This is a genomic window from Herpetosiphon geysericola (genome assembly GCF_001306135.1).
In the GTDB taxonomy this organism is placed as follows: Bacteria; Chloroflexota; Chloroflexia; order Chloroflexales; family Herpetosiphonaceae; genus Herpetosiphon; species Herpetosiphon geysericola.
The window spans coordinates 1-102,740 of the sequence record NZ_LGKP01000010.1; the positions used below are offsets into that span (position 1 = coordinate 1).

At 51.6% G+C, this 102,740-nt stretch carries 90 protein-coding genes; 39 read left to right on the forward strand and 51 right to left on the reverse strand.

Features of this window, described 5'->3' with window-relative positions; translation table 11 throughout:
* Positions 1-616: 616 nt before the first annotated feature.
* The 18 genes from SE18_RS04825 (at position 617) to SE18_RS04910 (ending at position 25,190) form a co-directional block, all read left to right on the forward strand.
* The gene (locus tag SE18_RS04825; RefSeq protein WP_054533294.1) at positions 617-2,653 is read left to right on the forward strand and encodes a hypothetical protein; all 2,037 of its coding nucleotides are present in this window, start codon (positions 617-619) and stop codon (positions 2,651-2,653) included.
* The gene (locus SE18_RS04830; protein WP_054533295.1) at positions 2,647-3,486 is read left to right on the forward strand and encodes a class I SAM-dependent methyltransferase; all 840 of its coding nucleotides are present in this window, start codon (positions 2,647-2,649) and stop codon (positions 3,484-3,486) included. The genes SE18_RS04825 and SE18_RS04830 overlap by 7 nt, the downstream gene beginning before the upstream one ends.
* The gene (locus tag SE18_RS04835) at positions 3,486-4,598 is read left to right on the forward strand and encodes a glycosyltransferase family 4 protein (RefSeq protein WP_054533296.1); all 1,113 of its coding nucleotides are present in this window, start codon (positions 3,486-3,488) and stop codon (positions 4,596-4,598) included. Before SE18_RS04830 ends, SE18_RS04835 begins: the two co-directional genes overlap by 1 nt.
* A 393-nt stretch (positions 4,599-4,991) precedes the next feature.
* A complete protein-coding gene (locus SE18_RS04840; RefSeq protein WP_054533297.1) occupies positions 4,992-6,428 on the forward strand; it encodes a DUF2079 domain-containing protein in 1,437 nt (478 codons plus the stop codon).
* A gap of 206 nt (positions 6,429-6,634) precedes the next feature.
* Positions 6,635-7,858, forward strand: a complete 1,224-nt coding sequence (locus tag SE18_RS04845; protein ID WP_054533298.1) for a glycosyltransferase family 4 protein — start codon at positions 6,635-6,637, stop codon at positions 7,856-7,858.
* Positions 7,848-8,516: a class I SAM-dependent methyltransferase gene (locus SE18_RS04850; RefSeq protein ID WP_054533299.1), complete on the forward strand. Its 669-nt coding sequence runs from the start codon at positions 7,848-7,850 to the stop codon at positions 8,514-8,516. The genes SE18_RS04845 and SE18_RS04850 overlap by 11 nt, the downstream gene beginning before the upstream one ends.
* On the forward strand, positions 8,517-10,226 hold the full coding sequence (locus SE18_RS04855) for a lipopolysaccharide biosynthesis protein (RefSeq protein WP_054533300.1): 1,710 nt from the start codon (positions 8,517-8,519) through the stop codon (positions 10,224-10,226).
* A 44-nt stretch (positions 10,227-10,270) separates the two neighbouring features.
* Positions 10,271-12,430 (forward strand): hypothetical protein, encoded by a 2,160-nt coding sequence (locus SE18_RS04860; protein ID WP_152976553.1) that lies wholly within the window; start codon positions 10,271-10,273, stop codon positions 12,428-12,430.
* 2 nt (positions 12,431-12,432) lie between these two features.
* Entirely contained in the window at positions 12,433-14,094 is a 1,662-nt protein-coding gene (locus tag SE18_RS04865; RefSeq protein ID WP_054533302.1) for a glycosyltransferase family protein, read from the forward strand.
* A gap of 15 nt (positions 14,095-14,109) precedes the next feature.
* Positions 14,110-15,048, forward strand: coding sequence for an SDR family oxidoreductase (locus SE18_RS04870; protein WP_054533303.1), 939 nt, complete (start codon positions 14,110-14,112; stop codon positions 15,046-15,048).
* A 5-nt stretch (positions 15,049-15,053) separates the two neighbouring features.
* Positions 15,054-16,295: a glycosyltransferase gene (locus tag SE18_RS04875; RefSeq protein WP_054533304.1), complete on the forward strand. Its 1,242-nt coding sequence runs from the start codon at positions 15,054-15,056 to the stop codon at positions 16,293-16,295.
* A gap of 141 nt (positions 16,296-16,436) precedes the next feature.
* Positions 16,437-17,192 (forward strand): LamG domain-containing protein, encoded by a 756-nt coding sequence (locus tag SE18_RS04880; RefSeq protein ID WP_054533305.1) that lies wholly within the window; start codon positions 16,437-16,439, stop codon positions 17,190-17,192.
* Positions 17,193-17,201: 9 nt separating this feature from the next.
* On the forward strand, positions 17,202-19,517 hold the full coding sequence (locus SE18_RS04885) for a hypothetical protein (protein ID WP_054533306.1): 2,316 nt from the start codon (positions 17,202-17,204) through the stop codon (positions 19,515-19,517).
* Between the two features lie 235 nt (positions 19,518-19,752).
* Positions 19,753-20,955, forward strand: a complete 1,203-nt coding sequence (locus tag SE18_RS04890; RefSeq protein ID WP_054533307.1) for a glycosyltransferase family 4 protein — start codon at positions 19,753-19,755, stop codon at positions 20,953-20,955.
* A 32-nt stretch (positions 20,956-20,987) separates the two neighbouring features.
* The gene (locus tag SE18_RS04895; protein WP_054533308.1) at positions 20,988-21,767 is read left to right on the forward strand and encodes a class I SAM-dependent methyltransferase; all 780 of its coding nucleotides are present in this window, start codon (positions 20,988-20,990) and stop codon (positions 21,765-21,767) included.
* Between the two features lie 16 nt (positions 21,768-21,783).
* Positions 21,784-23,199 (forward strand): hypothetical protein, encoded by a 1,416-nt coding sequence (locus tag SE18_RS04900; protein WP_054533309.1) that lies wholly within the window; start codon positions 21,784-21,786, stop codon positions 23,197-23,199.
* 91 nt (positions 23,200-23,290) lie between these two features.
* Positions 23,291-24,316: a COX15/CtaA family protein gene (locus tag SE18_RS04905; RefSeq protein ID WP_054533310.1), complete on the forward strand. Its 1,026-nt coding sequence runs from the start codon at positions 23,291-23,293 to the stop codon at positions 24,314-24,316.
* Between the two features lie 199 nt (positions 24,317-24,515).
* Positions 24,516-25,190 carry an endonuclease III domain-containing protein gene (locus tag SE18_RS04910; RefSeq protein ID WP_054533311.1) on the forward strand — a complete coding sequence of 225 codons (675 nt, stop codon included), beginning with the start codon at positions 24,516-24,518 and terminating at the stop codon, positions 25,188-25,190.
* On the opposite strand, the gene SE18_RS04915 is transcribed toward SE18_RS04910, so the two are convergent.
* From SE18_RS04915 to SE18_RS04935, 4 genes are all read right to left on the reverse strand, one after another.
* Positions 25,147-26,229, reverse strand: coding sequence for a Fic family protein (locus SE18_RS04915; RefSeq protein ID WP_054533312.1), 1,083 nt, complete (start codon positions 26,227-26,229; stop codon positions 25,147-25,149). The genes SE18_RS04910 and SE18_RS04915 overlap by 44 nt on opposite strands.
* Positions 26,230-26,501: 272 nt before the next feature.
* Entirely contained in the window at positions 26,502-27,203 is a 702-nt protein-coding gene (locus SE18_RS04920; protein WP_054533313.1) for a cysteine hydrolase family protein, read from the reverse strand.
* A 92-nt stretch (positions 27,204-27,295) separates the two neighbouring features.
* Positions 27,296-29,164: an NAD+ synthase gene (locus SE18_RS26660; protein ID WP_083469729.1), complete on the reverse strand. Its 1,869-nt coding sequence runs from the start codon at positions 29,162-29,164 to the stop codon at positions 27,296-27,298.
* A gap of 90 nt (positions 29,165-29,254) precedes the next feature.
* The gene (locus SE18_RS04935) at positions 29,255-29,977 is read right to left on the reverse strand and encodes an NUDIX hydrolase (protein WP_054533314.1); all 723 of its coding nucleotides are present in this window, start codon (positions 29,975-29,977) and stop codon (positions 29,255-29,257) included.
* Between the two features lie 677 nt (positions 29,978-30,654).
* Between SE18_RS04935 and hpf the strand changes: the two genes are divergently transcribed.
* From hpf to SE18_RS04960, 5 genes are all read left to right on the forward strand, one after another.
* Positions 30,655-31,215, forward strand: a complete 561-nt coding sequence (gene hpf / locus SE18_RS04940) for a ribosome hibernation-promoting factor, HPF/YfiA family (protein ID WP_054533315.1) — start codon at positions 30,655-30,657, stop codon at positions 31,213-31,215.
* 96 nt (positions 31,216-31,311) lie between these two features.
* Positions 31,312-31,815: a phosphohistidine phosphatase SixA gene (gene sixA / locus SE18_RS04945; protein WP_054533316.1), complete on the forward strand. Its 504-nt coding sequence runs from the start codon at positions 31,312-31,314 to the stop codon at positions 31,813-31,815.
* Positions 31,816-31,939: 124 nt separating this feature from the next.
* Complete coding sequence (locus SE18_RS04950; RefSeq protein WP_054533317.1) at positions 31,940-33,892, forward strand: ELWxxDGT repeat protein; 1,953 nt, start codon at positions 31,940-31,942, stop codon at positions 33,890-33,892.
* A gap of 170 nt (positions 33,893-34,062) precedes the next feature.
* Positions 34,063-35,973, forward strand: coding sequence for a hypothetical protein (locus tag SE18_RS04955; protein ID WP_236706807.1), 1,911 nt, complete (start codon positions 34,063-34,065; stop codon positions 35,971-35,973).
* A gap of 184 nt (positions 35,974-36,157) precedes the next feature.
* Positions 36,158-38,086, forward strand: a complete 1,929-nt coding sequence (locus tag SE18_RS04960) for an ELWxxDGT repeat protein (RefSeq protein ID WP_054533319.1) — start codon at positions 36,158-36,160, stop codon at positions 38,084-38,086.
* A gap of 40 nt (positions 38,087-38,126) precedes the next feature.
* On the opposite strand, the gene SE18_RS04965 is transcribed toward SE18_RS04960, so the two are convergent.
* The 8 genes from SE18_RS04965 to rlmN all read right to left on the reverse strand — a co-directional run bounded on the left by SE18_RS04965 (position 38,127) and on the right by rlmN (position 47,766).
* Positions 38,127-39,023, reverse strand: coding sequence for an ATP-grasp domain-containing protein (locus SE18_RS04965; RefSeq protein ID WP_054533320.1), 897 nt, complete (start codon positions 39,021-39,023; stop codon positions 38,127-38,129).
* 10 nt (positions 39,024-39,033) lie between these two features.
* A complete protein-coding gene (locus SE18_RS04970; protein ID WP_054533321.1) occupies positions 39,034-39,441 on the reverse strand; it encodes a GNAT family N-acetyltransferase in 408 nt (135 codons plus the stop codon).
* A 350-nt stretch (positions 39,442-39,791) separates the two neighbouring features.
* The gene (locus SE18_RS04975; RefSeq protein WP_054533322.1) at positions 39,792-41,780 is read right to left on the reverse strand and encodes a cellulase family glycosylhydrolase; all 1,989 of its coding nucleotides are present in this window, start codon (positions 41,778-41,780) and stop codon (positions 39,792-39,794) included.
* Between the two features lie 472 nt (positions 41,781-42,252).
* On the reverse strand, positions 42,253-42,618 hold the full coding sequence (locus tag SE18_RS04980; protein ID WP_054533323.1) for a hypothetical protein: 366 nt from the start codon (positions 42,616-42,618) through the stop codon (positions 42,253-42,255).
* The gene (locus SE18_RS04985; protein ID WP_054533324.1) at positions 42,615-43,442 is read right to left on the reverse strand and encodes a TIGR02587 family membrane protein; all 828 of its coding nucleotides are present in this window, start codon (positions 43,440-43,442) and stop codon (positions 42,615-42,617) included. The genes SE18_RS04980 and SE18_RS04985 overlap by 4 nt, the downstream gene beginning before the upstream one ends.
* A 9-nt stretch (positions 43,443-43,451) precedes the next feature.
* Complete coding sequence (locus SE18_RS04990) at positions 43,452-45,068, reverse strand: FAD-dependent thymidylate synthase (RefSeq protein WP_054533325.1); 1,617 nt, start codon at positions 45,066-45,068, stop codon at positions 43,452-43,454.
* A 368-nt stretch (positions 45,069-45,436) separates the two neighbouring features.
* A complete protein-coding gene (locus SE18_RS04995; protein WP_054533326.1) occupies positions 45,437-46,501 on the reverse strand; it encodes an SAM-dependent methyltransferase in 1,065 nt (354 codons plus the stop codon).
* 173 nt (positions 46,502-46,674) lie between these two features.
* Positions 46,675-47,766, reverse strand: coding sequence for a 23S rRNA (adenine(2503)-C(2))-methyltransferase RlmN (gene rlmN / locus SE18_RS05000; RefSeq protein WP_054533327.1), 1,092 nt, complete (start codon positions 47,764-47,766; stop codon positions 46,675-46,677).
* A gap of 923 nt (positions 47,767-48,689) precedes the next feature.
* On the opposite strand from rlmN, the gene SE18_RS05005 reads away from it, so the two are divergent.
* On the forward strand, positions 48,690-50,087 hold the full coding sequence (locus SE18_RS05005) for an NCS2 family permease (RefSeq protein ID WP_054533328.1): 1,398 nt from the start codon (positions 48,690-48,692) through the stop codon (positions 50,085-50,087).
* Between the two features lie 159 nt (positions 50,088-50,246).
* Positions 50,247-50,795: a hypothetical protein gene (locus tag SE18_RS05010; protein WP_054533329.1), complete on the forward strand. Its 549-nt coding sequence runs from the start codon at positions 50,247-50,249 to the stop codon at positions 50,793-50,795.
* 54 nt (positions 50,796-50,849) lie between these two features.
* Here SE18_RS05010 and SE18_RS05015 read toward each other — a convergent pair whose 3' ends face one another.
* From SE18_RS05015 to SE18_RS05055, 10 genes are all read right to left on the reverse strand, one after another.
* Entirely contained in the window at positions 50,850-52,508 is a 1,659-nt protein-coding gene (locus SE18_RS05015; protein ID WP_054533330.1) for a response regulator, read from the reverse strand.
* A gap of 25 nt (positions 52,509-52,533) precedes the next feature.
* Complete coding sequence (locus SE18_RS05020) at positions 52,534-54,471, reverse strand: histidine kinase N-terminal 7TM domain-containing protein (protein ID WP_054533331.1); 1,938 nt, start codon at positions 54,469-54,471, stop codon at positions 52,534-52,536.
* 94 nt (positions 54,472-54,565) lie between these two features.
* Positions 54,566-54,853 carry a hypothetical protein gene (locus SE18_RS05025; protein ID WP_054533332.1) on the reverse strand — a complete coding sequence of 96 codons (288 nt, stop codon included), beginning with the start codon at positions 54,851-54,853 and terminating at the stop codon, positions 54,566-54,568.
* Positions 54,854-54,924: 71 nt separating this feature from the next.
* Entirely contained in the window at positions 54,925-55,446 is a 522-nt protein-coding gene (locus SE18_RS05030; RefSeq protein ID WP_054533333.1) for an NUDIX hydrolase, read from the reverse strand.
* A gap of 5 nt (positions 55,447-55,451) precedes the next feature.
* Positions 55,452-57,116 (reverse strand): protein kinase domain-containing protein, encoded by a 1,665-nt coding sequence (locus SE18_RS05035; RefSeq protein WP_054533334.1) that lies wholly within the window; start codon positions 57,114-57,116, stop codon positions 55,452-55,454.
* Positions 57,117-57,124: 8 nt separating this feature from the next.
* Entirely contained in the window at positions 57,125-57,586 is a 462-nt protein-coding gene (locus SE18_RS05040; protein WP_054533335.1) for an NUDIX hydrolase, read from the reverse strand.
* Between the two features lie 120 nt (positions 57,587-57,706).
* A complete protein-coding gene (locus tag SE18_RS05045) occupies positions 57,707-58,912 on the reverse strand; it encodes a glycosyltransferase family 2 protein (protein WP_054533336.1) in 1,206 nt (401 codons plus the stop codon).
* Positions 58,913-58,922: 10 nt separating this feature from the next.
* Entirely contained in the window at positions 58,923-59,864 is a 942-nt protein-coding gene (mvk, locus tag SE18_RS05050) for a mevalonate kinase (protein ID WP_054533337.1), read from the reverse strand.
* Positions 59,865-59,938: 74 nt separating this feature from the next.
* Complete coding sequence (locus SE18_RS27395; RefSeq protein ID WP_160319473.1) at positions 59,939-60,097, reverse strand: hypothetical protein; 159 nt, start codon at positions 60,095-60,097, stop codon at positions 59,939-59,941.
* Positions 60,098-60,446: 349 nt separating this feature from the next.
* Positions 60,447-64,247 carry an efflux RND transporter permease subunit gene (locus tag SE18_RS05055; protein WP_054533338.1) on the reverse strand — a complete coding sequence of 1,267 codons (3,801 nt, stop codon included), beginning with the start codon at positions 64,245-64,247 and terminating at the stop codon, positions 60,447-60,449.
* Positions 64,248-64,433: 186 nt separating this feature from the next.
* Between SE18_RS05055 and SE18_RS05060 the strand changes: the two genes are divergently transcribed.
* The 3 genes from SE18_RS05060 to SE18_RS05070 all read left to right on the forward strand — a co-directional run bounded on the left by SE18_RS05060 (position 64,434) and on the right by SE18_RS05070 (position 67,550).
* A complete protein-coding gene (locus SE18_RS05060; protein ID WP_054533339.1) occupies positions 64,434-64,907 on the forward strand; it encodes a MarR family winged helix-turn-helix transcriptional regulator in 474 nt (157 codons plus the stop codon).
* Between the two features lie 27 nt (positions 64,908-64,934).
* Complete coding sequence (gene hisN, locus SE18_RS05065; protein ID WP_054533340.1) at positions 64,935-65,711, forward strand: histidinol-phosphatase; 777 nt, start codon at positions 64,935-64,937, stop codon at positions 65,709-65,711.
* Between the two features lie 66 nt (positions 65,712-65,777).
* Positions 65,778-67,550, forward strand: coding sequence for a serine/threonine protein kinase (locus tag SE18_RS05070; protein WP_054533341.1), 1,773 nt, complete (start codon positions 65,778-65,780; stop codon positions 67,548-67,550).
* Positions 67,551-67,638: 88 nt separating this feature from the next.
* Here the strand turns inward: SE18_RS05070 and SE18_RS28305 are convergent, their stop codons facing one another.
* On the reverse strand, positions 67,639-68,505 hold the full coding sequence (locus SE18_RS28305; RefSeq protein WP_083469733.1) for a tyrosine-type recombinase/integrase: 867 nt from the start codon (positions 68,503-68,505) through the stop codon (positions 67,639-67,641).
* Positions 68,506-68,704: 199 nt separating this feature from the next.
* Here SE18_RS28305 and SE18_RS05080 point away from each other — a divergent pair, with 199 nt between their 5' ends.
* The 11 genes from SE18_RS05080 to SE18_RS05130 all read left to right on the forward strand — a co-directional run bounded on the left by SE18_RS05080 (position 68,705) and on the right by SE18_RS05130 (position 76,789).
* A complete protein-coding gene (locus tag SE18_RS05080; RefSeq protein WP_054533343.1) occupies positions 68,705-68,986 on the forward strand; it encodes a hypothetical protein in 282 nt (93 codons plus the stop codon).
* A gap of 172 nt (positions 68,987-69,158) precedes the next feature.
* Entirely contained in the window at positions 69,159-70,595 is a 1,437-nt protein-coding gene (locus SE18_RS05085) for a helix-turn-helix domain-containing protein (RefSeq protein WP_054533344.1), read from the forward strand.
* Positions 70,585-70,944: a hypothetical protein gene (locus SE18_RS05090; protein ID WP_054533345.1), complete on the forward strand. Its 360-nt coding sequence runs from the start codon at positions 70,585-70,587 to the stop codon at positions 70,942-70,944. Before SE18_RS05085 ends, SE18_RS05090 begins: the two co-directional genes overlap by 11 nt.
* The gene (locus tag SE18_RS05095; protein ID WP_054533346.1) at positions 70,922-71,563 is read left to right on the forward strand and encodes a hypothetical protein; all 642 of its coding nucleotides are present in this window, start codon (positions 70,922-70,924) and stop codon (positions 71,561-71,563) included. Before SE18_RS05090 ends, SE18_RS05095 begins: the two co-directional genes overlap by 23 nt.
* The gene (locus SE18_RS05100; RefSeq protein WP_054533347.1) at positions 71,560-72,357 is read left to right on the forward strand and encodes a DNA-methyltransferase; all 798 of its coding nucleotides are present in this window, start codon (positions 71,560-71,562) and stop codon (positions 72,355-72,357) included. Before SE18_RS05095 ends, SE18_RS05100 begins: the two co-directional genes overlap by 4 nt.
* A 31-nt stretch (positions 72,358-72,388) precedes the next feature.
* Positions 72,389-72,997 carry a hypothetical protein gene (locus tag SE18_RS05105; protein ID WP_054533348.1) on the forward strand — a complete coding sequence of 203 codons (609 nt, stop codon included), beginning with the start codon at positions 72,389-72,391 and terminating at the stop codon, positions 72,995-72,997.
* Positions 72,998-73,068: 71 nt separating this feature from the next.
* On the forward strand, positions 73,069-74,064 hold the full coding sequence (locus tag SE18_RS05110) for a ParM/StbA family protein (protein ID WP_054533349.1): 996 nt from the start codon (positions 73,069-73,071) through the stop codon (positions 74,062-74,064).
* 19 nt (positions 74,065-74,083) lie between these two features.
* A complete protein-coding gene (locus SE18_RS05115; protein WP_054533350.1) occupies positions 74,084-74,431 on the forward strand; it encodes a hypothetical protein in 348 nt (115 codons plus the stop codon).
* 9 nt (positions 74,432-74,440) lie between these two features.
* Complete coding sequence (locus tag SE18_RS05120) at positions 74,441-74,956, forward strand: hypothetical protein (RefSeq protein WP_054533351.1); 516 nt, start codon at positions 74,441-74,443, stop codon at positions 74,954-74,956.
* Position 74,957: 1 nt separating this feature from the next.
* Complete coding sequence (locus tag SE18_RS05125) at positions 74,958-76,184, forward strand: type IV secretory system conjugative DNA transfer family protein (protein ID WP_054533352.1); 1,227 nt, start codon at positions 74,958-74,960, stop codon at positions 76,182-76,184.
* An 11-nt stretch (positions 76,185-76,195) separates the two neighbouring features.
* On the forward strand, positions 76,196-76,789 hold the full coding sequence (locus SE18_RS05130; protein ID WP_054533353.1) for a TRADD-N-associated membrane domain-containing protein: 594 nt from the start codon (positions 76,196-76,198) through the stop codon (positions 76,787-76,789).
* 50 nt (positions 76,790-76,839) lie between these two features.
* Here the strand turns inward: SE18_RS05130 and SE18_RS05135 are convergent, their stop codons facing one another.
* From SE18_RS05135 to SE18_RS05275, 28 genes are all read right to left on the reverse strand, one after another.
* A complete protein-coding gene (locus SE18_RS05135; protein ID WP_152976554.1) occupies positions 76,840-78,363 on the reverse strand; it encodes a hypothetical protein in 1,524 nt (507 codons plus the stop codon).
* Between the two features lie 228 nt (positions 78,364-78,591).
* Positions 78,592-80,445, reverse strand: coding sequence for a hypothetical protein (locus SE18_RS05140; protein WP_054533355.1), 1,854 nt, complete (start codon positions 80,443-80,445; stop codon positions 78,592-78,594).
* 1 nt (position 80,446) lies between these two features.
* Complete coding sequence (locus SE18_RS05145; RefSeq protein ID WP_152976555.1) at positions 80,447-83,338, reverse strand: hypothetical protein; 2,892 nt, start codon at positions 83,336-83,338, stop codon at positions 80,447-80,449.
* 196 nt (positions 83,339-83,534) lie between these two features.
* Positions 83,535-84,020 (reverse strand): hypothetical protein, encoded by a 486-nt coding sequence (locus SE18_RS05150; RefSeq protein WP_054533357.1) that lies wholly within the window; start codon positions 84,018-84,020, stop codon positions 83,535-83,537.
* Between the two features lie 22 nt (positions 84,021-84,042).
* Positions 84,043-85,014, reverse strand: a complete 972-nt coding sequence (locus SE18_RS05155; protein WP_054533358.1) for a phage tail tube protein — start codon at positions 85,012-85,014, stop codon at positions 84,043-84,045.
* Positions 85,015-85,047: 33 nt separating this feature from the next.
* A complete protein-coding gene (locus SE18_RS05160; protein ID WP_054533359.1) occupies positions 85,048-85,314 on the reverse strand; it encodes a hypothetical protein in 267 nt (88 codons plus the stop codon).
* Between the two features lie 21 nt (positions 85,315-85,335).
* Positions 85,336-85,779: a hypothetical protein gene (locus SE18_RS05165; protein WP_054533360.1), complete on the reverse strand. Its 444-nt coding sequence runs from the start codon at positions 85,777-85,779 to the stop codon at positions 85,336-85,338.
* Positions 85,780-86,334, reverse strand: coding sequence for a head-tail connector protein (locus tag SE18_RS05170; protein WP_054533361.1), 555 nt, complete (start codon positions 86,332-86,334; stop codon positions 85,780-85,782).
* A gap of 5 nt (positions 86,335-86,339) precedes the next feature.
* Positions 86,340-86,696 carry a hypothetical protein gene (locus SE18_RS05175; RefSeq protein WP_054533362.1) on the reverse strand — a complete coding sequence of 119 codons (357 nt, stop codon included), beginning with the start codon at positions 86,694-86,696 and terminating at the stop codon, positions 86,340-86,342.
* A 55-nt stretch (positions 86,697-86,751) separates the two neighbouring features.
* Entirely contained in the window at positions 86,752-88,866 is a 2,115-nt protein-coding gene (locus SE18_RS05180; protein WP_054533363.1) for a hypothetical protein, read from the reverse strand.
* Entirely contained in the window at positions 88,863-89,315 is a 453-nt protein-coding gene (locus tag SE18_RS05185; protein ID WP_054533364.1) for a hypothetical protein, read from the reverse strand. The genes SE18_RS05180 and SE18_RS05185 overlap by 4 nt, the downstream gene beginning before the upstream one ends.
* Positions 89,312-92,035 carry a phage portal protein gene (locus SE18_RS05190; RefSeq protein ID WP_054533365.1) on the reverse strand — a complete coding sequence of 908 codons (2,724 nt, stop codon included), beginning with the start codon at positions 92,033-92,035 and terminating at the stop codon, positions 89,312-89,314. Before SE18_RS05190 ends, SE18_RS05185 begins: the two co-directional genes overlap by 4 nt.
* A complete protein-coding gene (locus SE18_RS05195) occupies positions 92,019-93,110 on the reverse strand; it encodes a hypothetical protein (RefSeq protein ID WP_054533366.1) in 1,092 nt (363 codons plus the stop codon). Before SE18_RS05195 ends, SE18_RS05190 begins: the two co-directional genes overlap by 17 nt.
* Before the next feature lie 313 nt (positions 93,111-93,423).
* Positions 93,424-93,987, reverse strand: coding sequence for a hypothetical protein (locus tag SE18_RS05200; RefSeq protein ID WP_054533367.1), 564 nt, complete (start codon positions 93,985-93,987; stop codon positions 93,424-93,426).
* Positions 93,977-94,627, reverse strand: coding sequence for a phospholipase D-like domain-containing protein (locus tag SE18_RS05205; protein WP_054533368.1), 651 nt, complete (start codon positions 94,625-94,627; stop codon positions 93,977-93,979). The genes SE18_RS05200 and SE18_RS05205 overlap by 11 nt, the downstream gene beginning before the upstream one ends.
* 85 nt (positions 94,628-94,712) lie before the next feature.
* Positions 94,713-95,105 (reverse strand): hypothetical protein, encoded by a 393-nt coding sequence (locus tag SE18_RS05210; RefSeq protein ID WP_054533369.1) that lies wholly within the window; start codon positions 95,103-95,105, stop codon positions 94,713-94,715.
* Positions 95,106-95,125: 20 nt separating this feature from the next.
* Positions 95,126-95,578 carry a hypothetical protein gene (locus tag SE18_RS05215; protein WP_152976556.1) on the reverse strand — a complete coding sequence of 151 codons (453 nt, stop codon included), beginning with the start codon at positions 95,576-95,578 and terminating at the stop codon, positions 95,126-95,128.
* Between the two features lie 118 nt (positions 95,579-95,696).
* The gene (locus SE18_RS05220) at positions 95,697-96,038 is read right to left on the reverse strand and encodes a hypothetical protein (RefSeq protein WP_054533371.1); all 342 of its coding nucleotides are present in this window, start codon (positions 96,036-96,038) and stop codon (positions 95,697-95,699) included.
* Between the two features lie 220 nt (positions 96,039-96,258).
* A complete protein-coding gene (locus SE18_RS05225) occupies positions 96,259-97,065 on the reverse strand; it encodes a hypothetical protein (protein WP_054533372.1) in 807 nt (268 codons plus the stop codon).
* Complete coding sequence (locus SE18_RS05230) at positions 97,062-97,412, reverse strand: ASCH domain-containing protein (RefSeq protein WP_201783473.1); 351 nt, start codon at positions 97,410-97,412, stop codon at positions 97,062-97,064. Before SE18_RS05230 ends, SE18_RS05225 begins: the two co-directional genes overlap by 4 nt.
* A gap of 248 nt (positions 97,413-97,660) precedes the next feature.
* On the reverse strand, positions 97,661-99,193 hold the full coding sequence (locus SE18_RS05240) for a DNA cytosine methyltransferase (RefSeq protein WP_054533374.1): 1,533 nt from the start codon (positions 99,191-99,193) through the stop codon (positions 97,661-97,663).
* 2 nt (positions 99,194-99,195) lie between these two features.
* Complete coding sequence (locus tag SE18_RS05245; protein ID WP_054533375.1) at positions 99,196-99,666, reverse strand: hypothetical protein; 471 nt, start codon at positions 99,664-99,666, stop codon at positions 99,196-99,198.
* Between the two features lie 13 nt (positions 99,667-99,679).
* A complete protein-coding gene (locus tag SE18_RS05250) occupies positions 99,680-100,066 on the reverse strand; it encodes a hypothetical protein (RefSeq protein ID WP_054533376.1) in 387 nt (128 codons plus the stop codon).
* Positions 100,063-100,398 carry a hypothetical protein gene (locus SE18_RS05255; RefSeq protein WP_054533377.1) on the reverse strand — a complete coding sequence of 112 codons (336 nt, stop codon included), beginning with the start codon at positions 100,396-100,398 and terminating at the stop codon, positions 100,063-100,065. The genes SE18_RS05250 and SE18_RS05255 overlap by 4 nt, the downstream gene beginning before the upstream one ends.
* A gap of 38 nt (positions 100,399-100,436) precedes the next feature.
* Positions 100,437-100,880 (reverse strand): hypothetical protein, encoded by a 444-nt coding sequence (locus tag SE18_RS05260; protein WP_054533378.1) that lies wholly within the window; start codon positions 100,878-100,880, stop codon positions 100,437-100,439.
* Positions 100,881-100,911: 31 nt separating this feature from the next.
* Positions 100,912-101,394 carry a hypothetical protein gene (locus SE18_RS05265; RefSeq protein ID WP_054533379.1) on the reverse strand — a complete coding sequence of 161 codons (483 nt, stop codon included), beginning with the start codon at positions 101,392-101,394 and terminating at the stop codon, positions 100,912-100,914.
* Between the two features lie 86 nt (positions 101,395-101,480).
* Positions 101,481-101,867, reverse strand: coding sequence for a hypothetical protein (locus SE18_RS05270; protein WP_054533380.1), 387 nt, complete (start codon positions 101,865-101,867; stop codon positions 101,481-101,483).
* Positions 101,868-101,891: 24 nt separating this feature from the next.
* Positions 101,892-102,533 (reverse strand): ERF family protein, encoded by a 642-nt coding sequence (locus tag SE18_RS05275; protein WP_054533381.1) that lies wholly within the window; start codon positions 102,531-102,533, stop codon positions 101,892-101,894.
* Positions 102,534-102,740: the final 207 nt, after the last annotated feature.

A 102,740-nucleotide genomic window follows, 5' to 3' on the forward strand; every position in this document is an offset into this window, starting at 1 on the left:
GAGCCAGGATCAAACTCGCCGACAAGTGACCGAAGTCACTGCGTGTGCTACTGATTTAGAGAGTGGTAGCACGGTCACTCTGTTGGTTGGTAGAATCCGACCAACGCATTGACGGTGACAAAAAAAAAGAAAATATTGATGCATGGAATGTGCTGCGGACGCAGCACCCATCAGTTGGAAAGGTGCAGTTTGGCGATAAAAAATCCGCAGGTTTATTTTACGAACCAAACGGAAGTTTGTTGCCAGTTGTTTGATGTTTATCTCACATCGTTGCTATCAATTGATAGCCCGTGAAGTCTACCACATTCAATCGTTCTTGTCAAACCCTTGCTTGTGGTCGATTTCATTCGGTTTATCGTGTCGTGACTTGTTATAAGTCATTCGTTGACAGCCCGTGAAGTCTACCACATTCAATCGTTCTTGTCAAACCCTTGCTTGTGGTCGATTTCATTCGGTTTATCGTGTCGTGACTTGTTATAAGTCATTCGTTGACAGCCCATGAAGTCTACCGCAAAGTGGGTTGCTTGTCAAATTGGTTGCAAAGGTAAGGTGATCGCCTATAATTGCTCAGGCAAAATCGAATACTACTTCTCTTTTAGTAATAGAGTAACGACATATGCAATTGGCTGGTTTAAGGTTTTTTCAAAATCGATCATCATTATTTGAGTATCCATGGCGCACTTGGCTGGCTGCTATCAGCGGGCTTGTGCTCTGGGCTTTGTTGATATTAACAATTAGCTATCAGTGGCAGGCTCGCACAACAATTACGCTTGGCGATTATTATGATCCACCGTTTCTGCAGGGCAATTTCTCGCCTGGCGAAGTTAGTCAAGGCAATAATCGTTCGTTTCGCTGGACAACCGGCGATGCAACGATTGGCGTCCCATTAGCTGGCCGTGGCAGTTGGACAACCAAAATCGATTTGTTGACTCAACATCCTGATTCAAGCCCAGTTAATGCAGTGCTTGATTTTGGCTCAAATGCAACTATTGCCTTACCAGATACCAATGAGACGCGAATTGTTCATGCCTTGATTCCAGCAAACGCAACGAGCAGCGGTAATGTGGCGCTTGGCTTGCGCTCAAATTTATATCAGGAACAAACTGCAAGCGCTCGCACACTTGGGGTTGCAGTATTTAATGTTGAGCTTGCTTCAACGCAAAGTCGGCCATGGTTGCCACCATTATTAGCAGTGGTATTGCTGAGCCTTATTTTGCTTGGCATCGCCGCAAGCATTTTGCTGACGGGCATCAATTGGCCTTGGGCGGTTGGCTTAAGCGCAGCAATTGGGGTTGGCTTGGCTTTACCAGTGATGTTGGCACGTGTGCCACACACGTTTTGGCTGCCAAATTTGGCAGTTCTGGCAGGTTTGAGCGTTGGCTTAATTGCAGCCCTACGCAAAATCGTGCCTTGGTTGATGCGCAAAGGTGGCATCGAATTAGAGCCACATACATTAACGATCTTGCTTGGCTTGTTTTTATTTGGCTTTTGGATCAAGGCAGCTGGCCAAGTTTATCCTTATATGATAGCCATCGATATTCACTGGCATATGGAGCGGGTACGCTGGATTTTGGATGGACGCTTGGCTGAAATGTACAAGCCTGGTGCATTCAATGAGTCGGTAATGCCGGAAAAGGAATTTGGCAAAGAGCGGCCAATTATTCCGTATTCGCCGTTTTTTCATATTTTTGCCACCTCGTTTGCCTTGCTGCCCTTCCAGATGGAAACAACCGCCAAGATATTTAGCTCAATTATTGATTCGAGCTATATCTTTTTGATCTATTTCTTTGCGCGTTCGTTTGATTTTCCCCGGCGGGTTGGGTTGTTGGCAGCAGCATTCTATAACGTTGTGCCATTGACCTATTTACTGCACTCGTGGGGCAATGTGCCAACCACCTTTGGCATGTGGTGGACATTTATGAGCATTGCCTTCATCATTGGCGCTTGGGGCAAGCTTGATCAGCGCAAGGTTTGGTGGAGCTTCGCCGCACTTTTGACCGTCGCATTTTTGATGTACACGGTAATGGCGGTATTCTTGGGCTTGTTGCTGTGTATTTGGATGAGCTACATCGCCATTACCAAACGCAGCGAACGTCGTCAAGCGCGCTCGGTGATTACGGCCATGCTGGTCGGGGTGCTTGGCTCAACGATCGTTTATTATGGCTTGTATATTCCAGGTATCATCGAAAAGACGATTCCCTATTTCACCACAACCTTTACTGAAGGCCAAGAGGCGGTCGGCGCGATTCAATATCAGCCAACAGCCTACGATAACTTCCTCGCCTATCGCACCCGTTTATGGAATCATGGCTTGATGATTCCATTCTTGTTGCTGCCATTTGCCTTGTGGGTCATTGCCCGCTTGCGCACGCGTCAGCCAGAAACGCGCTTGTGGATGGGTTCGATTTGGATGTGCGCGATGGTCACGGTTTCATTGCTATTTACGGTGATCGACCGCAACGTGCCGATGGTTGATAAACACATTATTTTCTTGATTCCTGTTTGGGCGATTTTGATGGCAATGTTGATGGATTTGGCGCTCAAACGTTGGCGTTGGAGCAGCATTATCTTTGGCTTGGCCTATCTTGGGTTGTTTGCTATGTCGATTGAATTATGGACACGGCGGATTGCATCGGTGAAACAAATATGGTAGTTGATACGAATGAAACTCGTTTGATTGAGCAAATTGACCATTGGGTCAAGCCAATGAACTGGCGGCCAGATTATGCCTCGTGGCGCGAAAAACGCATCTGGCAAGAGCGCTACCAAGCTGAACGCTTAGCGTTGATCGAGCGGTTTGGCGGCGAGCTTGCTAACACCCGCATTTTGGAAATTAGCTGTGGCATGGGCGGCACGTTGGTAGCGTTGGCTCAAGCTGGTGCGCAACCAGTCGCAACTGAGTTCAACCGTGATTATTGCCAGATTAGCAAACTCCGCGCAGCGCGTTACGATCTCAATTTGCCAATTTTGAATGCAGTTGGCGAGGCCGTGCCGTTTGCTGATAATAGCTTTGATTTGGCAATTTGCTGGGATATTGTTGAGCATGTGCAAGATCCAGCAGCCATGTTGGCTGAGTTGCGGCGGGTGATTCGGCCTGGTGGTCGGGTTCTGCTCACCATCATCAATCGCTGGGCATGGCGCGACCCACACTATCATATTCGTGGCATCAATTGGCTGCCACGAACCTTGGCCGATCGTTTGGTAGCAAATCGACTCAAAACCAAACAAGCGATGGGCTTGCAAGATCGCCAGTGCCTAAGCGAAATGCACTATTACACGATGAACCAATTTCGCGATTTAGCTCAACACCATGGCTTCAAGGTTGCAGATATGGAAGCGCTGGATATTCAGCATGGCAGCAAACGCCGCGCCAAAGGTTTCAAAGGCAAGCTGCGCGATCTGGCGTATCGGCTTAAATTAGGCCTACCTGCCTATTATCTGTATCGTGATTGGGTCAAGGGAACCTACGAATTGGTGCTGTGGTAATGCATATTATTCACTACAATCTTACTACCACCAGCAAAGTTGGCGGAGTTGAGAGTTTTGTCTGGGAATTGGCGCAGCAGCAAGTTCGGCTCGGTCATCGGGTGACGATTGTTGGTGGCAATGGCTCGATTAAACGGCCAATGCATGGCTTGCGGGTAATGACCTTTCCGTTTATTGCTCGCGAACGTTTGGCGTGGGGGCCGTTGCGGCGGGCCTATGCGTGGCGCAAATTGGCCGAACGCTTGTCGCTGTTGCCACGGGCTTGGCCAATTTTGAAAACTGCCGATTTGGTGCATATTCACAAGCCCTATGATTTGGTCGTTGCCCCGTTGCTCAAGCGTCATGGCATTCCCACGGTTTATCATGGCCATGGCGAAGATTTTTTTCGCGGCGATGTGCAGCTGATGAACTCAGCAGCCGCGCTGCTTTCGTGCTCAAGTTACAATGCCCAAACCTTGCAGCAACATTATGGGCGAACAGCAACAGTGGTTTACAACGGCGTGGATCTTGAGCATTTTCGGCCATTAGAGCCAGAGCTTCGTTTACGCCACGCAATTGCTGGCGACGCAAAATGGTTGCTAGTCCAACCTGGGCGGATGATGCCGTGGAAGGGTCAGCGCGATGCAATTACAGCCTTGAGTTTGCTCGATGAGCAGTATCATTTGGCCTTTTTGGGTGATGGCGAAACGCGCCAAGAACTGGCTGATTATGCGCAGTCATTGGGCATTGCTGATCGTATACACTTGCTTGGCACCATTGCCCACAGCGAATTGCCGCGCTATTTGGCTTGCGCCGATCTGGTGCTTGGCACAAGCTACACATCGGAGACATTTGGCATGGCCTTGGCCGAAGCCCAAGCCTGTGGTAAGGCGGTTGTGGCTTCGTCGTGGCGCGGCTATGATGATGTGGTGCAAGCTGGCAGCACTGGCGAGCGGTTTAAAGCCCAAGATCCTGCTGATTTGGCGCGGGTCATAGCCCAGCTTTGTGCCGATGATGGCTATCGTGAGCAACTAGCGCAGGCTGGCCGCCAACGAGTGCAACAGCTGTTTCCATGGTCGGCAATCGCCGAGCGGGTTGAAGCGGTGTATCAGAACATAGAGCATAGAACATAGAACATATAGCTACAGGCTTTTGGATATCGGAATGTTTTGTGGTAAGTGAAAAAGATTCTCGCTAGCCCAAAGCCTAGAGCCAATTTCCCTTCGCGTCCTTCGCGCTCTTCGCGGTTTCAATCCTTCATAACGAAGAGGCGCAGAGCGACCGAGGGGTCAGGGATCAGGGGTTAGGATCAAAGGCTAGATTTAACGCAGAGGGTTTATTGCTTTGGGCTTCGGGCGAGTAGGACATAATCCAAATAATCTGTGCCAATCTGTGGCTAAAGTAATACTCATTCGGGCAATTTATGGAACAGATAGCTTTCGCAGTTGTGGATTTTGGGTCTAGTTAGAGCCTAAACTCCGATCCCCAATCCCCGACAACCGATCCCTAACGAATACGGAATAACAATGCAACGATTTTTTGCAACGATCGATAAATATGCCAAAACGCTGCTCGCGACAATGATTGTGGGCTATGTAGCGGTTTTCGCGACCTTATCGTGCCTGAAACTGGCATGGTTTCGCCAAGGCTTCGATATGGCGGGCAACGAGCAGACGATTTGGAATACCTTGCATGGCCGACCATTCCAAATTTCGGTGTTTGCCATGATGCGCTACGATTTTGATGATGGCCCAGTTTTATTACAATTACCGTTAGCATTACTGTATGGCATTTATCAATCGCCATATACCTTATTAGTTTTACAATCGATTGCCTTAGGAATTGCTGCTTGGCCATTGTATTTGATTATTCGTGATCTTTTGCCAAAACCATGGCATGCCTTAGTTGTTGCAGCGATCTATTTATTACATCCCACCACGCAGCATATCAATATGTATGAGTTTCAATTGCGCTCATTCATGATTCCATTCGCCTTGGCAGCATTGCTCTATTTGCGCCGCGAACGCTTAGGTTGGTATTGTTTATTCCTGTTTTTGATGATGTGTACCAAAACAGAGGCAGGTTTCACATTAATTGCCTTTGGTTTATATGCAGCGTGGCAACGCAAGCCTTGGAAATTCATTGCATTTCCGTTGGTGCTTGGGCCTGCGTGGGTTGCGGTTGCTTTGGGCGTAATCGTGCCAGCCTTCAGCGAGGGCGATTTTATTGCTGATATTTATAGTTATGGCAGGCTTGGCAAAACTGTTGGCGATGTGATCACGACCATGCTGACCAACCCAGCCCTTGCCTTCAGCGTCATGACCGAGCCACCAAAACTCAAATATTTGTGGCAATTGTTTGGGCTTGGCGGATTTTTGGCCTTGCTTAGCCCTACTTTATTGTTGGCCTTGCCAGTCTTGGCGCTCAACTTAATCTCGCCAAATGCTGTGCAATTTAGCCTCAATTATCAATATGGCTCGCTGGTGTATCCATTTTTGATTGTGGCATCAGTTGAGGGCTTGCTCAATCTCACCCGCTGGACGATTCGCAACCAACAATGGCGTGAGCGAGTCATCCATGGCGCAGTTTTGGGGCTTCTCGTAATTGGCATCATCGGCAATTTGACGCTTAACAATGTGGTAAAAACAGCTTTGGGCAATCGCGAAAATCCTACGCGGGCGGCTGATGCGCGGGCAATTTTGGCCCAAGTTCCTGATGATGCAGCCGTAGCTGCCAGCACATTCCTTGCACCACACCTTGCCCAACGCCAAGAAATCTACTTCTTCCCAGGCAATAAATCGTATCCCGCTGAATATATCGAGCGCGCAGAGTATTTGGTCGTTGATCGGCGGCCACCAGGCAATAGCTCGGTTACGCGTGCTGCTCTCGATAAGTATTTGAATGATCCTGCGTGGGTTATTGTGGCCGAGGCTGGCGATTTTGCCTTGCTAAAACAGCAGTAACCGAAACCACGAAGAACACGAAGCGCACGAAGGAGATAACTATAGGTTTTTAGATTTTGTTTGAAATATGAAGAACACGAAGCGCACGAAGGAGATAACTATAGGTTTTTAGATTTTGTTTGAAATATAATGAAATGTTCCGATAGCCTATAGCCCATAGCCTTTGGTGCTCTGCGCCTCTGCATTAAAAGTTAAGGATTGGATAAATGAAGATTTTGATCGTTGGCTTGGGTGGAGTAACCGCAACCTTTCGCAACTGGCCAGAGCGGATTGTGGCCTTGGGTTTGGCCCAACGTGGACATAATGTCCGCGCAATTGGCACCCATGATCCCAAACGGCCTGCTTTGGCTGCGCGCCACGAAATGATCGAGGGCGTGACAGTCCAGCGCGTGCGTTCGGGCTATGCGCCAAACCGCGAGTTGCAACAGGCCTTGGAGCAAGGCCCCAAGCCAGATCTGATTCATTTTATGCATCCGCGCAATGTGCTAGCCGCCCAAACCAGTGATTGGGCCAAACGCCACAAGATTCCCACGGTTTATACCTGGTTGGGGCCGTATCACGATGCCTATTTGGTCGATGATCGCGAGCGGCCATTTGAAACGACGATCCACTATCAACGGCCAATTTGGATGAAGCAGCAATTTTGGCAACGCATCAAATCAGCCCGCTCATGGCGAACCATGCGCGATCATCTGCGCAATTGGCGGTTGCACCGCCCGTTGTGGGATGCCGATCACCTGATTCCTTGCTCGCAATTTGAGGCCGATGAGCTGAAACGCATGGGCTTGCAACAAGATTCAAGCGTGATTCCGCTTTGGATCGATGATTCGGCGATTAGCACCACACCCGATAGCATGCCCGATTTGAATGTAAGCCGGCCTTGGATTTTATTTGTTGGCCAATTGACTCCGCGCAAAGGCTATGATTTGGCGCTGCGAGCGATGCCAGCAATGTTGCAGCAATACCCAAATGCCAATTTGCTGATGGTTTCTGGGATCAATCACGCTGAACGGGCTGAAGTTGAGCGCATAGCCCAAGATCTGAATATTCAGCAACAGATTCATTTTTTGGGTCGGGTTGATGACGCAACCTTGGTCAATCTCTTTCGGCATTGCGATGTATATCTCACGCCGACGCGCTACGAAGGCTTTGGCTTGACCTTGCTCGAAGCCATGGCGGCTGGTGCGCCTTTGGTTGCTAGCGATATTCCAGTTGTTAATGAAATTGTTCGCCATGGCCAAAACGGCTTATTGGCAGGCTACAACAACCCTGAAGCCTTGGCAGCAGCGGCAAATTTGATTCTTGGTCAGCCGCGTTTGGCCGCCACGCTACGCGAAAATGGCCAGCAAACATGCGAGGTATGGTATAATCCGGCCCGATGGACGACCGCTTTAGAGCAGGTCTATACGCGAGTAATCAATGAGCACTAAGATCGACGAAACTAGCTATTTTGCGCCGCAGGTCAGCAAATCCGACCGCAAAATTGCCGTGCAATATCGCCGCATGTTTGCCTTTGGCGGCTTGGTCAAGCGCTTACCAGCAGGGCCAGTGCTTGATGTTGGCTGTGGCGCTGGCCCAGGGTTGCGCTATATTCGCAGCCGTGGAGCCACCGCAATCGGCGCCGACCCCAGCATTTATGCCTTGCGCGAAGCGGCGAAACTGATTCAAGTCGATCTGGTGCAGATGGATGCTGCGCCGCGATTTCCGTTTGCCGACCAAACCTTTGGCATGGTGCTCGCCAACGAAGTGATTGAGCATGTGCCGGATGGGGTAGAATTTTTGCTCGAATGCGCCCGAGTCCTCAAACCTGGCGGCATGGTCTTTTTGACGACGCCCAATCTTTGGGACATTCGGCGGGTTTTAGCACCCTTGGTTGGCAAAGTGTGGTCGGGCGATACCGACCCAACCCATATTAATTTGTATACCCCTTGGCGCTTGCGGCAAGATCTCAAGACCGCAGGCTTTCAGCAACCACGGATCAAAACTGGCTTTAAACCAATTCGCTGGTTGCCACCACACCGCAACCCGCTTGCTATTCCCTACCCGCCATTGATCGGAAATGGGATGGTAGCCACTGGAGTACGTTAAGTGCAATCGAACAAACCGCAGCGGAGCCTCACCAGTGAGGTTTGGAGCGCAACGCTTTGGAATACGCTGCTGTTTCCAGCCCGCTTTTTAGTTGGCATCATCACAAGCGTCATTTACTACGGGCGGCTTGCACCTGAGCAGGTCGCTTTGATTTTTCTCTTGACAAGTTTGGCTGCCTCAATCGGCACCTACGCCGATCTTGGCATTGAGCGCAGCTTGCCGCGCTTCATCCCCGAAGTGGAAAAACGCCAAGGCCGCCAAGGCGTTTTACGCTTTCTGTGGCGCATGATTGGGCTTAAGCTGGCGATTATGGCGGTGCTGGTGCTCGGGCTGAATCTGCTGGCCCAACCCATGGGCAATTATCTCATCGAGCAGCAACGGCAAGAGATTGGCGAAATCGAAACCCAAATTAGCACGCTGCAACAGCAACCAACCACGCCCGATCAAGCGAGCAAACTCAGCAAACTGCAAAATCAACGCACTGGCACGCTTAGCGTGATTGATCAAATTGAGAGCCAAAGCCATTGGTATATGCTGGTGGTCAGCGCCTTGTTGATTTTGGGCGCACTATTTGATGTATTTATGCAGTTTTTGACTGCCTACTTCAAACAACGGGCTTGGAATCTCATTACCCTCGTGACGACCTTGCTCCAGCCAATTTTGGTAACGATCTTCATTTTGCTGGGCTGGGGCATTACTGGGGTGTTGATTGGTTTAGTGCTCACGCCCTTGGTGAGCGTCTTGATGGCAGCGTGGCAAGCAATCCGCGCCAGCCGCGAACTTTCCAATACTGGCGATGGCGAGGCTGCTGACCCAGCCTTGCCCAAGCGTTTTGCCAAATTCGCCGCAGTCTCCTATTTAATGCAAATCACCACGTGGGTTTATGATATTCAGTTTGTAACTTTGTTTACAGTGACGCAGCTTAGCCCGCGCGATGTAGCAATTTTGGCCTTTGCCTACAAATTTGCCAAAGATTACCTTGGCTATATTTGGATGCCGCTCAACGGCGTGATGACTCCGCTGCTATCGCGGATCAAATTGCGCCGCGATCCGCAATCGTTGCAAGATGCCCATGGCGGCTTAGCCCGCATGATTTGGCTGTTGATTGTGCCAGCAGGCGTGGGTTTAGCGCTCTTAACGCCGCGCATGGTGGCGGTGCTATATCCGCTCTACACCGATGCCAGCAGCTTGATTATTGTGTTTATCGCCTTTACGTTTGGAGAATCGTTGTTGAGCGTGCCGCACAATGTGTTGATGGTGTATGAGCAATATCGAGCGGTGATTATTTCGCGCTTGTTTGCCTTTATCAGCGTGCCGTTGGTATTTTTGCTCTTGCCGCGTTATGGCATGTTGGGCGTGGCGATTGCGGTTGGGGCGGTGCGAGTTGCCACCCGCGTGATCACGCTCTATTATGGGTGGCGCAATTTGGGCTTGCAATTGCCATGGCGTTTTTGGCTGCGGGTTTGTGCTGCCAGCGCCAGTTTTGCAGTTGCCCTCTTTGGCTTGATGCAACTTTGGCCAATGCCTGAAGCTGCTGCTGGTTGGCAATCCAAAATGATCAATCTCTTGCCGCTGATGCTGTTTGCTGCAATTGGCGCAGGCTTATATTTGCTAACCTTGCGCTTGCTCGGCGGGCTTGATCCAGCTGAGCGTGAGCGTTTATTGAGCATGAAACTTCCATTCAAGGGCGTGCTTCGGCGCGTATTATAGCTATGCAGCAATTTAAACGATATTTACCACTGGTGCTGATCGCCGTGAGCGCCATTATTTTTTTGCTTCCAGCCGCCCGACCAAGCATCAACGTGGCGATGGGCAGCGAAGGCGAGTTTTTGGTTGAAGGCCAAACCCAAAGCTTTCGCAATTTCTATGGCTTTAAAGAAGTTGAACGCACCGAGCAAGGCACCTTTCGCTGGACAGGAGGCCGAGGCAGCATTGCCTTTCCATATTGGGAAAACGTCGAGGCTCCGCTACAAATTCGCATGTTGATTTGCGGTTGCCGCACCGACGGCCAAACCATGCCCTTGACCGTGACGGTCAATCAGCAACGGCTGCTCAACCTTACGCTGAGCAATCAATGGCAATGGTATCAGGTGCAATTGCCAGCCAATCTGACCCACCCCGACCACGATATTCTGCTGGATTTGACTTCAGAAGAATGGCAAAGCCCTGATCAACGCACATTGGGCATCGTCGTTCAAAGCCTACAAATCGAGGCCTTGGCGGCAAAACCAACCCAATCGTTGTGGGCATGGCTTGGCTTGGCGTTTGGGCTAGGGCTGATGGTGCTGTGGGAAATACCGTTTGGCTTTGCTTGTGTGGTGTTTGGCCAATGGCTGCTAGGATTTTATGGCTATCAGCCCCAATTCTTGCCCAAAGGCTTTTTGCTGACGAGCTTGGTTTTTGCCAACGTGCTTGGTTGGCAGAGTTTGCGCAAGTTGCCACAGCTTTGGCGGTGGGTGGCGTTGCCAATCAGCAGCTTTTGGCTCGTTAGCAGCCCACAAATCCTTGGCTCGTGGATTTTGGACGATGCGTTTATTTCCTTTCGTTATGCAGCCAATTTGGCCAACGGCCATGGCTTGGTTTTTAATTTTGATGAGCGGGTCGAGGGCTTTACCAACTTTCTCTGGACGTTGCTTAGCAGCCTGACGATTAAACTTGGAGCCGACCCAATTTTGGTGACTCATGCAACCAATTTGCTTTTGGGTATGGTGATTGTGTTGTTGAGCTTACACCTGGCGCATCGCTTGCATCAAAGTGCTTGGATGGCCTTGGCTGCGCCTTTGATGTTGCTGAATTTGCCCTTGCTCTTGTATACCAGCTTGGGCAGTGGCATGGAAACCGCGCTGTTTTGCGCTGGTATTCTGGCTACGGTTTTGTTGGCAATAAATCAGGCTTGGGTTTATGCAGCAATCACCACGACGCTGACGATTATGACCCGCCCTGATGGCATCCTGTTAGCGGGCATTATTGGCTTATTGGCAATTTGGCAAAGCTGGCGGGCCAAGCAATGGCAGCCGTTATTGCGCTATGCTGGCATGTTGAGCCTCACCTTTATTCCCTATTGGCTGGCGCGCTGGTGGTATTATGGCTATCCATTGCCCAATACCTTTTATGCCAAAGTTGGCGGCACAGCCAAACAAGCAGAACGCGGGATCACCTATTTTATCGATTTCAATAGCAGCTACTACTTGGGTTGGCTTGGTTTAGGGCTTGGCTTGGTTGCAAGTGGGCTGCGTTGGTATCGCAGCAAACAATTGCCGCTTTTGGCCATTCTAACTTGGGCGCTGGTTGGGTTGTACACCAGCTATACAATTAGCGTGGGCGGCGATTGGATGCCTGGCTATCGCTTTATGGTCGCAACCGTGCCTTGGTTTGCGCTGTTGGCCAGCTGGGGCATCAGCGAGCTGTGGCAGTATCGGCGCTGGCTTGGAGCGGGGGCAATTGTGGCAACCACTGGCTTGTTGCTGTTGTTGCTGCAACCATTGCGCCAAGATCGCCCCTTGATGATTGGCTCTGCTGCTTGGTACGAAACCGATGTAGTCAATCGCTATCGTGAAGTTGGCTTATGGATTAAAGATAGTACGCCAGCAGACATAACCCTAACTGTCACCGCAGCTGGCGCGATTCCCTATTATGCAGAACGGACAACAATCGATGCTCACGGCTTGACCGACCTGCATATTGCGCATATTCCGATTGATCCCAGTAAGGCTGGCAAACCTGGCCATGAAAAGCAAGACCCCGATTATGTGCTGCGTGAACGTAAGCCAAGCCTGATTCCATGGGTTGCAGCGCCGATGTTCACCAGCCATCCATTGTTTGAGCCAAACTATCGCCTGATCGAAGCAAGTGGCTCCGAAGGTCGGGGTATTCGCATGTTTGTTCGCCGCGATAGTGGCCTATTTGAGCAATAACTATGAATATTTCTGTTAAAGCAATCCGTGGTTTGATCATCACAGTTAGCGTTTTTGGCCTGCTCTTGCGGCTCATTTTCGCCTTGTTGCCCTTGCAAACCCATTTGCTGGTGCTCGAAGATGATGCGTGGATGGTTACGGCCATTGCCCGCAACTGGGCTATGGGCCAAGGCATTACTGCTGATGGCATCACCCCAACCAATGGCTTTCATCCGTTGTATCCCCTGACATTGGGCGCACTTCCCTATGTTGTAGCGCCGAATAATTTGGCCTTTGGCTTTACGGCCAATTTAGTCATTTGCGCCCTCTTGGCCAGCGCCGTGATGTGGCCATTGTGGCATTTGCTCAAACATTGGATGAACTGGCAAGCTGGGTTGTTTGGCTTGGTGTTGTATGCCTTAAACCCAACCCTCGTGCGGCTTACGGTCAACGGCATGGAAACCTCAATGGCTTTGTTGATGTGGGTCACGACCTTGTTGGTTGCGGTCAAAATCAAGCCCGAGAAACTGAGCCATAATTTAGGCTTGGCTGGATTGACCGCCGCCATGATTCTGACCCGCTTGGATGGCGCGTTGTTGTTTGCTTCGATTGCAGCAGCTCGCCTGATTTGGGCCTTGCGGGCCAAGCGTTTGCGCAGCGAATTGCCAATGCTCACGACCTATGTTGGGGTGACATTCGGCTTGCTCGTGCCCTATTTCTGGCGCAATTTGACGGTCTTTGGCTCGTTCTCGCCAAGTAGTGGCAAAGCCTTGACCTACTTGCACAGCTACGCCAACTCCTATGCAATCTCGAATGGCATCGATGGCTGGTATGTAAATAGCGCCATTTCGATGGAAGTGTTGGGCCGTTCGGTTGTCGGTGCGGCAATGTGGTTGGCGATTTTTGGCATTTTTGTGGGCTTGTGGGTTGGCCGCCAACTTTGGTTTGGCCTGCCGCTTTTGCTCTATCTGCCAATTCCCTTGGTGTACTATGGCTATATGATGCAGCAAGACAATCCACGCCACTTTGTGCCCTGGTCGCTGGCAGTGATTATTTTGCTGGCCTGGGCTTTGGCGGCAATGCTGCAACGCTTGCCATCAATTAGCTATTTGGCGGTGCCAGCAATTATCGCTGGAGTGCTGATTGTGCAAACGCTCGATAGCTCGCAGTTTTGGCGCGAAAAAGAAACCGCGCCCAGCCAATCGCAGCCAACCATGTATCAAGCAGCCTTGTGGATGCGCGATAATTTGCCTAGCGATGCCTTGATTGGAGCCAAAAACTCGGGCATTTATCAATATTATTCAGGCCATCATGTGCTCAATATCGATGGCAAGTTGAATAACGACATTCTCGCAGTCTACGATCAACGGCGCATGCTCGATTATTTACGCGAAAAAGGCGTGACCTATTTGATCGATCAAGAATCGACAATGGCCGATCATATTCAGTTTTATAGCTATCAATTTGGCGAACGGCCTGAGCACCGCGTGCCAACAACCCTCACCCAATTTAAAATCTATGGTCAATTGCTGCTCAGCAGTTTGGGCGTGGCCGATAAACCAGCGCTCGATCGGCGCGATGGCTTTGTGCCAAATCAGCCATTTAGTAGCATTACGACCGTGATTCAGCGCTTCCAACGCCCAAACGATAGCAATAATCCAATTGCCATCTTTGAACTTAATTAACAAGGATTTGCATCTATGGCACGTTATTTGGTAACTGGTGGAGCAGGCTTTATTGGCTCGCATTTGGTCGATGCCCTGTTGCAACGCGGCGATAGCGTGCGGGTTTTCGATAATTTTTCAACTGGCTACGAGCATAATCTAGCCCATTGCATCAATGAAATTGAATTGGTGCGGGGCGATTTGCGTGATGCAGCGGCGGTTAGCCAAGCGGTGGCTGGCTGCGACGTGATTTTTCATGAAGGTGCCTTGCCCTCAGTACCACGCTCGGTCAGTGACCCGCTGACGACCGATGCGGTTAATACTGGCGGCTCGTTGCATATTTTGCAGGCAGCACGCGAGCATGGGGCGCGGCGGGTGGTGTTTGCAGCCTCATCGTCGGTCTATGGCGATACGCCAACCTTGCCCAAAGTTGAAAGCATGGCCATGAGTCCCAAATCGCCTTATGCGGTGAGCAAAATGGCTGCCGAAAGCTATTTGAAGGTTTTTCACCATGTCTATGGCTTAGAAACGGTTGGCTTGCGCTATTTCAACGTCTTTGGGCCGCGCCAAGACCCAACTTCGCAATATTCGGGTGTACTTGCCCGATTCATGACGCTGGCCTTGCAAGGCGAACCCTACACGATGAACGGCACGGGCAATCAATCGCGCGATTTTACCTATGTTGCGAATGTGGTGCAGGCCAATTTGCTTGCAGCGAGTGTGCCTGCTGCTGCTGGCAAGGTGTTTAACATTGCCTGTGGTGTGCGCGTCAGCCTCAACGAGATTGTGGCGCTACTCAATAAATTAGTTGGCAAAGAACTGCCTGTGATCTATGGCCCAGCCCGCACTGGTGATGTTGAACATTCGTTGGCCGATATTAGCGCCGCCCGTGAAGTATTAGGCTTTGAGCCAAGCATCGATATTGAAACCGGCATTGCTCGCACGCTGGATTGGTATCGCACTCAGGGAGCCTAAATTCAATGCGCATGCTCTACTTCACCACTGCCTACAACGCAGAATTGCTCGATCGAGTGCATGAAGAATTTTTGTTACGCTGGCAAGAACTTGGGCATGAAGCTTGTATTTTGGTGCCCGACCCAAACCGCAAGCGTCAAAGCCGTTGGCTGGTTGAAGAAGGGGCGATTAAGGTCTATCGGCCAGCGGTGAGCATGCTGCGCAGCGATCGGGTGCTGAATAATATCGGGCGCCGCTTAACCGAATATAGCTACTTTTTCAGCTTGCTACGCGATTATCTGCATTTTTTGCGTCAACACCCAGAAATCGAACTAATCCACGTTGAATCGGTCTATCCGTTGGGGGCGATTGCGGCCCTAGCTTCGTTGGTTGATCGCCGACCATTTGTGCCAACAATTCGTGGTGGCGACTTAATTGCTGATGATTCGATTAGCTATGGTTTTGCGCGCTACAAACGGGTGCAAGCCTTGTTGAAACTGACCTTTGCGCGCGCGGCGGCAATTCGTTCAGTTTCGCCGAGCGCCAGCGCTATGGCCAAACAATTTGGCTGCCCTGAGCAAAAAATCATCACGATTGGGCGCAACATTCGTGACGAATACTTCGAGCGCGATCAGGCAGCCTTTCGAGCCGAAAGTCGCGCTTGGTTACGTCAACACTACCCAGCAATCGCAGGTCGCAAAGTAATTGTCGCAGCAGGCCGTTTGTTACCAGTCAAAGGCTTTGACGATTTGATTCGGGCCATGGTTGGTTTACCACAAGCTGTAGCATTGATTTGCGGGCCAAATCGGGTTGATGAAAAACTTGGCGATTATGGCGAATATTTAACGCAATTGGCCCAAAATTATGGCGTTGCTGATCGTATAATTTTAACTGGCGGCATTCCGCGTGAGCAAATGCCCCAATATTTTGCCGGCGCCGATGTGATGGCCGTGCCTTCAATTATTGAAGGTGGCAACCGCACAGTTTTGGAGGCAGCCACGCTGGGAGTGCCGTTTGTGGCAACGCGCAGTGCTGGCACCCCAGAGTTTTTTAGCGCCGCAGCGGGAATCAACATCGAGCCGCATCGGCCCGACCAACTGTGGGCTGGCTTAACGACAATCTTGACCGAACGCAGCGAACAAGCTCAAGCTCGGAGCATGCGTTGTCAACAAGAGGCCCAACAATTCTATTCGCCCCACGTAGCCCAACGTTTAGCAACCCTGTATGCAGCAATTTTAGCGAAATTGCCAATATCAGGGAACTTTTAGCTAATCTTCATCTTTTAACCTACTGAGGACGTTGAATCTACGTTGACAGAATCAACAGCATCGTGCTACGCTCATGAACTGCAATACACCAATCAATGGTGTATTCATTCCAAACTCTCACCAGAACTTAGGAGGAGTTCAATGCGACGAAATATTATGGGTTCCTTGTGTGGGCTAGTGTTGCTCACAACCACGTTGAGTGCTTGTGGCGCATATACCAGTGCTCAACAAGGGTCATTAGGCGAGCTACCAACCGCTCCGCCAGCGCCAACCTATGCGCCATTGCCAGCAGAGGTCGTTCCAGCAGCGCCCGCCATTGAAAATCCAAATAAGGCTCCTGAACTGTTTAGCAGCAGCTTTGACACTGACCTAAGCCAGTGGCAAGTGGTCGACGTTTGGATGAACGCAACTGAAAAATCCAAATGGGAAGTTAAAGAAGGCCGGGTTGAGCAAGTAACTGGGCCAGAAGGCTGGCCAGCAGTTGCACCAACCGCCTTGGTGACTGGTGATAAAACTTGGAGCGACTATAGCATTACCGCCCAAGGCTACTCATGGGGCAACAGCGTCATGGGCTTGGTTGGACGGGTGAATGAAAATGGCTTTTATGTTGTTGCAGTGCGCCCAGCGGGGGCCGAAGGTGGCAAAACCATCACCTTGCAACGCTACGACAGCAAAACCGAAATCTTTACCCAACTTGCAGCGATTAACGATAAAGGTTGGAGCTTGAAGCAATGGACAACCCTTGGATTGAGCTTTAAGGGCAAAACCATTACAGCTACCCTTGACGGAGTTCCTGTACTCGAAGCCCAAGATGATCAGTTCAGCAGCGGGCAAACCGGGGTTTATGGATTTGCCGAAGGAATGCTTACGTTTGATAATGTCATTGTTCAACAATAAGGATTCACAATGAAATCAATGACCTCGAAAAAATCCATAGGTTTACTTGGCATCTTAGTCGTAAGCCTATTTGCTTCGATGCTAACTGCCAAAACCCCGCCAGTTCAGGCTGCGCCAAACGCAGTTGGTTGGGGCACGGCCCAAGTTGTTGCTGCTGGTGCGCTCAAAAATTTGCACAGCGATGTTGCAATCGATAGCAATGGCAAAACCCACATTACGTGGATTCGGCTTGCTGCCAGCACATCCGATGAATCGGAAGTGTTGTATACCAATAATGTGGGAGGCACATGGTTAACGCCTTATGTTGTCAGCGGTAGCGCTGGCCACGGCGCTGATCCATTTGTCTCATTGGCAGTTGAAGGCAATCGCGCCCACTTCATCTTTATCTCATTTAGCGGGCTTGCGGTTCACCGCTATGTTACTTTCTCTGGCAGCAGTGTTGTGCCAAGCGTGGCAACCAACCTCAGCTCAACCAAGAGCTCAACCCCAGAGATTATTGCTGATAAAACTGGCCGTATTCATGCCTTCTGGGGCGATCGCCGCGCAGGCGCTACGGCGCAAATTGTACACCGAATTTGGGCCAATGGCTCATGGGAAGCAAACACCGGTCGGGTTGTGCGCAACGATGGAACCAACCAAAAATATCCGCGTGCGACCGCAACAGCCGATGGCAATATTCACATGACCTTCCTTGGCGAAAACAAGTTCCCATACCAAATTTTCAATGGCACCACCTGGGTTTCTGGTGGCAACCTTGATACTGGTAAAACCAAAATTGCTGCCTTGACCTCAAAGGGCAATACGGTTATTGCAGTCTATACCTTGGCTCCAACCACGCACATTGTGTATTACAAACAAGGTACCAACGGCAATTGGAGCAATCGGGTGCAATTAAGTAGCGGCTCAAGCTACGATGAGTTTCCAGCTGTTACCTACAACGAGCAAACTGACCGCGTCTATGCAACTTGGTTGAGTGGGCCAGGCGATACCGCTCAAGCCTTGGTCGCCCAAGAAATCAATCCTGGCATTACCTTCAATGCAATTCAAAAGATTGATTCAGCCTTGGTTGGCCGTGCATGGCCGCAAATTGATACCCGGGGTGCACGGGTAACGGTTGTGTGGCACCATCGTACCGTCTCCAGCCAACCATTTAATGTCTATCGCATCGAAGGCAACACTGGCGGCTCCGACCAAATAACGCCTACGCCATCGATTACGCCAACCCCAACCCAACCACCAGTTGGCTTTAGCTTGGTACGCAGTAGTGCTAGCCCAAGCACCAACCCTAACGTGACCTTGGCGATTTCCAACATGATTGGTAATCCCGATCAAATGCGGGTCAGCACCACAGCCTTTACTGCTCAATCAGCAGGTCCAAATTGGGAAGGGCTTAATACCAGCAAAGTTGTCAACACTGGAGCTGGCTCAAACTCGTGTTTGACAACTGTCTATGTACAGTTGCGCAATAGCAGCAATGGCCAAGTTTCGAATGTCCAGTCAGTAAGCGCCGTTATCGACACTGGGATTCAAAGCGTACCGCAAATCTATACCATGGAAACGGCTCCCAGTGCTCGCCCAGCCAATTTGACTGAAGCCCAAGTGCAGCCATTCGCACCAGATCGGGTTTCGGAAAAATATACCCGCAATATGACCTTCGCCTATACAATTGCCCAAGAAACTGGCGGTTGTTCAGGCATTGCGCGGCATAAAGCAGGCCCATTTGCAGTCAACGGTTCAAGCTATCCCTATAGCGGCTTCTCTGCCTTCGATAGCTTTGTGACTGGCAACGATAGCAATGGCACAGGCTTCGAAGAGCAAACGGTTAATGCAACCGTGATTCTGACCGATACGCTTGGCATGCAAAGTGTCATCAGCAAGCAATTTACCTATGATGATGATGCTCCTGTCTTGAGCGCTGGCGGTAGCATCAGCTTGCCAAATGGTGCAACCACCAACGTCTCAGTTATTCCGTTGACGTTCACCGCAACCGTAACTGACGATGGCTATATGAATAGCGCACCAGCAGATAAGCGCTATTGGGGCGTATGGGTCGTCGCAAGCACCAGCACCACCTTGCCAAGCCCGCAAGACTTCTTGCAATATGGCGATGTGATTGGCTTGGAAGATGGCGCAACCAGCGTCGACTATGCGCGCTTGGTCAATGCCTTAACTGGCACATCAGCAGGCACCCGTTATGTTCACATCCGCTTCCTCGATGGAGCAGGCAACTACACCAGCAGCGGTTTGACTTCAGAGGCAATTACCTTGCAAGCAAACTACACTGGTTTGCCAAACTATCTCCCATGGGTTAGCAAAGCTCCGTAAATCACACCAGCAGGGGCAGCCAATGGCTGTCCCTGTTTTGTTTAAGAACCACCACCCAACCACCTCAAAGCTTACACAGATCGCCAAACCTCAGCTTGATTGCGCAAAGTGCGCCACATTTGATCAATAGTGGTACTATTAGCCTGCTTCACGCAAGCTTGATGCTGGCGGAGCACGTTGATCATGACGTTTTTCTGCTATTGAGCTATCACATGTATAGCTTTGTAAATGACATATGCGAATTGCTTATATTGCTTATCCAACCAGTTTGATGCTGGCCTCAGCCAATGCGATTCAAACTTGGACAACGTTACGCGAATTGCGCCAGCAAGCGCCCAATACGTTGATTATTATCCCGCGCTGGTTGCGTGAACCAAGCCGCTTCAAAGAGGTCGGAGCAATCCACTTGCAACGTCCAGCAATCGGCAAGCTTTCACGCTTTAAAAAATCGACCTTGTGGTATTACGCTGAGCGCAGTGTGTTTGCCGCCATGACTGCCGCCGTGGTTGCAGCCCAACGCTGGCGCGGCGAGCCAATCGATGTGGTCTATGTGCGCGAGGTGATTGCCGCTGGCTGGTGGGCCACAATTTGGGGGCCGTTGCTCAAGATTCCAGTTATCTACGAGGCCCATGATCTCGAAAGCTGGAACCCTTCGCGAGCCAAAGAAACATGGGTCCAGCCAGTGCTCAATTTGCTCGATCGCTTGACGCTTGGGCGTAGCGCCGCTGTAGCTTCATTGACCGATGATTTTCGCCAATTGTTGGCGCGTTTGGGCTGGCGCAAATCAAGCGATGTGGCCGTCATTCCCGATGCCTTCGATGATTCGCTGTATCAGCCAGCAGATCGCCAACAAGCTCGGGCACAACTTGGGCTGGATGCAACAGCACCCTTGATTGTCTATGCAGGCATGACTTTCTCCTACCGTGGGCTTGATCGCTTGATTGCGGCCTTTGCTAAGGTACGCCAAACCTTGCCCAATGCTCAATTGTTGTTCATTGGTGGGCGGCCAGCAGAAATTGCCCAATTCAGTCAGCAGGCCAACGAATTGGGACTGGGCGCAAGTGTACGGTTTCTCGGCGCACTGCCACAAAAGGCAACTCCAGCCTATTTACACGCCGCCGATGTTTTGGTTATTCCCGATACGGTGACTGATGTAACCGCCTCGCCACTCAAATTATTTGAATATTTGGCGGTCGAGCGGGCAGTTGTTTTGCCTAATATTCCAGCCTTGCGCGAAATTTTGCCTGAACAGATCGGCTATTATTTTGAGCGCGGCAATACCCAAGCCCTAGAGCAAGCCTTGACCGCAGCCTTGACCGATGAGCAGCGCCCGGAGCGCGAGCAAGCAGGCCGCCAATGTGTGCAAGACCACACCTACAAGGCACGAGCAGGCAGAATCAAAGCCTTATGTCAGCAGATTAGCCAAACAATGAACTAGCATTATTGCTATTTACACATGATAAGGATTGTATGCATCCCTTAGATCAACTTGTTGAAGAGTATGGGCAGACGATGCCCGCCGAGGCCAAGCCAGCCTATTTTCGCTTGCATCGCTACCGTTTTCGGGCCTTGCTGCGCGCCTTGCCAGCAGCCCCAGCCCGCATCCTCGAAATTGGCACAACCCCTGGGACGTTTACCGGCATTTTGCGCCAAGCAGGCTACCAAGTTGCAGGCATCGATCTGTTTCCCCAAGATCGGGCGGAGCTTTGGCAAAAACTGAATGTTGAAGTTAAGTTTTGCAACCTTGACGAGCAGCCAATTCCCTATGCCGATGGCGAATTTGATGCGGTTGTGTTTTCCGAGGTGATTGAGCACCTTGCTGGCTCGCCGCTCAAGCCACTGGCCGAAATGCTGCGCGTGCTCAAGCCTGGTGGCCGCGTGATCATCTCCACGCCCAATCAGTTTTATTTCAAAAGCCGCATGAAAACCGTTGGCGATGTGCTGTTAGCTCGCCCATTTGAATCATTCAAGGAATTTACGCGCTCGATGCAGCTCGATGGGCCGCAGCGCTACTACAATCATAGCCGCCTCTACACGATGGCCGAATTACGTTGGATGCTTGAAAAGGCTGGTTTCAACGTGGTCAAGGAATTTTTTGGCGATGCTTGGGAGCGGGTCGGCATCGAAAAAGGCCGGATCTTGCGTCACCCATTGCGGGTTGCGACCAAAGCTGGTTTGTGGCTGCTGACCAGCCTACGGCCTGAATGGCGTTCGATGCTGCTGATCGTTGGCACAAAGCCCACCAATTGAGGACCAAGGCCCACCTATGAAGCGTCTTTTATCCCAAGCTGGGCCAGTGGTCATTGTGGCACTCTGGCTGGCCTTGCTGCCAATTAGTTTATTTCGGCTGTATGCTACCGACGAAGTGCAATACTTTGCCTATTTGCGCTCAGTCTATTTCGATGGCGATTTGGATTTTGCCAACGAATATGGCTATTTTGCCGATCTCGGTATACAAAAAGGTGATCCTGCGGTCTATAACGCACTGCTCAAAGATCGTTCAAGTGATCCGCCGCTCAACCCAACCACGGGCTTATATCGCAACGTTGCGCCTGTTGGCTCGGCCATATTATGGTCGCCGTGGTATGTCGTAAGCGATGGGTTGGTTGGCCTCGGCGTGTTCGGCGACGTGCCGCGCGATGGATTTAGCCAGCCCTATATTATTGCGGTCTGTTTGGCCTCTGCCTGCTATACGCTCTTTGGCTTATTGCTTTCCTATCGTTTGGCGCGGCGTTGGGTCGGCATGTGGGCAGCCACAATTGCCACATTAAGCATCTGGCTGGCCTCGCCACTGATCTGGTACACCTATATTCAGGTGCCGTGGTCGCATGGCGCTGGCTTTGCGATGGTAGCCTTGTTTATCACCATGTGGCTTGGCCCTGCCAATCAGTCCTTGCAAAACCAACAATCGCAGCGTTCATGGCTACGTTGGCTGAGCTTGGCGATTGTTGGCGGCTTGATGACGCTCACTCGCGAGCAGCTTGGGCTATTTTTGCTCTTGCCTGCGGTCGAAGGCCTGATTGCCTATGCCAGCCTAATTCGCCAAGGCCAATGGCCACAAGTACGCCAACTGTTGGCCAAGCACGTCTTTTTTGTGGTGATATTTGCCCTAACATTAATGCCCCAGCTGATCAGCTACAACATTTTGTATGGACAGCCCAAGCCATCGGGCACGGTTTCGGGCAAATTAAACATCATCAGCTATAAATTTTTCCATACCCTTTTCGACCCACGGCGCGGGGCGTTTATCTGGCATCCGCTGCTGTTGGTTGGCTTGGCGGGCTTAATTTGGCTCTGGCGCAAGGATCGGCTGATCGCTGGCTTGCTTGGATTAGGTTTGTTTGCTCAAATCTATTTAAATGGCGCGTTTGGCTCGACATGGCACTTGCAAGGCTCATTTGGCTTTCGCCGCTTGATCGAATGCACACCAATTTTTATTCTTGGTTTGGCCTTATTGATTGAACGCATTCGCTGGCCCAAGGCAGCAATTGCCACGCTCGCGCTAATATTTATTTTCTGGAATGGTGGCTTAATCTTCCAAGCAGCAACTGATCGCGAGATTCGCGGGCCAGGTTTGCGTTGGAGCACAATGCTGGCCGATCAGCTTAAAGTGCCGCAATTGGTTTGGCAAAAAGCCGACCAACTACTATTCAATCGCTGCGAAGTCGTTAAAAACTGCTAACATCAGGTCGTGATGGGATTCAGTCACGCCACGCTTAGCATATGATACTATCCCAATACCAGATATTTATTCGCAAGTGGGAGCCATACCGATGGAACAATATCGTGTTCCGACCGACCAAGTGCAATTTTCTTGGCGGCGTTTAGATCGCTTTCAAAAATGGGCGATGATTACCACAATTGCTACCTATTTCTTGATTTTTGTGGGTGGAATTGTGCGGGCCTCAGGTGCAGGCTTGGGCTGCCCCGATTGGCCAAAATGCTTTGGCTATTGGATTCCGCCTGCTAGCGCAGACATGATTGCCCAGCATGGCTTCGATGCGAGCCAATTCAACCCAACCTTGATGTGGATCGAATATATCAACCGTTTGATTGGGATGTTGATTGGCTTCTTCTTGTTGATCACCACCTACCTGATGTTGCGCCACTACCGCAAATCCAAACGGGTGTTTTGGTCGATTCTTGGCGCATTGGCCTTGACCTTGTTCCAAGGCTGGCTTGGCGGCAAAGTCGTGCACCTCGAACTCGAAGGCTGGATCGTGACTTTGCACATGGTTTTGGCTTTGGTGATTGTGGGCTTGTTGTTGTATGCAACGGTTTGTGCCTTCTTCCCCAATGGGCGGCCAATCGCCAATGTGCCAGCCGATCGCCGCACCGTAGCACGCTGGGGCCAAGTCTTGGTTGGCTTTGGCTTGGTGCAATTGACCTTAGGGGCATTGGTACGCGGCCATATCGACGATGTTAGCTCAAAGATGAACATTCCGCGCAGCGATTGGGTCTCGCAGGTGGGCATCACCGACCCATTGCATCGCACTGGAGCACTGATTTTTACCATTGCAATTTTGGCTGCGACCTATGCAATTGTGCATAATCGCAACTTGCACCCATGGATTCATCGTACCGCTTGGATTGCCAGCGGTTTGGTGTTGACCCAAGTTGCAGCGGGCATCGGCTTGGCCTATGGGGCTTTGCCACCACCGTTGCAAGCAATTCACCTGATTGTTGGCTCGCTGCTGATTGGCTGCTTGATGACCTTGGTCTTACTGGCTTATCGCTTGCCCGTAAACGCAAAAACAAGCAACGAAGCCTTTGTACAAGTGGCCGAAGCCAGTCATTAACCTAAAATATTGGTGATTCAAAGGCACGCTTCGGCGTGTCTTTTTTGGAGCCTGCTTTATCATCAGAACCACATAATGGACTATTGAGCCTGCTGGCATATCGCTTGCCTGTAAGCTCACATATAATTAAGCATTTGCCCAAGTTAATTGCAACCCTGGGACGCTTCGGCGGGTTTATTGGGCATGATGGAGGATGTTGATGCAAGATTTACGCGCCAAAGCCGAGCTAGTCTATCGCGAGTTAGTTGCGTTGCATGGCTTTCAGCAACTTGTGCCCCGCCGCGAACCGATGCATGAACTCATTTCGACGATGCTTTCGCACCAAACCACCGAGGCCAACGAAGAGCGCGGCTACCAAAATCTGCGCGCAACCTTCCCAACCTGGGAAGCGGTGATTGCAGCACCAGTCGAAGCCGTAGCCGAAGCGATTAAGCCCGCCAATTATGCTCCAGCCAAAGCCAAAAATATCCAAGCAGCCTTGGCCACAATTTTGGCCGAGCGCGGCGAAATATCAATCGATTTTCTGGCTGAGCGTTCGACTGAAGAAGGCATGGCTTGGCTCACCTTGTTGCGCGGCGTTGGCCCCAAAACTGCCTCATTGGTGCTGCTATTTTGTTTTAGCAAACCGATTTTGCCCGTCGATACCCATGTGCATCGCGTGAGCCAGCGCTTGGGCTTGGTCAATGCCAAAACGCCCACCGAAGCTCACGAAATTCTTTGGGAAATGCTGCCCCACGATGCAGAATGGCTGTTTAATTATCACGTTGCGCTATTACGCCATGGCCAACGCATCTGTTTATTCAAAAACCCACGTTGCAACCAATGCCCGCTCACCGAGCACTGTTTGTGGTATGCGGCTCATCGGGCCGAGTAATGTTGCGCCAACGGGCACTTGGCCCACGCCCAAGCGGCTCGACGCGCCCAGCAGCTTTTTCTGCTTGCAAAATTTTGCGAATTAAATCGCGGCTCACATGTGGGCAGGCCTCCTCAAGATCTTTGATCGAAAAATCACGCTGAAATGTAGCAATTGTGTGCAATACCAAGTTTGTCTTAGCGCCATGGGCATTTAGTTGATTATCGGTACGAAGCTCAAACTCACGATAAGCGGCGGTTAAAATCCCTAGAAAATATTCAGTCCACGGCAAGAGATTATGTTGAGCATCGTGCCAACCCTGCGAAGAACGATATAAAGTATCATAATATGATTCTTTGGTATCTTCGATGAGCTTTTCAAGACTAATATAACGGCCAACTTCATAGCCAGCCTGATACAAGAGCAATAATGTTAGCAAGCGAGCCATGCGTCCATTGCCATCTTGAAATGGATGGATACAGAGGAAATCTAAAATAAATGCTGGAATCAATAACAATGGCTCAATTTCTTCACGCTGGCATTCTTGCTTGAATAAACTAACCAAATGCTGCATCGCGTGGTCGGTCGCATAGGCTGCTACAGGTTGAAAGCGCACAAATTGTTGACCATCAGTACGAGTTTCAGAAATTGTATTATCAACGCGCTTCCAATAGCCACCACCACTAGGCAGATAACGAAACATATCACGGTGTAATTGCAGAATAATATTCGAGGTTAAATCAATATCTGCATGATTGATGTGGATCGTATTCAGCACGTCGCGATAGCCCAAAATCTCCTGTTCAGAGCGATTGTTGGGCATGGTTTTTTGCTCAACCAAAGCCTTAATCCGATCCAAAGGCACGGTAATACCTTCGATCCGATTCGATGATTCGGTACTTTGAATTAGGGCATTTTGCCATAAGTTATGTAACACTTGCGGTTGTCGCTGACGATAAAGTCCTTCCATACCTTTATATTCACGAATCCGCCCAATACTCCGAATAAGCCCATGAGAAACATTGAAACCAGCTAGAAATTGATCCTCAAACGATTTCATCATTACTCCAAATCGATCAATTGGAGCTTATTGTAGCATAAATAGGTAATATAATTAAGATTATATATGTATAAATATCATACTTTTACCTATATATAAGCTACTTTACCTTTATAATTTGGCCTTTGGTTGCGCTTGGTGAGATAAATCAAAACCTTTATATAGGTAAAAGGAGCAATCTTTTACCTATATATAAGCTACTTTACCTATATAATTCCTACAAAAAGCCCCTCTCCTGCTAAGCAAGCGAGGGGCTGAGAAAATGTAAAGCCTTATTTCAGGGCTTTGACGACTTCCACGCCATTGGCGGCCATGTGATGCAACGAGAAGACATGGTGGAAATCGCCAGGATGAGCATATAAGCCAAGCTCGCTGGCCACTTCGAGCGGCGTGTCGTAGGTATCAACACATTCGGCGGGCAAGACCACGCGGCGCTGGACGTTGCGCGCATTGGCATCCAAGCGCAGGAACATTGCCAATTGATAGACACATAAATCCGAGCAATCGCCAGTCACGATGTAGGTGTCAACTTCGGGATGCTCAGCAACCCACGCTGGAAAGCCTGTGCTCAAAGCGGCGCTCAACGAGTTCTTTTCGAAAATCGTAAAGCTATCGGCAAATGGCAAGGCCCGCAATTCCGGCGCGGTGTCGGCTTCGCTGGTGCCGCGCAAACAGTGCACTGGAAACGCGCCGAATTCTACTGCATCTGCTGGATGCGCATCTTGCGGCAAGATGAAATGGCGCACGCCACCAGCATGAGCGGTTTTGAACAGCTCGGCAATTGGCGCAACGATGCTTTGTACCCGTGGGCTGGATAACGCGCCATCGGTACAAAACCCCACAATAATATCCACACAGGTCACCGCCACCCGATCTGCGCCATCAACTAATAAATCGTCGAGTGGCAATTCGGGCAAGTTGGCGTACCAGTTATCCAAATATTCCAAAAATCCTTGGCTGTTGTTCGCAAGCATGGAAACTCCCTTTGTAAGGATGAAGGATGAGGGATGAATTATGAATTGTGAGCTTAACTATTTCATCCTTCATCCTTCATCCTTCATAATTTCTAATAATCGACTGGCCGCAAGTAATATTCGCCGATGGCGGTGCTGGAGAGCATGGCGGTGCTGGGCAAATGGCGTTTCCAGTGAGTTGTATTGACTCGCCGTTGCACAATTGCCACTTCATCTGCATTAAAGCCGCGTGCAACCAATTGCTCAGGTCGATAGCCACTCAGCAAATAGGCCAACACCCGATCAGCCTTACGATACGAGATGCCAAAATCATCTTCGTCGGTTTGGCCAACCACCAGATCGGCGGAAGCTGGCTTATGCACAATCACATCTGGGACACCGATGGCTGAAGCCAATTCCCAAACTTGGGTTTTGAATAAATCACCCAAAGGATTGACTGGTGGCGCATCGTCGGCGTGCCACGTGTAATAGCCAAATAAACGCTCGGTTTTGTTGCCAGTGCCAATTGGAATACAACCAAGTTTCTGCGATTGATCAAACAGCACGATCATACGGGTGCGAGCCATCACATTGCCGCGTCGCCGACCATCAGCATCTGGCTCGAAGGCCAAATAGCCATCAACTGCATTGGTAATTTCGATGGTGCGCTGCTGAATGCCCAAATCATCAATCACCAACTGAGCGTGATCTAAGCTGTCCGACGATGAAGTGCGATAGGGCATGCGCACGGCCAGCACATTCTCTGGGCCAAACGCCTTGGCACACAGATAAGTGGTTAAAGCCGAATCCACGCCGCCTGATAGCCCAATCACAACTTGTTTGAAGCCACGTCGAAAGCCAACTTCATCGCGCAGAAACTCAATCAGCCAATGAAGCGTAAGTTCGGGATTGATGCGCAATGGCTCGTCGCTATTTGGGTCGAAGCGCGGCGCAGCAATAATTGGGAAGCTTTGCTCGCTCACCGTTGCTTTGGCGCGCTTTTCGCCTTCGCTATCGATGGTATGTTTGTGCGAGCTAGCATCGCTCAGCCCTTGCGAATCGCTGGAAAGCGCAGTATCCCATGTGCTTTGGCGCTTTTTGCCTTCGCTGGCAGCGCTGACATCGCGCAAAATAAAGGGCAAGCGTTCTTCCAAATCAGCTAACAAAGGCAGGTCAGCGCGCGCCAAGGTCAAATCGCTCAGATCAATATCGACCAGCAGCACTGCTTCCGACCACAAGGGAGCGCGCGCGCGTTCATCGGAGCGCGGCCCAACCACAACCGAGCCGCCAGCAAAGCCTTTGCCGCCTTCGAAGCCGACAATTTGGCAAACTGCCAAATACACGCCATGCTCACCAGCAATCTCACGAATCCGATCATCCCAACGAGCGAGGTTGCTTGGGCGATCTTCGTTGGAGCCACGAGCTGGCGAGGCGCTAACGACATATAGCATTTGCGCCCCATCGAGCGCAGCCACTGTGCCGCTCAGCGAGTGCCATGCATCCTCGCAAATCAAGATTGCAACCCGCCCGAAGCGCGTATCGAAAGCGGCAATTTCGCGGCCAGCCTCGACAAACCGTGCTTCATCAAACACGCCATAGGTTGGCAAAAACATCTTGCGATGCACATGGCGAATGCCTGCCAAGGTGCTATCGCTGCCAAGTGTGGCATACAAAGCGCTATTGTAAAAACGTTCGCGCCAGCGTTCATAAAAACCAATCACAATATCGAGCGCAGGAGCATCGGCGCCACAAGCAGCCAAATAGGTTTGTTGCAAATCGTGAAACAGCTGGCCTGCGGTCAGAGCTTGTTCGCGCACGCCGCCTTCAAGAAAATAGCCAGTTAAGGCAGTTTCCGGCAACATCAGCACATCTGGTCGGCGCTCGTTGCTGCCAAATTGGGCGAATAATTCGCCAAGCCGCACTAAATTCGCGGCATAATGCCCCTTGCGTGGGCGAAATTGAGCTAAAGCTAAAGTATACATAAACACCCCTAGTCAAGTTAGAAAGCAAAAGTCAGAAGGCAAAATAATGCAGGTTTAGAGCATTTTGACTTTTGAATTTTGCCCTTTGACCTATTGTTCGTCCTTCTTTTTTGCTTCGCGATAGCGAAAAACAAAATCGCCTTCGATGCGTGAATCGCGGAAACGATAGAGCCGAGCTGGCCGCCCGCGACTATTGAGCAATTTTCCAGTATCTTCGAGCAAATCCGAATCACGCAGCTTGCGATAGAAATTAGCTTTATCGAGCTTCTCGCCCAAAATTTCTTCATAAATCCGTTTGAGCTTGGGCAAGCTAAATTCCTTGGGTAGCAATTGAAAGGCCAAGGTGGTATATTCAAGCTTCGAGCGCAAACGATCGATTGCAAAGCGCAAAATCTTTTCGTGGTCGAAGGCTAGATCCTTGGGCAATTCATCGACTGGAAACCAGCGCACTGCATTCGATTCGTCGGAAACTTGCAGCGCTTGTTCTTCGGTGCGAATTAAGGCAAAATAGGCCACGCTAATCACGCGGGTGCGCGGATCGCGCCCAGGCTCGCCAAAGGTATACAGCTGCTCCATATACACGTCGTGGACACCAGTTTCTTCTTCCAACTCGCGCCGAGCAGCCATTTCCAACGATTCATCCATGTTGACAAAGCCACCAGGGATGGCCCAATGGTCGGCGTATGGCCAGTGTTTGCGCTGCACCATCAGCACATGCAAGCGCCCGCTGCGTAAGCCAAATATCACCACGTCGACCGTTACAGAAGGCCGCTCGTATTTTGTCGCATCGTAGTTTTCAGCAGTTTCGGTCATAGCTGCTCCTAATAGTGTTATTATGACACAAAGTATAAACATGAATGGAGCAGTTGTCAATAGGGATTATGAGAACATAGAACATAGAGCATAGAGCATATAAATTTTTATGGTTAACAATGAAGCAAGTAAAGCAAGCAATATTTGCGCTTAGCACTGTAACATTTTCGATAGCCAATAGCCTGAAGCATAACCTTATGTTCTATGTTCTATGCTCTATGCTCTTTTTACCGATCCCTGCCCCCTGATCCCCAATCCCCAACTACCAATCCCCGGCTTTTACAATCGGATGTTGGTTCTATTGCGTTCACTTCATGGCCATAGTACAATACTGGCAACTGCTCCAAGTGAGCTGCATTCTCACACAATCAATTGCCCAAGCCCATAAGCTTGTGGTTGGTCGCAGAGAATGACGCTGGTGAACAAATTGGGTGCTGGTTATAAGCACCGCACATGCGCAGCACTTGGATCGTGAACGTTCAATGCACTTCAGCATTGAGAACTGGTTAAATCTCCTCGCCCTTTGGTTTGCAATGGGGCTTTGATGCGGGTTGAGGATTATGCGTAACAGCAGCAGCCAATTGAAGAACGTTCCACTAGGAGCAGCCCTTTGCCAGCTTCTTACCTTGCTTGGGTAAGAAGCTGGTGCACTTTAGGTTTTTTTAAGGAGGCGTACCGTGGAATGGAACATTAAGAGCCGTAATATTAAGCTACACGATGCGCAAAAAGCATTTATCCAAGAAAAATTAGGCAAATTAGAACGCTACCTTGACGGAATTAACGATTGGAAAGTGGAATGCCGTTTTGAAACATTGCGAGGTAGCGGCGAAACATATACCGTCCAAGTAACGTTGTTGGCCGACCACGGAATTATCTTACGGGCCGAAGAAAATGATCGCGAGCTGTATCCAGCGGTCGAAGCAGTGCACGATAATTTGCAGCGCCAAATTCGCCGCTTCAAGGAAAAACATTATCGCCGTGGCAAATTGCGCCGCTCAGCTGGCGAAATGATTGCCGCTCCGCTGCCAGAATTGCCCGACGATGCAGAACAAGCAGAAGAACGCCAAATTATTCGGGCCAAGGATGTAACCTTGCGCCCAATGTTTAGCGATGAAGCCATTGAACAAATGGAATTGCTGGGCCACTCGTTCTTTGTGTTCCGCGATGCTGAAACCGAAAAAATCCAAGTTGTTTATCGCCGTAACGATGGCAATTATGGCCTGATTATGCCGCGCTAAATCGCCTTCTTGCAGCAGGGATCACATGCATGTGTGATCCCTGTTTTGCTTTAATCAGGCATAATGCAAGAGCCTTGATTTTTGTGGAGTGTGCTAATGATTTTCTATTTTGTGCGCCATGGAATTGCCGAAGATTGGGCCGAAAGTGGCCTTGATCAGGATCGGCGCTTAACCGAGCGCGGTCGCAAACGCATTCGCCAATGTGCCCAAGCTTTGCGCTTGCTGGAAATCAAACCAGATCTGATTTTTAGTAGCCCCTTGCCGCGCGCCGCCGAAACCGCCAGCATTATTGCAGAAGCGCTTAGCACTGACCCACCAGTGCACAAAGAGCAATTGCAGCCCGATGCCGCCAATAGCGATTTTATCGCCGAATGCCTTAACGCCAATTGTTCAAGCCTCATGATTGTTGGTCATCAGCCGAATCTTAGCGAGTATGTGGCGCAGCTTGCAGGCTACGGCAGCAACCTGATTTTCAAAAAAGGCACGGTTTGCCGAGTTGAGATGCAGGGCGAGCATGGCCAAATTAGTTGGCTGCTCCCGCCAAAAGTGCTGATTGCGCTGGCCGATGTGCGCCAAGCGAAACAAAAAAATAAGCATTAACAGCGCATTTTCAGCAAAATAACAGTTTGTAAGCCAACTACAAGCCTGTTGAGAGCAACGTTTCATCGTTATCAGCGACCTAGTTGCGTATACTCACGCCTATAGTTATCTAGGAGGAATATTGATGAAACGTTGGATTCTCTTGTTCGTTGTTCTTGTTGGTTTAGCGTTACCCCAAGCGAGTTATGCCGCCGAACAGCAATGTTTCGCGCAAACTGGCTTTTGTATCGAAGGTCGCTTTCTACAATATTGGCAGCAAAACGGCGGCTTGCCAGTCTTTGGCTATCCATTAAGCAAAGCAGAAGATCGCTACAATCAGGATAGTCAACAAAGCTTTTTGACCCAGCAGTTTGAGCGTGCTCGCTTTGAGTTGCACCCTGAGCTTGTAGCGCCCTATGATGTGTTGCTCGGACGGCTTGGCGATGATTTGCTGCGTTACCGCAATCTCGATAGCTCAATGTTACCGCGTGAGACCGGTTCCAAAGCCGATTGTTTGTGGTTTGAAACCACTGGGCACAATGTTTGTAATCAGGCCAATGGCTTGGGCTTTATGCGCTACTGGCAAAGCAATGGCTTGAACGACCCCAAACTCGATAGCTTTGGCCGTTCGTTGCAATTGTTTGGCTACCCGCTAACTGATGTGCAAATGGAAACCAACGCCAACGGCGATACAGTGCTGACCCAACATTTCGAGCGCGCCCGCTTCGAATGGCATCCTAACCAACCTGATCAATTCAAAGTGCTGCTTGGTTTGGTAGGCAAAGAATCACAACAATTGCGCTATGGCGAAGGCTCAAACCCCAGCAACCTCACGATGATCGATAGCCGAGTATTTTTCACTGCCGATGATGGCGTGCATGGCCAAGAGTTGTGGGTCAGCGATGGCAGCGATGCAGGCACGCGCATGGTCAAAGATATTCGGCCAACGGGATCAAGCAATCCCTATCGATTAACCGCCGCGCTTGGCCAAGTGTTTTTTGTAATTACAACTGATGCTAACGACCAATTATGGGTCAGCGATGGCACTGAAATTGGCACCAAACTGGTTTATTCTTTTATGCGTCCAGCAGTCGAACAACCAGCAATCGTTGATATTGCAGCAGTTGCTGGCGGGGTCATTGTTTTGGGCAATAGCCTTGAAACTGGCATTGAGCCATGGTTCAGCAATGGCAGCAGCGCTGGCACCTATCTGATTCGCGATATCAACCCAGGTCCAGCTGGCTCGGAAATTAAAGTTGAGACCTGTTGTAATTATTATTTTGCTGCGGAATTCACCTCTATGTCCAATGGGCTGGTGTTTATGGCCAACACTGGCAGCGTTGGCAACCAATTATGGCTCAGCGATGGCAGCATCCAAAACACACGCCAAATTAGCAACTTTGCAGCAAATAATGAATTTGTGGCCGAACTCGAACGCTTGAATAATCAGCAGATTGTTGCAGCAATTCAGCAACCTGAGGTTATTCAAATTGTGCAGATCGATCTGGCGACTGGCAAGCAGAGCCAACTCACCAGCCATGCCCGATTTTACCTTGGCACGCGATTAATCGTTTCGGCACATAATCTGGTCAATATTGGCAACAAGGTTTATTACCACGTGGTTGATGAGCTTAATTCAACCCTCTGGCAAGTTGATGCCCAAACAGGTGCAAGCCAAATCAATGTAGCTGGCTATCTGCTTAAAAATATCATTAGCGATCCCAACCAAAGCCAATTGCATCTGCAATTGCTGAATGCTGATCGCAGCGAGGCTGGCTTGTGGGCGTGGGATGGCGCGAAGCTGCAACAACGCAGTGGGCTTAATGTTCAACAACTACGGATTAATGGCCAACGTATTTTTGGGATTAGCGGCGAACAATCACCCTACCGCGTGTATGCCAACACATCCAACAACCAAACGCTGGCCTACGTTGGCTCGGGCTTTCATCGATTGGCCAATAGCCCAGCGTTTGCCCAAGTAAGCCGCTTTAGCACCAATCAAGGCATCTTCTTGGCCTTGCCAAGCTTGGCTCATGGCGTAGAGCTATGGTATAGCGATGGCAGCACATTGCGCATGGTCAAAGATATTCGCCCATAACGATCAGCACTTAAAAATAAACTCCACTTGGAACACCAAAGTGGAGTTTTTGTTTGCCAATCAGCCTCGTTTCAGCTTGTAAGCAAATTCGCAGTCGTTTCGCAGCAAAACATCATCGTTATTAGTAAAAGGGCTTTCTATACTCTACGTATCGATGTAGTGGAGGAACTATGATGAAACGCTGGATACTGTTGGTAAGTATTATCGCAAGTTTGGCACTCCCACAAGCTAGCCATGCCGCCGAACTGCAATGTTTCGAGCAAACCGGCTTTTGCACTGACGGACGGTTTTTGGAGTATTGGCGGCAAAATGGTGGCTTGGAGGTCTTTGGCTATCCGTTGACCACAATCGACCTTGTATACAATAATGATAGCAGGCAGCACTTTCTAACTCAGCAATTCGAGCGTGCCCGCTTTGAGTTTCACCCCGAATTAGCCGCGCCCTACGATATGTTACTCGGGCGGCTGGGCGATGATCTGCTGCGCTATCGCAATCTTGATAGTGCATTGTTGCCACGCGAAACTGGGCCGCAACAAGGCTGTTTGTGGTTTGAAACGACTGGCCACAATGTCTGCAATCAAGCCAATGAGCTGGGCTTTATGGCCTATTGGCAAAATCATGGTCTCAACGATCCCAAGCTCGATAGCTTTGGTCGTTCGTTGCAATTATTTGGCTATCCATTGACCGAGCCAGCGCTCGAAACCAATGCCAATGGCGAAACCGTGCTAACCCAACATTTTGAGCGCGCGCGCTTCGAATGGCATCCCAACCAGCCCGATCAATTCAAAGTGCTGCTTGGCTTGGTGGGCAAAGAATCACAGCAATTGGTCTATGGCGAAGGTTCCAATCCTAGTCACCTGACGATGATCGATTCGCATGTATTTTTCACTGCTGACGATGGTGTGCATGGCCAAGAGTTGTGGATAAGCGATGGCAGCGAAGTAGGCACACGCATGGTCAAAGATATTGTGGCAGGAGTCGAAGCGACGTGGCCAACTCAATTAGAGCCTGCCAATCATGGCGTATTTTTTGTTGTCACTCAGCAAACAGCAGATCAATTGTGGTTTAGCGATGGTACTGAACTAGGGACGCGGATTGTTAAAGAGTTTGAAGCCAACGCCAAACTTACCAACTTTAAAACCTTGGGCAATGGAGTTATTTTTTGGGCCGATGACGGCGTGCATGGCATCGAACCATGGTATAGCAACGGCACTGAAGCGGGAACCTATATGCTGCGCGATCTCAACCCTGGCAGCGAAGCTTCAGCTATTTCCGATGGCTATATAAGTTATTGGATCGATTATGCCCCGATTGATGAGGGCATGGCCTTCATTGCCTACGACAGCCAAAATGGCGCCCAGATCTGGTGGACGAACGGCGAAAGGAAAGGGACACGCCTCGTCAGCCGCTTGCCTAAATCGTTTGGGCGCTTCGAGTTAGAACGCTTGGACGACTTGCATCTGATTGCAACCTCAGGCTATTTGGACTATGAGCTGGGAGTATGGAATATTAACCTTGCCAACGGCGATCCTCAATTTTTGGCCAGCTACCCGATGATTGCCACCACCCGCAACCCAAACCCAGTTAGCCAATTAACCGCGGTTGGCGGAATGGTGTATTACCTGAGCAAAACCCAAAATGGCGAGCTGAGTTTATGGCGCACCAATGGCGAGCCAGCCCAAACAAGCCAAATCGATCTGCAGGGCTATCAAATTGAAAGGCTGGTAGCCTCAAGCGAGCAATTGTATTTAGCGCTGAGCACAGCTGAATTTGGGCAGGTTGGCTGGTGGTATTTTGATCCTCAAAATACATTAACTCAATTAACCCATTTACCGTTAAGCTTGCAGGCTACTGAGAATCGAGTGTTTGGCTGGGAATCGCTGCCTGCTGGCCTGCGGCTGCATAGCAATAACGGACGCAATCAGCCACTGAGCTATCGTGGCTCGGTGATGGGCAAAGGCACAACCTTCCCCTATTCAACCAACGAACATTTTTTTGACCTTAGCGATTTTCAGCATGGTAAGGAACTTTGGTATAGCGATGGCAATACGCTGCGCATGGTCAAAGATATTCGCCCATAACGATCAGCACTTAAAAATAAACTCCACTTGGTGTTCCAAGTGGAGTTTTTGTTTGCCAATCAGCCAAATTTCAGCTTAAAGCCACTTTATAAGTTGATTCACAGACGCTTGCCACATACCATTCATCGTACAAAACCATGCCAATCGCTATACTAAAACCCATAGATGTATTGGAGGAATAGTGATGAAATATTGGATTATTTTGAGTTTGATCGTTGCCAGTTTGGCCTTGCCTCAAGCAAGCTACGCCGCCGAAGCGCAATGCTTTGCGCAAACTGGCTTTTGTATCGAAGGGCGTTTTTTGGAGTATTGGCAGCAAAATGGCGGCTTACCTGTCTTTGGCTATCCGTTGAGTATTGCAGAAGATGCCTACAATTACGATAGTAATGAATTTTTCCTGACTCAGCACTTTGAACGGGCGCGTTTTGAATTGCACCCTGAGTTTACAGCGCCCTACGATGTGCTACTGGGGCGGCTTGGCGATGATTTGCTGCGCTATCGCAACATTGATAGCGCCATGCTGCCGCGCGAAACTGGGCCGCAACAAGGCTGCTTGTGGTTTGAAACCACTGGTCACAATGTTTGTAATCAAGCTAATGGCTTGGGCTTTATGGCCTATTGGCAAAATCATGGCCTGAACGACCCCAAGCTCGATAGCTTTGGCCGTTCGTTGCAATTATTTGGCTATCCGTTAACCGATGTTAAAACAGAAACCAACGCCAATGGCGATACGGTGCTGACCCAACATTTCGAGCGCGCTCGTTTTGAGTGGCATCCCAATCAGCCTGATCAATTCAAAGTGTTGCTTGGTTTGGTGGGCAAAGAAGCGCAACAGGCACAGGGTGGTGAGAGTTCGTGGCCATATGAATTAACGTTGGTCAATGACACGCTCTTCTTTACTGCTGAGGATGGGATTCATGGCCGTGAGCTATGGGCGAGTGATGGCAGCGAAAACGGCACGCGCTTAGTTAAAGATATTGAGCCTGGAGCAGAATCCAGCTGGCCGTATCAACTTGCTGCTGGCAAGCATGGCCTGTTCTTCCTACGCTATGCCAATGATAACTACGAACTATGGTTTAGCGATGGCAGCGAGGCAGGAACCCGTTTGCTAAAACAGCTTGCAGGTAGCAATACCTATATGACCAACCTAATAGCCTTGGGCGATGGAATACTCTTTTTTGCCAACGATGGCATAAGCGGAGTTGAGCCATGGTATAGCGATGGCACAGCAGCAGGCACGCAGCTGTTGCGCGACATCAACCCTGGTGCAGGCCACTCGAACGTAGAAACCGGCTATAGCTATTTTTGGAGTGAATACACGCCTATGGCTGGAGGTATGGCCTTCTTAGCCCGCAACGAGCAGGCTGGAGCACAAGTGTGGTGGACTGATGGTAGCGAGGCTGGCACGCGCCAGATCAGCAATTTTGCTGGTGATAGCCACAACGTTTTTGAAATAGAGCCGTTGGATGCAAACCATGTGATTGTCGCTGCAAGTAATGAAGGCACATTTGGCATGTGGAATGTTAATATCAGCACTGGCGAGCAGCATGTGCTGGCAACCTACCCTTGGATTAATGGCAGTATTCGCAACCCATTACCAGCATCACAACTGACCAAGGTGAATAACGAAGTGTATTACCAAGTCTATACCCAAGGAGTTGGCACCAACCTATGGCGCACCAATGGTCAACCGCAACAAACCAGCCAACAAAACCTGAATGGCATGACGCCATATCGCTTGCTGAGCGCCAATAACCAACTTTTACTTCAACTCTACAACGAGATAGAACCAACTGGTTGGTGGCGCTTCAACTCGGCTACTGGCTTAACTCAATTCACGCCACTCGACTTGATTCTAGAGGATACGGGCAATGGCTTGATTGGCTGGCACTTGTTCAACCTTGGAACTAGGGTTTATCGCAGTGATGCCGATTATCAAGCCATGAGCTACCAAGGCTCATTGATGAGCATGAGTGGCACAACATTCGACGCAACGAAACGGGCTACAAATGCCAAACGCAGCTTCTTTACGTTGTTCGATCAACAACATGGTGGCGAAATTTGGGTTAGCGATGGCCAAGGTTTGCGCTTGGTCAAAGACATTCGGCGCTAATCGATGCAGTGGCGCAACTTTCTCAGTTGCGCCACTTTGCTTATTTCGCCACAGCTTCAAGTTTGGCTTTGAGCTGGCTCCATAGTTCAAGCGCTTGCACTTGACTCAAGCCTGAAAACTGTCCATCGCCAACTTCAATCACAATCCAATCGCCATTGATAAGTTGGCCAATATCAACAGCAATAAATGGCGTGCCAACCCGCCGAGCAGCTTCGCAGGCTAAATTCTTGACGCTAGCAAGCTCGGCAGCATTCAGTGCAAATTCCTCACTTGGTACATCCCAATAGAAGCCATAGGCCAAAACTTGATTTTGATATACAAAGACCCGATATTCGCGACCTAAGGGAAAGGCCTGATAATGGCTTTCAAGCATGCGCAACTGAACTAAGCGGCGCAAAATAACCCGCCCGCGCGCTTGGGCTGGTTGGCTCAAGAGTTGGGCGCTTAGGCGCTCAAGTTCGGCGCTGGTCGTTGCCACACACGCTTGCCAACCTTGCTCCTTATTCGATTTGATTGCGCCTTTGACGAAGATCGGCCAGCCCAAGCGATCTTCTGCTGCGGCTAATTGCCCAAGCTCAGTAATGACACAACTTAATGGCGTTAGCTCGTCAAGCAAGGGGTAGAAACGATCGAATTCCATGGCAGTTTGATACTGTTCTGGGGTGTTGATGAGCCAAATATTGCGGGTTGTAGCCGCGTGATAGAGCGCAGCGTAATGCTCAGGCTTGGGAATATAACCAACCCAAATTCCGGTTTGTGGCTGCTCAAACACTGGCACATAGGCCAGCACAGCCTCAAAATCTGCCCATTGCTCAGGTTCGGGCGGTAGCGCATAAACCCGCAAGCCAAGCATGCGGGCGGTTTCAGTAATTCGGTTGAGTTCGCGCGCATTGACAGTGTGCTGTTGGACGGTTGCTTCACTCAGAACAACCAACATCGCTGCTCCTTTATGCCTTCTCTAGCCATTGACCAATCACCTGCGACATACCGGTAGTTTCTTCTTCGAAGCCCAATCGATGATAGAACGTTTGCTGATCGTCGGTAAATAAACAAACGTGTTGACCTTGCAAATCAGCCAAAATCTGCTTGACCAAACTGCTCGCAATACCTTGGCGGCGGTAATCGCTCTGCGTCCAGACATCGACGATATAGGCGTTGCATACGCCATCGGATAATGCACGCGCCTTGCCGATAATCCGTTCGCCATCGAGCGCAAAACAGACGCTATAGCTGGCAGCAAACGAACGTTGATATTGCTCTGGCGTGCGCCCATTATCAAAATTATCAGCACCAAGCTCAGTTTTTAATCTGGCCCAATCGATGGCTTCTAAATCACGCTTGTAGTAAATTGGCATAGCACTCCCTCATCGAAGAACATAGAGCATAGAGCATAGAGCATAAGCGAAGTTCAGAGATCGGTCTCGGGAACGGGGGTTGGAATTTGTGGGGCAAAAAAGGCTATAGGCTTTTGGCTATTGGGGCAATCAATCGGTGGTTCAATCTTGCAATGAGCGATGTTTAACGCAGAGGCGCAGAGAATGTGAGGGGTCAGAGGGTAGAGATCAGAGGCTAGTGGCGGGATGATTCAAAATACTAACCCCTAAACCCTGCTACCAGATACCCGACCCCTGATCCCTTGCCCTTCGTGCTCTTCGTGGTTTCGTTATTTGCGTCTTGGGTTTCTATGTTCTATGCTCTATGTTCTTTACGGATACTGCGACCAGCCTTGGTAGAGTTGACGGCCAAGCAGGCCTAGCTGAATTTCGTAGGCACTGCCAGCCAGCTCAGGATGATGCTCGAAGCGATTACGCTCGAAATATTGCACCAAAAAGCCTTTGCCTTGGGCCTCGTCGTATTCCCAAAATGCTTCGCTGACTGGAAAACCATACAAAGCAATCCCGCCATTTTGCTCCCAATACGCTTTGAAGGGATAGCACAAACTATGGCCAGTTTCGACGAAATAACTACATTCAGCAGGTGGATTTTGGGCTGGCGGCAGGCTGCGCCAATCAACGCCGCTACGTTCGAGCGAACGCACTCCCAACAAACTGAGTTGCACCCGAAATTCAGGCTGGTTATTGGGGTGTAATTCAAAGCGGTTACGCTCAAAATATTGCACAATCGTTGGCATGCGGCCTGGGCCTGGCTCGGTCAATTCGTCAGTTAATGGCAAGCCAAAGCGAGCCAAACCGCCATTTTGCTCCCAATAACTCAGGAAGCCACCAAGGATTGTATGCGGGGTTTCGTCGAAACTACGGCCTTCGCCGCTGTAGCCGCCATATTCAACCCAAATTGGCATCCCACGCTGATCGGGCTGAATTTTGACCGTGCCCGTGTCGGTGTTAACAACGCGCAGCAGAGTTCCATCATACGCCCGCACTTGCACATGCTTGCAAGCGCAATTGATTTCGAGGTAAGGCGGCGATTGAGCTTCGTGAACCCACCACAAAATATCAACTGAGCGATCGCCATTGCTCCAATGTTGCCAACCAAGCCCACCATCGTAGGGCAACGCATAATTTGCTTGCCAACTCAAGCCGCCCAAATTATGGGTCAGATGATAGTAGGCGCTATAGCTCGGCTTTCGAATCCGTTGATCATCAAAATTGAGCGGGTAGGTCCGCCGCAACATGCCAAAGTGAAATTGATTTTCAGTTGGGTCGTTGATCGGGCGGGTGTAATTCACATTATCGCCAGTATCGTTGCGGAAATCGTACCAAAAAATTTTCTCAACGCCTGGGTGGGTCATCGCCAGCAGATAGAAGCGTTGCAGCCATGCAGCTTGTTCAGCTTCATCAACAATTCCATCGCTTTCTGTCGACCAACCAACCTCGGTATACCAAATTGGCTTGCTGCCAAATTGGGCTAGCAGGGCATCGATTTCGGCGGCCTGTTCGCGATAGGTCTGAGTGCGATCGCGGCGCAATACCGGAACTTCGGGCGCATCTGGGCGGTAGGGGTGCAGGCCTAAAATATCAAACATCGGCCAAGCGCCAAGCTTATACAACCGTTGCAGATAATCGGGCGTGTCGTAGGCAAATTCGGGAATTTCGCTCCAAATATCGGCGACACCACCCAAGACAATTTTGGCCTCAGGGTCAGCGGCGCGAATTGCAGCGCTCGCAGTTTGCAGCACGCGCACAAAATCATCAACGTTGTAGAGGCCGCTTTCATAGCCCGATGGCACCAAATTTGGCTCGTTCCAAACTTCCCAATATTTGATCTGGCCACGCTCACGGCCATAGCGGGCGACCGTTGCATACACATAATCGCCCCAATCGCTCAACCATTCTTCTGGATGCGGATTGCGGCCTTTGAACCAAGCGGGATTATAATCGAGCAAGCCCAAAACGTTGATGCCAGCTTCGGCCTGTAACTGAATTGCCCGATCATAATTGTAGAATTTTGAGCTATCGCCATCCCAGCGAAAGGGGCCATCTGGCTCAAACTGAACCTGATCCCACCAAATTTCTTCGCGATTCCACTGAACACCAGCTTCGCGCATCAACCGAATCATGGTCGGCATTTCATCGGCGCGCACGCGGTTGCCCAATGAGACCACCATGCCAAATGGCGTTGTTTTATCACCCCATGGAATCTCGGCAGCAGCGGCGGGAGTAGCGGGGTTGGCCAGCAAAAACGGTGTGACGACGAGCACCAGCGCCAGCACCAGAGGGAGCAAGCGTTTGTGCATTGCAGTTTATCCCTTGTACAATCCATTGTTCATCTCAACGTTGCGTAGTGTACCATGCTTACCTTGGTTTGCTGCTGATAAAAAGCTGAAAAGTTATCAAAGAACATAGAACAGAGAGCATAGAACATAGTAGAGGTTGGGATTTTAACGCAGAGGCGCAGAGCTAACGAAGGATGAAGGATGAGGGATGAGGGATGAAACGCAAAAGGCAAAATAAGAACATAGAACATAATTTTGATCTATGAAGGATTATGGGCTATTAGAACAATAATCAAGCTAATCTGGGCAATCTGTGGCTAAAATAAAGGATGAGGGATAAAGGGTCTAGGGTTCAGGGATCAGGCTCTTGGCTTTGGGAACAATAATCAAGCTAATCTGGGCAATCTTTGGCTAAAAAACTTAACCTTCGCGCTCTTCGCGTTCTTCGTGGTTTCCGTTCTTCGTGCTCTTCGTGTCCTTCGTGGATCAAAAATTACGGCTCACTATAGCCCACAACCGCCAGCTCTGCTTGCTTGGGATCACTGCTGAAAATCAGGGTTGCGTTTTGCTCAGCATGGCCGGGCAACAGATCAAGCGTAACATTGCTTTGCTGATCATCTAAACTGCCAACTATTTCAACCGCTGCTGCTGCTTGATCGCCATCGTTGCGCACGGTTATTTCAAGATAAAACTGCTCGCCAACTTGGCGCACTTCGCCCATTGCAAGGCTAAATTGGGCTGGTTCGTCGCCTTCGGTGGCCCACAGCCAGCCAATCATGCCAACCAAACAGCTCAATAACAGAATTGAAATAATTAGCGAAACCCATTCGGCGGTTGTACGTGCTTGGCGTTTTTTCATACGGCTAACCTCCCTGCCGCGCCGCCAACCGTGGCAGGCAATCCCAAAACAATCGTGTAATCGATAATTTGCGCCAATGAGGTGCTGGCATCAATTTGGTTAAACACCCGCAACGTAACTAAGGCAAACACCAGCGAGATGATGTATGAAGCAATCGTTTCGCTAAGCGGCGATTGAAACAAGCCCCGATCCTGTTTACGTTGCTGATGGTCGCCAAACTCAGCTTGAAACACAATCACATACGAAATGAGCAATGAGGCCGCCATAATTAGCCAGAGCCACCATGGCGGCAACGAGGCGGCAATCACCCCAACTTCATCAGTTGGCGCAATCGAAAGCCCAACCACAGTCGCGCCAAGCATCGTCCCGCCTGCATCAACCAAGGTCGCATGCCAAAAACTTTGCTGCTCAACTTGCGCTTCATCATCATCTTCGCGCCGCAACAAGCCATTGGCCATGCCTACGCCAATGGCGCAGGGCATGGTTTCCAAAATAACTTTGCCCAAAATCACATCATAGGCCAGATCAAAACTGACGCGCCGTAACACAATAAGGCTAAAACAGGCCACTAACGCACCCAGCGCCAAGGCTTCGATGCTATCGGCGAGCGAACGGCTCCAGGTTTCATCGCTATTGCGTCGAAAGCCAGTTGCCCGATTGAGCGCCACCAACGCGATATAGGTTAGGCCAAGATACAACAACATATGCAACGGCGTAAGATCGCTGCCAATATCCCACACTTCCATCGTGTAGAGCAACGGAATGCCAAACAAAAACGCGCCAGCTATTCCATTGAGTAAATCATCAAACTCACGCCGCCACATACTTGATTCCTATCGTTGACGCTCGGCCAATTTTTGGTCGAGGCGTTGTTCTGCTGCCAAACGCTCCAAGGCATGCTCGCCCAAATCGACAAATTGCATGCCTTCGATCAGGCTTGGATGGACTTTTTGCAAGGCTAAGTACATCTGTTGGGCAATCGCGCGATAGCTTGGGTGGCCTTGCGGCGCGGCGCGTAGCTCAATTAAATGGTAGGCTTCGCGCAAATTCAAGCGAAAACGCCAACGAATGCGATAGGCAAACGGCACCAGATATTGGGCTGCTTCAGGCAAATCGGCCTCGATGGTTTGTACTGCTGCTGCCGCTTGATCGAGCGCCGTGCAATAGGCCTCGGCAACGCCAGCGGCCTCAAGCTCAGGCGCAACTGCATAGCCATGCACCACGCTATAGCGCTGACGCTCTTGGGTCAAAATCCGATGGCGCTGCAAATCGCGATAAGCGCCAATATCAGCCAGAAAATCAAAGGTATAGTAGGTTTCTTCGAAGGCGCGGCCTGGGCGATGGAAACGCGAGCCACGTTCGCCAACGTAGGCGCGCAGAATCGCAATCCGCTGATCAGTTGGCAAATTTCGTGCCCAGCCTTGCAGGCTTTCCAAGGGCTGGTTGCTGTGCGGATAGAGAATCGCTGCCACAACTTTGGCCTCTGCATCAGGATCAAATTCAACTAAAGTGACGCTTTGCTGATTGGAACTAGCTAGAATTTCGGGTCTAAACGCTGCGCCTGATTGACGCATTGTGGCGAGATACTGGCTGTAGGCAGCGCCACGCGCAGTTTTGGCGCGTTTCACAAATGAAGGAATGAGTTGATCAAGCTCATGTTGCAAATTAACGCCAACATTGCGTACCTCGCTATGCTCAGAGCTAGCTAGTTTGGTCAGCAAATATTCATACGCCCGACCGTTGCCGAACAAGCCAACATTGGTGAGCGTGGCCATTGGCAGCAATCCACGCAATAAATCAAGCGCTTTGGCCCGCGTGGCGCTAGCATAGGCTCGTTCGCTGGTTTTGGCATCGCGTGGCGTAGCGCTTTGGACCCACGCTTGCACAGGATCGATCAAATTGCGATAGGTATCGAATAGACGATCAAGGGTTTGTTCATAGAGCGTGGCGTGGGATGATTGCATAATTTCCGCCACCCGATAATAGCGATATTTGCCAGCCACTTGGCGATCGAATGGTACATAGCGCGTCGATTTCTCCAGCGGATCAAGGCCCAAGCGACTATCTTCGAGCGCTTTGGCGACGATATTGCTCACGCCTTCGCAAGCCACGTGCGCTCCGCCCAATTCGGCAACCGAATCGTCACCATAGCCGAGCAACACCCGTTCGTAGAAAGCTTCGGCCTGTTTGGTTGCCACCAATTGATCGTTGCCATTGCTGGCGGCATGGCCCACAATCGCCTGAAACCCAGCCTCTGGCGCTTGAATAAATTCATCAAACAACATGCGGCGCAAGCTCTTATCGCTACGGCTGTAGCGCGAGAACAAGGCACCTTTGACAACTTCTGGGAGGTTGCGCAAGCCAAAAATTGGCTGATCGAGGTTGGTGACAAACGGTGCTAGAATCGCCTGTTCTTCAGCGGTAAATGTATCGCCCCAAGGGTCGTGCATAAGAATTCTCCAGTAGATTATTTGTTTCATTCAAACTTGGCTATTTTATCCTGAGATGGGAGAGTTGATTCCGAGGATAGCTACTAGGGTGGATAGATCAAGATGGTTTTGATGTGGTTTAAGTGGCTATTATGAGGATTTTAAGTGATGCAAGTATTAATTCACCACCCTTCCGTCCCTCCGCTGGAGGGAGACGCAGGGGTTTTCAGCCCCTGCACCCCCTAATATTTGTCTGCTGGATTGTTATTATGGTTCTGTTTCCCATGCTTCGTGCAATTCGTGCAATTCGTGGCGAAAAGAATCCAGCCTTCGTGATCTTCGCGTCCTTCGCGGTTTCATCCTTCGGGTAACTTCGTGACCTTCGTGGATCAATCTCGTGGCGGCTGATCGACTTTGGGGCGTTTTTCGTGTTTTTTGCGCAGCACAGCGGTCACTTCCGAGCGATTATGGAACAGTTGGCGGGCACCAATCACCCAATAGGCGGTGCGCAAAATACTCAGCGAGTGATAGGCAATTTGGGCGCTGTGTTCGTGGGGCAATTTGAGCGTCACCACCGCCAAGCCATCGTTGGTCAAGGCATTGGCAGCATCAACCATCAGCCACGCCGAATCGCGAGCATCAATCCGCATATCATTGACGATCACGGTAAAACGCTCTTGGGTTGGCAAAAAGCGTTGGGCCAAGGTTTGTAAATGGCGCACACCTTGATCGTAGCGCAAGCTGGGGTGCAAATCGGCTGGGTCAATCGCGACAACTGGCAAGCCAGCACGGCGCAAAATCCGCGTCCAGCCGCCAGGTGCAGCCCCCAAATCCAAGGCTTGGCCATGATCAGGCCAATCGATATTGAATAAGGCTTGGGCTTCGAGCAACTTAAATTCAGCACGACTTAATTGGCCTTGTTCGCGAGCAAAGCGATGTGCACCACCAGCCCATGCAGAGCGATTGAATTCAACGCTCGAAACGCCGAGATAGGCCCGATCCATGCTCAAGGCAACCGAAAGCACACCCTGTGGGTTGCGCACATCCAAGGGCAAGCCGCTCACTTGCGAAACAGCTTCTGCCAAGGCTTGGTTGATTTCAAAACGAGTTAATTTCACATGCTCATCAAGCAAGCGGGTTTGCACCGCAAACGGTTTGCGAGCTGGCAAATGCGGCGCAAGATTCAACGCCACTTGAGTCAAGCGCTCCAAATCATCGGGCGTGCCTTCGAGCACGACTTCGCGATGAACTGGCGCAATATGGCGGATAAAAACTGCTGGCCGTTTGGCCAAGGTTGCTTGCCATTCAGCTAAAGGCTGCTCTAGCTCAACCAAGGCGACCTCAGGTGCAAGCCGCTGAACAGCAATTCCAAATTTGCCAAAACGAATTTCTTCTATGGCTGCCTCAAGCATTTCAGGCGCAGCACTAATTAACACACGATAGGTATCAAGCACAAAAAAGTCCCCTAGAAAGGCAAAAGGCAAAAGGCAAAGGGCAAAAATTACGTGTTGCAGCCCAGCCTATTTCGCCTACATACCTTGATACATTAATTCCAAAGCATTCTAAATCCAGAAATACAGCGGCGTATCGATAAACTATTTTGATTTTTGCCTTCTGAATTCTGACTTTAATAAAGGTTTATCGGGCTGGTTGGCGATGGAATTGCTGCCAATTGGCCACAGGCGGCGGCAATTTCAACTCCGCGTTCAACCCGCACCGTACACGAAATGCCTGCCGCTTGCACCACCCGCTGAAATGCCGTTACTCGCTCGCGATGCGAACGCGTCAAGGGCGTACCAGGTATCGGATTCCACGGAATCAAATTGACATGGCAGAGCATGCCCTTGACCAAACTAGCCAGTTGGGCCGCAAGCTCAGGCGTATCGTTTTTATCGTCGAGCAGCACATATTCAAACGACACTCGGCGATGCGTTTTATCGGTGTAATAGCGAATCGAATCCATCAAATCGCTAATATCAAAGCGATCGTTGACTGGCATAAGTTCGCTGCGCAATTGATCGTTGGGCGCGTGCAACGAAACTGCCAAATTAACTTGCAAGGCTTCGTCGGCCAATTGGCGAATGCCTTTGACCAAGCCCACCGTCGAAACCGTCATATTGCGCGCACCAAGATTAAAGCCCTGTTTATCGTTGAGCCGCTCAACCGCCGCCCACCAGCGGTCGTAATTGGCAAATGGCTCACCCATGCCCATAAACACCAAGTTGGTGATATGGTCGGGCACTGGCCCGCCATGGCGTTTGGCAATCGCAGCGCCTTCAGTGCGCAGATAGCGCTCGAAATACAGCACCTGCTCCATAATCTCGCCACTGGAGATATTGCGCAACAAGCCTAGCTTGCCAGTAGCGCAAAAAACGCAGCCCATGGCACAACCAGCTTGGGTCGAAACACAAATTGTCGCCCGATCAGGCGGGTAGATCATCAGCACGGTTTCAATCACCGCATTGCCTGGACAACGCCAAAGCACTTTGCGGGTCAAGCCATCGTCAGTCGTTTGTTCGCGCACCAATTCAAGACCGCCAATTTGAAATTTGGCCGCCAATTGTTCGCGCAAAGCCGCCGATAAATCGGTCATGGCAGCAAAATCGTTGGCTAATTTTTTATATAAATGGGCATAAATTTGGCGCGCGCGAAAGGCTGGTTGGCCTAGTTCAGTCAATTGCGCAGTCAAGCCCTGCAAATCAAGATCGTAAATATTCATGGGTTCCTCGTTTGTTACGCCCCATGATACCATCTTTCTTTATCGTGGGGATCGGGTTGAGGCACGAAGAACACGAAGGGCACGAAGGACGGAAACCGCGAAGGGCGCGAAGATCACGAAGGCTGGATTCTTTTCGCCACAGATTCCACAGATTTGTTTGATTATGTTCTTCTTAGCCACGAATTGCACGAATTGCACGAATACTCATTCTTTAGCCACAGATTCCACAGATTTGTTTGATTCTTCTGTTCGATCCAATCCGCGTTCTGTTTTGCCATGGCATTTTCTGTCCCCTCATCCCTGAATCCTGACCCCTCACATCCCTCTGCGCTTCTGCGTTAAATTGCTCCACGAATTGCATGAAGATTATTTTTTTGCCACAGATTGGCACAGATTATTTTGATTATTCATTTACCATCGCTAAAAGCCCATAGCCTATAGCCTGATCCCCGACCCCTGATCCCCAAACCCTATGCTCTATGTTCTATGCTCTATGTTCTATGTGTAATGGTTTATCACATTAACCACCATCGTTCTTTTCCACCCTTCCGTCCCGCCAGCGGGAAACGCAGGGGGCTTTAATCCCCCTGCACCCCCTCAAGGACAATCCGCGACCAAACGGCATCCATTGATGACCCTGCGGATGCGTGGTGGACAGCGAAAACCGACCCTCGATGGGGGTGGATTGCGGTAATCCGCTGGTTGCCAACGCAATGAACCAATACATCTATGCTCTATGTTCTTTCATCCCTCATAATTCATCCTTCATCCTTTACCCAGCCATATCGTATAATAGCGCTACGCCTAACTTAATTCTATTTCCCCATCTTGAAGCCTACGGCAGCCTGCTGGATGGAGCTTTCTTGGGCATGGCCAGCATTTGCCGGGCGTGCATTGTTGGCTTGATTCAAAGGAGTTGACCTGTGGCACGCAGCACTTCGCGGCCTGACGCTGGCTTGGCAGGCTTTTTTCGCTTTGCCGAACGTGGAACCAACCTTCGCACTGAAATTCTGGCGGGCGTTACCACCTTTTTCGTGATGGCCTACATTATTTTTGTCAATCCCTCGATTTTATCGAGCGGGCCGTTGGCTGAGGCTGGCCCGCCATTCAACGCAACGCTCACTGCTACCTGTTTGGTTTCAGCATTAATGTGTATTGCGATGGGCTTATTTACCAATTATCCTTTTGCCCTCGCCCCCGGCCTTGGCTTGAATGCAGTCGTCGCCTTTCAATTAATTCTGACCATGGGGTTGCCATGGCAAGCGGCCATGGGTGTAGTTGTGCTCGAAGGCTTGTTAATCACAGCCTTGGTCCTAACCGGCTTTCGCCAAGCGGTGATGCATGCGATTCCGCTTTCGCAAAAACGCGCGATTAGCGTGGGCATCGGTTTGTTTATTCTCTTCATTGGCTTGAATAACGCTGGCATTGTGCAACGTGGCGCGGGCACGCCCATGGCCTTGGGCAATTTCACCACCTTTTCAATTTTGCTGACCGTCTTAGGCTTGTTTTTGACCCTAATTTTGATGGCGCGCAAAGTTAAAGCAGCCTTGCTGATCGGCATTTTGGCCACCACGATCATCGGCGTTGTCAGCCATTATGCTTTTGGCGCTGATGTAAGTGCTCAGGCAGGCGTGCAAGGTGCCTTCCCCACCGAACTAGCCCGCCCAAGTTTCGAAACCATCGGCCAAGGCATCAATTTTGATGTGTTTAAATTAGCTGGAGTGCTTTCAGCGGTCTTGGTGATTTTCTCACTGATGCTCTCGGATTTCTTCGACACGATGGGCACAATCATTGGTGTTGGCGAACAGGCAGGCTTTGTCAAAGCAGACGGCGATTTGCCCAACTCAAATCGGGTGTTGATAGTCGATTCAGTTGCGGCAGTTGCTGGCGGCGTGTTCGGCACTTCATCAGTCACCACCTACATCGAAAGCGCGGCGGGCGTTGGCGAGGGCGGGCGTACTGGCCTCACCGCAGTGGTCACTGGGATTTTGTTCCTGCTGAGCATTCTGATCGCGCCATTTGCGGGCATTGTGCCAAGCGAAGCAACCGCGCCAGCCTTGATTATCGTGGGCTTTTTGATGTGCGGCGGCATTCGCGAGATTGATTTTGGCGAGCTTGAAGAGGGCTTTCCCGCCTTGCTGACCATGACGATTATGCCATTTAGCTATAGCATCACCAATGGCATTGGCGCAGGCTTTATCAGCTATGTGGTGCTGAAGTTGGCCTTGGGCAAAGCCAAGCAAATTCATCCCTTGCTCTGGATCGTCGCCGTATCGTTCTTGGTTTACTTCCTGTTGCCCTTGATCGAAGCGAAGATTTAGTTTGAAACAACAAGCCCCTCGCTCATAAATTGGGCGAGGGGCGAATACCCTTAAACTGCTAGATAACTGCTGCGATTCTGCATCATGCGCCACTTGCTCATTGATATCCTCTTGGTAGTCATTTCTCATCTGTGAACCATAGAATAAGGAGAAGCAACCATGCGCAAATTGTGCAGTATTTTGATATTACTGCTGATGATCGGCTGTGGTTCACAACCACCACAAACCTTGCCATTTACCCGCTTAGCAGACCTTGATGACTCACAAGTCGGATTTGATGATTATCCTTATGCTGAAGCAGTGTTAAATCTCCGTATGACCCAAACTGCTGGCCAGCAAACCCGCTTGCTTGAAGAACTGCCGAAACGGAAAGAGCCCTTTATTGATCGGCAAGCAATTCAGGCTGTGAATACGAAAACAATGCTTATCCTTACGGTTTTCACCTTACCCTATATTGAAAGGGGACGCTGGGTCAAGATCAATGAGGTCCAGCGTGATCAACAAACCCTCACAATTAAGGTTGAGTATCATACCCCGACACCAGGCCAATATCTTACTGGTGGCGCAACGGTGATGTCGATTAGCAGTATCGCGCTTGATCGGGCGTTGTTGCCACCAGCTGATAGCTTAATCACGATTCGGGTGATCGATCAGCACCAAACCGAGTGGATTCGACAGGTCTATGAGTTAAAGCCAATTATTGAGTAAAACTAAAAAAGCCCCTCGCTCACAAATTGGGCGAGGGGTTAGGTCTAGGGAGTTTTAGCTCGCTACTTTCACAGTCGCTTGATCGCCAGTTTCAATCAAATAGACGCTGCCTTTATGCGCCTTGGCTCGCTTTTTCACATCGGCGGCCAAATCGCCAAACTCGGCAAAGTGAGTAATCTGGTGATTGAGGCTCGAAACGACGCCAATCGAGATGCTTACAAACGGAAATTGCTTGGGATTGCCCTCGCGATCGTTTTGGCGAATAAAGCCGCGTTGGCGCGATTCAATGTCGTAATACAGCGGCGCAAGCTGATCAAACTCACGAATGATCGATTCGCAGATCGCCGCCACATTATCGGGATGGGCCAGAAACACAAAATCATCGCCGCCAATATGGCCCACAAAATCGCCAGCCGCTCCCGAACGCTCGACCGCGCCAGTGATAATTCGCGCAGTTTGGTGGATAATCGCATCGCCTTTGAGAAAGCCATATTGATCGTTGTAGGCTTTGAAGTGGTCAAGGTCGCAGTAGCCCACCACAAACGGCTGTTTGCGATCCAAGCGAGCGGCAATCGCCCGTTCAATCGCCCGATTGCCTGGTAGCATCGTCGATGGGTTGGCGTTGCCTTCGACTTCGCGGCGGCGTAGCGAGGCACTGATTCGCGCTAGCAATTCGTTCCAATCAAAGGGCTTGGTAATATAATCGTCTGCGCCAAGTTGAAAGCCACGTACTTTTTCTTCGGGCTTGCCCAGCGCTGAAACCAGCATCAACGGCGTGGTGGCAGTTTGGGTGCGTTCGCGTAGTTGGCGCAGCACCGTCCAGCCATCAATATCAGGCAACATCAAATCGAGCATAATCAAATCGAAGGGCTGGCGCATGGCTAAACGCAAGCCTTCCTCGCCGCTAGTGGTAACGGTAATCGAATAGCCAGCATTCGACAAGCCTTGGCTGACAACTTGCTGAATTTCTTGATCATCTTCGATAACCAAAAGCTCGGCGATGGTTTTCTTGCGGCTTTTGATCACCAACTCGCTGACCATAATTGGCAAGCGATCCAAGGCTTCGTCTTTGCGAATAATTTGCAGCCGTGGGTCAAGCTCTAGTTTTTCGGTTTGGGTCGCTTCCAAACCAGTGTAAATAATAATTGGAATATGCTTGGTTTCAGGGTCTTCGCCCAACACAAAGGCCACTTGTTCGCCATTGAGGTGCGGCAACATGAGATCGAGAATAATCGCGACTGGTTGATAGGCCCGCGCCAGATCTAAGCCCGCCATGCCATCGGGCGCAGTAACCACGTTATAGCCCGATTGCGTCAAGCGAGCCGAAACCACAGCCCGATAGGTCTGCGAATCTTCAATCAACAAAACACATGGCTTGCTTGTGTCGATGTCTGGGGGATATTTGGGCAAGGCCGAATTTGCCACTTCTGCAGGCGCGTGGTTTGCTTGCTGCGGGCGTTGAGCCAGCACCTCATCAGGGATAATGACCTGAATACCCGTTGCATGGTCAAACATATATTCTTGCAACACATCAATTGCGCTGCCCAAGCGGGTTGCAGAGCGATTGAGCAAGCCCATCACTTCGGCAATTTGGGCCGAATTGGCGTTGGTTTCGGCTAAATAACGTTCAAGCAAGGCCAAACCTGCATTCAAGGTGGTGAGCGGCGTTGCAAAACGGTGAACAAAACGAGAACGGCGTTCGTAGCTATCCATACAGGTATCTCCAGATGCCTTGCGCTTAGGGACGTTGTCGCTCAACCGAGCCGGAAGGGCGATCGCCTTGGTCTTCCATCAGCGCCAACTGACGTGCCACTTCTTCCACCGCCACCCGTTGTTTTCGATAAAAATCCGATTCGCTCATTGCGAGCTTATCTATAATCTCGCGAATCCGTAAGCCTTTGAGAAAGCGTAACTCTAAAATATTGTAAATCATCCATTCGGGCGCAGAAGGATCAAGTTGATCTTCAGGCCGAATGTTTTCGATCGCTTGGCGCAACACGCCTTGTAAGGCGCGGGTTGGGCTGCCACCTTGGGTATTAAGCAATTGACGCACCGTCCGCAAATCGAGCAATGGGCTATCGCTCAGTTTCGGCCCGCCCCAATAGTGCGAAAGCGCATCTTTCACCAATTGGGGAAACTCAGGGTGCAACGCCACATCAGCAATCGCATCGGCCATTTCCGAAGCTGGCGTTTCAATTTCGCTGGTTAATTGTAACAGCGAAGCACTCTGCGGGGCTAGCCCACGCAACGAGCTAAATAGATTTTGCTGCAATTGCATATGCGTCAGCGCCAATTCCATCTGATGCGCCAAGGTTGCGATTAATTGGCGGGTTGGGATGGTCAGCTGTTCTGGTTTGCAGCCAATCCCAATTGCACCCAGTAATTCCTGCTGGCTATTGTACAATGGCAACAAGCAAAACCCATCGTGAATGCTAAAATCCTCAACCTCGGGCATGCGATCGTTGCGAAAAGCGCCATGCGGCAAGCTTTGCAATAGCTCGCTAATATTATTGACATTCAAAAACTGTTTGATCGTGCGGCGCGGGCCACACGAGGCTTGAACTGTAAATTGATCCTCATTGGGAGCCAGCACAAAGCCCGATTCAACCCGCAACGAGCCGCAAACGGCCACCAAGGTATTTTCGAGCAATTGGCGTAAATCTTGGCGCGTAAAAGCCCGCTCCTCGAAACGCCGCATCCAGCGCACTTCATCACTATCTTGGCGATAAATCAAAGTATCGACGGTTGGCCGAATTCGCCCAATAAAAATTGGCATCACCACCGTCATCAACATAACCCCAAAGATCGTGATCGTTGCGCGCGGCAAGCCTGTTGCAGCACTCAGTGGCTCGACCGACTGCAAACAGATAATCAAGGCCACGCCAACGACTGGCCCATATAAAATGTATCTTAAGAAATTATACTTAACTAAGCGATCGGGAACAATCACCCCATGGAAAGCAACGCTATAGGTCATGAGGGTCATCATCACTCCTACGCCGGTTGTGCTTGCACCCAGTAGCATCAACGACAGCCAGGATGGCACAACCTTAGTATTGGCAGCGATGATTAAATAGGGAAACACCCCCAAAAAGGGCGCTAAAAAAGAAGTACTTAAATACCATAAGCGCCGTCGATTGGCGGGCGTGATCGAGCGGCGATGGGCTTGGCGAATACACCACACGCCCAATAGACACACCGCCACAAAATAGCTAATAAAAAACCAAAACAGCGGCCCTTTGCCAAAGCCAACATACGGCTGACTGGGCACATCGATCACCAAAAGATTGCTGGTGAGTGCTACCAACCAAAAGCCAACGCTAAATGTATAGAATAATGGTAAAAGCACTCGCGTCCACATACGTGGATCACCAGTGCTGCGCAGCAGCGATTCAGCAAAGTGGTAGTAGGCCGCAGGCACAAGGCTAATTCCTGCCCATTGAATGCGCCAAAGTACATGGCGAGTAGCCTCAGTTTGCGCTTGACGTTGCAGAATTGCGCCCCCAAGCACAATCATCAAGCCAACGATCAGCAAACAAAATGAACGAGCTACCCCATTGCGCCAATTGTGCAGGGCAATATAGGCAAATAACGAAAAACCTACGACCACAATTGCTGCTAGCGTTAGGTCATTGGCTGCTAGCAAAAAATTAGTCCACGAAAACGCCGCCACCATACCTAAATTTCCTAGCGATTGAGAATGTAGTTTGCGAACTGTGGCCGCAGCACTGCCGCCAACTTGAATTATAGCATGGCGCGACCAGCCGTTTCTAAAGCACTAATTTGATTGCCGCCAGCCATGCCACAATTCCCGCAATCAGACCTACGCCTAAAAGCAAGTTTCGGTTGCGGGTTGATTCAGGCGTGTTCGATTGCATCACGCTAAAGCAACTGAAGCTAATGCCAGCGCCAAGCAGCATCAGGCCCGTCCAGAGATCGCCAAAGATGCTTAACAACAAGCCAGCCAAGGCCAAAATCGCTCCCAAAATGATCAATAGTTTTGAGCCAAACAACTTACCTGGCGCATCATTGGGGTTGCCATAGGGTGTTAGTGGCATAGGTATTCTCCTGCATGCAACAAGCACGGGGTAAGCCGTGCCTGTTGTGTTTTGATTAAATTATTCCTGCATTAAGCTTGCCAAGCAATCCGCAGTTGATTGTGCTCGTCGTAGGAATAATGAGCAAAAAATGGCGGGTCATGCGGCTGCATGCTCAACACTTTTGGCAACAGAATCGCCAAATCATCAACTAAATCGCTGGTTGGCAGTTGGTCTGCCGCGTGCCATTCCAACGCGCCTTCGATGCTCGGCACAAAGTTTTGCTCGCTGGCTTCGGCAGTCCACACCGCCATCACAATGCCCACCTCAGCGCCGCTATCGATATGCACAATCCCAGCAAGCCGGGGCGTGGCAACCGTCAAGCCAGTTTCTTCGTGCACCTCGCGCAACGTCGCGCTCAGAAAATCTTCGTTGCGCTCGATATGGCCGCCAACGCCGTTTAAGCGATTGGGCCATACTCGCTTGGTGGGAGCGCCGCGCAACAGCAATACTTGGCGCTCGGCTCCGCTGCCATAGGTTACAAAACACAGCGTCCGTGGAATCGCCTGCCAACGATGCAAATTGTTGTTAATCCCTTGATCTTCACGCCCCATAATGCTTACCTCGGTATTGCCCCAGGGCCACGCACTTTGGCCATGCCCATTACGGCTTCAGCTAAATTCGCGTCGAGTTTATAGGCTTTTTCGTAGGCTTGCAAGGCATCGTTGTTTTTGCGCAGATCAAAGAAGGCTTGGCCTTTGCCACACCATGCTTGGGCATCGCGTGGATTGACCTTCAAGGCTTGATCAAAGTAGTACAAGGCTTGCTTGGCTTGATTTAATTCGAGCGAGGCATAGCCCATACTCCGCCAAGTAATTGGATCATTTGGGTCGAGCTTGGAAGCATATTCGTAGGCTTGAAAGGCCTCTTTGGGCAAGGCCAATGCACTATAGACGCGGCCACGGCCCAGCCATGCTCGCCGCTCTTTTTTATCCAAGTTCAAGGCCAAATCATAATCTTCCAAGGCTTCGCGCAGTTGATACAAATATTCGTGCGATTCGCCTGAAAGCCAGTGTAGGCGCACTTCTTCATCACGCGTTGGATAGAGCGTCAAAGCATGTTCGTAGCTTTTGAGTGCATCGTTGTAGGCCAACAAGGCCACTTGGCACATTCCCAAATTGAGCCAATAGGTTGCGCGCGCACTTTCTAGCTCGGTGGCTTGGCGAAAGCATTTGAGCGCAGCACTATATTCGTGCAACGACATATGCACAATGCCCTTGGCATTCAGATCAGCGGCTTGGGTTTCGACGCTAATCGTCACGGTTGGGCGGGCCAGTTCTTCGCCCAAGTGATATTTGCGCAGCCACTGCAAATCATGTTCAAGTTCATCGAACGATTGGTAGCGGTCGTTGGCTTTTTTGGCCAAACAGCGCAAAATCACGTGGTCGCAACCGCGGCGCAAATCGGGCCGTACTTCCGAAGGTGTTGGCGGTGGCACGTTGCAATGCAAATGGGTCAATTCAGCAACCGTCGGCGCTTTGAAGGGCAAATCGCCAATCATCATCTCATATAGCATCACGCCCATTGCATAAATATCGCTGGTTGTGCCTAACGGTGTGCCTGGCGCACGTTGCTCTGGCGACATGTACGGTTGCGAGCCACCAAACAAATCGCTGGCATGGGTCACAATTTTGCTGTCGTTATGCTGCGAATCGTGGCCCCAGCGCACTTTATTCGAAACGCTGGCACCTTGGGCCAAGCCAAAGTCGGTCACTTTGGCAATGCCTTCTGGCGTAACCATCACATTATCGGGCTTGAGATCGCGGTGAATCAAATTACAACGATCGTAGGCATATTGCATGCCCCAGCAAATTTGGATGGCAAAATCGAGAATATGTTTAAAGCGCAAGCGGCCACGGCGCATCATCTCGCGCAGCGAAACTCCAGGTACAAACTCCATAACGATATGCGGACGGCCTGCAATCGTCACAATTCTGGTTGCTTCGACAACGTTTGGATGCGAACCAAGCCGCATCCAAACTTCGGCCTCACGGGTGAAATTGGCAATTGCACTATCGACCCATGTGAATTTTGCTTGAAACGTTTTCATGGCCACGGTCTGCTCCGAACGCAAATCGCGGGCAATGTAAACCAAGCCCATAAAACCTTTGCGCACATTGCGCACCAAGTAGCGTTGGTCGATGATATCGCCAACTTTAAACTCTACGCCCTTTAAATTATCGGCATCATCAGAGCGCGAGAGGAGCTTATCGAGAATGGCCACAGCTCACCTCATTGATTGTGATTTGGTTGATGGTCGCCGACTGAAGCTGAACGTTGTTCGCGTAGAATCGCTGCTGGTTGATTGCTCAAGGCATCGAGCACTCGCTCACGATGTTTTGGCAGAAATTGTTCGGTAGGCAAGGATTCTGGGGCAAACCACTGATGTTCCGCAGATTCCTCGGTTGTTTGGAGTTCCCCGCCAAGCACATTGCACTCAAAGGTTAGCACGACTTCATGCTTTTGGGGCTTGGAATAGACCCCAACCAGCCGATTTACGGCAACCTCTAAGCCTGTTTCTTCGCGCACCTCACGAATAATGCCCTCGCTGACACTTTCGTGGGCTTCAACCCCGCCACCTGGCAAATTCCACCAGCCGCTATCAGCCCGTCGTGAAAGCAACACTGCACCATTGGAATTAAAAATAAGCGCAAATGCCGCTACCCGATGGCTCGGTGGATGGATCTTGGTCATCGTTGACGCTCCTAAAAACGAAAAATGAATAATAGTCGTCGCAGACCAAAGCAAAAGAATATCCAATGCTCTAAACATTGGCTTAACACTATCATAACGTGGTGATCAAGAGGGGCAAGATTAAGCCTTTGGTTGTTGATCAAGACTTTTGGCTAATAGCATGCCTTGTAGTAGGATCGTCGCATCGGCGGCCCGCCGTTGACGGCTCAATGCTTGAATCGATTCTAATAAGGCTGCATTAGCATCGTTTTGTGCTTGCACAATTGGCACAACAAAATCACGAGTGGCCAAACGTAATAGGCCGTTGCGAATTGCCCCCAACCACGGTCGCCGCGCTGGAATCGGCGCTGGTGCAACATTCACTTTAGCACGAAGTTGGCGTTCAATCCATTGCAATTCGGTTTCGCCACCGTCGGCAGTTTCATCAGGAAAAATATCAAGTTCGCTGATCACCGGCTGCGATTCATGGTTTAAAAAGGCTGATTGATAGGCCAAATAGGCAATCTTCAGCGCTTGAATCTCATCGTCGCTCGCACAAGCGCGAATATGGCCCATCTCGGCAGGGAGCCAAGTGCGCATCAGCCAAGTATTGTTGAAATATTTAAAAAGGTAGCGCAAGCGATTGAAATGATAGAGCTGCAAATAAACAGCGCTACGATGGCCCACGCTTGAGCCTTCAATATGGGTTGCAACTGCGCGCGGCGTATATAAAATATCCAGCCCTGCCCGGCGCAGGCGGGTGCAAAAATCAACTTCTTCATAATAGGCGGGGTAGAATTGCTCATCCAGCCCGTCGAGGCTTTCCCAGGTACTGCGCCGACACGCAAAGGCCGCGCCAGTCACATAATCGACGGTTTCTAGGGCGTCATATTGGCCTTGATCGTGCTCGCCGACTCCCCGATGATGGCCCAAACCCCATGGCAAGCGCAAAACGCCACCTGCATGCTGAAGCGTGATTCCATCGCGATAGAGTAACTTGCCGCCAACCGCGCCAATATTTGGCCAGCGTTCCAAGGGCGCAATCAGTTGTTCAAGCCAAGCGGGCTGCACAATTAAATCGGGATTAGCCAGCACAATATATTCAGCAGAGGTTAATCGAGCGCCTTGGTTGCAGCCGCCTGCAAAGCCCAAATTAGCTCCGGTTTGCACAAAGCGCACTTGGGGAAATTGGCTTTTGACGATTTTGGCGGTTTCATCACGCGAGGCGTTATCGACCACTACCAATTCGCTGGGCGCAGGATCAAGCGCCAACAACGAGTTGAGGCAATCGCCAATATAGCGAGCGTGGTTGTAGGTTACAACAATAATTGCAGCATCAATCGTCACAGAAGCAACCTCATCGCTTTGAATCCGTTGGTAGCAAGCTGGTTTGCCAGGTTTGAACAGCGCCAGCCGCTCGCAGCTGTTGTTGAACATGGCTGGCACGCTCAGCGGAAACGAGCGCTAGCATAATTCCACCCCAGCCAGCGCCCGACATTTTTGCACCCCAAGCCCCAGCTTCAAGTGCGGCCTGCACCAATTGATCAAGTTTGGAGCAAGAAACGCCGAGCGTTTGGAGTAATTGATGATTTTGGCTCAGCAATTGACCAAATGCTGGGCCAGCGTTGCTCGCGAGCGCTGCTTGAATTTGCCGCACTAGGCTGCCAATTGCCGCAAACTGAACATTATATGGCTCTTGATCGGCCAACCAGCGCTGGCGCAAATCGCCGACAACCGCTTTAGTTTCGCTAGCGATGCCACTATCGGCGACCACAAAATGCCATTGCTTGCCCACCGCTAACGGCGCAATCAGTGGCTCGCCATGGGCTTGGCGCTGAAACAGAATTGGCTGTTCGTAGGCAACGACCGTATTATCAATGCCTGAGGGCGTGCCATGAAAGGCTTTTTCGCTCTGATACACCAAATCTGAGATAACATGGGCTGCAAGCTGCTGGCCCGCCTGTTCGGCCAAGGCACGCACCAAGGCTGCACCAACCGCCGCGCCACTGCCCATGCCACTAGCAATTGGAATGCTGGAGCTGATCGTCAAGCGCAAATCAGGCTCTGGCAATTGCAAATAATCTAAGGTACGCTGAGCCAAATCGCTGAGCGGCGCAGTTGCCCGCAAACGCCAAACCAAGCCCAAATCGGGCGCGTGCACGGTCATGCCAGCGCCAGAAGGAGCTGGTTCGGCGACGACGCTCGCTCGTAGGGCGGCAATCGGTATAGCTAAAGCAGGTTGAGCATACACCACGGCATGCTCGCCCGCTAAAATAAGTTTTCCTGGCGCACTATTCATCGCGAGTATTATAGATCGAATATCTTAATATGCTGCGTGGCCTAATTAATCAATTAGGCCACGCCAAAGTCAGCTTAATCCCACAAGAAATAACGCCCTGCTTGATAAATCATCCCCACGGCGGTCAAAATGACCGCCACATACCAAGGCACATCGAGAAACATCATGCCAACAACTAAGACCAAAAATAAAACCGCATAGATAATCAGCCAATTGCGAAAACCCTTGGACATAGCCATAACTCCTACACACAACAAAACGTAGCTCGATTGAACGTGTGCAAATCGTAATATGCACGTTTGTGGACATCGATTTAGTACATGGTACGCATAGCAGACGTAGAATGCAAACAGAAGCTGGATTTGGCTGATCCAAGCTTGATTGACAACCCTAGTGCTCATGCACGCTGGGAAACATACTTGGCTAATGGCCAGTGTAAAGCATTTTTCCTACAGTTGCGAGGCTAAATCTGTTAGCAAACAGCTTAACCACAAAACCACGAAGCCTGAACATTAAAGCGACAACAAAAAGCGTAGGCTACCGTGAGGGTAACCTACGCCGTAACCAGAACCAAGCAGCTGATTAAGCGGCTTCGGCTTCGCTGGTTTCACTGTGGCCGTGCTTATCGCCAAAGCCAAAGCGTTTTTTGAGGCTTTCAACCAAGCTATAGACAACTGGCACAACCAGCAAGGTCAAGAAGGTCGAGGTGAACAAGCCACCAATCACTGCAATCCCAAGGTCTGCGCCAATAAAGCCACCTTCTTTGAGGCCCAAGGCCAATGGCAGCAAGGCAACCATGGTCGCGATTGCGGTCATCAAGATTGGCCGCAAGCGCACACGAGCTGCTTGAACCAACGATTCGTAGACTGGCTTGCCTTCTTCACGATATTGTTCAACCAACTCAATCAACACGATTGCATTGGTCACCACAATCCCAATCAAGAGCAAGACCCCAATCATGGTGGTGATGCCCAGTGGCTTGCCAGTGAGGAACAACGAGGTCAAGACCCCGATAATCGCCAATGGCAACGAGAAGAGAATGATCAACGGGTTCATCAATGAGCCAAACGAGAGCACCATCACCAAATACACCAAGATAACGGCCACGCCCAAGGCGAGGAACATATCGTTGAAGGTGTCGGTTTGTGATTGAGCTTGGGCACCAGCTTGGATGATCACGCCTTCGGGCAAGCCAATGTTATCGCGAATTTCAGCCTCGACCGCAGCTTGGGTCGAGAAGGTATCATCGCTGGTAAATTGACCTGAAATCGAGGTGGCGCGGTCGCCGTTGATCCGGACGATGCTGCTTGCACCAGGCACTTCGCTAATGGTTGCAACTTGCGAAAGTGGCACGGTGTTGATTGTGCCAACTTCGAGCGCGCGCAATTTTTCAGCATCCAAGGCCGCAGGATCAACTTGTACATAAATATCAAGCGGTTTGTTGGTGCCATCCAATTGCACAGTCCCTGCGTTTTCGCCAGTAAGCATTGCCCGAATTTGCAAAGCGATTTGGGCTGTGCTGGTGCCGCTGTTGATTGCCTTGGCAGGATCAACTGCAACTTCAAGTTCTGGCTGAACTTCGGCCAAGCTGCTCTTGACGTTGGCAATATCGAAGCGATCGCTGGCTAAGTTGCCACCAATTGTCGCCATAATTTTGTCATTGGCTTCGCGCAGTTTGTTAATATCCGAGCTAACCAAGGTGATGTCGAGGCCAGCATTGCCAGGGCCGCCGCCTTGCGAAACAACTTCGGCAGTTACCGATTCAAGCCCAGCAACGCCTTTGATTTGGGTTTCTAGTTCTTTGGCGAAGGCAGCTGGGTCGGTTACTTTGTCGTTGTCAATCGTCAAGCTGAAACGGGCGCTATCAGGAGCGCTGGCACCACCAGATTGATCGCGATTGCGGTTTGCACCACTAGCGCTCCCAATCACGGTTTGAATATCGCGCACTTTACCTTGTTCACGTTGCACCAACAACAATTTTTCAATTTCATCGGCCTTAGCAACGGTAGTGTTCAAGTCGGTGCCCGATGGCGTATTGATTTGGATTGAAATCAACTTTTCGCTGCTATCAGGCAAGAAGGTGAATTTCAAGAAATTGACGAAACCAAAGCTACCCAGCAACAAGGCAAATGCAATTACCAACGTCCAAGCGCGGTTGCGCAAAGCCCACAACAAGGCTGGAGTGTAAGCGCGTTGCATCCAAGTGTTTTCTGGCTCTTCTTTGGTTTGGCGAATAAACAGATAAGCCAAGAGTGGCACAATCGTAATCGCTACAATCAACGAAGCCAACAAGGCGTAGGTTACGGTCAAAGCGAAGGGCAAGAAGAACTTCGAGACGATCCCGCCGACCAAGCCCAATGGCAAGAACACACAGACGGTGGTCAAGGTCGATGAGGTAATGGCGCCAGCAACTTCCTTGGTGCCTTCGATCACCGCTTCGCGGCGATTCGCACCTTTATTCAAGTAGCGATAGATGTTTTCCAACACCACAATCGAGTCGTCGACCACCCGTCCGACCGCCACAGTCAGACCGCCCAAGGTCATCACGTTGAGCGAGAAGCCTTGCAAACGCATCAGAATCAAGGCCACCATAATTGAAAGTGGAATTGAAACTGCGGTTACCAAGGTCGTGCGCAACGAACGCAAGAACAAGAAGATCACCACAATTGCCACAACTGCGCCAATTGCGCCTTCGGTCAACACAGCGCTGACCGCTTGGTTAATTGGGGTGGCTTGTTCGCTGACGATTTGAATCGTCAAACTACCATCGTTGAACTTGGCGAATTCAGCTTCAACAGCTTCGACAATTTCAACCGTGTTGCCAGTGGTATCTTTTGAAATTTCCAAGCCCAAGCTGGCTTGACCGTTGGTGCGGGTTACGGTGCTGCCGCCAACTGCGCCAACTTCAACCGTCGCCACATCTTTCAAGCGAATCAGCAATGCTTCAGGCACGCCAGTGCTGCCAGCAGCATCGGGATTGTTGAGCTTTTGCGCCAAGGCTGCTTGGCTTTCTGCTGAAAGCAAGGCAGTGATTTCAGGCGTAAAGGCTGATAAGAATTGAGCTGGAATTTGCTCAATTAACTCTGGCGTAATTTGATCAGGGCTGGTAATGCCAAAGGCCGCAAATTCTGCTGGCAAGGCACTTGCGCCATTCCCTGGCGCAGGTGTAGGCGCAGGAGCAGCAGCCACAGCTTCAGCTAAAGCAGTTTGGCTGGCTTCAGGCAAAGCCAAGGCCAAGTTGACTGGGAATTGAGCCAAACCAGCAACTGGCAATTGGCTAATCACGGCAGGCGTAATTTGATCGGGGCTGGTAATGCCAAAGGCCGCAAATTCTGCTGGCACTTCAGCTTCTGGCAAGCGTTCAGCCAACGCAGCTTGGCTATCATCGCTCAAGGCCAAGGCCAATGGCAAGGTGATTTGGCTCAATCCAGCAGCAGGAAATTGGTCAATTACTGCTGGCGTAATTTGATCGGGGCTAGTAATACCAAAGCCTTGCAACGCCGCCGGAATCAAACTGGTTGTAACTGGTTGGTTTGGGGCTTGGGTTGGTTTTGGTGTTGCCGCAGCAGTTGGTTGAGCAGCTGCGCCACCAAAACCACCAGTTGCACCACCAAAACCACCGCTGGCTCCGACACTTAAATCAACGCCCTTGATGCCAACCACGACATTTTCAATTTCGTTGGTTGAGCTATATTTGTGGGTGATCCGCAAAGGCAACGAACGGCCTTCGTCGGTAATTGTCCCAACTGGAAAGACCAAGTTATTGGCTTGCAAGAATTGGACAACTTGGGCTTGGGTTAAGTTGTTGGCCGCCATTTTCTCAGGGTTAAGCGTGACCAAAACTTTTTCTTGCTCGCCGCCGGTTACCGCCACGTTGTTTACGCCAGGAATGGCCGACAAGGCTGGAACCAGCTCGCCATCGACTTTGGCTTGTACGTCGCTTAAGTTTGCGCCGCTGACACTGGCCACGACAATTGGCAACGAATTGAAGTTAAACGTACCAATCGTTGGTTTTTGAGCGTTCTCTGGTAAGCTCAACGAGCTGATTTTCTCTTGAACTTCAACTTTGGCATCTTTGGGGTCAACATCAACATCAAAGGTCAAAATGGTAAAAGCAAAGCTTTCTGACGATGTTGATTGAACTGCTTGAACGCCCGACAAGCCATTAACGGCCTTTTCGATGACCGATGTCACTTCGCTATCCATGGTTTCAGAAGAAGCCCCCGGATAGATCGTGGTGATGCTGACGATGGGGAAGGAAATATCCGGGAAGAGTTCCCGTTTCAGCCCTGCTGAAGCAACCAGCCCCGCAATGATCAAGACCACTGAGATCATGATCGTAATTGGCGAGCGCTTAAGCGATTGACGTGTAAACCACAACACTACGTGGCTCCTTTCGGCACGAAAATGTTTGACGGCAAGATTATTTGTCGCTACGATTATATATGTCGATAATATTTCGGCACGCGAACTATTATAGGATTTGTGAATTTTGTGTCAAGATGCCAATCGCCCTAAAGTGGCATGGTACTTCGCTTTTTCACAATTGTTCACAACAAGGAAACCTTTATGGAAGATGAACATCGTAGTTCACTACTCAGCTCAATCTCCGATATGATTCGCCAATTGACTTGGCTCTCGCATCGTCAAAGCAGCCAAACGATGGAACGCTTGGGCTTGACGCTTTCGCAAGCAATTTTATTAATTGCCCTCGATGCCCACCAAGGCCGCGCCACGATGAGCGACCTTGGCCGCATTACCCAGCACGCGCCAGCCACATTAACTGGAATTGTTGATCGGCTGATCAACAACGATTTGGTGGCTCGCGAGCGCGATGAACAAGATCGGCGTGTGGTGTTCGTAGAGCTTACGGATGCAGGGCGCAAAAAGATTGAATCAATCAATGCTGAACGCTATCGCGATATGTCGCAACTGATGGAGCAATTCGATAATCAGGAATTGGCGCTTTTGGCCGATATTGTGCAGCGCTTTGTGCAAGAACTTGCTCGTTTGGATGCGGCCAACTACCATGGCTCACGCTAATTGTGTTGCTATGGAAGGATGCGAGCCATGCCAAGTTTGCGCGAATTGTTGGATGTTGCGACCGAAGCTGCGTATTTAGGTGGTCGGCGCACGCTGGCCTATTTTGGGGCCGATGTTCAGGTTGAAACCAAAGGCGATTCGACTCCGGTTACCCGTGCTGATCGCGAGGCCGAAACAATCATTCGCGAATGTATTGGGCGCTATTTTCCAACCCATACGATTATTGGCGAGGAACATGGCGAACAACAGGGCGATGCTGATTATCGCTGGATTATCGACCCAATTGATGGCACCAAAACCTTTATTCATGGCGTGCCGTTTTATGGCGTGCTGATTGGGCTGGAAGTGAAGGGCCAAGCCAGCGTGGGCGCGGTCTATTTGCCAGCCTTCGATGAGATGCTAGCGGCGGCTGATGGTTTGGGCTGTAGCTGGAATGGTCGGCCAGCACATGTGAGCAAGGTCGATACACTGGCCGAGGCCACATTGCTAACGACCTCAGTAACTTCAGCTATGAAACGCTCTGATGCCTACGAGCAATTGGTGCGCAAAACCAAACTTCAGCGCACCTGGGGCGATTGCTATGGCTATGTGTTGGTGGCAACTGGGCGGGCCGAAATTATGCTTGATCCAGCTATGAATCCGTGGGATTGCGCGCCATTGCTGCCAATTTTGCGCGAAGCTGGCGGCCATTTCACAACCTGGGCGGGTGAAGCCAGCATTTGGGGTGCAGATGCGGTGGCGACGAATGCAGCGTTGCAACAAGAAGTTTTGGCAATCTTGGCCAATGAGCGCCGTCAGCAGTAGCTACCTTTTGGGCACAGTTGCGTAAACGTGTATCATACGTGAAAAGCCTTTAATTGAGATCAATCTATGCAATGTCCTGCGTGTGGCACAACCGTGACCAATACCCAAAGCTCTAGCTGCGATCACTGTAACGCACCGCTACCTCAACTGCTGGTAGCTGGTGCGTTGGTTATGAATCAATATCGCGTGCTTCAACCCTTGCGTGAGGGTGGCACCGGCCAAATCTACCTAGCCGAGGATACCCGTACCTTCAATCGCCAATGTATTTTGAAGCGCACCCAACTCCAAGGCGGTAGTGAAGCACGCCGCATGTTTGCCACCGAAGCCGAGCTGCTAACCAAGCTACGCCATCCCCAAATTCCCCAAGTCTTTGCCTATTTTGAGGAAGCAGGGGTAGCTACAATTGTGATGGAATATGTGGCGGGCCGTGATTTGGAGCATGGGCTAAGCCATATTCTGCTTGATGGCAGCTTTATGGCTGGCAAAGCACGGCCATTCGAGCAAGTACTACGTGATGGAATTGTGGTCTGCAAAATTTTAGAATATTTGCATGGCCTCAAGCCAGCAATTGTCCATGGCGATATTAAGCCCGCCAATTTGATACGCGATCGTGAGAGTAACGAGCTTTTTTTGGTCGATTTTGGTGCAGCCGCAATTAGTGGCGATGGCAAAACCTACGGCACGCCTGGCTATGCAGCGCCTGAGCAATATCGCAATCAGCGCTATCCTGCCAGCGATATTTATAATTTAGCCGCCACCATCTATCAACTGCTCACCGATGATGATCCAACCCAGCACCCGTTACAATTCCCGAAATTAGCGAGCCTGCCCCAACGCATGCAACAAGTGCTTGGCCGTGCGTTGCATGAAGATTTAAGCCAACGGCCAAATGCCACCATTTTTCGCGATTTGCTTGAGGAAACGCTTGAACCAACCCTCGTTCAGCCGTTTAAGTTTCCGAGTGGCATCACGCCCTATACTGGCCATGATTTGGCCCAAGCAATTCAGGCAGATTGGGGCTATGGCTTGCATGCCTTGGTCAACGGCGATCTGAACACATGGTTGCGCCAGCATCAACAGACTGAATTGGCGATCAAAGTTCATCGCATGCTGGTACAAAACGAACGTCCAGAGCGGGTGCTTGATTTTTTGGTTGGAAGTTTAGCGCCGAATCTATTGGCTGCTGAAGTTAAATTTGAATACAACACCGTGATCTTGCCATTGGATGGCATGACCGCCACGCCATTGACGGTTACGGCGCGCAATCGGGCGGCACATATTAAGGCCGTCGATGCACCTAGCTGGTTGCAAGTTGGGCCGCCAGAGCTTTACGTCGTGCCCGATCAACCCCAACAGTTTCAATTTGGTATCGATCTTGATCGTAATCCAATGCCTGGCCAATCTGCCAGCGTAAGCTTTGAAATTCGGGTTGGCAACGAAAAACCGCAGCGGCGCAAATTGAAGATACAACTAGCGCAAGGCACGCTCCCCAAGCCAGATACCGGCGATTTATGGCCCTTGATCGCTGGCTTTGGTGGCGGTGCTGTATTTCTGAGCATCGTTTTGGCGGTGGTCTATTATCCCAATAATAGCTTGTTGATTGAGGCGGCAGTTGGGGCATTAATTGGCATTATTTGGGCGATGATGTTTGCTGAACGCAAACATGATGTGATTCTGCAGTTGTTGTTGAGCATTGGCGGGGCGTTGTTAGCAGGCAGCGTGTATGCGATTTATATTTTCGGAGCATTTAACCCATTTTCATTAACTGCCTTCTTTTATGCATTAGGCGGCAGTTTAGGGTGTAATGCTATCTATCAATACTTTTTTAAACAGCTCTAAAACAACACATCCAGCCATTGAAGTGGCTGGATGTGTTTGATCTTGGTGGAGATGGCGGGATTATTCCCCATGGTCGGGGAACGTCGTTTTACCAAGTATCGGGCAAAAGAGCCACCGCTGATCGTAATCGTTCAGTGCTTACCATGAGGTATCGTTGGGTTGTTTCTAGCCTTTCATGGCCTAGCAACTCTTGAATGTGCCGAAGGTCAGCGCCTCGGTTCATCAGCTCGGTTGCGAAGGTATGCCGGAGCATATGGGCGGAGATATTCATCCCATGCTCCCGGACTAATCGCTCAAAAACATGAGCCAGTGATTTGACACTGAGGATCTTTCCATCTTCCCTGCCACACACTGGGCCACGGGTGGCCATCGTTGCCTCCAGCTCGGAGCGCAAACGCGGATGCAGTGGCACCGATCGATCCTTCCCCCCTTTTCCATCTCGCACGGTTAAGTAGTTACTCTCTAGATCAACGTCGCGCCAATCTAAATGCACCACCTCGCTAATGCGCAGGCCAGCATAGAGCATGAGCGCGATCGCCCGACGATCCCGGGCATGTGACCACGGTGATCGCCGAATCTTTGGAGGTAAGTCCATGACCTCCCACAATTGGCGTACATCGCGAACCCGAAGCGCACGGGGCGCTACTTTCGCTTTTTTGGGCCATTGGATTAGGAGGGTTGGGTCGGTGGGGATCAAGTTTCGCTTGATTGCCCAACGTAAAAAGGATCGAATTGTGGTTAGGGCATTCGCGACGGTTGAACTTTTCGCATCTTTCGCGATTGCCTCCTGATACCGCTGGATCATTGCGGTATCAATGTTGATTAACTTCGGATCGGATGTCCACCGGGCAAAATACCGAATTTGATCCCGATAGCGTCTGATCGTGCGTGGCCGATAACCACGGGCAACGGCTGCGGATTCCCACTGTGGCAACGAATCTAAAACGGAGGGCATGGTCTAACCTCACTCTAAAACCATGTTCCCCACTACGGATTCGGGTGGCAACTATCCTAAGGCGTAAATGACAGATTGATTAATAAGGTGCTGTTAGATAGCCTAGCATGCACCAATGGTTGAGAGGGATCGGTGATTCGCCGTCGGGGGGCAATCAACGGTCAAAGATGTGAGGAGGTGAACTATATAGGGAGAGCACATGCCAGCAAAACATAGGCGGCGGCGCTGGCCAATCTACGCGGAGGGATACCGCCGGGAAACCCTCCAGCTCGCACAAACAAGCAAGAAAAAAGTCTATGCAGCACGCATGCTGTTACGAGACGCGATCGGCGGGGGATTACATCGAACGCATCCCGACAAAGCGGAGCTAATCGCCACGCGGGTGTTGGTACTGTTGGCAGAGATCGAGACGGATCAAGTATCGATCGCTCGGAATATGGAGGCTGCATCAATTGCAGCGGAGGATGATCCAGCCCTCTAAATCGCTGGATAAATCGAATAGTCGTTCCTGAGTCAGCCCTAGGGCTGGCTTTTTTATTGGGTTTTTACCATGCCACACGCACAAAAAAACACCGTTGGCGCGGTGTTGAGCGGGCATTGGTCAGGGGTTTGGGATAGTGCAATGATAGCACATCCCCCAAGGACTACGCAACATGGGCTGGAAATTAATCAAACTGGTGGTACGTGCAAGCAAAGCAAGCAAGGGAGCCTATGCGCTGTTGCAAGCCTTGGCCATCTTCGCTGATGACAACGGATTTGCATGGCCAGGTATCGCCACGTTGGCGGCTTATTGTCGGCTATCGGAGCGGCAGATCCAGCGGCTGCTCAAAGAGTTGGTAGCATCGGGCGAAATTACGATCGTTCCGAACGCTGGCAAGCATCGCACCAACGGATACCAGATCAATATTGCCAAGCTGGAGCAAACCGATCGAGAGGGTGACATGCCGGAGCATGCTGAGCATGGGGATGGTGACATTTCAGACGATCAGCCGGATTTAGATGGTGACATTTTGGCCGATCCGGTCGATCTGGATGGTGACATTTCGGCGGATGATGGTGACATTTTAGGGGATCAGCCCGATCCGATGGTGACATTTTCAGGGGGGATGGTGACATTTTCGCAAGAAAATAGCCAAAAATGTCACCCTAATCATGTTAATACCATGGTAAATCCACCACCACCATGCGACAAGGATGAATTTTTCGGCGATCGCGATCCGGTTGAGTTGCTGGAGCAACAATCCGCGGATGATCTCGACGAGTCGGATTGGGTCGGGGGTGGGGATGCATACGCATACGATGAGGCAGAGCCGGATGTTTGGGTTGAACGCCAAACGGTGATCCCGCGATCGATGCCAAAAATCCCCGATCGGTTAGCGGGGTTGGTTGGTGGTGGGGAATGGCAAGCATCGGAGTATGAACGATCACGGGTTACCGATGCTGATCGCGGTTTGGGTGGTGGCTCCCCCCATGTTGCGGCGCCCCCCCAAATGTCACCCTCTCCGGCTCCAGCTCCAGCATGGTCAATGCAGTGGCCGGAGGCTCGGAAGATTCTCGTCGATCAGTTTGAAATTAAATCCGTGGAGCGCTTCCGCGATCTTGGCATCCCGTATGAGTTGATTATCAAGCAAGCCAAGGCATTAGCCAAAACAGGCGGCGGCCCAGGCGCGATTATCTGGTGGTTCAAACAGCCGGAGAATGTGGAACATCTCCGCGCGGAGGCAACCAAGCCACCACCACCGCCTCCAGCTCCTCAGCGGCAAATCGAAGATCGTAGCCCTTCGATGGATGCACTCGACAAAATTCCCCCGGATTGGGCTGATCCGGCTGCATGGTTGCGCATTAGCTGGCAACTACGGGCCAAACTCAAGCATGCGGTTATTGAAAACGGATGGCCGTGGCTGGATAGCCGGGGAATCCGGCAGCTCGTCGATAGCAAGTACCGGGAGGAGACGATCGAGCTACTGGAGGCATCGGGCATCGAGCCAATGCCACCACCACCGCCTCCAGCCCAACGGCCAGCAGCGGAGTTAATCCGCTCCCACTACCCGGCCTTACTCAAAAAGGGAGGCAACGACAATGCCGCCTAAAACCTATGAATCGATCAACGAATGGCTGGGCGCAATGGATCGGGCGTTGGTTATGGCCGATCGGTTGTTCGTCGATTATCGACAGCGTGACGCGATCGGATTGATCCTCGATCAGCTTACGAAAATTCGCGCGCTGGAGCTGGAGCTTAATCCCTCGATCGCGATCGTGCAATGCAAATCATGCGGCGCTGATATTTACTGGGGATTGACTGTCAATGGCAAGCGATGCCCATACAACACGATCGGAGGTCGGCCAACAAAGGAAAGTCATTTCTCCACCTGCCCTAGTGCGTCGGAACATTCAAAAAAACAGAGGAGGGCAACCAATGGCAACGGAAATCACCATTGATCTCAAGGCCGTCAAGCTGGAGACGCTGGCCACGATCTTGGGCGCGTTAGTTCATGGGCCACTCTATGGCCTCTCGAAATTTTCATGCAAACTCACGCCTCCAGCAGTGGGGGATGCAGAGGCAGAGGACATGATCGATCAGATTCAATCGATCATCGAAAGTACCCGGAGCATCGAAGCAAAGATCACGACCAAGCATAGCCGGACGGTTTACGGCGCGGCGGCTCCAGCGCAATCGACGATGATTGGCCACTTGGCCCAATCCCCAATCCCCGATGATTCGGATGACGAGGATGAGTCGGATAGTGATGATCGCGCTCCCGTTGATCCGGGCGATGATTTGGCCACGGCGTTAGGGAAACAGCTGCAAGAAATCCGAACGTGGGCGCGGAGCAATCGGCCATCACAAGTCACGCCGGAACAGGTCGCAATCTGGAGGACTCGACTGCATAACCTCCGGCTGCGGGTGGATGAGCATGACGATCTGGATCATCTGCATCCGCTGATCGATAAAACCATGAGCCAATTATTTCATCTGGAGCAACGATCGCGAGCGCTAGACCATGATTTAGGCGATAGCGCGGATGAATCGGCTAGCGATGCGCCGGAGGCCTCATGAGCCTTAGCCTTCCAAAACCCTTTTACCAAGACGACTTTGTGACGATCTATAACGCGGATTGTCGGGACGTGTTGCCAGCACTGGAGGATCGCGCGATCGGGGTGACGATCACTGACCCCCCGTATGAATCAGAAGCCCATACCAAACAGGTCAATTTGTCGGATCACCTGGCCAGCAAAAAAACTACACGGATCGAACAAACCGATCTCGCATTTGCTCCCATTACGCCGGAGCTACGGGATTTCGTGGCCAAGCAAGTGGCTCGGGTAACGCAACGATGGAGCTTGACGTTTTGTCAAGCGGAGGCGCTGCACTTGTGGCGGGATGCCTATCAACGCTATGGCCATAGGTACATCCGTACTGGCATCTGGATCAAACTGGGTGCGCAGCCACAAACCACGGGCGATCGTCCAGCACAAGGCTTCGAGCCATTCGTGATTCATCATCAGCCACAAAGGCCCCGCTGGAATGGCGGCGGCAAATCGGCGATCTACTCACACGCGGTCAATAAGGCTCGCAAAAAGACAGATCACAAGACCAAAAAACCGCTTGATCTGATGAAGGAATTGGTAGCGCTCTATACCGATCGCGATGAACTGATTTTGGATTGTTTCGCCGGATCGGGCCAAACGGGGATTGCGGCCAAGCTGCTCCAGCGCCGATGCATCCTGATTGAGCAAGATCTCCAGTGGTGTACGCGGATGGCCGTGGAGCTGACCAAAACTCATCCAACTATGGGATTAATTGATTTTCGGGCTATTCGCAAATCACAACAACGGATGGAGGTAGCGTGATGGTTGCCTCTTACTTAAAGGAAGGTGCTGTATGCAAATTACCAAAATTGTGGTGGAAGTGGCGGAAACATTCAACTTAGGCGATTACAACAACACGCGACCAGCGATCAGTATTCATGCTGATCTGCATCCAGGGGATGACGTGGATGCCGTGATCCAACAGCTCTATCAAAAAGGGCGGGAGCATATTGAGTCCCGGATCGATGCATCCTTGATGGTGCATGGCCAGCCGCCAAAGTTTTATACGGGCGATCGGTTTGATATTTGGATCGCAAAAAAGTTAAAGCTAGTCGTGGTTATGCCGTCGGTGTTGGGCGATGAAGATACTAAACCGGAGCCACGCTACATCATGGAAAAACATGGGATGCGGAATCCGATCTGGTCACTCGTTGCCAGAGAATGGCCAGAATTTGATTTGCTCAACAAAGCGAATAAGGCAATTGATGCCCATATCAACCATCGCGATAGTTTGGTTTTGAGTCCAGAAGCCTACCCATGGATCGCGATACGCTCCAGCTATCCGGAGTTTCAAACGGAGCTTGATCAGCGATTCGCAGCCTATGAAGCGGCGATCGCAGCTCCAGCGCCTCCAGCTTCCGATTCGACACCCAACGATCAAAATGATGCCATTCCATTCTAGTCAACAAAAAACCGCCGGAGCTGGTGCATAGCTCTGGCGGCCTCATCCCTTATGAAAGGAACCCACGTATTATGACAACGATAGCATACAAATCAATCGGGATCAACGCTGGCCATGGGTATACGAAAGTTGCTGGAATTACGAGCGATGGTCGGATGGTGGAGGTTCGCCTCCCTAGCCAACTGTCTCCAGCTTCAGCGGTGGTAACAGGTGCAATTAGCATGCGACGGCAAATCTATGTTGGGGGGAATGGGTTTTGGGTTGGGGAGGATGCCAGCGGAGCCAATCCTCGCACTGACCTCACACAAGGGCGATTAGATGATCCGGTGCTCATTCCGGCCCTAGTTCGGAAGGGCTGGGCGCTGCTTGGCTCGGAGCTGGCACCAAATGGATTTTATGTGAGTTGCCTTCCGGCAACATGGGCCATGGATCAAGCGCTTTGTGGCAAGCTGGCTGGCAAACTCCGCTATGCCGGGGTTGATCGGGCTAATTCCATTCGCATCATTCCGGAGCCATTGGGCCTAGCCTATGATCAACTCTTGGATGTTCATGGTCAGTCATCCAGCACCTTTGCAGCGCTGGAGCATGGGATCATCCTCGTTGTGGATATTGGCCACAATACGCTTGATTTTATTGTGCTCAATCGCATGGTTCCGATGGCTGATAGCTTAGAAAGCTATGGGCTTGGCACATCGGGGGCGCTAAACATGATCCGCGCTCGGCTCAGCGCTCGGTATGATCGCCCGTTCTCAGTCTATGAAACTGATCTAGCGATTCGCTCCGGCTCGGTTATGGTCGCGGGGCAAGCACGCGATCTCTATGATGGGTGGGATGCGCCGATCGGCGTGTTGGCCAATGACATTGTGGCCACGTTGGCCAGCACAATCAAAAGCGGCGCGCAATTCGATGCGATCCTTATTGGTGGTGGTGGTGCTGAACTGGGGCAAATCACCACAGCAATCCGCGATCGCTATCAGCATGCGATCGTCGTCGAAGATCCCCAAGGGGCGATCGCTCGGGGTTGTGCCAAGCTAGGTGCTCGATTGGCGGCAAAACATGCCGCGTAATGAGGTTCGCGGTGCTCGCATGTCTGATGCGCTCTTCAACGAGATCGAGGCATGCGGCGGCGGGAATTTTTCGGCGGGGGTCAAAGCATTGGCCTTGGTGGCGTTGGCTCAATTGAGCCGCGCCACCGATCCCTACCATGCTGATATTTATAAGCTCCTCGCTGAACCGCTCGATCCCGATGTTGCTAAGGCGTTGCGGGGTTTGGTTATACCAACGTATAACCATGGTTATACCACATCACCCGCTATGCCTCTGGTTCCGGTTCCGGGTTCTGATATGGCTCCACAAGCGCAAAATAGCATGCTGGAACCGCCGGAACCGGAACCAAAACCCGATCCCTTTGCTGCTTTAGGCTTTGATTTTTAGAGGTGTTTTATGGGCTTGTCGAATCGCAATCTTAACGATACGGATGCCACCACAACCCGGGCGGCTACGGTTGCGCCTCCCCTCTCGCGGGATCTGATTGACGATCTCTTGCCATGGCTGCGCGTTCTTTTTGGCGCGTCGTTTGTGGCCTATTGTGCGCTCTCAACGCTGTTTGGGGTACATACGGATGCAGTAGAGATTCTGGCCGCATATGCCACGACTATCCAGCATTGGGTTGGGTTATCGCTCGATCCGATAGGCTACATCCTCGGGGTGGTGGTGGCGTTGGTCGTGTTTGTTGGGGAGGTATCGACAGCGGAGCGCTATCCAAAGTTGTACCTGGGCTTTTTGGCGATCGATGTGTACTACTCATTTACGTGGAGCCATGTGATCACGCGGTTTGTGATTAGTGATCGCATTTGGGCTGCCTCCGTGGTAGAATGGCTAGCAGCGTTTGTGATGGCTACTTTAGTGGCCTACTACGGCGAAGTGATCCTATTTGGTCGCCGCCGATCGGGGGTATAACATGCCACAGGACGATCAACCCGTTGTACTCATGTTTTTTATTATGCTGGCCGCTATTTTGGCTGTTTTGGGCCTGATGGTGGGCGCATCAAAACTGATCCGGTGGCGGCGCGCCAATGGGAGCGTGATCGCGCATCTTATCCGGCTGGCCTTTGCCCAACTTGGATCACTGGTTCGACGGGTGATCGTCCCTCCGGCTCCCTCGTTTGTGGGTGGTTCACCACCACCAACCCCTACCGATCATCGACGAGTACCGCGCGAAAAATCGATCGCGCCTCCCCCTGTTGCTCCAGCTCCAGCTCCGGCAATCACGCTGGAGGCTTTACCCATTTTAGGGTTGCCTGCGCTTGCATCGATGCTGCAAGAAATCCCCCATGTTGCCATTATCGGTAACACGAACGCAGGAAAAACCACGTTAGCGGAGGCCTTGATCCGGCTGCTGGATGGTCAGTTCGCGATCGTTGATCCAAAGTGGCGTTTATTCGATCCGCCGAAGTGGGGCGGGTTGCCTGCTGCCAAGCTGGATGTAGAGGGAGCCTATAGTGAGATCGCTACGTTTTTTGGTGATCTCTGGACTGATTTTCGTAAGCGCCGGATTCGGGGCCAAACTGAAGCAAACGCGATCTATACTCCACTGTGGATTGTATGGGATGAGATTAACGACACGATCGAAGAGCTGCAAAACGCCGGGGTTTACCTTCGGCGCTGGGCGCGTGTTGGTCGCGAATATGGCTATAAATTGATGATCTTCCCCCAAAGCGATCGCGTGGGTGCATTAGGCCTAGAAGGGCATGGGGACGTGCGCGATCAGTTCTGTTGGATTTACTTAGGCGATGATGCACGATCGCAGATCGAAAAATTACGCAAGGTCGGAACGATCAGCACTGCTCAGGCGCTGGATCTGAGCAATCAGGCCTATCCCTCGATCATGGAGCATGCTGGCAAGTGGTTTGGCATTGATCGCAGCGCCGCGCTAGAATTGCTCGGCATGCCACTCAATCCCGATCGGGCGTGGGTTGCTCCGGCGGTTCCGGTTCCGGATGATTCGGCGGAGGTTCTGGATGCTCCAGCAGCTCCAGCAGCTGGGGAACCGTCGATCGTGCAAGTTGCGGCCATCCGGTGGTGGCTGACCAATGAGCCAACGATCCAAGCCTCGGAGATTGTCCGGCGGCTCGGGGTTAATAAGAAAAATGGATTGCGCTGGGTTCGGGAGATTGACAGTTATTAGGGGGGGGTTGAATGACTGACTTACAACGGGTTTTGATTCCTATTATTGCATTTCTTCTATCGTTTTCTGTACCTGGATTAATTAGACTGATCGAAGATATAATTAGCCAAAAAATAAGAAGCTATCGGATCGAAAGTGCAGATAAAAAAGCATCGGAGAATCCAGAAAAAATAAAACCTTCATGGGATGCGGCCCGAATTAGGCTAGAGTCTTATTTCGATATAAATATTGCACAAACAAGATCGATTTATAGATTAAGTCTTACCGCAATGGTTAGTGGATTTGGTATTGTTGTTTTAGGCATCGTCCAATATTTTAAGACCGATAATGCTACTCCTACAATCCTTGCAGGAGTGGGGGGAATTATTACGGAGATTATTGGAGCAACCTTTATGGTTATGTATAAATCAACGATGGAACATGCGAGTAACTACATAAAGACGCTTGAGCGCATGAATTCCGTAGGCATGGCCATGCAAATCCTCGATACGATGCCCGATGATACCGATCAACAGCGCGAACTCAGAAACACGACTAAAACAGAGGTGATTAAAATATTGATGCAACAAGCCCATGCTGGAGAACCTCCTACTAAACAAACCTAATAGCTATCATTATTCAAAAGCCCGATCAGCGATTGATCGGGCTTTTTTTATTACTTCAAATTTTCGCGCCGTGCCTGATAACTGGCCATCCTCGGTGATCGCGCATCGGGCGATATGCTGACGCTCGGGAGCTTGCTCCGGTCGCTGGCATCCACGCTGACACTGGCAATCACAAACGCGCGGCCTTTGCCTGATGCAGTAGAGAAGCCAAACGGGCCAGCGCTGATGATCGCGGTATCGCCGGGTCGGACAATGTAGGCTGGCATGGCCACACCCTGCGGCGTGTACACATAGTCGATCGGCATCGAGCCATACGCTCCGCTATCAACGGCATCCGCTGCGGCCACGTCGCGCATGGCTAGCGCAGTGGCGGGTTGATCGGTATCAACGGTGATCGCCAAATCGCGCCGGAGGTTAATCTGCTGGCGATCGGCAGTGTTGATCGTGGGAGCTGTGCGGCGGGTGGTTCCGGCTGCATCCGCATAGATCGCATAGACCGCGTTGGCCGATTGCTCCAGATCACGCTCCAGCGGCGGCATGCCATAAATAAACCATTGCCGGCCACCGGTTCCGCGCGGCCTGAAATACGCTTGCAAATCCTCCCAAATCGCAAACTCCCAACGGCGGGTAGAGCTATCACCATAGAGGAGCAGATGCTGGACGATCGCAAGGTGGCGCATATCCTCGTAGACCTCATTTCGGAGATCAACGCCTTGGCTCTGGAGGCCTGCGCTCGACGTGTTGACCCAATCCGGATTCTCAGTCGCGATATGCGCGGCCAAATCGATCAAGATCTCCCTTGCATCGACGGTTCCGGTGGTGGTGGTTTTGAGGCGTTGGCCCGTTACCTCCAGATACACATCCCCGGTTTCACCTTCCCAAACGCGCGATACGGAATCTGCGGCTAGGTGCGCATACTGAAATACGGCGGTAAACGTTGTACCAGTGGTGGCGGTTACGGTCACTTCCTCCGGATTTGTCCCCCCGATCGCGAGTTTATTCCCGACGGCGATCCCGGTCATGCTGGCTGGGGTCACGGTGCGGGTTCCGGCCACGATCCCGGTTCCCAACGTAGTAGCCGCTTGATTCAAGTAGCAATTGAACATGAGCACATCGCACGGCGTAAGGTTACTAATGGCGATCGTGCCACTTTGCAGCGCGCCGTTACCGTTCAAGCTCCAGACCGTGCTTTGGAATGTGAGCGCGCCGCCAACATAGTTATAGCGTGAGAGGCTGGCTACCCATGTAGAATTTGGGGCCAAAAACTTATAGGCCGCGCCTTCGATGGATGTCCACTGGCGGCGGGAGCTATCAGGAATTGAGCACATCAGGCTCCCAATATGGGCAAGGTCGCACGCATCGCCGCCGGATGGAGCAATATACAAACGCTGATCGGTCTCAATCGAGTAGCGTTCCGCGTCGCGGCCACTCAACTGGATAGTGCTCACGCTCATCCAATCTCCATACTTGGTAGTGCTCCAGCGCGCGGTATACAACAAATCTTGGTAGCTAGAGGCTGCTCCATATGCGTTTATATCCAGCGTGCCTGGACCGATCGCAGGATCACGGATCATGCCCTCCCATAAGACCATGCCTTTTGATGTAATCCGCAACCATGCGGTGCGTCGTCGATACCAAGTGACTTGCTCCTCTTCGGAGATCGCGATCGTGGCCAGTTTAGCCGTTTCAAATCCGATCTCGGAGCACGTCCACGACGCGCTGGTGCGCGTCGTGTAATCGGCGATTAATTTCCCCCCTTTGATCGGGGGCTTGTCGAATATCAGGATCGCATCCATGCTGGATTACTCCGGAACCGGATAGGCTGGCAAACGTTGGCCAAACAGATCCCACTGCTCAATCGTGACGGCTCCGGTTAAGTAGGTTCTCCACTTGTTCCCGTTCATGCCCAACATGAGACCCCATAACTGGTTGCCTGCCATATTGACGATCGGGCTTGTCCAGTAGGAAATTGGGCTGTCGATTGCTGGAGCAGCATTAACAGCGGCCACGGCGGGAGCGCGATCACTTAGCAATTGATGATCGAGCACAATCGAATTAAAGTTATAGGTTGAGCTGCCCAGATCAATGCTATCCAGTTGCACGATCGTGGCTCCGGGTTGCATATGGATGAACGCGGATGGATTAATATCAAACGTTCCGGAGGCGGCGGTGGCTTGAACCGCGATCCGATACTTCGCCGCTGCGCGGCGTTTGGCGATGGCTGCGCGGCCAATCAAGTACCATGTTGGGGTTGAGGCTCCAGCAGCAATGATCTTTTTGTCACTTTCGGCGATCTGAAGGGTTGTGCTATCAGCAAATTCGATCCACACCGTGAAGCTGGTTGAGCCGGAATTATTCCGACATCCCAAAAATGCATTCAGCATGCCCTTCCATCCGGTGCTGCCATAGGGCATGTTTTGCCACGGTGTGCGCGCTACCCCGGTTCCGGCTGGAGTATAACGGAGCGTGTTTCCACCAAAGGCCTCAATTTCACCATTGAGGCTAAAGGGTGCGCTCACAGCGGTTTGCCAGTAATCATACTCCAGCTCATAAAAGCCGCTCGGCTGGCGATCGCTGAAGATCAAAAAACATGAGGGGTGACGATAATCCACTTGGCCACCACCACGGGCTAGCGTGATTTTGACCGGGCTAAGATGGGCATGGCTCACAGGCCATAGCGCATAGCTCAGATCAGGGCTACCTCCCGTTGCAAACGGGGTTCCGTTCGTTTGCTCGCTATAGGTTCGGTGCCATCCGTCGTCGATGCCTGAACCAGACACCACAAGGATCTCGCCAATCCGGAGCTTGGCCGCTGCATTGCCACCAAAGATCTGAAAATAGAGATAGGCGGTGACGGTGGACGTGGGGAGTAACGTGACCCGGGTACGAACGCCACCACCGATCGGCGTGGTTGAGACGGCCAGCGGCTGGATATTGCTATAGGTGGAGCCATTCCACAACAGCACGCGAACATCGGTGATACTGGCATCGGCTGAAATATCCATGCTAATCGTTACTGGTTGGCCAATGGTTAGGCTGATTGGCATAGAGGTAATGCGAAAATTTGCATCGGCTCCGGAGCTTTTGGTTAATTCAATGTATCCATTGCCACCATAGGGCATTGTAGCGGGTACATGGGCCACCGTTACGCCGGATGCTACCACGGTTGGCGCGCTAGCCCATGCCGTGCCACTGGCTAAATTCTCATAGACCCATCCCGTATGGAAGAGCACGGTATGGGTCAGATTAACCACCACATCCACCTTGCCTGTGGTTACAATGTGATCATAGTAGTTTGCGGGGAGGAATCCGGCTGGATTCCATCCCTTGACTGCGCACGTCAGCAGTTTGGCGGGGTTGCTCCCCTTCATGGTCACGTCAAGCAAGACCATGGAGACATCCTCTCCAGCGGCAAACCGGGCGGCTTGCTGGAGAATGTCATTTAAGATATTGAGGTTGGCCGCGCACTGCGCAGCGGTAGCCCCTTTGATGCGCGCAGGGATCGCAACATCAGCCAAGGTATAGCCGTTGGCAGTCGCGGAGACATCCCCGGGTTGCCAACCCTCGCCAAGCATCGACGAGGCCACGTTGTCCGTGAATGTGAACGATTTTAGCCCATCGGCGGTGCGGAGCCGGAGAAACAAATTAGCAGGCATCCTAGCCTCCCATGAATTTTTTGCGTTTGTCGTCGCGTGCCATTTCGGCCATGCTATCTTCATACATCCGCTGGAGATCGCCTCGGGCGGCGGCAACTTCGGCGCGTGGTGCGCCGTTGCCAAAGCTGGCATGCACAACAGCACGATTGTTAATCGTTGTGCGGGAGCTGCTCCCCACCATGGGGGCGCTAGGGATGCGCATATCTCCACCTCGTGGCATGGGCCGCGATGTTATGCGATCGTAGTCTTTGGCTTCCATGCGAGTGAGTACCCGCTCGCCTTTATGCAATTTGGCGATGTAGTTATCATACGGAACCCGAAACAATCCCCCGGCGTGTGACCCATCCACCTCACCACCACCGCTAGCACTCGCAGCGGTTCCGGCAGCGCTGGCCATGCGATCAAATCCGGCGATCATGGTATCGATGGCGCTGACGATGCGGCTCGTAAATTCATCCGTTTTGCCAGCGACTTCCTCCAGCGTTTCCTTGTAGTTGGCCAATAGATCATCTTGCGATTCTTTGAATCGTTGATCCTCGTCGGCCAGCTGCTCGTCGCGCTCTTTGGCCAGTTGATCCCCGCCATCCTCCAGCCGCTTGAGATCTTCCTGATCTTTCACGTCGTGGCGGCGGTCTAATTCCTTCTGATAATTCAGCTCATTTTGTAATCGCGCCTTTTGGGCTGCGTCCATCTCGTCGGTAACTTTTTGCTCCAGATCGGCGATCGCTGCGGCGCGATCCTCGTCGGCCTTGATCTGCTCGATCCGCATTTTGTACCACTCGTCGGCTACCTGTGGGCCTTTGGTCGCGGCCAGTTGCTGGGATTTCTCCCATGCTTCGGTTTCTTTCGCGATCGCGCGGGTTCTGGCCTCATCCTCCATACCTTTGAGGCTATCGAAGAAACTGAGCTGATCACCAAACTTATCCCGGTTGAATTTCTCCAGCGCGGCCAGCTGCTTTTTATAAAAATCATCCCAAATCGCTTGGCGGCGTTTGACATGATCTTGCTCCAGCTTCTCGGCCTGCTTGTTAAATTTTTCTTCGGTTTTTGCGATCCGTTCTTCGATCTTGGCCAATTCCTTCTCTTCGCGTTCGCGTTCCTTCACTTCCTCGGACTTGCCACCGCTCCCGTTGCGCTTACTGCCTGATCGGCCTTTCTTGGGCTTCTCATAGGCTGGCGTGAGATTGGGAGGATCTAAGGTGTAATCAATAGCTCCCTTGAGTTGCTTGGCTGCATTGATACCGGAGACACTGCCCAAACGGCCAGCAATCGCATTGTGAAGATTGATCCACTTGGCCACCATGGCATCGAGTACCGGGCCTTGCAATCCTAATTGATTGGTTAGGATGTTCATCGCATCGGCTTGGCTATAGGTTCCATCCATAACTCCAGCCATGACACTGTTGAGAATGTCATTTTGGGCGGCCAACTCTTCGGCGGCTAGTGCCTGATCAAGCGTCGTGTTGATCGCGTTGACCTGGCCCTCGCTCATTTCCCACTCGGCATCAGTCAGGGCAAATAGGGCATCCATGAGTGTGGCTGCGGAGCTGGTGGCCTCGTCGAATTTTTCGTTTGCCATCTCTTGGGCATCGGCATACCCAAAGGTGGTATTGGTGGTTTCGACATACTTCATTTCAAGCAGATCGAGCCGTCCCATGAGCGTTTCGGTGGTGATCTGATGTTCGTTGTAGGTATTTAGCAGTTCTGTGGTAGCTGCTGCGGCCTCTGGTGAGGCTGCGGCAATCTTGTTAATCTGTTTTTCCAGCCGATCCGTGCGATCGGCGGCGCTTTCACTCACGAGTGCAAGATTTCCAAGATTCATCGCGAAAGCCATTCCAATACCATCATCCGCGCGAATCTCATCCATGATATTTTTGAGATCGCGCATCTTCACGGCGGTATCATCCGCGCTAGCACCATTCGCAACCATCGCTTGCGCAGCTTCATACTGCGATTGCGAGAGTGCGGTGGTCTCCATTTTGGCGGCCTTCAGCGATTGGATATACTGGCTATAATCGGCTCCCGACTCCAGCGCCTGCGAATCCCCTTTCATTTTAGAAAAGTCGCCGCCACTCAGCAGCTCCTCTAAACCAACGCTGGCCAATCCCTGTAGCTCGTTTTTGGCGTTGATAATATCGGCCTTCAACTTCTGGAGGCTCGATCCCGCTTCCAAGCTGGAGTCTCCGACCTTCGCTAAAAATCCATCCCCTTGCTCTAGTACCGCGTTGAGCAGTGCTTGGCTTTTTTCAGCCTGATCCAGTTCGTTTGCGGTTTTACCCAATGATTTTGCCCAATCATCATAGACTTGGGTGAGGTTCAAGGTCAGGCCAGCATTATCCAAAATTTCCGGCTCGGCCTTAACAATCCCCTCCACAATATCACCGTACAGTTGCTTAATATCGCCACCATTGGCTTTTGCAGCAGCTCCGGCAATTTGTAGAATCTTCGGGAGTTCATTGGCCAGCTCGTCGCCACCTTGTAGCAAGGCCTTGTTTGCTCCAGCCATAAGGGTCACGTCGTCGATATAGCCCTTGCTGGCCGTGCGCATTTTGCCAAGCAATAAATCAGCTTGGACGTTTTCAGCTTCGGCCAGCTTTTGGTAGCTGGAGGCAATGCTATTAACCTTGTTGCCTTCTTCGACCCAATCTAAGGCCTTTTGTCCCGTTTCGATGATCGCGGTAACGCTGGCCACCTTCTCCAGTGTGCCAACAAATTGATCGACCTTGGAACTAGAGCGGCTGCTACTTTCCCCAATTCCATCGATCGCAGTGGAGGTTTTTTCAACGGATGATCCGGCCTTGCCCAAATCGTCAACAGCGTTAGCAACGCCCTTGATCGTTTTGGTTGCACCATCCTTGGCAATGATAATAATTTCGACTGGTTTTTTTGCCATGGTCATCCATGCTTTCGTTGTTCGTAGGCTGCCTTGTTCGCTCGGGCGTTCTGGAGGAGCCGGAACCGTTCGATCCAAATAGCCGGGCCTTCGGCTACTTGCCACGGCGGGATGCCCCATGTTTCAGCGGCTAGAAGTTCGATCACTCCCTCCGGTGGGACATCCTGCACATCATTGATCCAGAGTTCCAAGTCCTCTAGCCAAGCTGGGGGACGCTGGATTCCTCCAGATCATTCCAGACCATTGCATCGATCTGATCTTTGGTGGCCAGCTCCAGCGCTTCGGCAACGGGCGTGCCGTCGTCGGTCTGGAGTCGGGCCAAAACCCAATCTTCATATTCTTGGCGCGCATCCTCATAGGCACGATCCGCGTCGATGGTGGCGCGCCGGGCGGCCAGTAATTGGGCGCGTTGCTCCGGCGTAATCGCTTGCTCCAGCGTACTAATCGCGGTTGCAAGTTGGCTGCGCTCCTCATCGCCTGTTTTCGGATCGTCGCGTTGCGCCTCCAGATCGCGGATTTTGGTCAGGCCAATCTCATCACGGATCAGCTTCTCATCATCGACCATAAGCCGGAGAAACTTGAGGCTATCCGATATGGCATTGTTTAGGCGTTTGCGCTTGCGCTCTTGTTGCCAGCTCCCTGCGGCGCGCTCGTCGATTGGATGAAGGATTAATTTTGTCATAGCCTTGGCTATCCTCTCTTAACTAGGGCAACGCGGCCACGCTATTGGTATATTGTTGCTTGTGCCAATTGCCGAAGGTGCTGTTATATTGCGGGAGCACCTTCCACTTAAGCCCAATTGTTCCGTTGTTGACGTTCTCGAATAGCTTTTGGCCGGAGCCATCGATTACGCCACAGAAATCCACTTGGGCGATCGCGCTGGCCGCGCGTTGGGCCTTGAAGCGATATTGACGCTCGGCCTTGTCGCCACCTAAAACAGCATCGATCAACGCTTTCGACGTGGCATTGAGCACAGCGGTGATCTCCAGCTCAGCATCCCAACGGGCAACGGTATAATCAAACGGGCTAATATCACCTACCGCGTCATCCATATGGATGTTGGGAGTAAGTTTCAATACCGCTTTAAGCAACGTATTTGCGGCGGCGGTTGATCCCATCGTGCCACCGGCTGCATCAACATACATGGTCGTGTGATGGGCATAGGGAACAACTGGTACACGTTGGGTTAGGGCTGCTAACGATCCTAATGTTTCCACCTTCTTAACTGCGATCTCGTTTTTGATCATCCATGGCTTGCGTTTCTCGATCGTCAACTCGTAGCTCGTGACGAGACCACCGGATGCCTTATATAAGGCTCCGGCCATCCCGTACTCAAAACTGAGCGGCTTTGGGATATACAGGCCATCGGGAGCTGCATAGTCTCGCACGTAGGGGCCAGCTCCGCTAGGGGTCGCTGCGCCAAACATGTTATCGAGAAAATAACAATCATCTTGGACTGTCGATTTTCGCTCCAGCGTGATCTTGCCATCAATGTAAACGATCTCGCTGGATGTGGCTGGATTCAACGTCCCGATCGATTGCTCCCGCTCCAGCTCGGAGTTGGCCTCAAATTCAGCGCTCATCACTTCAAGCAATCGCGCTGTTGCAGGAACGAAGGTTCCCCATGTTGTTTCTTGGGCAACTTGTACCCGACGGAGATCAATTGGTAAGCCCATGGGCTACCTCCTAAAATTTGGGCTAGTGGCCGATTATTTGGCGCGGCGCTTGGGTTCTTCGATCGGCTTGGATTCGTCGGCTTTTTCAGGATCAGCATTCGGATCTGCCAGTGGGCCATCGGGTGGGCCGTCGGGTGGTGGTGGGTAATTGTCACCGGGCAAGGTATCAACATGGCGATAAATGCGCTCGGCTGGGCTAGTGCGATATGCCACCGGAATGGCGTTATATTCTTCGTCGCTCAAGTTGCGAGCTGGCACACCGGGGATAAATTCATCCGGGTTGTAATATTCGTAGGGCATGATCTACCTCTTTTATTCGTATTAGGCGGTTTGTTGCACCGTCGGAACAATGACTTGCAGCGCATACCAATCAATATCGTTGTATTTAATGGTGCGCAATCCGGTATAACGAATCTCGTCTGGCCCGGTAATCTCCACAAAGCCATTGAGCGTTTGGCCATCATCGCTTTGGTAGTATTCGCGGAGTGCATCCGCGCAATCCAAGGCCTTGACAATCAACTCTCCGCGCATGCCTGTAGCTGCTGGAGCGACAAAAACCGTAACGGTGTAGATGCTGCGGGTATCGTCGCTTTCGTTGATTGTTTCGCGCGTCCATGTGGCATCACCTGGCCACACTAAAACCATGGGGCAATCGACTTGGTTAAGCTGGGCTGGATAGTTGGCAACATCCGGCGCGGTCTTTACTCCGGTGATCCCCCGGTGGATTTCCTGCATGGCGTTGATTGTGTCAACTGATAGACCCATCTAAATAATCCTCCGGAGGTTCTGGAGCAGCATCCGTACATCGTTGGGGATACCCTTAGCAATGGTCACGGTTCCCATTTCGGGGTTGGCTACCACATCCATGAGTGGAGCCTCGATCGCCATCTTGTAGTAGTAACAGGCTAGGCGCGTGGCTGCCCGGGTGATCGTTTTTGGTGACTCCACGCTATAGGCCCAACGGCCAGCGATCGCCACCTCGTCATCTAATCCCACATTCCACGATCCTCCATTCAGTAAACGGATCGAGGTATACGGGATCTCGTTTCGAGGCTCCAGCCGATAGCTGGTCGGATCGAGCGTTTGGCCAGCAACGATCACACTGGTAACTTGGGCCAGCTCGTCGATGGTCAACGTTGCACCTTTGATCGCGGAGCTATCAAAGTAGCGGGTTGTATCCGCGCTGGCCTCGAACGTGCGGCCACACCACTGATCGATCGCATCCTGTGCCTCCGCGATCGCATCCTCGATCAGATCATTATCGGCGGTGCTCGTAATTTTGAGGATGGCGCGGCATCGCTCTAACGTGGTGTAGGCCATGATTTCTACTCCTCGGCTTTGATCTTCACTTCGACCGCGCGGCCTTGGGTAATTAACTTGGTGGCACGATCGGCATCAAACACGATCACAGAGCCTTTTTCATAAAAGGCTTCGTCAGTTAAAACGCCACGATAGTCCTGCATAAAGCGAACGCTCACGCCGGATGGAGCGGGAGGATCAACGGCCACATATTCGATCGCCGGAACTGGAGGCGCTGCGGCCTCGGTTGGCTCGTCGATTGGATCAGCCTGATCGCTATCTTCAGCATTCAATGAGTTAAGCAGATCGATCGAGTCGGCCAGCGCTGGATCGGGTGCTAGCTCCACGGTGGTGGGGGTTGGTTGCAACTTTTTATTTGTCATATCAGCCTCTAGCTAGGGCGGCTCGCTATGAGCAAGCCGCCAAATCCAAATCAGGTTAAACGGTCAGGTTATAGCTGACGGCGCTTGCTTCGTTGTCGCGATTGATCAAGCCAACCCGTGACAGTGCCACGATTTGATTAGTATCGCTATCGATCATGCGTGCAACCTCAATGGTCATCCGCCGTTTGAAACCGAACCGCCATTGATCCCAGCGAATCGCGGCGATTTGACCCTTGGTATTGTTAGCGGGTGTGGTCAAATCGACCTTACCGCTCGCATTGCTTAAGCGCGTGCTGGAGCTGCGGCAAGCATTAGCGCTCACGAGTAAGCGATAGCCATACAGGCCTGTTAATTCGCCACCTTCGATCGTGGGATTGCTGAATAAATCGCGGGTCTGAACTTGCGTGAGGGTCAGCGATTTGTAGTAGGTCAGCGGATCAACGATAAACGCCACCTTGCTCCGATCAAGCGCATTAATCCCAGAAACGCCCAACAGCTTGACCGTCTCCAGATAGTCGTCGAGCGCCAACACACCACCATCACGGCTGTTGGCCGTGTTCGTAACTAATGCCAACTTCCGAAACCCATCAAAGAGAAGCCAATAATTAGTTGCGGACTGTGCAGAGAGATTGCCAATATCGTTAATATTGGTGGTAGCAGTGGTTGCAATGTCGCCATCGATCACCACACTCTCCATGATCTCAGCGCCTTCCTTCTCAATCGAGCTGCGAAGTTCGCTCACCCATGGCAAGATCGAATCTTCCTCCATCTCACCATCCCACACAACGCGCGCGCCGATTTTTGAAGTCGTGATCGTGCGGTTGGCCGTGCCTAATTTGGTGGCGTTCACGGTCGCATTGGGTCGGCCCGTGGTGGCATTCAAATCGGCGGCTGCGGCCACTTTATAAAAGGTGGGAGCGGCTGATTCCAATGGGATGGTCAGATTATCTGCACCTTGGGGGATTTCAACGGTTGGCAAATTGGCGACAATCGGGGTTGAGATGCGGATGTTTTCCCACATCGCATTAGCCCATGCATCGCTCACCCATTCCGCGCCGTAGCTCGCCAGATCGGCGCGGTTAATTTCGTTCGCTTTTAATGCCTTGAGATCAATACCGGGATTGGCGGCTTTGATCGCTTGACGCGCACGCTCGCCGATCCATGTTTGATCTTCGGCGGCCTTGATTGCAAAGGCCTTCATGCTCGATTCGCTGGAGCCATACTCGCTCCGGCCTGCTTTTTTGGCCGCGCCAAGCACTCCAGACATAAAGGCATGATCGGCCAAATCAAGATTATCGAATTTGGATACATCACTAAATTGGGCAACGTGGGGCGCTGCGCCACCACTCCACGGCAAGCGGCGATCTTCGGCGGCCTTTTTGGCCATATCGGCTTTAGCAGCCTCTACCCGCTTGTTGACCTCCTCCTCCATTTTCGCCTCTTCGGCGGCTTTGGCAGCGGCGGCGGCTTGCTGAGCGGCCATGGCTTCGGCCACACCTTGGGCTACAAGATCGGCGATCATCTTTTTTAATTCTTCTTCGTCCATGGTTGAGTTCTCCAATGATTTGGTTGATTGTTGATTGATCGCCGTTGCGGGTGCTGGCCTTTGCGATCTAGCGCCTTTGCCACTCGTCGCCTGTAGCGATTGTTCTATATCTGGCAGGTTTAGCCCTGCCTCCTGATAAAGCGATTTAATAACCGGAACCGCGATCGCCCGTCGGTTGGCTGGGCGCTTGCCATCCAGTTGATCAAAAATGGATACTTCGGCAATGGGCCAATGATCGAGGTGGCCGTTTGGCCCAACGCGGATCAAGTGCTCCAATGTACCTGGGCTACCAACGGCCTCACCTTTGAGCGCGGCCTCCCATACTTTTTTGGATTCTGGCACCGATTGATCGAGCGGCCCCTCATACCAACGGCCCTCACTATCAACCCATACCCGTGCTGATTTGCCAATATAGATTGGCCGTCGGCTCTCTCGTCCCGGCTTGTCATAGCCGTGGTAGTAGACGAATGGAGGTAAGGGCCAAACATCATCAGCAAAATCGGTTTGATTATCGAAGTATTGACCATGGCTATCTTTTTGGGCTGGATGCCCAAACGGTGCGGCCAATACCCGGATCGTCCATGTTCCGGTGGCGCTTTTGATTGCAACAACTTTAGGGTTCATAAGCCACCTACTAAGAAATTTACGATCGGCGGGATCATTACATCCTCGATCTGGCCGGGTGTGATTTCCCGATCCGCGTCTGCGTCGGTTTTCCACCCAATTGCTTGCATAACTGCTGATTGCTCCTCGCTGTCGTGAACATTGGCTGCATAACTGGCCGTGTTCATCAAAACCACTACCATGCGGCTCCGGCTGGCGATCGTCCATCGGCGGCCTAACATCTCGGAGGTTTTGCGGCCAGTGACTGATCCATCCTTCCGGCGGCGCTTTGGCCCATAGCCACGCTCGTACCACGTATCACCGGATGGGCTGGGCGCTGGAGGGTAGGGAGCTACAATGTTTTCGGCCAGCTTGCCAACTCCTAATAACCCAACATTGATCGCCGGAGCGAGATCGCGGCCTAGCGCGGTGCTCCACTGATCGGTATTGATAACAGCAACATCGATCATGCCGATCCCTCCTCTAATTCAAGGGTGACGGCGCAGCGGCAACGTGGATGCCATGGTGGGCCATCCAAGGTTGGCCAATCTTTCTCTGATTTGTTATGCAACGGGCCACAGATCGCACAAACCCGATCATCGGCGTTTGTCCGGTTGACCCGCGTGAAATTCAATCCAGCATCGCGAAGGATTTTTTTATATTGGCTTTGGCTTTGGCTGGCCGCGCGGGTTGTTTCGGTTATCGCGATCATCTCTGCCCGTTTGGCACCAAATGCGGGATCAAGCAAGCGCTCCAGATCGGCGCGGGTCATCCCCGGCGTTGCGCGGTATTGGGTGATCGCCTTCTCGACGAGATCGCGGGTTGTGCTCGTCAATCCTTTGATCAGTTGGGCGGTGTAGGTGGTGGCCCAACTCATAACCTGATCGGCGGCCAGTGCGGGATCAACGTCAAGGCCGATCATCGCTTCATTGCTGGCCAGTTCCTCCATAGCAATCTCTAGCAGTAATGGCAGCATGGCCACGCGCAACGCACTATCAAGCGATAGCCAATCAATCGGCTGATCATTCTCGATCGCCTTGATCGTCAACTTGCCATGCTTTTGGAATGCAGCAAGGATGCGATCGTATAGCTCGCGTTCACGCGGGGTCATGTCGCTGGCCTTGGCTGCACTACCAAACACGGCCTTAATCGTCGCCACGTTGGGAGCGTCGGCCAGTTCATCGCGAATAGCCTCCAGCTCCAGCGCGTCGATCACGTCGCTGGCAAACAACACGGCGGGAGATTTACCCGCTTTTAGTGCCTTGATCGCTTTGCGCTCCCATTTGGCCAGCTCGTCGATGCGCTCTGCATCCCGATCGCGCAGCTGGAGCATTTGCTGATCGGTGGCCCATGCCAGCATGATGCTATCGAATATCACGGGCAAGGCTGGAGGCACGGGCAGATCATATTTAGCTCCAGCATCGATGTAGCCTAGGGTGATATGCGGCGTAAAGCCATGGTTTGGCTCTAGCTCGATTCCGGCGGTGGCCAGCGATTCCATAACCCGACGGTGAAAATCGGGCAAGCATGGTGCATCCACGCTGGCATAGATCGCGTTAGTGCCATCCGATTCTTGGGTATTGAATCGGCCTAGGCCGCTAACCATGGCCCGAATTGGCCCATAACCACTAGCAACGCGGAGCGCGGCCTCAATCTGGAGGCGATCAGCTGCATCAAACTCCATAGCATCGCCTAAGTAGGCAATGGTTACGTGCAACTGATCCGGCGTAATGCCACCGGGGATTGCTAGCATGCTGGCCAGCTCCGCCGGAATGGGCAACGCGATCATGGCTCCGGTGTGGTGTGAATCACCTGGGCCAATAGCTGGAGCTGGAGCTGGAGGCGGGAGCGCGAGGGTTGGCTTTGGCTCCACTAACAGCTCCGCTTTGGCGGGTGGTGGTGGGGGAGGATCGTTGGGTGCTGCATCCGCTGCAATATTTGATTGGGCTGGAGGCGCTGCGGGTTTTGACGCGGCCAGCTCGCGCACGATCAGCGATCCGCGCTCGTCGCCAATTGAATCCGTTTCGTAGTATTTAGCCCGTACCTCGTCAATGGTATGGCTGCGCTCAAAAGCCTCTTGCTCTTTTAGCTCCAGCGCTCGGTCTTTGCGCCGGACATCCGGGAATGCGGCCACCAAATTGGGGCCATAGGCCGGGAGAAGATCGCTTGTAATCTTTTGCCCGATGCTGACTAACTCGGGGTAGACTCCATAGCCTAAAAAAGTGGTTTCGCCTGCGGTCGCGTTAGCTTCAGTCGCGTTGACATCCAGCATGCTAGCCAAGCCGGGCGCGATCATGCTATAAATTTCTTCCTTGTTAAAGGTGCGGCCTGCCAAAAACTCCATATCCTTTTGAGGCATGGCCGTTTGAATCCATTGCACGCCACCTTTACCAACTCCGCGCAACTTAAACAGGCCGCGGCGCTGGCCCTGCTCCCGATAATCACGATCGATCTGTTTCCATGTGTTTTGATCGACCATATCGGCAAACGCAAGGATGCCCGGAACCTTGCCAGCTTCCTCGTTAAAAAATCGGGTGTTCCATCCCTGCATCCCTAATTCCCCGACGGCGATCGTAGCCAGCGCTTCAACGGTACTCAAGCCATCGAACGCGCTAAGCGGATTCCACCGCCGAAAGTGGACAATCTGCCATGGTGGTATTGGAACCTCTTGGCCGTGGTCACTTTCAAACACATAATGATTGATCCACATTTTGCCGTCGGGAATAACGCGCACACGGTGCGATGGGAGCGGCCAGATTTCGGTCGGTTGCTCGTCGTAATCATCCCGGTTGAGCCACCAATGAGCATGCCCGGTGATCTTTTTATAGCTAATGGTGGCTTCCATTAACTCAAAATAGCTATAGGCTGGATTGGGGTTTGATAACAGTACCTCCAGCGGATGATTGACGATCGCCTTGATTTTTTCGCCTTGCCGTTGACTAACGGTCAATGGCTCGATCGCGCAACGCTGGGCCAGTCGTTCGACGGCTCCTTGAAACCAACTTAACCGACGGTAGAGATCGGCCTGATGCCGCCACATGCTGCCATCTTGTCGAACGCTCCAGCGCTCGGATTCGGCTAATTCATGCTGCCAATAGGCTGGGTTTTGGACTTGGGCGGCCTTGAATGCCTCCAGCTCGTCGCGGAGCTGGCGCATGTGGCGGCGCGTTGATTTATTCCGTTTGCTCATCGTCGTCATCCAATCCAGCAAATCCAAACAGTGCAAAACTTTCAATCAAGCCAAGCATCATGGCCTCTCCACAGTCGGGCGATCGGCCAATCCGTTCCTTGATCCGATCCTTTTTCTCGATCGTGATTCCTCCAGCGCTAATGCTAAAGGTTGGTGCTTTCAGGTCGCCTAGTAGCTCCGAATCTGGCGGGAGCGCTAGCGTTGGGTTGCGACTCGGATCGAGCGCCTCCCGCAACTTCCAATGCAGCTCCGCGCGAACATTCTTGAATGTAAATCGGCCCGTTCGATCGCGTGCGGTCGTTCCTGCACCTACGTTTACGGCATTGACGCTATAGCCACGGCTGATCAAATCATCGGCGGCGCTGGCTCCATAGCCTATCGCGTCGATGTTCGGAATAACCAGATCCTCGCCCATGGCTTGCAAAATCAATCCCGCTGCGGCCTGCCCGGTTGGTGTTTCCTTGCCTGCGTATTTGAGCAAGGGAGCGAACCAATCCCCGTACCGTTTGGCGATCACGGTTTTATCCGCGCCACCGTGGGCGATGTCTGCACCTATCGCAGAGAGTGGCCGCTCGGGCTGTTCTGGCCGTTGCTTCCAACGCTCTTGGGCTGCCTTGATCCACGCCGTTGGGATAACCTGCCATGGATCGATCACGCTGCCAGCATCAAACTGGCCTTTCAAAATCGAGCGCAACGGCTCCGGCATGTTCTCAATCGTTGCGCCGTAGTCGGTCGCGGCCAGCTGCGGATTGTCGCTCAAGAGCGCACGAAAGAACGTCCGTGTTTTCAAGGTTGCCCGTACCGATTCCGGCGCATCTTCCGGCGTTCGATAGAACATATCGCGATCATCGATTCGGGCTACATACCGAATCTCGCCGGGCTGGGCGGGATCGTCGTATCCTTCATCAAGCCATGGAGCAAAAAACGTTACTATCCATGCTTGGCTATCATCCATGGGAGGATTGAACGTCAAGAGCGTTTGACATTTTTTGACCCGTGGATCGGTTGAGCGATTCCAGCCCATCACAAATCGCACTTGCGATTCGGTAAACTCGGGAGCCTCGTCAAAAACCATAAGGCTCCGGCCACCTTGCCCTTGATACTTTTGTTTGTCCTTCTCCATGGGAATGGAGGCGATCCGGACAATCCGGCCATCCGGCAATCTCCAGCGGTGATCCTGTCCGTTATAGCGGCCTATGTCATCCCATAGTTCATGGCTCCGATCGATAATCCCCTCAGCACTGGTAAATACCCGGCGAAAAATGATCGAGTTTCGATGCTTTGTCCCGGCCATCCCTAGGGCTAGGTCGGTTTTGCCACCTCCAGCCGATCCTCCATATCCCACAACATCAGCATCACAGTGGTAAGCATCCGATTGAGGGCCAGGGTTAGGCCTCCAGGTCGTCGCTGTCGCTGTCGTCGTCGTCTCCATCTGGAGTAGCCGATCCAGCTCCTCGCGCTCGCGCTTGGTTAACAATGGCCATAACTCTGCTAGTTCGCTCTTCGTCGGTAAGTTCTGCATAGGGCTTGTCGCCTGCTGGATTGGTTGGCGCGATCTTGGTTGGGGCATTCAGGCCTAGCAGCTCGATCCGTGATTTCTCGACGGCCAGCGCGGCCTTGAAATCCTGAATGCGCATCGTCGATTGAAATAGCAGCTCTAGCCGGGCATGGGCTAGGCCGATCGCCTCTTTTCGGTCGCTTTCTGAGAGCTTGCTAAAGGCGGTTCTCGCTCTCTGGATATAGGTATCGATCTGGCGGGAGGTTAGCTCCACACCATAAAACGTGCTTTGTTTGGCGTGATCTTTGGCATCTGGATTGGTGGCCGCTGCGCCCATTTCCGAACAATATCGAAGAATATCGCTATAGCTCGCGCCTCTGACGAGTAATCCCATAAGCTCCGTGATTCGGCTCTCTACCTGGGCTTTTGTCGCCTTAACTGTTTTATTTGCCATGCCAGCTATCCCCCTTGGCCAGCATGCTCTCCATCCAATCCTTGTGAAAGTCGTGCAACGCGCGATCGTTGGTGATCACGTATTGCTCCACGCGCGGGTTGGCCGTAAAGTTGGCCGATCCTTCAATCACGATCGCATGGGTGGGGGTGGCCAATAATGTGACCTTCGCATGGTTTTCAAACGCAACGTAGCGCTGGCCGCGCTTGAGCAGGCCATCCAGCAGATATGCGTAGATGCTAGCTTCGCGGCGCTTGAAAAAGATTCCGGTCAACATGGTGGCTTGGCCCAACACGCCACGATCAAGCAAATCGAACAGTTCTGTTGCATTGTCGCGGTTGAGCGTCCATGTTGACCCATAGAACACTATCCCTTGTGTGGCCAGCAGTTGGCAAACCACCGGGATGAATGACCAATAGTCAAAGCGGCCATTGCCAACAATGTGGAATGATTCGCCATCCTCGGGCAATCGGGGCAAAATATCAGCGGCGATCTCATGCTTCATGGCAGCGATCAGCGATCGCTTGGCAGCTCGTCGGGCATGGGAGCGCGGCGCGCCAAAATCCTTGGCACGCTCGATCATCTCGTCGCTGGTCATCCAGCTCAGATCGTTGCTCCCGATTGCCCAATCAAGATCTGTCATATCGCCACAATTCCCAATTGATAAAAGCCAAGAAAATCCAAACGAATGCGCAATACAGCAAGCCGATCACGGTCTGCCACCACACCTAGTTAAGGTGGGTGGGGGTGGTGGCTTGCAAAAGAGCTGCTTTGTCGGCGGCTTCGTCGGCCAGCTTCTGCCGTTCGGCCCGGATCATGTCGCGGATTTGTTCGGGGGTCACTTCAATACCAAGATCAATCAAATAATTGCTTGCTACCTTGGTGGCTTTATCGAGCAAATCATCAGCGGTCAATTTGTTATCACGGGCAACGCGCAAACCGATTTTGACAGCGGCGTACATTGCCGCGCGAAGTTCAGCGCTGATATGGGTATTGGCCCATTCATCCAGTGCGGTCAAAACCTTGGGCGCGTAGGCCTGAATAGCGGTATAAATCAAGCCAATCAATGCGGCCATGACGGTGAGGGTGATTGCTGATCCGATAATGGCAGAGTCTTGCATAACCATTCCTCCAGTAGTAACTAAATCCATTTGTCCGGCGCGTCGATGTATGCTCGGATGTACTCTTTAAGTCTGATTTCCCGGGCCTCGTCGATAACTGGGTAAAACTTCGATTCGTCAGGCCTGTGGGTTTCGCGCACATCCGGCGGTGGTGGTACGGCCACCTCGTGATCTTCCAACTGGGCCACGAGTTCAATGATCCACGCCTCCGCTTTGACAAGCTGGTTATAGGTCAACGTCCAACGTTGGCGGGTATCGATGAACGGCTGGAGCGCGTTGGTAATCTCCAGCTTGGCATTGTCGGCCATGAGGCTAATTTGTTGCTGGAGATAGTTGACATCCTTCTCTCGCGCCTCGCGCTCCGCGTTCAATGCCGCGACAAGCTGGCCATTTTTATGCGCAAGCCATCCCATGGCCCCCAACGTTGCCACGTTGATAGCTCCGGAGATCAGCGCAACGATCAACCAATCCATAAATACACTCATAAGCAAAGCCAACAAAAAAAACACCGCGCCGATCCATCCATAACGGATGCTATCGGCGCGGTGTTGCTGCTCGATGCCACACACCAAATTGAGGGAGCGCTTACGCTTAGGCGCTTGTGTAGCTTGGCCCTTCTAGCCCTTGGGCTTTTAATCGATTTTTGCCACCTCGGGAGCCGCGCGGCTTCGTCCTTGGGACGATCGGGGCTAGCATGGGTGGATGCTGGATAGTAATCCGGCCTTCGGCGATGATGCCAGCAGTAAAGATGATCATCATTTCGCCGCTTGCTCCAGCTGGCAAGCTCCGGAGTTCCGACTCTAGCCGATCGGCCACTCGCTGCTCAAAAGCGTCTGGTCGTTCGGCCTTGCCCGGCTTGAGCAAAATCTCAAATCCTAGGCGGTAGCGTTGGCCATCAGTAAGGGTGTAACGTTCGCTACCATAGTGCAGCATAAATCCTCTCGCTGATTGGGCTGTTAGGCAGTCGGGGGCTAACGATCATCAATCTAGCACATCTGTTTGGGGCTGTCAATTATCCACATATCCACAGTGGTTACTAACATATTTAGGAGTGCTAAAACCACAAACGGCTCGCATAATGGAGCCGCTTGTGGGAGAGAAGAGAGAGGAGAAGGTTTGGCCTTAGTCTAGCAAAATTAACCCAAATGTCAATCTAGGCTGCATCATCTTTGCGAAGATGGGGCGGTGGGTTGATCCGGCTCCGTCGAATCTCCGTCGGGAGTTGCGGGATCGTCGGAATAGGTGGCATCGGTTCGGAATCATCGCCGATCAATTTCATCGTGCGTTCTGGCCAGTGTTGTGGCCGCTCGTCGATAACGATTAGCTCCGGCGCTGGAGCTAGATGCAGTTCGGCGATCATCTCTGGCTCCCCTAGCTCGGCTAGACGGCGCTGATCCTCGGCACGTTGGGCATGGCGGTTCATCTGCCCAACGTGGATGTTTAATCCACCACGTCCATTAAAGCGCTTGCCACAAATGCAGTAGAAAAACCGATCGCGGCTGGCCGATCCATGTTGGTTGCGCAGCTCGTCGGGTGCGTGTGCATCGGTGCTATCGGTTATGGGTTGGTCGGGCGCTTGCATATAGGCCACGGTGGTGATCGATTCGTGGCGAATTGTTACCCGATCAACTTCCACGCGGGATTGCTCGGCTGCATCAAGCGCGCGCCGGAGGCCATCCACTTGGAGCCGGAGCTGGGCCAACTCGCGGGATTGTTCGGCGATCGTGGCTATGTAGCGTTCAATAGCTGTTTGGGTTGAGCTATCAACATAACCCAACGATGCGGCGTAATCCACCACTTTTTGCAATTCGGTAGATGTTCCCAACTCATACCGATCAATGGTCACGCTATCAGCGGATTCGTGCGTGATCTGCACCATGGTGACAGTTCCATGGTGACTCACAAGCATGGCCACGTTGGGCATGGCCAGCGCGGTATAGATAGGTGCTAAGTCGATCATTGATATACCTCCACATATTCAAACTGGATGCGATTGACGATCCGAAATGGTGTGCATTTGTTGTGCTTGCAAAACATCTCGACAAATTGATCGGGTGTCATATCGGGGAACCCTTCGGCCACACAATCATCTTGATCGATTTGATGCAGCGACTCCAGCCGAACATCCACGATCCGGAGCTTGGCCAATCGCTCCACTTTTTCGCCTTTTTTGAGTCCCATGGCCTTTTTGACCGCGATCACCTGATCGCCGGGTTTGAGCATGAGCCATCCAATCCGCCGGGTAACGGTTTTGGTCTGGTTGACTATCTGATCGGTTGTGATGCTAAAGCTCATATTTCGCGCCATAAATTAACTTTCCTCGTCTGTTTGTGATCTATTTATGGTTTCTGAGTTTCCACTGTCGATCATTCCACCGTTCGATCATCGCTTCGACGGTGCGCCGGATAACAAAGCGCTTGCATTCTTGGCATTTCAGCATATGCAGGTTTGGCCACACGATTTTATAGACCATAGCCCGGCGGCTTTCGTTGCAACTACATGGCGTTGCGCGGAGGATTGGGTGGCGTTCATCGATCATCATGGATTGATTGCTCCTAGGCTAGACTTTGAATCACCTGACCAACCAGCCATTGCATAACTGGTGGTGTTACTGCATTCCCAAATTGCTTAATCCGTTCGCGGGAGTTCCCCAAAACCACATAGTCGCTGGGGAATGCCATGGCGGCTCCCACTTCGTTGGGCTGGAGGATGCGGTATCCACAATCTTCTATGTTGATGGATTCAGGCTGGGCTATGTAATGAAGGGCCATGCCGGGAACGGTCGGCAATGGTTCCGCTAATTCCTTTGTGGCGTGGCGGCCTCCATAGTAGGAAACTGTGAAGGGTGGCGCTACCACAGCATGCCGATCCTTTGTGGTGATCGTTCCTAATGGCTCGTCGATAGCGCGGCCTGTATCGTTGCTGTAATAGCTACTAATAAATGGTGCTAGTAGCCCGTGGTGTTGGCCTCCAGCGCATACCGTCGCTAGCGGCTCGTCGATACCACGAACCGTTGAGTTATTGCGCAATTCCGTTATGAATGGAGGGATGCACAATCCTAATTCCTGTCGGGTGGTTTGGGTTGGCAGTGGCTCCATAGTGCTGGAGCTGCGGCGATCGTGTACTTCGTGGGTATAGCCTTTGGGGATAAGCAAGCCATGGTGATCCGCTGCCGTGATCGTGCCAAGCGCTTGATCCACGGGTTTGCAGTAGCCCGGGCTATAGTTGGCTACATAGAGGGCGGCGGGAGCTGAGGATTGGTAGCCTGCATACTTTTTGAGTCCATACCGGATTCGGGCTAAGGTTTTTTCTGCTAATGGGATTTTGCGATCTCCGATGCGCTGGATGGGCAAACCCCAATCGATCGCGTTGGCTGCCGCGAAGTAGTAGGGGGTGACGGCGCTCGCGCACGTTGGGCATAAGTAGCGATATTGCGCCTTATACTTGCCAGTTTTTTTAGTGGGATTCTTCCATGCCTGGACCGATCGCACGTTGGTAGCACATTTTTCACAGTGGGCCAATGGGTAATAGTCCAGCTTGGGTGCATGGTTGCCCTTACGCCAAAACACCACATACATGCGATCACGGCTTTGGGGGGTTGGCCAAACGAACATGGAATTGAGATAGACCTCACGATGGGCATAGCCAAGATCGTGCATAGCCTTAAGCCAAGCATCATACAAAATCCACGATCGCGCATCAACGACATTTTCGACGATCACCGCTTGGTATCGATGCTCTTCAGTAAAGCGCACCACATCCCACATGGTTGCGCGTGATCGTTCGGCGGCGGGGTCGGGCTTGCCATTCTCCAGTAGTGAGATCTGGCGGGTTGGGCGCTTGACCCCTTTGGCCAGCGTATGCTCGGTGCATTCCGGGCTAGCAATCAGGATTGTCGTTGATGGGTATCGGCGCGGATTGCACGCTTGCACATCAGTGCAGTCGTGATCGGCGTTTGGGTGGTTGGTGTTGTGAGTTTGAATAGCGAGCGGCCAATGATTGAGCGCCATCCGGATTTCGGCTCCAGCGTTAGCAGCTCCGGTGCTGGAGCCTCCAGCTCCACAAAATAAATCGGTAACTGTGATCATGCTTATATATCCATTACTAATTGCTTCGCCTTTATGGGGAGCAACTTAATTGCAGCTCGGTACGCTTGGTCAAATTCTTGGCCACGTTGGCGGCATCCCTCACGCCATGCCAGCAAGCCCGTGATAATCCCATGCTTATTGAGCCAATGAATTGATCCGGACTGTTTGGCCAGTTCGACGAGTCGCGCACGCTTGTATCGTTTTTGAAGCTCGGCCACGATGGTGTTGTTAAGTTGCCAATCCTGAGAATCAACATTGGGCCAACTGGCCAATTCGACCCGAACCGCGAGAGAATTAAGCATGCGCGTGATCCGTTGGGCTTTGGTTCCGGTATGGGCAATGCCTAAGAGTTTGCACAATCCCTCTAGCTCGGGATTCGTGCAACATTCGAGATCCTCACGTTGCCAATCGCGGGGATTGCTTCGGTAGAGGCGTTGCCATCGTGGGGTAATGTGTAGAGTCAGGGTTATCATAAGCAGCTCAATTCTAGGCCGCTGCGAGCTGCTGGATCGTTGCATCCAGTTGTTTCAGCACGGCGCGGGTTTTCTCATGGGTTGGGCCAAATTTCGCTTGGTTTACGCGGAGGCGTTGCTGGAGCATCTCCAGCTCGCGCCGCTTATTGTGATAACTTTGGTATCGTCGATTGGCCAACGCTTCTGCGGTGCGCAAATGCCCGGCCAGCTTGGGGATCAGGCGATCGATATGCGAAAACAAGATCGCTCGATTGGTCAATAAACCACGCTGGCCAGTTCGGTATAGCCGGGCGTTCGCGTTGATCGCCTGTCGGATAAATTCCGCTGCCTCGGGATCAAGGGCGGCGATCGCGGCAAGCGTGGCCGCGATCGGGTTGGGTGGGGGTGGTGGGATCATCATCGCCGTTGCTCCAGCATCGATGCAAGTTGATTGATCACGCTGGCCAGCTCGGCCACACTGATCACCACCATGCTGGAGCCACGCCGGAGCGTGACCCCTACCATGTTTTGACCAAGCTCCAGCGGCTGCGCATCGGGGATGTTCGCGGCCTGTGGTTCGCTCCAGTCGGTCAAAAACTGGAGCGCGGCATCATAGGCGGCGTTATCTTCCATCCCCTCTTCATCCTTGAATGTTTGGGCCAACTGGAGCACGTCGGCCAATAAAACGCCGGGAGGCATAGCGGGAGCGATAGGTGCTTTTTTCTTCGTTCTGGTTGAGATTCTCGGCTGCATCGGCTATACTCCTTTCGATCTGTGCTTTCATCAGGTGCTTAGATCCGGCGGTCACTGGTCGTAACAGTGGCCGCTTTTTTGTGCCGTTTGGCTTTCGCTTCAACTCCCGCGAGCCGCTCCAGTTTGGCGATCGTTGTCTCCAGCTGCCACAGCATGATCTCGTCGCCGTCGGTTGATGCGCGGAGGCGTTCGGCGCGGTAGACGGCTAGCGCTGCGGGGATCGCGGTCGTCGATAATCCGGTGCGCTGAATCATGCGCATAATGGCCGGATTCAAAAGCCACGATCGCCACTGATTAAACAATTCGCTCCGCTTGAGCCAAATCCGGTAGGCAACATCAACCATGCGGTTGAGCTGCACCATGGTGGCTGGGTGATAGCACATCTCTAGGCGATGGCCTAGGTCAACCCAACGCCGAAGTGCATCCTTGACGGTGCTCTCGGTAATTGGGTGCGGTTGGGTATCGATGATCGGTGCTGCCATTGGTCTACACTCCTATATCAAAAAGGACTCTTTAGGCGGCTACGGGTTTGGCCAGCAACTTGGCCAGCTGGTCGCGTGCGGCCATCTCTTTTTTGGCCAGCATTTCCGCGCGATCAAGGCGCTCTTGCTTCATGGCGTTGATCCATTGGCGCTGGATAATCCGGATGGTCTGGAGCAAGGCGGTTTTGGGATCATCGATCACGAATTGCTCTGGCTCCGGTGTGGATTGGGCTGGCTCCAGCTCGTGGCAAAGACGCGGATCACGTTCGTTGCGGTATTTTTCAACCATGGAATCGAAGATCTGATCGGCATCGCTCGTCGATTCCACCACGCGGCTTTGCTCCACAATGAGAGCAAACGGACTGGAGACGCGCACATAGTATTGAAACAAGCCAAGGCTTGGGTAGTGGTGGCGGAGCAAATTAATTTCATATCCATTTGCGAGTTGCTCCCGACGGCCACCACTGGCTGGCATGACTTCATGCTTAGGCTTGCGGCTTTTTCCTTTACTCATAGAATCCTCCATACAAACGAACTAAATAGCGTTATCGGGGCCAAATCGACCAGAGATCCGCGCGAGGTGGTAGAGCCTCGCGCTTATCACTTTTTTTGTTCGTCGTACATAATCCACCAACCAATCTGGATTAATAGATAGTTCTCCAGCATGGTCAATGAGATGTCACTGGGATTGGCATTGGTTTTTTCGCCGTTGACCATATACGGGGCGATAACCCCTACCGACTGCAACCCTGTGAGATGGGTGCTTGGTAATAAGGCAATGGAGATCGCGCCATTGAACGGTGCAGGTTCAATGATCGCCATGTTGGCCATGCGCTGGATCGAACATTCATTCAAAAATGAAGAGCTAAGACTGGCGATCGCAGTCTCAAGGCTCGTTTGGGTTTCTTGGATGCGATCAAACTCGGTAGCATGTGAATCATCCAGATAGGCGGTATATGCGGCTAGTGCGCGGTCACGTAAGTTCATGGGTTGGTTCCTCCAGTTTGGCGATTAACCCCGATATTGGCGTTCGTATTCGTACTGGCTTGGCTCTGGCGCGTAATATGCGCCACGCTCGCGGCTTTGCTTGTTTGGCTGCCGATTAGTCGGCTGCTGCTGGCGTTGGGTTGGCTGCTTTGTCGTCGGAGCCGGAGCGCTGCGGTTTTGGTTGGGCTGGGCTGGCTGCTTCGTCTGTTGCTGGCGTTGGGCTGGAGCGGGAGCCTGATCAGCCTCGGGATCATCGCCCGTGGGGATCATGAACGTTTTTAGGAGCCAATATTTGATAGCTCCGGTGATCGCTTTATAGATCCCCTTGTCGCCCATATCAGCGCCTTGGCCAACAATGGTGCTGGAGTAGCCTTCCCCGGTATCAACATCCACGATCCCAATAGTTACATGAGCCGTGACGAGCATTTGTTTTCCGCTTGGGCTTAGCTCATGGTGGCATTGCTCCACCTGGGGAGGCAAAAAGATCAAGCCATGCTTGAGTAAGAGATTCCGCATGGTGATCGTGATATCAGTATCGGTAGCATACGCATAGCGCTGCTTTTCATTGAATCCGTTTTTTGGCAAAAATGGAACATCGCTCATTACGGCGAACATCTTTTGATAAAGCGCTACCTTGGGGTTGGGTGGTGGGGTTGGGTCTGTCATATAAACACCTCTAAACTACTTGACCATATGTAAACATTTTATCATATGAATCAAATAAGTCAATAAATAAGTCAATATGAATTATATATTGTAATATCTTAGATATAGGTGTATTATTGACGAAACAATACGAATAGGCTATTATTTGATCAATTGCTTAGGGGGTCGCTATGACTGAGACGTTTTACACCGTTGAGGACATTGCAG

Excerpts from the sequence above, each read along its gene's own strand:
- SE18_RS05070 (WP_054533341.1), top strand. The coding sequence starts at position 65,778 with ATGCAATGTCCTGCGTGTGGCACAACCGTGACCAATACCCAAAGCTCT.
- SE18_RS04960 (WP_054533319.1), top strand. The coding sequence starts at position 36,158 with ATGAAATATTGGATTATTTTGAGTTTGATCGTTGCCAGTTTGGCCTTG.
- SE18_RS04955 (WP_236706807.1), top strand. The coding sequence starts at position 34,063 with ATGATGAAACGCTGGATACTGTTGGTAAGTATTATCGCAAGTTTGGCA.
- SE18_RS27395 (WP_160319473.1), bottom strand. The coding sequence starts at position 60,097 with ATGTCCAAGGGTTTTCGCAATTGGCTGATTATCTATGCGGTTTTATTT.
- SE18_RS05100 (WP_054533347.1), top strand. The coding sequence starts at position 71,560 with ATGAGCCTTAGCCTTCCAAAACCCTTTTACCAAGACGACTTTGTGACG.
- SE18_RS05010 (WP_054533329.1), top strand. The coding sequence starts at position 50,247 with ATGCGCAAATTGTGCAGTATTTTGATATTACTGCTGATGATCGGCTGT.
- SE18_RS05130 (WP_054533353.1), top strand. The coding sequence starts at position 76,196 with ATGACTGACTTACAACGGGTTTTGATTCCTATTATTGCATTTCTTCTA.
- SE18_RS04835 (WP_054533296.1), top strand. The coding sequence starts at position 3,486 with ATGCATATTATTCACTACAATCTTACTACCACCAGCAAAGTTGGCGGA.
- SE18_RS04905 (WP_054533310.1), top strand. The coding sequence starts at position 23,291 with ATGGAACAATATCGTGTTCCGACCGACCAAGTGCAATTTTCTTGGCGG.
- SE18_RS05240 (WP_054533374.1), bottom strand. The coding sequence starts at position 99,193 with ATGATCACAGTTACCGATTTATTTTGTGGAGCTGGAGGCTCCAGCACC.
- SE18_RS05085 (WP_054533344.1), top strand. The coding sequence starts at position 69,159 with ATGGGCTGGAAATTAATCAAACTGGTGGTACGTGCAAGCAAAGCAAGC.
- SE18_RS05200 (WP_054533367.1), bottom strand. The coding sequence starts at position 93,987 with ATGGCAAATAAAACAGTTAAGGCGACAAAAGCCCAGGTAGAGAGCCGA.
- SE18_RS05015 (WP_054533330.1), bottom strand. The coding sequence starts at position 52,508 with ATGGATAGCTACGAACGCCGTTCTCGTTTTGTTCACCGTTTTGCAACG.
- SE18_RS05025 (WP_054533332.1), bottom strand. The coding sequence starts at position 54,853 with ATGCCACTAACACCCTATGGCAACCCCAATGATGCGCCAGGTAAGTTG.
- SE18_RS05260 (WP_054533378.1), bottom strand. The coding sequence starts at position 100,880 with ATGGCAGCACCGATCATCGATACCCAACCGCACCCAATTACCGAGAGC.
- sixA (WP_054533316.1), top strand. The coding sequence starts at position 31,312 with ATGATTTTCTATTTTGTGCGCCATGGAATTGCCGAAGATTGGGCCGAA.
- SE18_RS05160 (WP_054533359.1), bottom strand. The coding sequence starts at position 85,314 with ATGCCCTACGAATATTACAACCCGGATGAATTTATCCCCGGTGTGCCA.
- SE18_RS05080 (WP_054533343.1), top strand. The coding sequence starts at position 68,705 with ATGCCAGCAAAACATAGGCGGCGGCGCTGGCCAATCTACGCGGAGGGA.
- SE18_RS05250 (WP_054533376.1), bottom strand. The coding sequence starts at position 100,066 with ATGATGATCCCACCACCCCCACCCAACCCGATCGCGGCCACGCTTGCC.
- SE18_RS04885 (WP_054533306.1), top strand. The coding sequence starts at position 17,202 with ATGAAATCAATGACCTCGAAAAAATCCATAGGTTTACTTGGCATCTTA.
- SE18_RS04825 (WP_054533294.1), top strand. The coding sequence starts at position 617 with ATGCAATTGGCTGGTTTAAGGTTTTTTCAAAATCGATCATCATTATTT.
- SE18_RS04915 (WP_054533312.1), bottom strand. The coding sequence starts at position 26,229 with ATGAAATCGTTTGAGGATCAATTTCTAGCTGGTTTCAATGTTTCTCAT.
- SE18_RS05205 (WP_054533368.1), bottom strand. The coding sequence starts at position 94,627 with ATGACAGATCTTGATTGGGCAATCGGGAGCAACGATCTGAGCTGGATG.
- SE18_RS05275 (WP_054533381.1), bottom strand. The coding sequence starts at position 102,533 with ATGACAGACCCAACCCCACCACCCAACCCCAAGGTAGCGCTTTATCAA.
- SE18_RS05210 (WP_054533369.1), bottom strand. The coding sequence starts at position 95,105 with ATGCAAGACTCTGCCATTATCGGATCAGCAATCACCCTCACCGTCATG.
- SE18_RS05140 (WP_054533355.1), bottom strand. The coding sequence starts at position 80,445 with ATGCCTGCTAATTTGTTTCTCCGGCTCCGCACCGCCGATGGGCTAAAA.
- SE18_RS04920 (WP_054533313.1), bottom strand. The coding sequence starts at position 27,203 with ATGCTTGCGAACAACAGCCAAGGATTTTTGGAATATTTGGATAACTGG.
- SE18_RS05180 (WP_054533363.1), bottom strand. The coding sequence starts at position 88,866 with ATGAACCCTAAAGTTGTTGCAATCAAAAGCGCCACCGGAACATGGACG.
- SE18_RS04840 (WP_054533297.1), top strand. The coding sequence starts at position 4,992 with ATGCAACGATTTTTTGCAACGATCGATAAATATGCCAAAACGCTGCTC.
- SE18_RS04895 (WP_054533308.1), top strand. The coding sequence starts at position 20,988 with ATGCATCCCTTAGATCAACTTGTTGAAGAGTATGGGCAGACGATGCCC.
- SE18_RS04950 (WP_054533317.1), top strand. The coding sequence starts at position 31,940 with ATGAAACGTTGGATTCTCTTGTTCGTTGTTCTTGTTGGTTTAGCGTTA.
- hisN (WP_054533340.1), top strand. The coding sequence starts at position 64,935 with ATGCCAAGTTTGCGCGAATTGTTGGATGTTGCGACCGAAGCTGCGTAT.
- SE18_RS05120 (WP_054533351.1), top strand. The coding sequence starts at position 74,441 with ATGGGCTTGTCGAATCGCAATCTTAACGATACGGATGCCACCACAACC.
- SE18_RS05175 (WP_054533362.1), bottom strand. The coding sequence starts at position 86,696 with ATGACAAATAAAAAGTTGCAACCAACCCCCACCACCGTGGAGCTAGCA.
- SE18_RS05185 (WP_054533364.1), bottom strand. The coding sequence starts at position 89,315 with ATGATCGATGTTGCTGTTATCAATACCGATCAGTGGAGCACCGCGCTA.
- SE18_RS04900 (WP_054533309.1), top strand. The coding sequence starts at position 21,784 with ATGAAGCGTCTTTTATCCCAAGCTGGGCCAGTGGTCATTGTGGCACTC.
- SE18_RS05255 (WP_054533377.1), bottom strand. The coding sequence starts at position 100,398 with ATGCAGCCGAGAATCTCAACCAGAACGAAGAAAAAAGCACCTATCGCT.
- SE18_RS05195 (WP_054533366.1), bottom strand. The coding sequence starts at position 93,110 with ATGGTTTTTGACGAGGCTCCCGAGTTTACCGAATCGCAAGTGCGATTT.
- SE18_RS05040 (WP_054533335.1), bottom strand. The coding sequence starts at position 57,586 with ATGACCAAGATCCATCCACCGAGCCATCGGGTAGCGGCATTTGCGCTT.
- SE18_RS04865 (WP_054533302.1), top strand. The coding sequence starts at position 12,433 with ATGAATATTTCTGTTAAAGCAATCCGTGGTTTGATCATCACAGTTAGC.
- SE18_RS04890 (WP_054533307.1), top strand. The coding sequence starts at position 19,753 with ATGCGAATTGCTTATATTGCTTATCCAACCAGTTTGATGCTGGCCTCA.
- SE18_RS05215 (WP_152976556.1), bottom strand. The coding sequence starts at position 95,578 with ATGGATTGGTTGATCGTTGCGCTGATCTCCGGAGCTATCAACGTGGCA.
- SE18_RS05115 (WP_054533350.1), top strand. The coding sequence starts at position 74,084 with ATGTCTGATGCGCTCTTCAACGAGATCGAGGCATGCGGCGGCGGGAAT.
- SE18_RS05020 (WP_054533331.1), bottom strand. The coding sequence starts at position 54,471 with ATGGTGGCGGCGTTTTCGTGGACTAATTTTTTGCTAGCAGCCAATGAC.
- SE18_RS05110 (WP_054533349.1), top strand. The coding sequence starts at position 73,069 with ATGACAACGATAGCATACAAATCAATCGGGATCAACGCTGGCCATGGG.
- SE18_RS05225 (WP_054533372.1), bottom strand. The coding sequence starts at position 97,065 with ATGATCGACTTAGCACCTATCTATACCGCGCTGGCCATGCCCAACGTG.
- SE18_RS05245 (WP_054533375.1), bottom strand. The coding sequence starts at position 99,666 with ATGATAACCCTGACTCTACACATTACCCCACGATGGCAACGCCTCTAC.
- SE18_RS28305 (WP_083469733.1), bottom strand. The coding sequence starts at position 68,505 with ATGCCCTCCGTTTTAGATTCGTTGCCACAGTGGGAATCCGCAGCCGTT.
- SE18_RS04875 (WP_054533304.1), top strand. The coding sequence starts at position 15,054 with ATGCGCATGCTCTACTTCACCACTGCCTACAACGCAGAATTGCTCGAT.
- SE18_RS05060 (WP_054533339.1), top strand. The coding sequence starts at position 64,434 with ATGGAAGATGAACATCGTAGTTCACTACTCAGCTCAATCTCCGATATG.
- SE18_RS04870 (WP_054533303.1), top strand. The coding sequence starts at position 14,110 with ATGGCACGTTATTTGGTAACTGGTGGAGCAGGCTTTATTGGCTCGCAT.
- SE18_RS05265 (WP_054533379.1), bottom strand. The coding sequence starts at position 101,394 with ATGAGTAAAGGAAAAAGCCGCAAGCCTAAGCATGAAGTCATGCCAGCC.
- SE18_RS04935 (WP_054533314.1), bottom strand. The coding sequence starts at position 29,977 with ATGACCGAAACTGCTGAAAACTACGATGCGACAAAATACGAGCGGCCT.
- SE18_RS04830 (WP_054533295.1), top strand. The coding sequence starts at position 2,647 with ATGGTAGTTGATACGAATGAAACTCGTTTGATTGAGCAAATTGACCAT.
- SE18_RS05135 (WP_152976554.1), bottom strand. The coding sequence starts at position 78,363 with ATGATCCGTGATCCTGCGATCGGTCCAGGCACGCTGGATATAAACGCA.
- SE18_RS04880 (WP_054533305.1), top strand. The coding sequence starts at position 16,437 with ATGCGACGAAATATTATGGGTTCCTTGTGTGGGCTAGTGTTGCTCACA.
- SE18_RS05230 (WP_201783473.1), bottom strand. The coding sequence starts at position 97,412 with ATGGCGCGAAATATGAGCTTTAGCATCACAACCGATCAGATAGTCAAC.
- SE18_RS05030 (WP_054533333.1), bottom strand. The coding sequence starts at position 55,446 with ATGGGGCGTGAAGATCAAGGGATTAACAACAATTTGCATCGTTGGCAG.
- SE18_RS04910 (WP_054533311.1), top strand. The coding sequence starts at position 24,516 with ATGCAAGATTTACGCGCCAAAGCCGAGCTAGTCTATCGCGAGTTAGTT.
- SE18_RS05270 (WP_054533380.1), bottom strand. The coding sequence starts at position 101,867 with ATGAACTTACGTGACCGCGCACTAGCCGCATATACCGCCTATCTGGAT.
- SE18_RS04965 (WP_054533320.1), bottom strand. The coding sequence starts at position 39,023 with ATGTTGGTTGTTCTGAGTGAAGCAACCGTCCAACAGCACACTGTCAAT.
- SE18_RS04975 (WP_054533322.1), bottom strand. The coding sequence starts at position 41,780 with ATGCACAAACGCTTGCTCCCTCTGGTGCTGGCGCTGGTGCTCGTCGTC.
- SE18_RS05105 (WP_054533348.1), top strand. The coding sequence starts at position 72,389 with ATGCAAATTACCAAAATTGTGGTGGAAGTGGCGGAAACATTCAACTTA.
- SE18_RS04980 (WP_054533323.1), bottom strand. The coding sequence starts at position 42,618 with ATGAAAAAACGCCAAGCACGTACAACCGCCGAATGGGTTTCGCTAATT.
- SE18_RS05095 (WP_054533346.1), top strand. The coding sequence starts at position 70,922 with ATGGCAACGGAAATCACCATTGATCTCAAGGCCGTCAAGCTGGAGACG.
- SE18_RS05125 (WP_054533352.1), top strand. The coding sequence starts at position 74,958 with ATGCCACAGGACGATCAACCCGTTGTACTCATGTTTTTTATTATGCTG.
- SE18_RS05090 (WP_054533345.1), top strand. The coding sequence starts at position 70,585 with ATGCCGCCTAAAACCTATGAATCGATCAACGAATGGCTGGGCGCAATG.
- SE18_RS26660 (WP_083469729.1), bottom strand. The coding sequence starts at position 29,164 with ATGTATACTTTAGCTTTAGCTCAATTTCGCCCACGCAAGGGGCATTAT.
- SE18_RS05190 (WP_054533365.1), bottom strand. The coding sequence starts at position 92,035 with ATGAGCAAACGGAATAAATCAACGCGCCGCCACATGCGCCAGCTCCGC.
- SE18_RS05220 (WP_054533371.1), bottom strand. The coding sequence starts at position 96,038 with ATGCTGCACTATGGTAGCGAACGTTACACCCTTACTGATGGCCAACGC.
- SE18_RS04845 (WP_054533298.1), top strand. The coding sequence starts at position 6,635 with ATGAAGATTTTGATCGTTGGCTTGGGTGGAGTAACCGCAACCTTTCGC.
- SE18_RS05145 (WP_152976555.1), bottom strand. The coding sequence starts at position 83,338 with ATGGCAAAAAAACCAGTCGAAATTATTATCATTGCCAAGGATGGTGCA.
- SE18_RS04970 (WP_054533321.1), bottom strand. The coding sequence starts at position 39,441 with ATGCCAATTTACTACAAGCGTGATTTAGAAGCCATCGATTGGGCCAGA.
- SE18_RS05170 (WP_054533361.1), bottom strand. The coding sequence starts at position 86,334 with ATGGCCTACACCACGTTAGAGCGATGCCGCGCCATCCTCAAAATTACG.
- mvk (WP_054533337.1), bottom strand. The coding sequence starts at position 59,864 with ATGAATAGTGCGCCAGGAAAACTTATTTTAGCGGGCGAGCATGCCGTG.
- SE18_RS05150 (WP_054533357.1), bottom strand. The coding sequence starts at position 84,020 with ATGACAAAATTAATCCTTCATCCAATCGACGAGCGCGCCGCAGGGAGC.
- SE18_RS04850 (WP_054533299.1), top strand. The coding sequence starts at position 7,848 with ATGAGCACTAAGATCGACGAAACTAGCTATTTTGCGCCGCAGGTCAGC.
- SE18_RS05155 (WP_054533358.1), bottom strand. The coding sequence starts at position 85,014 with ATGGGCTTACCAATTGATCTCCGTCGGGTACAAGTTGCCCAAGAAACA.
- rlmN (WP_054533327.1), bottom strand. The coding sequence starts at position 47,766 with ATGAATATTTACGATCTTGATTTGCAGGGCTTGACTGCGCAATTGACT.
- SE18_RS04990 (WP_054533325.1), bottom strand. The coding sequence starts at position 45,068 with ATGCACGACCCTTGGGGCGATACATTTACCGCTGAAGAACAGGCGATT.
- SE18_RS04985 (WP_054533324.1), bottom strand. The coding sequence starts at position 43,442 with ATGTGGCGGCGTGAGTTTGATGATTTACTCAATGGAATAGCTGGCGCG.
- SE18_RS05165 (WP_054533360.1), bottom strand. The coding sequence starts at position 85,779 with ATGGGTCTATCAGTTGACACAATCAACGCCATGCAGGAAATCCACCGG.